Annotated in this window: 79 protein-coding genes, 2 tRNA genes and 2 pseudogenes; 57 read left to right on the forward strand and 26 right to left on the reverse strand. The window is 71.7% G+C overall.

All coding sequences use genetic code 11. The features are described from left to right. Both ACH5AO_RS19480 and ACH5AO_RS19485 read left to right on the forward strand, forming a co-directional pair. A pseudogene (locus tag ACH5AO_RS19480) lies at positions 1-1,007 on the forward strand (serine/threonine protein kinase); the annotation flags it as partial. Between the two features lie 137 nt (positions 1,008-1,144). Beyond that, a complete protein-coding gene (locus ACH5AO_RS19485; RefSeq protein ID WP_398926179.1) occupies positions 1,145-2,695 on the forward strand; it encodes a substrate-binding domain-containing protein in 1,551 nt (516 codons plus the stop codon). 93 nt (positions 2,696-2,788) lie between these two features. On the opposite strand, the gene ACH5AO_RS19490 is transcribed toward ACH5AO_RS19485, so the two are convergent. Continuing rightward, positions 2,789-3,532, reverse strand: coding sequence for an SLATT domain-containing protein (locus ACH5AO_RS19490; protein ID WP_398926180.1), 744 nt, complete (start codon positions 3,530-3,532; stop codon positions 2,789-2,791). A gap of 280 nt (positions 3,533-3,812) precedes the next feature. Between ACH5AO_RS19490 and ACH5AO_RS19495 the strand changes: the two genes are divergently transcribed. The 11 genes from ACH5AO_RS19495 to ACH5AO_RS19545 all read left to right on the forward strand — a co-directional run bounded on the left by ACH5AO_RS19495 (position 3,813) and on the right by ACH5AO_RS19545 (position 13,375). Beyond that, positions 3,813-4,154, forward strand: coding sequence for a YbaB/EbfC family nucleoid-associated protein (locus ACH5AO_RS19495; RefSeq protein ID WP_398926182.1), 342 nt, complete (start codon positions 3,813-3,815; stop codon positions 4,152-4,154). Positions 4,155-4,223: 69 nt separating this feature from the next. Beyond that, complete coding sequence (recR, locus tag ACH5AO_RS19500; protein WP_398789159.1) at positions 4,224-4,823, forward strand: recombination mediator RecR; 600 nt, start codon at positions 4,224-4,226, stop codon at positions 4,821-4,823. Next, positions 4,816-5,475, forward strand: a complete 660-nt coding sequence (locus ACH5AO_RS19505; RefSeq protein ID WP_398926184.1) for a DUF5063 domain-containing protein — start codon at positions 4,816-4,818, stop codon at positions 5,473-5,475. Before recR ends, ACH5AO_RS19505 begins: the two co-directional genes overlap by 8 nt. 124 nt (positions 5,476-5,599) lie before the next feature. Continuing rightward, a complete protein-coding gene (locus ACH5AO_RS19510; RefSeq protein WP_398926186.1) occupies positions 5,600-5,989 on the forward strand; it encodes a signal peptidase I in 390 nt (129 codons plus the stop codon). A gap of 524 nt (positions 5,990-6,513) precedes the next feature. Beyond that, the gene (locus ACH5AO_RS19515) at positions 6,514-7,566 is read left to right on the forward strand and encodes a hypothetical protein (RefSeq protein ID WP_398926188.1); all 1,053 of its coding nucleotides are present in this window, start codon (positions 6,514-6,516) and stop codon (positions 7,564-7,566) included. Continuing rightward, positions 7,563-7,889 (forward strand): hypothetical protein, encoded by a 327-nt coding sequence (locus tag ACH5AO_RS19520; protein ID WP_398926190.1) that lies wholly within the window; start codon positions 7,563-7,565, stop codon positions 7,887-7,889. The genes ACH5AO_RS19515 and ACH5AO_RS19520 overlap by 4 nt, the downstream gene beginning before the upstream one ends. 50 nt (positions 7,890-7,939) lie before the next feature. Beyond that, on the forward strand, positions 7,940-8,518 hold the full coding sequence (locus ACH5AO_RS19525; RefSeq protein ID WP_398926192.1) for a Uma2 family endonuclease: 579 nt from the start codon (positions 7,940-7,942) through the stop codon (positions 8,516-8,518). A gap of 195 nt (positions 8,519-8,713) precedes the next feature. Beyond that, complete coding sequence (locus ACH5AO_RS19530) at positions 8,714-9,991, forward strand: aspartate kinase (protein WP_398926194.1); 1,278 nt, start codon at positions 8,714-8,716, stop codon at positions 9,989-9,991. After that, positions 9,991-11,064, forward strand: a complete 1,074-nt coding sequence (locus ACH5AO_RS19535) for an aspartate-semialdehyde dehydrogenase (protein ID WP_398926197.1) — start codon at positions 9,991-9,993, stop codon at positions 11,062-11,064. The genes ACH5AO_RS19530 and ACH5AO_RS19535 overlap by 1 nt, the downstream gene beginning before the upstream one ends. A gap of 509 nt (positions 11,065-11,573) precedes the next feature. Continuing rightward, positions 11,574-12,149 (forward strand): SigE family RNA polymerase sigma factor, encoded by a 576-nt coding sequence (locus ACH5AO_RS19540; RefSeq protein ID WP_398926341.1) that lies wholly within the window; start codon positions 11,574-11,576, stop codon positions 12,147-12,149. Further along, a complete protein-coding gene (locus ACH5AO_RS19545) occupies positions 12,146-13,375 on the forward strand; it encodes a hypothetical protein (protein WP_398926199.1) in 1,230 nt (409 codons plus the stop codon). Before ACH5AO_RS19540 ends, ACH5AO_RS19545 begins: the two co-directional genes overlap by 4 nt. Before the next feature lie 32 nt (positions 13,376-13,407). Here the strand turns inward: ACH5AO_RS19545 and ACH5AO_RS19550 are convergent, their stop codons facing one another. Beyond that, positions 13,408-14,241 carry an SURF1 family protein gene (locus ACH5AO_RS19550; protein ID WP_398926201.1) on the reverse strand — a complete coding sequence of 278 codons (834 nt, stop codon included), beginning with the start codon at positions 14,239-14,241 and terminating at the stop codon, positions 13,408-13,410. A gap of 157 nt (positions 14,242-14,398) precedes the next feature. On the opposite strand from ACH5AO_RS19550, the gene ACH5AO_RS19555 reads away from it, so the two are divergent. Then, positions 14,399-16,249, forward strand: a complete 1,851-nt coding sequence (locus ACH5AO_RS19555; RefSeq protein WP_398926203.1) for a S9 family peptidase — start codon at positions 14,399-14,401, stop codon at positions 16,247-16,249. Positions 16,250-16,538: 289 nt separating this feature from the next. On the opposite strand, the gene ACH5AO_RS19560 is transcribed toward ACH5AO_RS19555, so the two are convergent. Beyond that, positions 16,539-18,425, reverse strand: a complete 1,887-nt coding sequence (locus ACH5AO_RS19560) for an NAD-binding protein (protein ID WP_398926343.1) — start codon at positions 18,423-18,425, stop codon at positions 16,539-16,541. Between the two features lie 190 nt (positions 18,426-18,615). Between ACH5AO_RS19560 and ACH5AO_RS19565 the strand changes: the two genes are divergently transcribed. Next, positions 18,616-19,725 (forward strand): permease, encoded by a 1,110-nt coding sequence (locus ACH5AO_RS19565; RefSeq protein ID WP_398926204.1) that lies wholly within the window; start codon positions 18,616-18,618, stop codon positions 19,723-19,725. Between the two features lie 17 nt (positions 19,726-19,742). Next, the gene (locus ACH5AO_RS19570; protein ID WP_398926345.1) at positions 19,743-20,450 is read left to right on the forward strand and encodes a TIGR03943 family putative permease subunit; all 708 of its coding nucleotides are present in this window, start codon (positions 19,743-19,745) and stop codon (positions 20,448-20,450) included. Positions 20,451-20,462: 12 nt separating this feature from the next. Here ACH5AO_RS19570 and ACH5AO_RS19575 read toward each other — a convergent pair whose 3' ends face one another. Then, complete coding sequence (locus ACH5AO_RS19575) at positions 20,463-20,750, reverse strand: zinc-ribbon domain-containing protein (protein WP_398926206.1); 288 nt, start codon at positions 20,748-20,750, stop codon at positions 20,463-20,465. Positions 20,751-20,876: 126 nt separating this feature from the next. After that, the gene (locus tag ACH5AO_RS19580; protein ID WP_398926208.1) at positions 20,877-21,920 is read right to left on the reverse strand and encodes a M48 family metallopeptidase; all 1,044 of its coding nucleotides are present in this window, start codon (positions 21,918-21,920) and stop codon (positions 20,877-20,879) included. 172 nt (positions 21,921-22,092) lie between these two features. Here ACH5AO_RS19580 and ACH5AO_RS19585 point away from each other — a divergent pair, with 172 nt between their 5' ends. The 3 genes from ACH5AO_RS19585 to ACH5AO_RS19595 all read left to right on the forward strand — a co-directional run bounded on the left by ACH5AO_RS19585 (position 22,093) and on the right by ACH5AO_RS19595 (position 28,065). Continuing rightward, positions 22,093-24,081 (forward strand): dynamin family protein, encoded by a 1,989-nt coding sequence (locus ACH5AO_RS19585; RefSeq protein ID WP_398926210.1) that lies wholly within the window; start codon positions 22,093-22,095, stop codon positions 24,079-24,081. A gap of 58 nt (positions 24,082-24,139) precedes the next feature. Then, a complete protein-coding gene (locus ACH5AO_RS19590; RefSeq protein ID WP_398926212.1) occupies positions 24,140-25,972 on the forward strand; it encodes a hypothetical protein in 1,833 nt (610 codons plus the stop codon). Between the two features lie 113 nt (positions 25,973-26,085). Next, on the forward strand, positions 26,086-28,065 hold the full coding sequence (locus ACH5AO_RS19595; RefSeq protein WP_398926214.1) for a dynamin family protein: 1,980 nt from the start codon (positions 26,086-26,088) through the stop codon (positions 28,063-28,065). A 552-nt stretch (positions 28,066-28,617) separates the two neighbouring features. On the opposite strand, the gene ACH5AO_RS19600 is transcribed toward ACH5AO_RS19595, so the two are convergent. Next, on the reverse strand, positions 28,618-29,169 hold the full coding sequence (locus tag ACH5AO_RS19600; RefSeq protein WP_398926216.1) for a hypothetical protein: 552 nt from the start codon (positions 29,167-29,169) through the stop codon (positions 28,618-28,620). Positions 29,170-29,665: 496 nt separating this feature from the next. Here ACH5AO_RS19600 and ACH5AO_RS19605 point away from each other — a divergent pair, with 496 nt between their 5' ends. Then, complete coding sequence (locus tag ACH5AO_RS19605) at positions 29,666-30,028, forward strand: hypothetical protein (protein WP_398926218.1); 363 nt, start codon at positions 29,666-29,668, stop codon at positions 30,026-30,028. 947 nt (positions 30,029-30,975) lie between these two features. Here the strand turns inward: ACH5AO_RS19605 and ACH5AO_RS19610 are convergent. From ACH5AO_RS19610 to ACH5AO_RS19620, 3 genes are all read right to left on the reverse strand, one after another. Next, a tRNA-Pro gene (locus tag ACH5AO_RS19610) sits at positions 30,976-31,049 on the reverse strand. A 33-nt stretch (positions 31,050-31,082) separates the two neighbouring features. Beyond that, the gene (locus ACH5AO_RS19615; RefSeq protein ID WP_398926220.1) at positions 31,083-31,868 is read right to left on the reverse strand and encodes a Pr6Pr family membrane protein; all 786 of its coding nucleotides are present in this window, start codon (positions 31,866-31,868) and stop codon (positions 31,083-31,085) included. A gap of 55 nt (positions 31,869-31,923) precedes the next feature. Further along, entirely contained in the window at positions 31,924-32,865 is a 942-nt protein-coding gene (locus ACH5AO_RS19620) for a metallophosphoesterase (RefSeq protein ID WP_398926222.1), read from the reverse strand. Positions 32,866-32,969: 104 nt separating this feature from the next. On the opposite strand from ACH5AO_RS19620, the gene ACH5AO_RS19625 reads away from it, so the two are divergent. After that, positions 32,970-33,434, forward strand: a complete 465-nt coding sequence (locus tag ACH5AO_RS19625) for a GatB/YqeY domain-containing protein (RefSeq protein ID WP_398926224.1) — start codon at positions 32,970-32,972, stop codon at positions 33,432-33,434. A 133-nt stretch (positions 33,435-33,567) separates the two neighbouring features. Here ACH5AO_RS19625 and ACH5AO_RS19630 read toward each other — a convergent pair whose 3' ends face one another. Further along, entirely contained in the window at positions 33,568-35,904 is a 2,337-nt protein-coding gene (locus ACH5AO_RS19630) for a transglycosylase domain-containing protein (RefSeq protein ID WP_398926226.1), read from the reverse strand. 430 nt (positions 35,905-36,334) lie between these two features. On the opposite strand from ACH5AO_RS19630, the gene wblA reads away from it, so the two are divergent. After that, positions 36,335-36,673, forward strand: a complete 339-nt coding sequence (gene wblA, locus ACH5AO_RS19635) for a transcriptional regulator WblA (protein WP_398926347.1) — start codon at positions 36,335-36,337, stop codon at positions 36,671-36,673. Between the two features lie 85 nt (positions 36,674-36,758). Here wblA and ACH5AO_RS19640 read toward each other — a convergent pair whose 3' ends face one another. Together ACH5AO_RS19640 and ACH5AO_RS19645 are read right to left on the reverse strand one after the other, a co-directional pair. Beyond that, entirely contained in the window at positions 36,759-38,189 is a 1,431-nt protein-coding gene (locus tag ACH5AO_RS19640; RefSeq protein ID WP_398926228.1) for an ArsA family ATPase, read from the reverse strand. Between the two features lie 181 nt (positions 38,190-38,370). After that, complete coding sequence (locus ACH5AO_RS19645; RefSeq protein ID WP_398926230.1) at positions 38,371-39,348, reverse strand: ArsA family ATPase; 978 nt, start codon at positions 39,346-39,348, stop codon at positions 38,371-38,373. A 127-nt stretch (positions 39,349-39,475) separates the two neighbouring features. Between ACH5AO_RS19645 and ACH5AO_RS19650 the strand changes: the two genes are divergently transcribed. From ACH5AO_RS19650 to ACH5AO_RS19665, 4 genes are all read left to right on the forward strand, one after another. Next, positions 39,476-39,637, forward strand: a complete 162-nt coding sequence (locus ACH5AO_RS19650) for a DUF4177 domain-containing protein (protein WP_003975360.1) — start codon at positions 39,476-39,478, stop codon at positions 39,635-39,637. After that, positions 39,634-40,101, forward strand: a complete 468-nt coding sequence (locus ACH5AO_RS19655) for a RidA family protein (protein WP_398926232.1) — start codon at positions 39,634-39,636, stop codon at positions 40,099-40,101. The genes ACH5AO_RS19650 and ACH5AO_RS19655 overlap by 4 nt, the downstream gene beginning before the upstream one ends. Before the next feature lie 516 nt (positions 40,102-40,617). After that, a complete protein-coding gene (locus ACH5AO_RS19660) occupies positions 40,618-41,499 on the forward strand; it encodes an NUDIX hydrolase (RefSeq protein WP_398926234.1) in 882 nt (293 codons plus the stop codon). After that, entirely contained in the window at positions 41,496-42,326 is an 831-nt protein-coding gene (locus ACH5AO_RS19665; RefSeq protein ID WP_398926236.1) for an MBL fold metallo-hydrolase, read from the forward strand. Before ACH5AO_RS19660 ends, ACH5AO_RS19665 begins: the two co-directional genes overlap by 4 nt. Before the next feature lie 170 nt (positions 42,327-42,496). Here ACH5AO_RS19665 and ACH5AO_RS19670 read toward each other — a convergent pair whose 3' ends face one another. After that, the gene (locus tag ACH5AO_RS19670; protein WP_006132548.1) at positions 42,497-43,171 is read right to left on the reverse strand and encodes a Crp/Fnr family transcriptional regulator; all 675 of its coding nucleotides are present in this window, start codon (positions 43,169-43,171) and stop codon (positions 42,497-42,499) included. Between the two features lie 391 nt (positions 43,172-43,562). Here ACH5AO_RS19670 and nth point away from each other — a divergent pair, with 391 nt between their 5' ends. The 3 genes from nth to ACH5AO_RS19685 all read left to right on the forward strand — a co-directional run bounded on the left by nth (position 43,563) and on the right by ACH5AO_RS19685 (position 46,617). Next, positions 43,563-44,588 carry an endonuclease III gene (gene nth / locus ACH5AO_RS19675; RefSeq protein ID WP_398926349.1) on the forward strand — a complete coding sequence of 342 codons (1,026 nt, stop codon included), beginning with the start codon at positions 43,563-43,565 and terminating at the stop codon, positions 44,586-44,588. Positions 44,589-44,676: 88 nt separating this feature from the next. Continuing rightward, positions 44,677-45,372 (forward strand): NUDIX hydrolase, encoded by a 696-nt coding sequence (locus ACH5AO_RS19680; RefSeq protein WP_398926238.1) that lies wholly within the window; start codon positions 44,677-44,679, stop codon positions 45,370-45,372. A 45-nt stretch (positions 45,373-45,417) separates the two neighbouring features. Further along, on the forward strand, positions 45,418-46,617 hold the full coding sequence (locus tag ACH5AO_RS19685) for a MarP family serine protease (RefSeq protein WP_398926240.1): 1,200 nt from the start codon (positions 45,418-45,420) through the stop codon (positions 46,615-46,617). A 48-nt stretch (positions 46,618-46,665) separates the two neighbouring features. On the opposite strand, the gene ACH5AO_RS19690 is transcribed toward ACH5AO_RS19685, so the two are convergent. The 6 genes from ACH5AO_RS19690 to ACH5AO_RS19715 form a co-directional block, all read right to left on the reverse strand. Next, positions 46,666-46,848 carry a hypothetical protein gene (locus ACH5AO_RS19690; protein ID WP_398926242.1) on the reverse strand — a complete coding sequence of 61 codons (183 nt, stop codon included), beginning with the start codon at positions 46,846-46,848 and terminating at the stop codon, positions 46,666-46,668. Positions 46,849-46,953: 105 nt separating this feature from the next. Beyond that, positions 46,954-47,904 (reverse strand): alpha/beta fold hydrolase, encoded by a 951-nt coding sequence (locus ACH5AO_RS19695; protein ID WP_398926244.1) that lies wholly within the window; start codon positions 47,902-47,904, stop codon positions 46,954-46,956. Beyond that, positions 47,901-48,389: a phage holin family protein gene (locus ACH5AO_RS19700; protein WP_398926246.1), complete on the reverse strand. Its 489-nt coding sequence runs from the start codon at positions 48,387-48,389 to the stop codon at positions 47,901-47,903. The genes ACH5AO_RS19695 and ACH5AO_RS19700 overlap by 4 nt, the downstream gene beginning before the upstream one ends. A gap of 84 nt (positions 48,390-48,473) precedes the next feature. Beyond that, complete coding sequence (nhaA, locus tag ACH5AO_RS19705; RefSeq protein ID WP_398926248.1) at positions 48,474-49,910, reverse strand: Na+/H+ antiporter NhaA; 1,437 nt, start codon at positions 49,908-49,910, stop codon at positions 48,474-48,476. Positions 49,911-50,093: 183 nt separating this feature from the next. Beyond that, on the reverse strand, positions 50,094-52,049 hold the full coding sequence (gene acs / locus ACH5AO_RS19710; protein ID WP_398926250.1) for an acetate--CoA ligase: 1,956 nt from the start codon (positions 52,047-52,049) through the stop codon (positions 50,094-50,096). Between the two features lie 196 nt (positions 52,050-52,245). Further along, positions 52,246-54,669 (reverse strand): SulP family inorganic anion transporter, encoded by a 2,424-nt coding sequence (locus ACH5AO_RS19715; protein ID WP_398926252.1) that lies wholly within the window; start codon positions 54,667-54,669, stop codon positions 52,246-52,248. Positions 54,670-54,917: 248 nt separating this feature from the next. Here ACH5AO_RS19715 and ACH5AO_RS19720 point away from each other — a divergent pair, with 248 nt between their 5' ends. Continuing rightward, complete coding sequence (locus tag ACH5AO_RS19720; protein ID WP_398926254.1) at positions 54,918-56,186, forward strand: hypothetical protein; 1,269 nt, start codon at positions 54,918-54,920, stop codon at positions 56,184-56,186. Between the two features lie 3 nt (positions 56,187-56,189). On the opposite strand, the gene ACH5AO_RS19725 is transcribed toward ACH5AO_RS19720, so the two are convergent. Then, positions 56,190-57,170 carry an ATP-binding protein gene (locus ACH5AO_RS19725; protein ID WP_398926256.1) on the reverse strand — a complete coding sequence of 327 codons (981 nt, stop codon included), beginning with the start codon at positions 57,168-57,170 and terminating at the stop codon, positions 56,190-56,192. A 101-nt stretch (positions 57,171-57,271) separates the two neighbouring features. On the opposite strand from ACH5AO_RS19725, the gene ACH5AO_RS19730 reads away from it, so the two are divergent. Continuing rightward, a complete protein-coding gene (locus ACH5AO_RS19730; RefSeq protein ID WP_398926258.1) occupies positions 57,272-58,096 on the forward strand; it encodes an oxidoreductase in 825 nt (274 codons plus the stop codon). A 377-nt stretch (positions 58,097-58,473) separates the two neighbouring features. Here ACH5AO_RS19730 and ACH5AO_RS19735 read toward each other — a convergent pair whose 3' ends face one another. Further along, positions 58,474-59,307 (reverse strand): HAD family hydrolase, encoded by an 834-nt coding sequence (locus tag ACH5AO_RS19735; protein WP_398926260.1) that lies wholly within the window; start codon positions 59,305-59,307, stop codon positions 58,474-58,476. 579 nt (positions 59,308-59,886) lie between these two features. Between ACH5AO_RS19735 and ssd the strand changes: the two genes are divergently transcribed. The 7 genes and pseudogenes from ssd to ACH5AO_RS19770 form a co-directional block, all read left to right on the forward strand. Then, positions 59,887-60,993: a septum site-determining protein Ssd gene (gene ssd, locus ACH5AO_RS19740; protein ID WP_398926262.1), complete on the forward strand. Its 1,107-nt coding sequence runs from the start codon at positions 59,887-59,889 to the stop codon at positions 60,991-60,993. Between the two features lie 11 nt (positions 60,994-61,004). Further along, on the forward strand, positions 61,005-62,225 hold the full coding sequence (locus tag ACH5AO_RS19745; protein ID WP_398926264.1) for a TadA family conjugal transfer-associated ATPase: 1,221 nt from the start codon (positions 61,005-61,007) through the stop codon (positions 62,223-62,225). Beyond that, complete coding sequence (locus tag ACH5AO_RS19750; RefSeq protein WP_398926266.1) at positions 62,222-63,097, forward strand: type II secretion system F family protein; 876 nt, start codon at positions 62,222-62,224, stop codon at positions 63,095-63,097. Before ACH5AO_RS19745 ends, ACH5AO_RS19750 begins: the two co-directional genes overlap by 4 nt. Continuing rightward, complete coding sequence (locus ACH5AO_RS19755) at positions 63,094-63,882, forward strand: type II secretion system F family protein (RefSeq protein WP_398926269.1); 789 nt, start codon at positions 63,094-63,096, stop codon at positions 63,880-63,882. The genes ACH5AO_RS19750 and ACH5AO_RS19755 overlap by 4 nt, the downstream gene beginning before the upstream one ends. 67 nt (positions 63,883-63,949) lie before the next feature. Continuing rightward, on the forward strand, positions 63,950-64,159 hold the full coding sequence (locus ACH5AO_RS19760) for a DUF4244 domain-containing protein (RefSeq protein WP_398926271.1): 210 nt from the start codon (positions 63,950-63,952) through the stop codon (positions 64,157-64,159). After that, positions 64,146-64,511 carry a TadE family type IV pilus minor pilin gene (locus ACH5AO_RS19765; protein ID WP_398926273.1) on the forward strand — a complete coding sequence of 122 codons (366 nt, stop codon included), beginning with the start codon at positions 64,146-64,148 and terminating at the stop codon, positions 64,509-64,511. The genes ACH5AO_RS19760 and ACH5AO_RS19765 overlap by 14 nt, the downstream gene beginning before the upstream one ends. After that, a pseudogene (locus ACH5AO_RS19770) lies at positions 64,508-64,918 on the forward strand (Rv3654c family TadE-like protein); the annotation flags it as partial. The gene ACH5AO_RS19765 and the pseudogene ACH5AO_RS19770, both read left to right, overlap by 4 nt. 2 nt (positions 64,919-64,920) lie before the next feature. On the opposite strand, the gene ACH5AO_RS19775 reads toward ACH5AO_RS19770, so the two are convergent. Continuing rightward, on the reverse strand, positions 64,921-67,428 hold the full coding sequence (locus tag ACH5AO_RS19775) for a DEAD/DEAH box helicase (protein WP_398926275.1): 2,508 nt from the start codon (positions 67,426-67,428) through the stop codon (positions 64,921-64,923). A 79-nt stretch (positions 67,429-67,507) separates the two neighbouring features. On the opposite strand from ACH5AO_RS19775, the gene bldG reads away from it, so the two are divergent. The 11 genes from bldG (at position 67,508) to ACH5AO_RS19830 (ending at position 83,576) form a co-directional block, all read left to right on the forward strand. Continuing rightward, entirely contained in the window at positions 67,508-67,849 is a 342-nt protein-coding gene (gene bldG / locus ACH5AO_RS19780; protein ID WP_003991900.1) for an anti-sigma factor antagonist BldG, read from the forward strand. 117 nt (positions 67,850-67,966) lie between these two features. Then, entirely contained in the window at positions 67,967-68,404 is a 438-nt protein-coding gene (locus ACH5AO_RS19785; RefSeq protein ID WP_398926277.1) for an ATP-binding protein, read from the forward strand. A 317-nt stretch (positions 68,405-68,721) separates the two neighbouring features. Further along, complete coding sequence (locus ACH5AO_RS19790; RefSeq protein ID WP_398926279.1) at positions 68,722-71,127, forward strand: sodium-translocating pyrophosphatase; 2,406 nt, start codon at positions 68,722-68,724, stop codon at positions 71,125-71,127. A 193-nt stretch (positions 71,128-71,320) separates the two neighbouring features. Then, the gene (locus tag ACH5AO_RS19795) at positions 71,321-71,911 is read left to right on the forward strand and encodes a small secreted protein (RefSeq protein ID WP_398926281.1); all 591 of its coding nucleotides are present in this window, start codon (positions 71,321-71,323) and stop codon (positions 71,909-71,911) included. Between the two features lie 49 nt (positions 71,912-71,960). After that, entirely contained in the window at positions 71,961-73,490 is a 1,530-nt protein-coding gene (locus tag ACH5AO_RS19800; RefSeq protein ID WP_398926283.1) for a methyltransferase, read from the forward strand. Positions 73,491-73,788: 298 nt separating this feature from the next. Continuing rightward, positions 73,789-73,986, forward strand: coding sequence for a hypothetical protein (locus tag ACH5AO_RS19805; protein WP_398926284.1), 198 nt, complete (start codon positions 73,789-73,791; stop codon positions 73,984-73,986). A gap of 245 nt (positions 73,987-74,231) precedes the next feature. Then, positions 74,232-77,072, forward strand: coding sequence for a type I DNA topoisomerase (gene topA / locus ACH5AO_RS19810; protein WP_398926286.1), 2,841 nt, complete (start codon positions 74,232-74,234; stop codon positions 77,070-77,072). 156 nt (positions 77,073-77,228) lie between these two features. Beyond that, positions 77,229-80,399: a dTMP kinase gene (tmk, locus tag ACH5AO_RS19815; protein WP_398926288.1), complete on the forward strand. Its 3,171-nt coding sequence runs from the start codon at positions 77,229-77,231 to the stop codon at positions 80,397-80,399. An 88-nt stretch (positions 80,400-80,487) separates the two neighbouring features. Beyond that, positions 80,488-81,693, forward strand: coding sequence for a DNA polymerase III subunit delta' (locus ACH5AO_RS19820; protein ID WP_398926291.1), 1,206 nt, complete (start codon positions 80,488-80,490; stop codon positions 81,691-81,693). Positions 81,694-81,790: 97 nt separating this feature from the next. Beyond that, positions 81,791-83,383, forward strand: coding sequence for an alpha/beta hydrolase (locus tag ACH5AO_RS19825; RefSeq protein ID WP_398926293.1), 1,593 nt, complete (start codon positions 81,791-81,793; stop codon positions 83,381-83,383). Positions 83,384-83,502: 119 nt separating this feature from the next. Continuing rightward, a tRNA-Thr gene (locus ACH5AO_RS19830) sits at positions 83,503-83,576 on the forward strand. 629 nt (positions 83,577-84,205) lie between these two features. Here ACH5AO_RS19830 and ACH5AO_RS19835 read toward each other — a convergent pair. Next, entirely contained in the window at positions 84,206-85,177 is a 972-nt protein-coding gene (locus ACH5AO_RS19835; protein WP_398926295.1) for a hypothetical protein, read from the reverse strand. Positions 85,178-85,689: 512 nt separating this feature from the next. Here ACH5AO_RS19835 and ACH5AO_RS19840 point away from each other — a divergent pair. The 7 genes from ACH5AO_RS19840 (at position 85,690) to ACH5AO_RS19870 (ending at position 92,592) form a co-directional block, all read left to right on the forward strand. Then, positions 85,690-86,895 carry a pentapeptide repeat-containing protein gene (locus ACH5AO_RS19840; RefSeq protein ID WP_398926297.1) on the forward strand — a complete coding sequence of 402 codons (1,206 nt, stop codon included), beginning with the start codon at positions 85,690-85,692 and terminating at the stop codon, positions 86,893-86,895. A 149-nt stretch (positions 86,896-87,044) separates the two neighbouring features. Further along, on the forward strand, positions 87,045-87,563 hold the full coding sequence (locus tag ACH5AO_RS19845) for a hypothetical protein (protein WP_398926299.1): 519 nt from the start codon (positions 87,045-87,047) through the stop codon (positions 87,561-87,563). Next, positions 87,560-87,916, forward strand: coding sequence for a transcriptional regulator (locus ACH5AO_RS19850; RefSeq protein ID WP_398926301.1), 357 nt, complete (start codon positions 87,560-87,562; stop codon positions 87,914-87,916). The genes ACH5AO_RS19845 and ACH5AO_RS19850 overlap by 4 nt, the downstream gene beginning before the upstream one ends. 50 nt (positions 87,917-87,966) lie before the next feature. After that, complete coding sequence (locus ACH5AO_RS19855; protein ID WP_398926351.1) at positions 87,967-88,812, forward strand: ABC transporter ATP-binding protein; 846 nt, start codon at positions 87,967-87,969, stop codon at positions 88,810-88,812. After that, entirely contained in the window at positions 88,809-89,747 is a 939-nt protein-coding gene (locus tag ACH5AO_RS19860) for an ABC transporter permease (protein WP_398926303.1), read from the forward strand. The genes ACH5AO_RS19855 and ACH5AO_RS19860 overlap by 4 nt, the downstream gene beginning before the upstream one ends. A gap of 389 nt (positions 89,748-90,136) precedes the next feature. Further along, positions 90,137-91,504, forward strand: coding sequence for an RICIN domain-containing protein (locus ACH5AO_RS19865; protein WP_398926305.1), 1,368 nt, complete (start codon positions 90,137-90,139; stop codon positions 91,502-91,504). A 194-nt stretch (positions 91,505-91,698) separates the two neighbouring features. Then, positions 91,699-92,592, forward strand: coding sequence for a glycosyltransferase family 2 protein (locus tag ACH5AO_RS19870; protein ID WP_398926307.1), 894 nt, complete (start codon positions 91,699-91,701; stop codon positions 92,590-92,592). A 281-nt stretch (positions 92,593-92,873) separates the two neighbouring features. On the opposite strand, the gene ACH5AO_RS19875 is transcribed toward ACH5AO_RS19870, so the two are convergent. Together ACH5AO_RS19875 and ACH5AO_RS19880 are read right to left on the reverse strand one after the other, a co-directional pair. Then, positions 92,874-94,565, reverse strand: a complete 1,692-nt coding sequence (locus ACH5AO_RS19875; protein WP_398926309.1) for a bifunctional 3'-5' exonuclease/DNA polymerase — start codon at positions 94,563-94,565, stop codon at positions 92,874-92,876. A 38-nt stretch (positions 94,566-94,603) separates the two neighbouring features. Further along, positions 94,604-95,353 (reverse strand): Clp protease N-terminal domain-containing protein, encoded by a 750-nt coding sequence (locus ACH5AO_RS19880; RefSeq protein ID WP_398926310.1) that lies wholly within the window; start codon positions 95,351-95,353, stop codon positions 94,604-94,606. Between the two features lie 86 nt (positions 95,354-95,439). Here ACH5AO_RS19880 and ACH5AO_RS19885 point away from each other — a divergent pair, with 86 nt between their 5' ends. Next, the gene (locus ACH5AO_RS19885; protein ID WP_398926313.1) at positions 95,440-96,573 is read left to right on the forward strand and encodes a DUF2786 domain-containing protein; all 1,134 of its coding nucleotides are present in this window, start codon (positions 95,440-95,442) and stop codon (positions 96,571-96,573) included. Here ACH5AO_RS19885 and ACH5AO_RS19890 read toward each other — a convergent pair. Next, complete coding sequence (locus ACH5AO_RS19890; protein WP_398926315.1) at positions 96,570-97,112, reverse strand: DUF4232 domain-containing protein; 543 nt, start codon at positions 97,110-97,112, stop codon at positions 96,570-96,572. The genes ACH5AO_RS19885 and ACH5AO_RS19890 overlap by 4 nt on opposite strands. Positions 97,113-97,324 lie beyond the last annotated feature (212 nt).

The following is a 97,324-nucleotide window of genomic DNA, read 5'->3' on the forward strand; positions in this document are numbered from 1 at the left end:
TGCCTGGGCAGCCGGGCGATGCCCCCGCGTCGGCGGGCGGGCAGCCGGTGTCGCCCGGGGCGTACCCCGACGCACTCGCCACCGGGCACCAGGTACCGCCCGAGGCGGCACGTTCCGGCGCGCCCGCCGGGCCGCCGGTGCCGCCCTGGGCGGGGCACCACGTCGGTACTCCCGAGCACGCGCGTGCCGCCGACGACTCCGCCGTGCCGCCCGCGGCCGGCACGGCGCCCCCGCCTCCGCCCGGGCAGCCGGGGGCGCATCATCAGTCCACCCTCGTGGCGGGCCAGAACACCTCCGCCCCACCCCCGGCACCGGGGCCGTACGGACACCCCCAGCAGCCCGCGTACGGCTACCCCTACAACGGGTACACCGCCGACCCGACCCCGTCCTACGCCCCACCGCCGTTCGGACCGGCGTCCGAGCCGCGCCGGGACGGCCGTTCCACCGTGCTGCTCGTGGTGATCGCGCTGGTCGTCGCGCTCGCCGCCGGCGGCACCGTGTACGCGCTGATGAGCGGCAAGGGCACCGGCAACCGCGCCGGCGGCGACCCCACCGCGACCCCGTCGCCCGACAGCGCGTCCCGGGACACCGGTCCCACCGCCCCGGACGACGCACAGTCGACCGGCACACCCGGACCCAGCACCTCCGCGCCCGCGGACGGGGCCGTCCCCGCCGCCTACCTGGGCAGCTGGTCCACCACCATCGACAACGCGAGCGGCGAACACACCCGCAGGCTGACCCTCCAGCAGGGCGCGATCGGTGACACGGTCATGTCCCTCGTCGCCGACGGGCCCACCGGCAGCGGCACCTACCACTGCGTCTTCGAGGCCCGCCTCACCGGCGGCTCCGGTGACCGGCTGGAACTCGGCCCGTCCTCCGTGACGGTCGGACAGCCGCGCAGCGCCTGCACCCCGGGCCCCGCCAGCGAGATCGTCCTCCTCCCCGACGGCTCGCTCCGGCGCGCGAACACCGGGAACGGCGAACAGCTCACCTACACGCGGGACTGACGCACCGCACCGACTCCGCGTTCGTCCACCGTGGTTGAACGTTCGGCGAACTCCGGCGAACCGACACCGCCGACCGCTTCGCACAGCCGTACGGTGACTGCCCGGTCGGACGTGCGGGCAGTGGCGGGGGCGGCACGATGCAGTGGCTGAGCGCGGAGAATCTGGTGGCCGTGGCGACGGCGATCCTCGGTGTCGTCGCCTCCGCCGTCATGGTCTGGTACGAGCGGCGGGTACCGCGCCGCAAACGCATCGGGTACCGCGTGCAGTTGGACGCCCCGATCGGTGACGGCCAGCGGTCGAGCCGCACCATCCGGCGGGAGGGCTGGTTCGACACGTCGGCGGCGGGAATGACGCACGCCAGCATGGTGCTGCTGCGCATCGAGAACGACGGCTCGCAGGCCATCGGCCGCGACGACTACCAGAGCCCGGGAAGCCACGGCCTGACCGTGGAGTTCACCGAGCGCACCATCCTCGGCGTCTCGGTCACCCAGCCGTCGGAGACCAGCCACCTCCTCGAGCACTTCACCCAGGAGCGCGGCTTCGGCTACCAGGACGGCGTCCTGCGCCTCCCGCGCGTACCGCTGAACCGGGGCGCCTACTACAAGCTGCTGGTGCTGCTCTCCGGCGGCCGCGTGGGCGACGAGATCCGGCTGAGCGGCGACCTCAGCGAGGGCGACGTGCACCGCAACCGCAGTGCCACCCCGGACGACAAGGCCCCGCTGTTCAGCCGTGCGGCGCGACTGATCACCATCACGCTCACGCTGTGCGTGGTGGCCCTGGCGGTGATCGTCGTGGCCCAGGACGACAGCCCGCCCCCCATCGGCTGCAGGAGCGGCACCCTGACCCTCACCGGATCGACGGCGTTCGCGCCGGTGCTGAGGGAGGTCGCGGAGCAGTACGAGCGGGACTGCGCGGACGAGGACCCGCGCATCAAGGTGGACCCGCACGGGTCGACGGCCGGAATACGGGACCTGGTGGCGGCCGGGGCGGACGAGGAGGACGGCTCGCCGTCGATGGTGGTCCTGTCGGACGGCCCCAAGCCGAGCGGGCTGACCGAGCTGCGCGAGACCCGGGTGGCGGTGTCGGTGTTCGCGCTGGTGGTGAACGAGGGCGTGAGGCCGCGGAACCTGTCGACGACGGACGTACGACGGCTGTACCGGGGCGAGATCACGAACTGGAACGAGCTCGGCGGCCGGGACCTGCCGGTCCACCTCGTCAGCCGGGACGCCAACTCGGGCACGAGACAGGTCTTCCAGCGCCGCGTGCTGGGCCGGGGCGAGATCGCCCACTCCTCCGTCGACTGCGTGCACAAGGACGACCCGACGGCCCCCGTCATCCGCTGCGAACTCGACTCCACCGAACAGGTGCTGAAGACCGTCGCCGAAGTCCCCGGCGCGATCGGCTACAGCGAACACGCCCGCGCCTCCCGGGCGAAGGGACTGCACCGGCTGAACCTCGACGGCGAGGCCCCGTCCGTCGACGCCATCGAGCAAGGCACGAGCTCCTACCCGTACCGGGAGATCGAGTACGCCTACACCTACGGGCAACCGCCGGCGGACTCGCTGGCGTCGGGTTTCCTGACGTACCTCACGCGCGGCCTCGGCCAGGAGGTGATCCGCACCCACGGCCACCTGCCGTGCTGGACCCCGGCGGGATTGAAGCTCTGTGAGGGGCGGTCTCTGCCGTGACGGATCGGCTCAGCATGGTTCGGGTGGAGGTCGTGCTGGGTCCTGGTGGGGTTGGAGTTCTGTGAGGGGTGGTTTCTGTCGTGACGGATCGGCTCAGCGTGGTTCGGGTGGGCGTTGCCGCGGCATGTTGGGGCGGGCCGGGCCCTGCGGGGACGGGAAACGGCCGGGCGGGAGGGGCTCCGGGCGTCCCGCGCCCGCCACCGCCGTCTGGATGCCCAGCGGCGCGCCACCCGTGCGGAACTCCACCATCCAGTCGGCCGTCTCGACCCGCACCAGCTCGGTGACGTCCTCCGAGAACCGTCGCAGCACCGACAGGCACCGCTCGGCCGCCTCGCTCGCCGTGCCGTCCGCCGGGCCGAGCACCTCGCGCACGCACTCCGACGCCCAGTCGAACTGGAACACCTGCAACCGCCGCCGCACGGCCTGCGCGGTCGCCACGTCCCGCATCCAGCCGGACGTCATCCCGAAGAACCGGTCTCCGGCCACACAGGCCACCCCGAGCAGCAGCGCCAGATAACCCCAGGGCGCGGACCCGTCGGCCACCCCGGTCAGATCGAGCAGCGGCAGCGCGGCCCCGGTCAGCGCGCCCACGGCAGTCCCGGCCCGCAGCGCCCACGCGCACCGCCGCTTCCACACCCGCTCCGCGAGGTACCAGGCGGCCGTGTCCAGCGCGCCGCGCTCCACCCACCGGTACAGCTCGTCCAGCCGGGCCGCCGGCTCGCCCCAGTCCCCGAGCGGGAACTCCCGCCCCTCCAGGTCGCCCGGCCACAGCCCGGCCGCCCCGTCGCCCCGCCCGTCCTGAGGCCGCCCCTCGGGCTGCATCTCCGGCTGACCCACCCGGTATCTCCCTGTCTCCCTACCGACCCCTGCTGAATTCGCTTACTTTCCGTCCATGAGACGTGACGCCGAGTGCTCACGCGCCTGACCCTTCCTACCTCCCAACGGGTGGCGGCGTCGGGGGTTCGGGCTCTTTGTCGCCCGGAAGATGGCCGTGATCAGGTATAGGGCCCCCACCGTGACTCACTCGAAAGAGTGCCGGGGCAACGGCTCCCGTGACCACGTAGGCTCGTGCCGAACGGTAAAACCCTTACCGACGGACCGACCAAGGAGCCGAATCGTGATCCCCGGTGGTGGCCAGCCGAACATGCAGCAGCTGCTCCAGCAGGCCCAGAAGATGCAGCAGGACCTGGCCAGGGCCCAGGAGGAACTGGCGAGGACGGAGGTCGACGGGCAGTCGGGAGGCGGTCTGGTGAAGGCCACCGTCACCGGCTCCGGCGAGCTGCGCGGCCTCGTGATCGACCCGAAGGCGGTGGACCCGGAGGACACCGAGACCCTCGCCGACCTGATCGTCGCGGCGGTCCAGGCGGCCAACGAGAACGCCCAGACCCTCCAGCAGCAGAAGCTCGGCCCGCTGGCCCAGGGGCTGGGCGGCGGTGGCATCCCCGGTCTTCCGTTCTGACCTTTCTCCGACGGCCCGCGGGCCTCTACCGTACGTACTGAAGGAACACCAGGAAGGGACGGCAGTCCGTTGTACGAAGGCGTGGTCCAGGACCTCATCGACGAGCTGGGGCGGTTGCCCGGCGTCGGTCCCAAGAGCGCGCAGCGGATCGCCTTCCACATCCTCCAGGCGGAACCGACGGACGTACGGCGTCTGGCGCACGCGCTGATGGAGGTCAAGGCGAAGGTCCGCTTCTGCGCGACCTGTGGGAACGTCGCGCAGGAGGAGCAGTGCAACATCTGCCGCGACGCCCGCCGCGATCCGGCCGTCATCTGCGTCGTGGAGGAGCCGAAGGACGTCGTGGCGATCGAGCGCACCCGTGAGTTCCGGGGCCGCTACCACGTCCTCGGCGGCGCGATCAGCCCCATCGACGGGGTGGGCCCGGACGACCTGCGGATACGAGAACTTCTCGCGCGGTTGGCCGACGGTACGGTCACGGAGCTGATCCTGGCCACGGACCCGAACCTGGAGGGCGAGGCGACGGCGACGTACCTCGCCCGCATGATCAAGCCCATGGGCCTGAAGGTCACCCGCCTGGCCAGCGGCCTCCCGGTGGGTGGCGACCTGGAATACGCGGACGAGGTGACCCTCGGCCGCGCCTTCGAGGGGAGACGACTCCTAGATGTCTGACGCCACGCTGCACGCGACGCACCAGAACCCCGACGACTTCGCCGTCCAGATCGCCGACCAGATCGAGAGCTTCCTGGTCGCCGTCACGGAGGTCGCGAAGGGCGACGAGCCGGACTCGGCCGTCCCCTTCCTCCTCCTGGAGGTGTCCCAGCTCCTGCTGGCCGGCGGCCGTCTGGGCGCGCACGAGGACATCGTCCCCGAGGAGCGCTACGAGCCCGACCTGGGCCCGGAGGCCGACGTGGACGAGCTCCGCGAGAACCTCGCCCGGATGCTCGACCCGATCGACGTCTACTCCGAGGTCTTCGACCCCTACGAGCCCCGCAAGGCCCCGGTTCCGGCCCGCATCTCCGACGACCTCACCGACGTCATCACCGATCTGCGCCACGGCATGGCCCACTACAAGGCCGGCCGCACCACGGAGGCCCTGTGGTGGTGGCAGTTCTCCTACTTCTCCAACTGGGGTTCCACGGCGTCCGCGGCCCTGCGCGCCCTCCAGTCGGTGGTCGCCCACGTCCGGCTCAACCAGCCCCTCGCCGAACTCGACGGCCTCGACACCGACCAGGGCATGGGCGACGACACCCTGGAGTTCGAGGCGGGCAAGGTCATGGCCGAGGAGATCGGCACCCCGCTGGGCGTGCGACCGGGCATGTGAGGAAAAAGCGTGAGCACAGGGCAGGCGATTGTCCCTTGGATGCTCAGATGAGCACCCAAGGGACAGTGTCGACCGATGTGTTCTCGCTTTTCGGGATGAGTGTGTCCCTGCCGGTGTCCGCCGCATGAGCGGCAGCGTGTACGTGGGCAACGCGGGCAAGGACGCGGCGCTGGGCCGGGGCTGGCTCCTGGGGCACTTCAAGGACGCCGGAGACCCCCGCCACAGCGAGGCGGTGGAGATCAAGTGGGGCGTCCACCCGCGTGGCGACGAGCGGGCGCGGTGGGTGGAGGGTGAGGAGCGCACCGCTCTCCTGGTCCTCATCAGCGGCCGTTTCCGGGTCGAACTCCCCGGCCGTAGCGTCCTTCTGGAGAAGCAGGGCGACTACGTCGTGTGGGGACGGGGGGTCGACCACTCGTGGTGCGCGGAGGAGGAGTCGGTGGTACTGACCGTCCGGTGGCCGTCCGTACCCGGATACGCGGTGGCGGAGGACGCGGAGGACGGGGAGACCCGGTGAGCCGGTACAGCGGCTGGACAGACGTCAAGAACCGGATCCGGGAGAGCCGGCCCGGGGTCCCCGACGCCGAGTGAGGAGCGGCGCCTGCGTCGAGGTCGCCCGCTGCGGCGCCGCCCACGTCCGCGACTCCAGGGCCGCCCCCTCGGGCCCCGCACCCGGTATCGCCGCGCCCCGTATCGCCGCACTCGCCTGGGCGGCGTTCGTTTCCGCAGGTCGGCCCGGAGCTTGAGCCCCGGGACCCGAGCTCTTCCCCCGGGTTTTCCTGGTTCTCTATTTGGTTGAAATACCCAACCAACCAAGTCTGAACGTGAGTTGAGACGGCGTACCTCGTAAGAGTGACGTTCCGTGATCGGCTTGCGTCGCTGCGTGAAATCGCCCTAGGTTCGCGGCAAACGACCAGCAAATGAGTCGGCCCCGGCGGTGCACCAACACCGGTCCGAGGCCTGACCGACGCATCGAATCGAGACCCTTCGATGGTGGCTTACGCCAACCTTAGCCCCGCCCTGCCGTCCCCGTCCCACCCCATGGCCAATACGGGGTACGGAAAGCGCCCCGCAGGTGACGAAGACCCGCACGCCGACCCGGACTTCGCACACCTGCTCCCGCGTGACGCCGAGATCGCCGTCTTCGTCGACCACCTCGAAGAGGGGCACGCGATGGGCCACAAGGCCATCGCCGCCGCGCACCCCCGCTACGGCCAGCAGGCCGTCCGTGTCTCGCTGGGCCGCATCGTGGTCGCCGGGCACCTGCGCTGGATCAGGGAGCACATCACCGTCGAGGACAACTCGATGCGGTGGGTGACCCGTACGTACTGGTCGCGCACCCGCAGGTCGGCCGAGTGGTGGGAGAACTTCGCACGGGAGCGCCACGGCAAGGACGTGACCGAGCACTACTTCCCCGGGCTGGCGCGGGTCGAGGAAGAGGCCGACGCGGAAGTCGTGGCGGAAGCCGAGCAGGTGGCGGCGGAAGCGGCTGCGGAAGCGGCTGCGGACAACGAGCGGGAGGAGCCCGCCGCCGAGCAGCCCAGCGCCGCGTACCGGGCCCTCGCCGAAGCCGGCGCGGTCGACGGCCGTATGCCGTTGTCCGACGGCGACTGCCGTTCCCTCGAACCCCTCGCCGCCCAGTGGCTGGCCCATGGCGCGAGCCCGCAGGACATCACGAAGGCACTGACCGACGGGCTGCCGCCCGCCGTCGACAACCCGGGCGGACTCGCCCGCAACCGATTGGAGAGGAAAATGCCCCCGAAGAAGGCGAAGATCCGGCAGAAGGCCGGTCGCAGGGCACGGGTGACCCGCGTACTCATGGTCTGCGGGCTGTGTGACGCGGACGAGCGGACGACGGAGATCACGCACGGCCTGTGCCGGGAATGCATGGCCGAGATCGAGGCGGAAGGCCCGCTGGTCTTCTACGGGGCTATCCCTGACACGTTCCTCCCCGGCCCCCGGGAGGGCGGCGGGCCGGGCCCCCGGGAGAGCGGAGGGCTCGAGGGTGCCGACGAGGTCATCGATGTCACCGAACGCGTCGACGCCCTCCGCCGTGCGGCGGGCCTGACCTCGCCGAAGGGGCGGAACAGGTGACCGTCCCCGGCGGCGGTGTCCTGCCCGTGTCTCTCGGCGGGGACCTGATCGAGCGCCTCAAGGCGTATGCCGATGCCTGCCGGCGGCCGGTCGAAGCCGTGGTCGCGGACGCGGTGGAGGAACGCCTCGACGCCCGTCCGGATCATCAGCGGCAGCGTGCCGCCGGGCTCGCGGCCGTGCGGGAGTGCGAGACGGAGCACGGGCCCTTCACCGAAGAGGGGACCGCGGAGGCCGACGCGCGGATCGACGGGCTCTTCCGTCCCGCGGACGACGAACACGAAGGTCTTCGCACGGACGGCCGACCGGAGAGGAGGGGCGAATGAGCGTGCGGGAGGTGCCGGTCGGGGCACCATGGTGTCGAGGAGGCGACGCCATGACCCCCACGACCGAACACCGGCCGCAGATGTCCGTCGAGGAGTTCGAGGAGCTGGAGCGCCGTGCCCCGGAGACCGTGCGGTTGGAGTTCATCAACGGGAAGGTCCAGGTCAAGGCGGTGACCGACGGCAATCACGACCAGATCGTGGCCTGGTTGCAGAGGCTGTGCATGCAGCACCGTCCGGAGTTGTGGCTCTACGCGGAGCGGGGCATGAAGGTCGAGACCTACCGGAAGGGGAGAGCTCGCCCCGACGGCGTACTGGCCCCCTTCGGTTTCGCGAAGGGACACGGGGACTGGTCGGAGGCGGAGGGCGTGCTCATGACCGTGGAGGTCACCTCTCATGACGCCGACACACACCAGCGCGACCGCGTCGAGAAGCCCGGCGGATACGCGGCTGCCGGCATCCCCGTCTATCTCCTCGTCGACCGGGAGGACCGAACCGTCACCGTCTTCTCCGCCCCCGAGGGCGGTCGCTACCGCCTGCAGGTGAACAAGCCGTTCGGTGCCGTGATCGACCTCCCCGACCCCGTGAACATCACCCTCGACACCGAACCCCTCAAGGACCTCGCCGACTGAGCCCGCGTGTGACGCGGGTCGCTTTTCCGAGTGGTCCGCGACGGGATGGGGCATGAGCCCCCTGCACGAGCGCCGGGGAGTCTCACCATGCGATATCGCGGAGGGGTTTTTCGGACGCTCGATAGACTGAACCGACCGCGGCGCACACATATGTGGGCGGACCGCGGAAAACGACGGACTGAGCGAGGAGCGCACGTGGGCCTTGTCGTGCAGAAGTACGGAGGCTCCTCCGTAGCCGATGCCGAGGGCATCAAGCGCGTCGCCAAGCGGATCGTGGAAGCCAAGAAGAACGGCCACCAGGTGGTCGCCGTGGTTTCCGCGATGGGCGACACGACGGACGAGCTGATCGATCTCGCCGAGCAGGTTTCCCCGATCCCTGCCGGGCGCGAGCTCGACATGCTGCTGACCGCCGGAGAGCGGATCTCCATGGCCCTGCTGGCCATGGCGATCAAAAACCTGGGTCACAACGCCCAGAGCTTCACCGGCAGCCAGGCAGGTGTCATCACCGACTCGGTCCACAACAAAGCCCGCATCATCGATGTCACGCCGGGCCGGATCAAGGCCTCGGTGGACGAGGGCAACATCGCCATCGTCGCCGGTTTCCAGGGCGTCAGCCAGGACACCAAGGACATCACCACGCTCGGCCGCGGCGGCTCCGACACCACCGCCGTCGCCCTCGCCGCCGCGCTCGAAGCCGAGGTGTGCGAGATCTACACGGACGTGGACGGCGTATTCACCGCCGACCCGCGCGTGGTGAAGAAGGCCCGGAAGATCGACTGGATCGCGTTCGAGGACATGCTCGAACTCGCGGCCTCCGGGTCCAAGGTGCTGCTCCACCGCTGCGTGGAGTACGCCCGCCGGTACGACATCCCGATCCACGTCCGCTCGTCCTTCAGCGGACTGCAGGGCACGTGGGTCAGCAGTGAGCCGATGAAGCAAGGGGACAAGCAGGTGGAGCAGGCTCTCATCTCCGGTGTCGCGCACGACACCTCCGAGGCCAAGGTCACGGTCGTCGGCGTGCCGGACAAGCCCGGCGAGGCCGCCTCGATCTTCCGCACGATCGCCGATGCCGAGATCAACATCGACATGGTCGTGCAGAACGTGTCCGCCGCCTCCACGGGCCTGACGGACATCTCCTTCACCCTGCCGAAGACCGAGGGCCGCAAGGCCATCGACGCGCTGGAGAAGAACAAGGACGCCATCGGCTTCGACTCCCTGCGCTACGACGACCAGATCGGCAAGATCTCCCTGGTCGGCGCCGGTATGAAGACCAACCCGGGCGTCACCGCCGACTTCTTCACGGCGCTCAGCGACGCCGGGGTGAACATCGAGCTGATCTCGACCTCCGAGATCCGCATCTCGGTCGTCACCCGCAAGGACGACGTGCCGGAGGCCGTCCGCGCCGTGCACTCCGCGTTCGGCCTCGACTCCGACAGCGACGAGGCCGTGGTCTACGGAGGCACCGGCCGCTGATGGCCAAGACCGAGGGACCCGGACGTTCCGGGCGGCCGACGCTCGCGGTCGTGGGAGCGACCGGGGCCGTCGGCACGGTCATGCTCCAGATCCTGTCCCAGCGGGCGGACGTCTGGGGCGAGATCAGGCTCATCGCCTCCCCGCGCTCGGCCGGCCGCAAGCTGACCGTGCGCGGCGAAGAGGTCGAGGTCGTGGCGCTCACCGAGGAGGCCTTCGACGGGGTCGACGTCGCGATGTTCGACGTACCCGACGAGGTCGCCGAGCACTGGGCGCCCGTCGCCGCCGCGCGGGGCGCGGTGGTGGTCGACAACTCGGGCGCGTTCCGGATGGACCCGGACGTGCCGCTCGTCGTCCCCGAGGTCAACCCGCACGCCGTGCGCAGGCGCCCGCGCGGGATCGTCGCCAACCCGAACTGCACCACCCTGTCGATGATCGTCGCGCTGGGCGCGCTGCACGCCGAGTTCGGCCTGCGCGAGCTGGTCGTCTCCTCGTACCAGGCGGTCAGCGGCGCCGGGCACGCGGGAGTGCGCACCCTGCGCGAACAGCTCTCCCTGGTGGCCGGTACGGAACTGGGGACCAAGCCCGGTGACGTACGGCGGGCCGTGGGGGACAACACCGGGCCGTTCCCGGAGCCGGTCGCGCTGAACGTCGTACCGTGGGCCGGATCGCTGCGGGAGGACGGCTGGTCCTCGGAGGAGATGAAGGTGCGGGACGAGTCCCGCAAGATCCTCGGCCTGCCCTCCCTGCCCGTGGCGGTCACCTGCGTACGCGTCCCGGTGGTCACCACGCACTCCCTCACCGTGCACGCCCGCTTCGAGGGCGAGGTCACCGTCGACAAGGCGCGCGAGATCCTCGCCACGGCGCCCGGAGTGGTCCTGTTCGACAACCCGGCAGCGGGGGAGTTCCCCACCCCCGCCGACGTCGTCGGCACCGACCCGACCTGGGTCGGCCGGGTACGGCGGGCCCTGGACGACCCCACCGCGCTGGAGCTCTTCGTGTGCGGGGACAACCTCCGCAAGGGGGCGGCGCTCAACACCGCTCAGATCGCCGAACTCGTGGCGCTTGAAAAGTAAAAAGTTCTGGATCGCACAGTATTCGTTTGTAGGATCTGTGTAACTCCTGTGCGCGCCTGATTTCCGGCTCCGGCCACTTGATCAGGCCGTTCCGGCAACGGAGGATTGCGCCAGGCGTGTACGAGGATTCACCTCCCCGTCATCCGCAACCGAGCGGAGGGCGGGGAGCGTCTTTGCGGTCACCCCTGCCGGGGACGCTGGGGCGCTGCTCTCCGGACGTGGGGACGTCCGGAACCGGGCGTGGGGACGCCCGTTCATATGGAACACAGGGGAAGAGCGGGACGCATGAGGGCATTCGATGTGCTGTCGGTGGTGCTGCCTGACACGGGCGGGCGACCGGCCGCACCGGTCACCGTAAAAGTGACGCCCGGCGCGTACAACCCTTACGAGGGGAAGCGTGTCCAACTGGCGTGGCTGAGGTACTCGACTTCACAGCGCCGCGCGGCACGGCCCTCCGGCCGCCCCGCCCGGCTCGCCGACCCCCCGTGTCCGGCGCGTCCGGCGGCGGCATGCCGGTGATCGCGCCCATGCCCGCAGCGCGCCCCGCCCGCATTCCCGGTCAGCGTGACGGCGCCGACGACGTCGTGGCGGCCGGCACCACCGTCGACCACCTCACCGAGACCTACCGCGCGCACTACCGCTCGCTCCTGGGCCTCGCGGCGCTCCTCCTCGACGACACCGCCTCCTGCGAGGACGTCGTGCAGGAGGCGTTCATCCGCGTCCACTCCGCCCGCAAGCGCGTCCGGGACCCGGAGAAGACCCTGGCCTACCTGCGCCAGACGGTCGTCAACCTGTCCCGCTCCGCGCTGCGCCGCCGCATCCTCGGCCTCAAGCTGCTCTCCAAGCCCATGCCCGACATGGCGAGCGCGGAGGAGGGCGCCTACGACCAGTTGGAGCGCGACTCCCTCATCAAGGCGATGAAGGGGCTCCAGCGCCGCCAGCGCGAGGTGCTGGTGCTGCGCTACTTCGCGGACATGACCGAGGCGCAGGTCGCCGAGACCCTCGGCATCTCGCTGGGCTCGGTGAAGGCGTACGGCTCACGCGGTATCGCGGCACTGCGGCTGGCCATGGAGACGCCGGCATGAGCGACGGCAAGGACGCGTGGCGCGAGGAGGACGGGCCGGAGGTCCGGGGGACCTCCCGCCCGTCCGGCGCCGCGCGGGGGTCCGAGGGCGTGCCCGCGCCCGAGGACGTACGGGAATCCGGCGACGGGAACGAACCGAAGCACACGCACGCTGGGAACGGAACTGTGAACGACGGCCTGGACGAACAGGGCCCCAAGGGGCTCGACGCGGACGAGCTGGCACTGCGCACCCTGATGCGGCAGGCGGTGCGGGAGGTGGAGCCGGGCGACGGCACCCTGGACTATCTGCGCCGGGCCGTCCCCGCCCGCCGGGCCCGCAAGCGCCAGGCCCTCGTCGGCGTGGCCGCGGCCGCGCTCTTCCTCGGCACCGCTGTCCCCGCCCTCGTCCACGTCTCCGGCGTCACCGGCTCCGACGCCGACCCCTCCGCCGTCGGCCACGCCGCGCAGGCGCAGGGCGGTACCGGCCAGGGCCAGGACCCGAAGGGCGGGGAGAGCACCGCGGGCGGCACCTCGGACCAGGTCGAGGGAACCGACAAGGACGACAAGAAGGACAAGGAGAAGGACGGCTCGTCCGCCGGCTCCGGTACGGGGACGACGGAGGGGTCCGCCCCCTCGTCCAGCACCGAGACAGGGGTGCCCGCCTGTACCGCCGCCCAGCTCGGCCCGGCGGTCGCGTCCAGCGGCGCCCCCGAATCCACGGGCGCGGTCTACGGTTCCTTCCGGGTCGTCAACGTCTCCACCACGAGCTGTGCCGTCGAAGGCGCCGGCTCCGTGACCGCGGTCCCGCAGGGCGCCGCCGACACCGCCAAGGTGGGTTCGGCGTCGCACGTGGCGGGGGACGCGGCGGCCGGGCTGCCCGACCCCTCCCTGGAGGCCGACCGGCTGGTGCTCAAGCCGGGTGCGGCGTACGAGGTGAAGTTCGCCTGGGTGCCCTCCGAGCCCTGCACGGCTCCGGGGGACAGCACCGGCGGCACCGGGACCGGCGGCGGCACCGGCGGTCCCTCGCCCGATCCGGCACCGACCGACAACCCGACCGCGACGACCGGCGCGTCCACGGGCCCCGACAGCGGCACGGTCACCACCCAGCTGGTCAGGGCGGACGGCACGGTGGAGGGCAGCGTCGCGGTGACGTACACGCCGTCCACGGGTTCGGGCCCGGCCACCACGACGGTGAGCAACGCGTGCGCGGGCACGGTGTACTACACGGGGCTGCTGACGGCGGTGTGACGGGGCGGTCGGCCCCCGGCCGGGGGCCGCGGTCAGACCGCCGACGGACTCGACTGCTCCGGTTCCCGCTCTTCGTTCCCGGTCCCGGTCCCGTCGGTTTCGTCCTCGTCCGGGACCAGACCCAGTTCCGCGTCGCGGACGAACTCCAGCTCGCGGCGGAACAGCCGGAACCACATGAAGATCACGAAGCCCACGAAGGCGAACCACTCGGCGGTGTAGCCGAGGTTCTGGAACGCCTTCAGGTCCAGTCCGGTGCCGCCCGGCGCGGTCGCCGGCACCGCCCGCATCCCCGAGTCACCGCGGTTGAGGGTGAGCCAGGCGTCGTACACGTCGTACTCCACGAGGTTCACCAGCGACGCCGAGCTGATCGCCGCCGTCTGGCCCTCGGGCAGGCCGCCGCGGGCGCTGACGCCGTTGCTGCCCGGGGTCTCGGACGCCTGGAGCGCTCCGGTGACGGTGACCTCGCCGGTGGGCGCCGCGGGCACCTCGGCCGGATCGGGGGTGCCGGGCAGCCAGCCCCGGACGACGGGCAGCGCCCGGCCGGTGTCGGTGCGCAGCAGGGTCAGGACGTAGGAGCCGTCCCTGTCGTCCAGCGTGCGGCCGGGCACCAGCAACTGGGTGTCGTACCGGCCGCTCGCGGTGGCCTGCTTGCCGGAGGTGGCCTTGGTCACGGGCAGCAGGTCGTCCAGGGGCCTGGCCGCCTCCCGCTTGTCCGTGGCGATCCGCGCCTCGGCGTCGCGGTGGCTGTCCACCCGGTCCTCGAACCGGCCCAGCTGCCAGGACCCCATGAAGACGCAGAAGGGGATGGAGAGCAGCAGGAAGACGTTGATCCCCCACCAGCGGGGTGTCAGCAGAAACCGGTACACGCTCTCAACGGTACGGGCCCGCGGGTGGTTCCCGGCCCGCGGGGTCGTCGTGCGGCGGGCCGTCTCCACGGGAGGGCGGTGAAGGATCGGGAAGAAGTTGTCCACAGCCTGGGGACCTCGGCGGCGCGATGCCCTCCCGGACGGGCAGTATGGGGCCATGACTGAGAGCAACGGGTCCGACGCGCCGGACCGGGCGGACCACCAGACCGAGCGAGTGGCACAGGGCGCGGGCATGCCCGACTGGGAGAAGCGCTTCCGGGCACCCCGGGTGTCCCTGCCCGACTGGGCGGAGGACGCCCCCGACCGCTCCCTGTTCGTGTCGAACGCGACGGGGACGTACGAGCTGTACGCCTGGGACCGGGCGACGGGCGAGCAGCGGCAGGTGACGGACCGGCCCAACGGCACGACGGACGGCGTGCTCTCGCCGGACGGCGAGTGGATCTGGTGGTTCGACGACAAGGACGGCGACGAGTTCGGCGTGTGGCGCCGGCAGCGGTTCCCGGGCGGCGAGGACGAACTCGCGGCACCGGGCCTCGACCCTTCGTACCCGGCGGGACTCGCGCTGGGCCGGGACGGCCGTACGGCGGTCGTGGGCCGTTCCACGGACGAGGACGGTACGACGATCCACCTGGTCCGCACAGGCGAGGCGCCCGTGGAGATCTACCGGCACCGCGAGTCGGCGGGGGTCGGTGACCTCTCCCACGACGGTTCGCTGATCGCCGTGGAGCACACCGAGCACGGTGACGCGATGCACTCCGCGCTGCGGGTGCTGCGGCCCGACGGCACGACGGTCGCCGAGCTCGACGACACCGAGGGCGGCACCCGGGAGCTGGGCCTGGAGGTGCTGGGCTTCGCGCCGGTGGCGGGCGACACCCGGCTGCTCGTCGGTCACCAGCGGCGCGGACGCTGGGAGCCCCTGGTGTGGGACGTGGCGACGGGGGAGGAGAGCGACCTCGCGCTGGAACTGCCGGGCGACGTGAGCGCCGAGTGGTACCCGGACGGCTCGGGGCTGCTCGTCGTGCACGGCTTCGAGGCCCGCGGCGAGCTGTTCCGCTACGACCTGGCCGAGCGCCGGCTGGAGAAGATCCCCACCCCGCGCGGCGCGGTCTCGGGCGCGACGGTCCGGCCCGACGGCAGCGTGGAGTACCTGTGGTCGTCGGCGGCCCGGCCGCCGGCGGTGCGCTCCACGACGGGCGGAGTGGTCCTCGACCCGCCCGGGATGAAGTCGCCCGGGTCGGTCCCGGTGGAGGACGTGTGGGTGGAGGGGCCGGGCGGCCGCATCCACGCCCTCGTCCAGAAGCCGGCCGGCGCGACCGGACCCCTCCCCACGGTCTTCGACATCCACGGCGGCCCCACCTGGCACGACAGCGACTCCTTCGCGGCCGGCCCGGCCGCCTGGGTCGACCACGGCTACGCGGTGGTCCGCGTCAACTACCGGGGCTCCACGGGCTACGGCCGCGCCTGGACCGACGCGCTGAAGCACCGGGTGGGCCTGATCGAACTGGAGGACATCGCGGCGGTACGGGAGTGGGCGATCACCTCCGGACTCGCCGACCCGGCCCGGCTGGTCCTCACCGGCGGCTCCTGGGGCGGCTACCTCACCCTGCTCGGCATCGGCACGCAGCCCGACGCGTGGGCGGTGGGCATCGCGGCGGTTCCGGTCGCCGACTACGTCACGGCGTACCACGACGAGATGGAAGCGCTGAAGGCGATGGACCGCACGCTGCTCGGCGGCACCCCGGAGGAGGTCCCCGACCGCTTCGAGGCGTCCTCCCCGATCACCTACGTCGACCGGGTCAGGACCCCGGTCTACATCTCGGCGGGCGTCAACGACCCCCGCTGCCCCATCCAGCAGATCGAGAACTACGTCAAACGCCTGGAGTCCCGCGGCGCGGTCCACGAGGTCTACCGCTACGACGCGGGCCACGGCTCCCTGGTGGTCGACGAACGCATCAAACAGGTCCGCCTGGAACTCGCCTTCGCCGCCAAACACCTGCCGACCCCGTAGCTGCGGGCACCCGTGCCGCCCGTAGCTACGGGCACCCGTGCCGCCCGTAGCTGCGGGCACCCGTGCCGCCCGTAGCTGCGGGCAGTCGTGCCGCTGGGGCGGCACGGGTGGGCGCAGCGGCACCCCGCAGGCGCGGGTAAGTGAAAACCCGCCCTCGCCCAGCGGCAGCTCCGCGCACCCCGCAAGCGCGGGTAAGTGAAAACCCGCCCTCGCCCAGCGGCAGCTCCGCGCACCCCGCAGGCGCGGGCAAGTGGAACCCGCCCCGCCCAGCGGCAGCCCACGGCAAGCGTCACCCCGCGCCCCGCGCCCGCCGCCCCAGCAACTCCGCCAGCCCCCGCCGGGTGGCGGCCAGCACCACCCGGTCCTCGGCCCGCAGCACATACGTATCAGGGAGGTCCCACACCAGCCCGGACCCCGGCACCCCCTCCCCGCCGGAGGCGGACCCCGCCGTGTCCAGCGCCAGCACCCGCCAGGCCCCCGCCCGGAACGCCTCCCCCACCGTCCGCCCCTCCAGCTGCGCGTACCCGCCCACGACGACCGCCGCGAACAGCAGCACCCGCCGCTCCACCGGGATCGCCCCCAGGATCTGCCGCCCCATCATCGCCCCGGCGAAAGCCGGCGCCGCCAGATGCGACACGCTCCGGCTCCGCGTCAGCGCCGAGGGGTGCGCGGTCCGCAGCGTCCGGTACACCGCCTTCGCGAAGTCGTCGTCGTACAGCCGCAGCACCGCCCGCAGATCGGGCCGTACGGACCGCGCGTACAGCACCGCCTCCAGGTTCGTCGTGTCCGCGCTGGTCAGTGCCAGCAGCGCGTCCGCGCGGTGGATCTTCGCGGACTCCAGCACCCCCTCCTGCGTGACGTCCCCCAGCACCACCGGCACCCGTAGCCGCCGCGCCACGGCCATCCCCCGCGCCTCCGGATCGGCCTCGACGCACACCACCGGAATGTGCAGCTCCCGCAGACGTGTGAGCACCCGCGTCCCGATCTTGCCCAGTCCCAGCAGTACGACGTGCCCGCTCAGCCCGCGCGGCGGCTTCCGCAGCGCCGACGCCGTGCGGAACGTCCCCAGCGCCTCCAGCACCGCCGCCAGCAGCACCGGCAGCAGCAGCAACCCCACCACCCCGGAGAGCAGTTGCAGCACCTGCCGGCCGGTCGGCTCGTGGTGCGCGGGCTCGTTGATCGCGAACAGGTCGAGCAGGGTGACGTACGTGGCGTGCAGCGGATCGTCGTCCGTCACCAGCGCCAGGGCGACCGCGAGCGCGACCGTGGCCGCCACCAGCCCCGCCAGCGACCACCGCAGCCGCCGCGAGAACAGCGAGGCGAACGGCGGACCGCCCCGCCCGGACGGCAACGCGGGCCCGGAGTAGGACAGTTGCTCCAGCACCACCGTCCCCCGCCCGGTCGCCGCCGCCACCGCCGCGGCGTCGGGCAGCAGTCGCGGGCCCTGCTCGCCGCTGTCCTCCGAACCCTCGTCCCCGGCGGGGTCGTTGCTGGTCGCGGAGAGCAGCGCGAGGGTGCACAGCCCAGGGTCGGCCACCTCGCCCGGTCCCGGAGGCCGGCGTTCCACCGCGCGCAGCAGCAGCCCCTCCGCGTCGACGACCTTGCTGGTGCCGACGAGCGCGGTGGCGACCAGCGCGGGCGCGGTCGTGTCGGCGTCGGACAGCACGGTCGTGGCGATGTCGGCCCCGCCGCGCCCCGGCGCGCCGTCACCGCCCGCCAACGCGGCGGCCTGGTCGAGGAGTTCCTCGATGTGCTGGCCCAGGCGCCGGTTGTAGAGCCGGAGGACGAGCCGCAGCCGGGGGTTGAGCCGGCGGGCGGTCAGGGCGGCACGGATGTTGGTCTCGTCGTCGTCGTACACCAGGGCCAGCGCGGCGGCGCGTTCCACCCCGACCTCGGCGAGCACGGCCTCGGTCGGCTCGGCGGCCTCCACGACCCGTTCGCCGGGCGCCAGGGTGTCGTCGGACCCACCAGGCCCACCGGACCCGCCGGTGCCCCGGTTGACGGCGGTCACGACCCGGTCGAGCAGGGCGGCGGAGGCCGCGCGGGCCCGTCCCACCACCGGCTGCCGGTTGCCGCGTCCGGTCGGCGGCACGACGAGGGTCACCTGCTCGCGGTACACACCGCGCAGTTCGGCGGCGAGCCGGTGCGCGAGCCCGTCGTCGCCGCACACCACCATGTGTGCCGGCGGGTCGCCGGGCGGGGCGGGGTTGGGAAGGAGGCTCACCACGGGTGAAGAGACTGCCTCATCGTGACGGGTGGTTCCAGACCGGGGCTGAACGGCCGCGCCCCGCCCTCCGTACCGAGGAGGAGGGACCCGACCGCGGTCCCGCCCCCTCGCGCGCGTCCACCGGAGGTGCACCCGGCCCGTGGCCATCACGCAACCGCCCCCGCACGGCACCACCGAACCCGACGACGGCCGGGAGGAGGGGAAGGCGTACGAGGAGGAGAAGGCACGGGCGCACGACGAGGCGGAGACGCATGACGAGGCGAAGGCGCACGACGAGGCGGAGACGCACGACGAGGCGTCCCGTCACCTCACCTCCCCCCTCCTCCTCACCCTCGTCCTCCTCACGGCGATGCTGTTCCAGGACCCCGTCCGCCGCGCCCTGACCGCGCCGGTGATGCAGAGCTGGATGACGGTGTTCGTGGCGGTGGTCCTCCAGGCCCTCCCCTTCCTGGTGCTCGGCGTCCTGCTGTCGGCGGCGATCGCGGTGTTCGTCCCGCCGTCGTTCTTCGCCCGCGCCCTGCCGAGGCGCCCCGCGCTGGCCGTACCCGTCGCGGGCGCGGCGGGGGCGGTGCTGCCGGGCTGCGAGTGCGCGTCCGTGCCGGTGGCGGGCGCGCTGGTGCGCAGGGGAGTGGCGCCGGCGGCCGCCCTGGCGTTCCTGCTCTCCGCCCCCGCGATCAACCCGGTCGTGCTGACGGCGACGGCGGTCGCCTTCCCCGGCGACCCCGAGATGGTGGCGGCCCGCTTCGTCGCGAGCCTGCTGGTGGCGTGCGCGATGGGCTGGCTGTGGCAGCGCCTCGGCCGCACCGACTGGCTGCGCCCGCCCTCCCGTTCGTCGTACGAAGGCCAGAGCCGGGGCGCGGCGTTCTGGGGCTCGGTACGGCACGACGTGATGCACGCGGGCGGCTACCTGGTGGTCGGCGCGACGGCGGCGGCGACGCTGAAGGCGGTGGTCCCCGCCGAGTGGCTGCGCGCGGCGGCCGACAGCCCGGTGCTGTCGGTGCTGGTCCTGGCCGTCCTGGCGGTGCTGCTGTCGATCTGCTCGGAGGCGGACGCGTTCGTGGCGGCGTCGCTCACCCAGTTCTCGCTGACGGCCCGGCTGGCCTTCCTGGTCGTGGGACCGATGGTCGACCTGAAGCTCTTCGCGATGCAGACGGGCACGTTCGGCCGGGCCTTCGCCCTGCGCTTCACCCCCGCGACCTTCGCCCTGGCGGTGGTCGTCTCGGCCCTGACGGGAGCGGTATTGCTGTGAAACCCTCGAAGCCGGCCCTGAACCACCAGGCCCAGGCGGCCCTGCTGTTCCTCCTCGGCGCGACCGTGCTGCACGCCGGCCTGACCGACCTCCACCTGCGGTACGTCAAGGCGGGCCTGCGCCCACTGCTCCTGCTGTCGGGCGCGGTGCTGATCGCGACGGCGGCGGCGACGGCCTGGTACGCGTGGCGCCGCGTGCCGCACCCGGGGGAGCCGCACCGGGAACCCCGTGTCTCCTGGCTCCTCGCCCTCCCCCTCCTCGCCCTGATCCTGGTCGCCCCGCCCGCCCTCGGCTCCTACAGCGCCACCCACACCGGTACGGCCCTGCGGGAACCCCTCGGCTACCCGGAGCTGCCCGAGCGGGGGCCGCTGCGCCTGGGAGTCGGGGAGTACGCGGCCCGCGCGGTCTACGACCGGGGCCGTCACCTGCGTGACCGCCCCATCGGCATCACCGGTTTCGTGGCCCTGGACGGCACCGGCGCCCCGTACCTGGTCCGCATGGGTCTCGACTGCTGCGCCGCCGACGCCCAGCCGGTCAAGATCGCCCTCACCGGCGCGATCCCTCCGGTCCTGCGGCCGGACAGCTGGCTGGAGGTCACCGGCCACTACACCCCGCGCCGTACGAAGGACCCCGTCAACGGCGGACCGGTCCCGTACTTCGAGGTCACCCGCGCCGAACCGGTCCCGGCCCCGCAGGACCCGTACGACGAGGCGTGGAGCGGCTAGGGCCGCGACCGGCTACGACCGGTAGGGCTGCTGCTGCGACTGCTGCCCGTACCCCTGTCCGCCGCCGGCCGCCTGCGCCTGGAGCTGCTCGGCCTGCTCCGCGGTCACCTTCTGCTCCGCGCCGCAGAAGGTGCACTGCGTCGTGTACTTCGTCGAGACCGGGAACAGCGGCACGAAGAACAGGGTGAACTTGGTGACCCGCTTCCTGAGCGTGTGCGCGGCGGGATTCCCGCACTGCGCGCACACCAGCGTCAGTATCGCGAGCTGGTGCAGGTAACCCTTGGTGCCAAAAATGATCATGTCGTCGATCCTTCCCGGGCCTCGGCCCCCCGAACCACCACACCAGACGGTGACCGTGGTCGGCAACGCGGGAGGACACGTCCGCGGCAAGGTCGTGCCGACGGTGCGGTGACGGCCGCCGCGGCGTCACCCCGAGCGGTGCCGCCGTACGACGTCCAGCGCCCGGTCCCCCACGTCGGCGGTGGAGGAGGCGAGGTCACGCACCAGGGTGAGCAGCGGGTCGGTGCTCTGTCTGAACGTCTCCAGGTACGAGGTCGCGGTGCCGCGCGCCTGCGACCTCACCGACGCCGTGCCGTCGTCGCGCCGCAGCGGGTAGGAGCCGGAGAGGATCGTGCGGTAGTCGTCGCCGGCGGCCCACCGGTTCAGTTCGGAGACCCGGACCACCGCGAGCGGGTGCGAGCTGTTCCGGGTCAGCAGGAACTTGGCGAAGCTGTCACGGAGGTTCTCGGCCCTCTCGAACTCGGCGGCCTGGCGCAGGAACTCCTCGACGTCCATGTCCTCCAGGTGCGATCCGCCGGCCAGCTTCATGAGCGCGCGCAGGCACGCCTCGCGGTCCTGCAGCACGAGCAGGCCCGCCCGGTCGCACGACAGTTCCGACTTGCGCATCCACTCGGCGAGGGCCGACTGGACCGCCTGGACGCCGATGCCGGCCAGGGGCAGCGACGTCATGAGGGCGCCCGCCTGCAGCAGGTAGAGGGCCATGGTGCGGTACACCGAGTGGCCGCTCATCGCGTGCCCGAGCTCGTGGCCGATCACGAACCTCAGTTCGTCGTCGTCCATGAGGTCGACCAGGGCCGTGGTCAGGACGACGAACGGTTCGTTCATGCCGATGGTGAAGGCGTTGACCGCGGCCGATTGCTGGACGTAGAGCTCGGGCGCCCGGTCGAAGTCCAGGATGCGCGCGGCCTCGCGCACGCCGCGGTGGATGCGCGCGAACTGCCGGTCGCTCGTCCGCACCGCGGAGGCGAGGTGTTCCATCCGGACGACGCGGTCCGAGAAGCTCCCCCGGAACTTTCTGACCAGGCCGTCCACCCCGTGGAGCTTGCGCAGCGCCACCAGCGCCGTTCGGTCGGCCGGGTGCTCGTAGGCCCGGGACGAGATGCCCGGGAACCGGGTGCGGGTGCGTGTGTCGACGGGCGGCTCGGCGCCCTTGATCCTTTTGTCCCCCATGTGGCGCAACGTAGAAGGTGATCTCGGGCTCGCGCAAGGGTTTGCATTATCAGAAATTCGTTCGAGTGCAAGCTGTTTCACCATCATTCCACATAACAAATGAATAACATCCCGGGTCTGTGTGGGGTGGCCGTGAACGCCCGGCCCACATACTCCGACCCGGGGGGTGCGGATGAGCACGGGAAATGCGCGTTCCGGTGACGGCACGGACATCGCGGCGGCACTGGCCGACGCTTCGGGACACCTGACGTTCGTCGAGAGGCTGACGGAGGATCTGGGGCCGGCGCCGGAGCGTGCGGCGGCCGTCGGCGCGGCGGTCGGCCGCGTGCGGGCGCGACTGGTGGACGAGAGGCTGCGACTCGCGGTCGTCGGGGAGTTCTCCAGCGGCAAGAGCACGTTCGTCAACGGCCTGCTCCGTACGCCGGTACTCCCCGCGGCGGTGCTTCCGACGACGGCCACGGCCGTCACCATCGAGTACGGGCCGGCCTTCCTGGTCCGGGTGCGCGTGGCCGGCGACCCGCGGTGGCACACGGTCGGACCGAAGGGCGATCCGGCGGCTCTCGAAATGCAACTGGCGCGGCTGGAAGCGGCGTTGGAGGCCCACGCCCATGCCTCCGTCCGCCGGCCGTTCGGGGCCCTGGACCGGATGCTCGAGGCGCTCACCACCGACGAAGGCGTCGCGCCGCACCTGTCCGGCCTGAGGGTGGAGTTACCGGCCGAGGCCCTCGCCGACGGCCTCGTCGTCATCGACACCCCGGGGACCAACGCCGAGGCGCGGCACACCGACATCGCGCGCCGGGTCATGGCCGAGGAGGCCGACCTCGCGGTCGTACTGACCTCGGCGCTCGCACCCGTTCCCCTGTCCCTCACCGGTTTCCTGCTCGAGGCGTTCGACGAGGCGGCGCTGGCGCGCTGCACCTACCTGACGACGTACATCGACCGCGTGCCCGCCGAGGACCGGGCGTCCGTGGTCGACACCGTGCGCAGACGGCTGCGGGGAGGACTCGGCCTGCCCGATCCGACGGTCGAACCGATCTCGGCGGAAGCCGTCGTACGGCTCGCGGCCGGCCGGCCCCTCGAGCCCGGGCAGGCCGACTGGGTCGCCAGGTTCGAGGAGACCGAGTCCCGGCTGCGCGAGACGCTGGCACGCCGGCGTGCGGTGGCGGTCGCCGACAGCACGCTCCGGCTCCTGGACGACGCCGTCCGTGTCGTCGCGGACGACGTGGAGGCGCGGCGGGCGTCCCTCGCACAGGACGAGGCGGCGCTCGACGCAGCGCGCATACGCGATCTGCCCGGGTTCCTCGACGAGTACCGGGAGCGCGGGGAGAAGCTCATCGGTTCGGCCGCCGACAAGGCGCGCACCGAGATCGAGGACCGGTGCGGGAGCGTCCGGGAACGCGTGTGGCGCGGATGCGAGGAGCGGATCGAGGGCGCCGCCTCCGTGTCCGCGCTGGAGAGCGTCGTGAACGACGGCGTCACCACCGAACTCCGCGAGGGCCTGAGCACCCTGCTCACGGACCTGGACGCCCGCATGACCGACTGGTTCACCACGGCGGTCGACAGCGCGGCGACCGAGGTGACCGAGGCGTTCGCGGTCGAGTACGCCCGGCTCGGCGAGGCGGGCGTCTCCGCGCGCCCCGCCGCGCGGACGCAGGCCGCGACGGCGGACGCGGCGGACGCGGGGGCCGGTGCCCTGTCCCCGGTGGCCCTCGCCGCCAGGACCGCGGCGTCCCTGGACAGGAAGGGCCGCTGGGGCGCCGGCGCCGTGGGCATGGCCGTGGGCGCGATGCTCGGCGGACCGATCGGGGCCGGTGTGGGCGCCTTCATCGGCGGCCTGCTCGGCGGCCGGAACCTGGCCAAGGTGAAGGCGGAGATCTGCGAGCAGGTGCGGGCCCGCGTCTCCACCGCGTTCGACGAGGCACGTGACGCCGCCGAACAGGCCGCCCGCACCCACAGGAACGCCGCGACCACCATCTTCCACGCCCACCTCGAGAAGTACCGGGACGACTACGACTCGGCAATCGCCGAGATCCGCTCGGAGCAGCAGACACGCGGCGCCGAACTGGAGCGCAGGCGGGCGGCGCTCGGGGCGGCGACGGCCGAGGCCGAACACCGCCGCTCGGCCATCAGGACACAGCGCGCGGTCCTCGCCGTCCTCTGACGCGCACGACGACTCGCCGCTTCCCGCAACAGGAGTCCCACGACAAGCGAGGTGACCCATGTCCGACGGTCTCGACGCATCCGATACCGCCCCCACCGACGATCCGCACGTGGCGGTGACGTCCGACGCGGACGGAGACGCCGGCCCCGCCGCTGATCCGGATCCGGCGGGCCGGGGTGCGGAACCACCCCTCACGCCCTGCCTCGCGTCCTGGCTCGAGGACGCCGGTGAACTGGCCCGCCACCACGGCCTGGAGGCCGTACGCCGCGACATCGAGGTACTGGCCGCGCAGGCGGCCCGGCCCTCGTTCCGGGTGACGGTCGCGGGCGAGGCGGCGAGCGGCAAGTCCTCACTCGTGAACCGGTTGCTCGGACGGAGCGTCCTGCCGGAGGACCACCCGGTGGCCGTGCCGGTCTCCGTCGTCGCGGGCACCGACGAGTGCGTCGAGCTGCTCCACGGCGACGAGGTCCGGCGGTACGCGTGGGGCGAGGAGGCGTGGCGGGCCGCCGCGGGGGGACGCGACGGCGACGACCCGGCGGAAGCGCCGCACGCCGTCCGCGTCGTGGTGGACGACCGGCTGCTCGGCGACGGAGCCGTGGAGCTGATCGAGGCGCCGAGGCTCAACTCCAGCCTCGTCGGCGATGAGCTGGCCCGCCGTACGGTGCGGATCAGCGACGCGCTGGTGATGACCACGAAAGCGATCGCCCCGCTCGGTCTCACGGAGGCGGGTTTCCTGGGGGAGGCCGTGGGCCGGGCCCACCTCCCGCACGTCACGCTGGTTCTCACGATGACGGACCTGCTGGGGCGGGAGGACCGGCGGAAGACGGTGGAGAACGTCGTCACCCGGGCGGCCCGGGTCGACCCCCGGCTCGGCGTGTCGGTGGGCCCGCACCACGAGGACGAGGCCGACCTGGCCGTGCTGCGGTCCCGCATCAGCGCGTGGGCCACCGCGGACGAGCGCCACGACCTGCGACGGCGCCAGATCGCCGCCCAGCTCGCCGACCAGCTCCGCCGGATGGCCGACATCGGACGCGAGGCACTGCGCGCCGCACGTCTGCGTGCGGAGGAGCGCGAGGAGACCCGGCGCGAGGAACTCGCCGAAGCGGACCGGATGCGACTGGAACGGGCCGGTGCGCGGGTGGAGTTCGACGAGCGCCGTTCGTCCGCCGTGGCGGAACTGGGCAGGCGTCTGGACTCGGCGCACGACGAACTGCTCGGCGAGCTGCGGACCTCGTTGGAGGCGGCGCCCGACGCCAAGTGGTGGTGGGACACCTCCCTGTCGCTCGTACTGAGGCACGGCCTCGAACGCCTGGCCAAGCGCCAGGAGCACTGGCTCCACGCGCGGGTCGCCGATGACGTCGCGTGGCTGGAGGAGCGGGTGTCGGCCACGGGCGGCAAGGGCACGCCGATCGGGTACGACGGCTCCGACCGGCTGGACGTCAACGAGCCCGCGCGCAACCGCCTGCACGTGCAGGACCTGCGGGGCAAGGACGCGCTCTACCGGTTCGGACCGGCCGGTGCCGCCCTGCTCGCGGCGTTGGTGATCCCCGGCGTGGGCCTGCCGATCGCGCTGATCGGCGCCGGCGCGGCGGCAGTGGCCGGCGGGGTGCGCTTCCGCCAACTGGAGGAGGAGCAGAAGGCCGTGGTGGACGAAGCGCTCCGCCACATCGTCGACCAGGCGGTGGACGAGTTCGCCGGCGACGCCGGGCACCGGCTGCGCGACATCTATGCCGAGATCTCCGACCGGGCCCTGGAGCGGTGGCGCGCCCGGCAGGACGACCGGACCGCGGCACCGGCGCCCGTCACCGACGAGGACGCCGGGCGGTGGGCGCTCCTCGTCGAGACCGCCGAGGAGCTGCGCGACCGGATCACCACCGCACCGGCCGTCTGAGGGCGACCGGCCGCTTGAGGGCGACCGGCCGTCCGAGGACAAGTGGCCGCCTGAGCGCAAGCGGCCGCTTGAGAACAACCGGAAGACCGGAACGACACCGAAGGACACACACCATGGACGGCTTTCACACCTTCGAAGAACGTCGCGGCAAGCTCCTCGACATGATCGACCGCCTCCGCCCCGTCCTGGACGGGATCGACGTCCAGGAGACCACCGGCAAGCTGGACGTGGTCCACGACCGGGTGAAGTCGGACACCTTCAAGGTCATGGTCGTCGGGGAGTTCAACCGGGGGAAGAGCACGGTGATCAACGCCCTGCTCGGCGAGCGCGTGCTCCCCTCCTACGCCCAGCCCTGCACCGCCGTCATCAACGAGGTGAAGTGGGGCGAGGAGCGGCGTGTCCGGCTGCATCCCATGCCGGTGAACGGGCAGGACGTCGCCCCGGTCGACATCGGGATCGACGAACTCGCCGACCACGTCACCATCGAGGAGGGGGAGGACGGCAGGCCGAGGCCGAACCCGTACGCGCGGGCGGAGGTGTTCTGGCCGCTGCCCCTGTGCAGGAACCGCGTGGAGATCATCGACTCGCCCGGCCTGAACGAGGCGGCGGAGCGCGAACTGATCACTCACGGGTATCTCGACCAGGCCGACGCCCTGGTCATGGTGCTGATGGCGATCTCACCGGTGTCCCTGAGCGAGCAGACGTTCCTCAACGCCTACGTCCGGGGCCGCGGCCACCACGACGCGTTCTTCCTCTTCACCCGGATCGACGACGTACCGGAGGCGGAGCGGGCGAGCACCATGAAGACGGTGCGCGGACGCCTCTCGCGCTACAGCACCCGCGAGAACCGGATCTACTTCGTCAACGCCCGGGGCATGCTCGAAGGCCGGATCGCACAGGACCACGGGCGGATGGAAGCGTCCGGGATGCTGCCGTTCGAGGCCGAGCTCGAACGGTTCCTGACCAGCGAACGGGGCCGCCTGAAGGTGCTCGTGCCGGCGCTGCGGCTGAAGAACGTCCTGACCGACGCGCGTCGGGGCATCGAGACCCTGCGGGGCATGCTCCAGAAGAGCGCGGCAGACCTGCGCCGCGACTACGAGGCCCAGCAGGGTCCGCTGCGGCAGGTGGAACACCGGCACCGGTTGATCATGAGCCGGGTCGACACGCACCTGCGGGACATCGCCGACGAGGTGGGCGTGCGTGCGCGCGCGTTCTACCGCGAGACGGCCAACGACATGGAGCAGTGGGTGCTGGAGATCCCGCTGGAGAGCAAGCTCAAGGGGTTCAACCCGGCGACCAAGAAGGCGCAGGGCGCGGCGGTCCAGGCGGAACTGTCCGAGAAGCTGTCGGCCAAGCTCCAGAACGCCTCGGCCGACTGGCAGGAGACCGAGCTGCGCGAGTTCGTCGAGGCGCGGGTGGAGGGCCTGCGGGACGAGATCGGGGAGGACCTGACGGAACTCGTCGACCGCATCGACGCCATCCGCTACGAGCTCGCGGCCGTACCCCGGCCGGATTCGGTCGACGAGGGCGCGAGCGGTATCGAACGTGTGCTGGCGGCGGGCCTCGGCACCGTCCTCGGCGGTCCCGGTCTGGGCTTCGCGGGCGCCAACTTCGGATTCAAGGGCGTCGCCAAGGCGGTGGTCCCGACCCTGGGCGTGGTGGTGCTCGGCGCGGCACTGGGCTTCACGGCGTTCCCGGTCTTCCTCGCGGTGGTGGCGGTGAACCTCGTAGGCGTCGCGATCCAGGGCGACACCGCGGAGAAGAACCTGAAGGCCAAGATCGCGAGGGAGTACGCCAACCGCCTGCGTGACCAGACCGACACGATCGTGACCGACCTCGTGGCCGAGGTGAGGAACCAGCTGGGCAAGGTGCGCGAGGTCATCGACCAGGGCATCGAGGCGGAGGTGCGCGGCCTTCGGCAGGAGGCCGAGAACGCCCTGGCACGGCGGGAGGCCGACGAGGCCGACACCTCGGAGGTACTGCGCGAGCTCGCCCGCCACAGCAGCACGCTCAACGATCTCGACGAGGACCTCGCGGAGTTCATCAAGGAGGTGGCCGTGCCGGTCACCGGGGAGGGCCCGGACCTCACCTGACCGACCCGCCCCTGTCCCTGTCCCTGTCCCTGTCCCTGTTCAGGCCCTGTGCGGTTCTCGTTCCGGTCTTCGGTTCTTCGACGGTGTCCGTGTACTGCCACGGCTGGTTCTCCGTCACCTCGGGAGGGCCGTCTCCCACGCTGCGCGAAGACCGGAACGCCGCGGGTGCCGCGTCGGCGGGCACGGTGCGGGAACACGGGCCCCGTCGCAACGCCTGCGCCCGCTGCCACGGTGCGCGGGCCGGCCGACGGTGCGCGGGCGGCGTGGCGGTCCGACTTCTCCAAGGCGCGGCGACTGCCCCCCTGGACCTTCAAGTGCGCGGAATTTTCCGGTTCGCTTCTAGGTCCCGCGGGGCGACCGGCGACCGCTGCTCGCAGGCCGGGGTGGACCTGACGGACGGCCTCCTCGACGGCGGCGTCCCTCGTCAAAGGCAACGGTGAAGGCAACGGTGTGGTACACGGCGGGACGCCATCGGGTCCTGAGCGCGGTCCGAAGGTTCACGGCCGGCGGGAACGCCTCCGGTCGAGTGCCCCGACGGGCGGTCGGCGAGCGTCAATCGCCGTGCCGTCGCCCCAGCAGGCGGGCCTGTTCCCTCTTCAGCCGGGCGTATCCCTCTCCCGCGTACACACCGATCTCCTCGCCGGGGAACGGCACCACCGACTGGTGCTGGTCGTAGCTGCCCTGCGCCCACTTGGCGACGGTGATCTCATAGCCCGAGACGTGCGCGCAGAGTTGCAGCAGAAGCGTCGGCATCTCGGGTTCTCTCAGAAGGTCGGCGTGCTTGATGACGAGGTCGCGCATGGCCTGGATGTTCGGCAGGAAGACGGTCGTGACCCAGAGCCGCCATTCGGCGAGCTCCTCCTCCGTGGGCGGCGTCTCGTGATCGAAGGGTGATCTGCCGTCGGGGCGGACGTTGCGCTCGGCGAACGCGGCGAAGATGCGGCTGTTGGCCTCCGTCAGGGCGAACAGGGGGCCGTAGAAGTCGCTGAGCTGCCGATTCACGCGGGCGAGGCGTTCTTGGCGCTGTGTGAGGCGCAGGCCGTTGACGTAGGTGGCGATGTAGCCGACGAACGCCAGCCCGATCGTGACGACCACTGCGATCATGAAAGAGATGTTACTGAGCCGTGCGACAGCACCACCGCCCTGCGGCCCACGGCCCTCTCCACCCCGATGCCCACTGATCTCCGCCCTTCGTGACACCCGTCGGTTCCCCGCGTCCGGCCGGTGCGGATCAAGGGCTGGCGTGCGCACCGATACTTCTTCGGCGGTTGAGCCAGGACGAATCGAGTGGTGACGATGTGGTCGACGGCGGTGGTGTTGTTGCCCGCGTTGCCCTGCTTGAGCAAGCCAGCCATCGAACAACCGATCCCCAGGAACCACTCAGATACCTGATCTACTCACTGAACCAGATCCCTGACCTGGTACTTCACTATCGAGGTGATCGAGGAGCAGTGGGCTGGCCGGAAGGCCCTTGGTGCGGTGGGCTGAGGTAAGGAAGGTTGCTGTACTTCGCTGCTGTACCGCTTGTAGCAGTACCGGGCCGGCGTCCGGCCGGTACGATGCGCGGGCTGGGCAACGTCCACGCGATGGGGGAGGGGCGATGAGGACCAGCGATCCGGAGTATCCGGCAGCGGTCGAAGCGGCCGTGGAGATCCTGCGGAAGCGGGCCCGGCAAGGACAGACCATCACGTACGGGGAGCTGAGCGCCGAGTTGGCGGCACAGGGCTTCGACTCCATCCCGCCTCACCGCGGAGTCATGACCTACCTCCTCGAAGCTGTCTGCCTCCATCGCAACGGGGACGGACGAGCACCGATGCTCTCGGCGATCGTGGTGAACAAGGCCAGTCGGGAGCCGTCCAGCCAGTTCTCCGCCCTTGCCCGAGGCCTGCCCTTCTCCCGGCCTGCGACCTGGACCTGGCAGGACGAGCAGCAGCGGGTGTTCGCCCAGCACCGCGAGGATTGACGTCGATCCTCGACACCGCTTCAGGGGAGAGGCGGGGTGATCCGCCGGCCGGGGAAGTGAGCGGGTACTCGACCGCAGGGCACCGGTGTCGACCGTGACGAACCTCTGCGTCTGGCACGGTTGTGGCACGGACCTCAGCCACGGCACCTGCTTGTGCCGTCAACCCGGGCCAGACGCGGTTGCCCGCCGACGAGGGGCAGGACAAGAGCACTGCTTATCTGAATGACTTACAGCGCCTGGGCCGTGCTTGAAACCGGTGCACGATGGGGCCGACCGCGTTCCGATCGAGAGAAGCCTCGTGGTTGACCCCGTGCTGAAGCAGTCCTTGCGACGTCTCCGCTCTGTGAAGTCGCATCCGCCGCCCACGGCGGACTCCGTCGAGTTCGCCGACTGGCGGGAGGAAGTCGCCGGTGCCTTGGAAGCGTTGGCCTGCGTGCTGGCCTTCGAGGCTGATCGCGTCAGGGCCGGAGCGGAGGCGGCCGCTGCGCGGGAGCACGCCGCAGAGATTCGACGCCGTAGTACTGAGCACCCATCTGCTTCGTCTCCCCTCGCTCCGGTCGCGGCCGGCGGCATGCGGGAACGACAGCTCTGCCGGTCACAGCCGTTCGCCGATCACGGCGATCAGGACAGTGGCCTCGAAGCGGACCGCTGATCTGTCGAACCCGGTGGCCACCGCCCGGTTCCGACCGAACCCCACGTTTTCGCAGGCAGGCCCGGTCGGCGCGAGGGACCCGGATGCCTTCCAGGACGGCCGCGACCGAGGAGGTCCACCGGAGGCGGATCCGGCCCGTGATCCAGACCGGTGCCGTGGTCATGGACGGGATCTTCGGCAGCGATCCGCAGCGGCCGTGGACACGCGGGAAGCGGTGGTCACGCGGACGGACACGCAGACGAAACAGGTGAGGCACCTACTCAATTGAGCAGGTGCCTCACCTGTTACTTCACTGTCGGGGTGGCGGGATTTGAACCCACGACCTCTTCGTCCCGAACGAAGCGCGCTGCCAAGCTGCGCTACACCCCGATTGTCACTGCTCTCGCGGCGACGACGTTTACTTTAGCCCACTGGGAGCCGGAGACGAAATCCGGTTTTCGAGGGGTGGCGGACCGGGTTGGGGCGGGCGTGGTCCAGGGCCACGAGGAGGACGGCCAGGCCGTAGCAGGCGAGACCCAGGAGGAGGGCGTTGGCGAGGACGTTCCGGTAGCCGTGCCGGGCGACGTCGAGGAAGGGGTGGAGGTAGCGGGCGGGGGAGCCGGGGAGGAGTGCGCCCCGGGCCAGGGTGAAGGCCAGGTAGGCCAGGGGGTACAGCAGCCAGGTGGCGGCCTGGCGGAGGCGGGTGCGGGCCGGCGGGGAGAGGAGGAGCCAGTCCAGTACCGCGGCGGCGGGGAGCGCCGTGTGCAGGGTGTGGGCGGCGAACGGCTCCAGCCAGCCCATCCCGGCGGTCGTGTTCGTCATCGAGAAGCGCGGGGTCGCGTCCGCGAGGAGGATGTGGTGGGTCAGGGACGCCGCGATCACGTACAGCAGGACCGCCCCCGTGAGAGCGCCCGGCAGGGGGTAGCGGGCGTGCCGGGCGCGGCGGGCCGAGGCGAACATGACCAGCGCCAGCAGGATCGCGCTCTGGACCGTGAAGTGGCTCAGGACCCGGGCCGGGCTGCCGAGGAGGGTCGCCACCAGCACCGCGCTCGCTGCCAGCAGTGCCACGAACAGGCGGTACGCCGCCGTCAGCGGGCGGCGTACCAGGGGGACGACGGCTCTGGCGGGGGCGAAGAGGGCGGCCGACGTCGGGTGCGTACGGGGCAGGGCGGGGAGGTCAGGGAGGTCCCTGGGTATCGGGGCGGTCATGCACCCCAGCGTGGGCGGATGTCCGGTGCGGGGCGATGCGGGTGGGCCGGACGGGTTACCCGAGGGCTCCCTGCTCGCGGCCCACCAGGGTCAGCAGCGTCGCCTCCGGGGGGCAGGCGAAGCGGACCGGGGTGTAGCGGCTGGTGCCGCAGCCCGCGGAGACGTGGAGGTAGGACGTGTGGCCCTCGGACGTGTGCGTGGACAGGCCCTTCACGCGGTCCGTGTCCAGGTCGCAGTTGGTGACCAGGGCGCCGTAGAAGGGGATGCAGAGCTGGCCGCCGTGGGTGTGGCCGGCCAGGATCAGCGGGTAGCCGTCGGCCGCGAAGGAGTCCAGGACGCGCAGGTACGGGGCGTGGACGACGCCCATCGAGAAGTCCGCCCCGTCCGACGGGCCGCCCGAGACCTCCGCGTAGCGGTCGCGCTTGATGTGCGGGTCGTCCAGGCCGGTCAGCTCGATCGACGTGCCCTCGATCTTCAGCGTGCCCCTGGTGTTCGTCAGGTTCAGCCAGCCCGCCGCGTCGAAGCCGTCCCGCAGGTCCTCCCAGGGGTTGTGGACCGCGCCGACGACCGGGGGGTTGCCGTTCAGGCCGTGGCGGCCCTGGACCTTCTCGACCAGGTAGCGGCCGGGGTTGCGCAGGGTGGGTCCGTAGTAGTCGTTGGAGCCGAAGACGTACGCGCCCGGGAACTCCATCAGGGGGCCGAGCGCGTCGAGGACCTCCGGCACGCCCTCGGGGTCGGACAGGTTGTCGCCCGTGTTGAGCACGAAGTCGGGGCGCAGGCCCGCCAGGGAGCGCAGCCAGCGCTGCTTCTTGCGCTGGCCGCCGACCATGTGGATGTCGGAGACCTGGAGCACGCGCAGGGGGCGCATCCCGGACGGGAGGACGGGGACGGTCACCCGTCGGAGGCGGAAGGAGCGGGCCTCGAAGCCCGCCGCGTACAGCAGTCCGGCGGCGCCGGCCGCCGTGATTCCCAGGGGGATCTTGTATCGCGCGCGCATGCGTCCATCGTGTCAGACCCGGGCGGGCGCTCCGCACGCCCGGGCGCGCGAAGGCCCCTTAAATCAGCAGGCGTCGCGCCGTGCGCACCTGCGACAATCTAGCCATGACCACGCTCAAGTCGAAGCTGCAGGAAGACCTCAACGCCGCGATCAAGGAGCGCGACGAGCTCCGCTCCTCGACGCTCCGGCTGACGCTCGCCGCGATCACCAAGGAGGAGGTCGCGGGGAAGGAGAAGCGCGAGCTCTCCGACGACGAGGTGCAGAAGGTGATCACCCGGGAGGCGAAGAAGCGCCGCGAGGCGGCGGAGGCCTTCGCGCAGGGCGGCCGCCCCGAGCAGTCGGAGCGGGAGAAGGCGGAGGGCGAGGTACTGGCGCGGTACCTGCCCAAGCAGCTGTCCGACGAGGAGCTGGACGCGATCGTCGCCCAGGCCGTCGAGGAGGCGAAGGCGGCGGGTGCGGAAGGGCCGCGGGCCATGGGCGCCGTGATGAAGATCGTGAACCCGAAGGTGGCCGGTCAGGCGGAGGGCGGCCGGGTCGCCGCCGCGGTGAAGAAGCTGCTGGCCGGCTGACCGACGGGGCCCGCGCCGGATCCGGGTTCGGGTCCGGCTCCGTCGCATCGCGGGTACGGCTTCCGACGCCGGACGGCCCCTCCCCCCCCTGACAGCGGGGGGAGGGGCCGTCCGATGTGTCCGGCCGGGATCGTCAGTCGCGTCCCCCGGGGCCGTCGCCCGCTCCCCGGATGAAGCCTCCCGGGATGGAGAACGTCGGGTCCGGCTCGCCGCCGCCGGGGCCGCCCGTGCCTCCCGTGGCGCCGCCGCCCCCGTTGGTGTTGCCGCCGTTGATCAGGCCGCCGATGAGACCGCCGTCGCCGTTGTTTCCGTCGTCGCCACGGCCTCCGTCACCGTCGCCGTCGCCGTCGCCGTTGTCACCGTCACCATCACCGTTGCCGTCTCCGTCGCCGCGGTCCTGGGCGTCCGGGATGTGGATGATGTTGAAGGACGGGGACTCCTTGCCCGACAGGGCGCCGGTCATGGCGTCCTTCCAGATGGGGCCCGGGACCGCGCCACCGAAGACGAGCGGGTGGTACTGGCCGCCGATCGTGATGTTCTTCATCTCGACCTCCTGGCTCGCGCTGCCCACCCACACGGCGCCCGACATGTTCGGCGTGTAGCCGACGAACCAGGCGTTCTTGCGCTCGTCCGTCGTACCCGTCTTACCGGCGTTGTCGCGGTCGCTCAGGCCGGCCTCCTGACCCGTACCGGAGTCGACCACGCCCTGCAGCAGGGTGTTCACCGTGTCCGCGGTCTTCTCGCTCATCGCGCGCGAGCACGTCGACTTCGGGACCTCGAGCGACTTCTGCTCGTTGCCGATCTTCTGGGTGATCGACTCGATGGCGACCGGCGTGCAGTACATGCCCCGGGAGGCGAAGGCGGCGTACGCGCTCGCCATCGTGAGGGGCGACAGGCCGGTGGAACCGAGGGTCATCGAGGAGGGGACCTCGGGGATCTTCTTCCCGTTGCCCTGGACCACGCCGAGCTTGTCGGTCATGGTCACCACCGGGCACATGCCGATGTCCTCGATCATCTGCACGAAGTAGGTGTTGACCGACTTGGCCATCGCCTCCTTGAGCGCGTACGGGCCCACCTCGGACTCGTTCTCGTTCTCCAGCTTGTAGTTTTTGTCGTTCACCCAGGGCTTCTTGCAGCCGCGCACGGTCGACGGGTACGGCATCGCGAACGGGGCGGAGTAGGACTGCGTCGCCGACCTGCCCTCCTCCAGCGCGGCCGCCGCCACGAACGGCTTGAAGGTGGAGCCCGTCGGGAAGCCGAAGTTGGAGCCGCCCATGGCGTGGTCGACCGAGAAGTTGATCTCCGTCTCGTTCTTGCCGTAGCCGTACGGCTTCGACTGGCCCATCGCGACGATCTTGCCGGTGCCGGGCTCGACCAGCGTGGACGCCGCGGCGACCGAGTCCGACTTGTAGACGTGGTCCTTGAGCGACTGCTGCACCGACGCCTGCGCCTGCGGGACGAGCGTCGTACGGATGGTCAGGCCGCCCTGGTTCCAGATCTTCGCCCGGTCGGCCTTGGTCTTCCCGAAGACCGGGTCGCTCAGGAACACCTCGCGCACGTAGTCGCAGAAGAAGGCCGCGCCGTCCACCGCCGTGATGCAGCCGTTCTTCGGCTTGCTGACCTTCAGGCCCAGCGGGCTCTTCGCCGCCTCGTCGGCCTGCTCGCGGGAGACGGCGCCGACCTGGGCCATCCGCGCGAGCACGGTGTTGCGCCGCTTCTTCGCCTCCGCCTCGTCGTTGACCGGGTCGTAGCGGCTCGGCGACTGGACGAGGCCGGCGAGGAGGGCGGACTCCTGGAGGTTCAGGTCCTTGGCGGACTTGGAGAAGTAGCGCCGGGCCGCGGCCTCGACGCCGTAGGCCTGCTGGCCGAAGAAGGTGATGTTCAGGTAGTTCTCGAGGATCTTCTTCTTGCCCAGCTCCTCCTCGACCTGGATCGCGTACTTCAGTTCGGCGATCTTGCGGCCGATGGTCTGCTGGGTGGCCTGCGCGACCTTCGTCGGGTCGTCGCCCGCCTCCTCGACGAAGACGTTCTTCACGTACTGCTGCGTGAGGGTGGAGGCGCCCTCGGAGACCTCGCCGCTGCGCGCGTTCTTGTTGAGCGCGCGCAGGACGCCCTTGAGGTCGATCGCGCCGTGCTCGTAGAAGCGGGAGTCCTCGATCGCGACGATCGCCTTCTGCATGTACGGCGAGATGTCCTTGAGGTCGACCACCGTGCGGTCACGCGAGTAGACGGTGGCGATCTGGCCGCCGTCGGCGTCGAGGATGGTGGTGCGCTGACTCAGCGGCGGCGTCTTGAGGTTGGCCGGGAGCTCGTCGAAGCTCTCGACCGATCCCTTGGCCGCCAGGCCGAGCGCGCCCACGGCGGGCAGCGCGATGCCGGCCATGACGGCACCCGCGAGGACACTGACACCGAGGAACTTGGCGGCCTGCTGTGCGGGAGACAGACCACCGCCCGAGCGCTTCTTTGGCATGGGAGCAGCCTACGTTCTCATTTGCCGGACAAGCGTATATGCCTTGGCCTAAGCTGCTCTCGACTGTCACAGCAGTGAGGCCACGTATCAATACGCCCGGCGACCCCGAATCGTTCCGGATCTCCTCGATTTTTTTCGTACGGGTGCGCGCCGAGGAGTGTGGAGACCGTGTCCGGATCCGCCTCGTGTGTCACGCGGTGTCCGTTGTGACGCAAGGGAAGTGACCTGAAATGCCGGGTTCGTCGCGCATGTCGCCCCCTCACTCCCCCGGGTGATCTGCCGCTTACCCATAGTCCGTTCGGACCATTCAAGATTGGGCCCGCTGGGGGTGTTGCGTCGTGCCCACCTTCCGTAACGTCCTCAACTGGCGGCGGTGAATATGCCGCTGCCGCCGTGGGGGAGCCTCGATTCGGGAGAGGACGGCGCCGGTATGGGCTGGGTTACCGACTGGAGTGCGCAGGCTGCCTGCCGCACTACCGATCCGGATGAACTGTTCGTTCAGGGAGCAGCGCAGAACAGGGCCAAGGCGGTGTGCACCGGATGTCCGGTACGCACCGAATGCCTGGCCGATGCGCTCGACAACCGCGTCGAGTTCGGCGTATGGGGAGGCATGACGGAGCGTGAGCGCCGCGCGCTGCTGCGCCGGCGGCCGACCGTGACCTCCTGGCGCAGGCTGCTGGAGACCGCCCGCTCGGAGTACGAGCGGGGGGCGGGAGTCGTACCGCTCAACGACGACGAGGTGTACGAGAACTACGCGGCGGTGAGCTGAGGGCCCTCGGGGGGCTCTCAGCCGCGCGCCGCCCGGGTCCAGGGCGTTTCGGGTCCAGGGTGCTTCGAGGCTGGGGTGCTTCGGGCTAGGGCGTTTCGGGCAGCTCCGGCCGGTGGGCCGCGAGCCGGTCGCCGATGTCCCGCAGTCCCGCGAGGTCGTGCACGTCGCCGGGCAGCGCGGCCACCTCGGTCACCGCCACCTCGGGGTGGAGCGCGGTGAAGCGGTCGCGTGTGCGCTGCTCGCGCGAGAGCAGCCGCATCCGCTCGGCGTGCAGCCTCAGCAGGCCCGCGGTGAGCAGCTCGACGGACCGGTCCGTGTCGGCGTCTGCATCCGCGCCCTTCGTACTCTTCGTGCCTGTGTCTTCGGTGTCGTCCGCGGTGGCGGGGGAGCCTGTACCAGGGGCGTCCGAAGCCGGTGTCCCGGAAGCGGGGGACGAACCGGAGGGATCTGAACCAGAGGGGTCTGAACTGCCATACGTTTCGGGAGAGTTACGAAGTCCAGCTTTCCCGTCCTCCTGATCCACAATGCGGGAGTCCTCAAGATTTTCCGCTGCGGCCAGCGCCCGCTCGGCCGACAGCCGGTCCGCGCCGCTGCCGTGCACCCGGTTGAGCACCAGCCCGGCCAGCGGCATCTCCTCCGCGGCCAGCCGCTCCACGAAGTACGCGGCCTCGCGCAACGCGTCCCGCTCCGGGGCCGCCACCACCAGGAACGCCGTCCCGGGTGCCTGGAGCAGCTTGTACGTGGCGTCCGCGCGCGTACGGAACCCGCCGAACATCGAGTCCATCGCGGCCACGAACGTCTGCACGTCCTTCAGCAGCTGGCCGCCGAGCACCTTGCCCAGGGCGCCGGTCATCATCGACATCCCGACGTTCAGGAACTTCATCCCCGCGCGGCCGCCGACCTTCGCCGGGGCCAGCAGGACGCGGATCAGCTTGCCGTCCAGGAAGGACCCGAGCCGCTTGGGGGCGTCCAGGAAGTCCAGCGCGGAACGGGACGGCGGGGTGTCGACCACGATGAGGTCCCACTCGTCCCGGGACCGCAGCTGGCCCAGCTTCTCCATCGCCATGTACTCCTGCGTGCCCGCGAAGCCCGCCGAGAGCGACTGGTAGAAGGGGTTGCCCAGGATCGCGGCGGCCCGGTCGGAGTCCGCGTGCCCCTCGACGATCTCGTCGAAGGTGCGCTTCATGTCGAGCATCATCGCGTGCAGTTCACCGCCCGCGGAGTCGTCGATGCCCTTCACCCGGCGTGGGGTGTTGTCGAGCGAGTCGATGCCCATGGACTGGGCGAGCCGGCGGGCCGGGTCGATGGTGAGGACCACCACCTTGCGCCCCCGCTCGGCCGCGCGCAGACCGAGCGCCGCGGCGGTGGTGGTCTTGCCGACCCCGCCCGAGCCGCAGCACACCACGATCCGGGTCGCGGGGTCCTCGATCAGCGGATCGATGTCGAGCGCGCGGGCGGGGGAGAGGCGGTGGCGGGCCGGGTCCCGGTCCTGCGCCGGTTCCGGACGACGACTCATGACATCCCCTGCTTCCGGTGCTTCCGACTCGTGACGGGGCGGGTACGGCCGTGACCGTGGCCATGGTGGTGGTGCGTGACGGGACGGGTACGGCGGTGGCCGTGGTGGTGCGTGGCGGAGCCGGTACGGCGGTGGCGGTGGCCGCGGTTGTCGCCGGGCCGCACCGTGTGGGCGCGGCCGGTCATGACACGCCCTGTCCGCGCAGCTCCCTGGCCAGTTGGTACAGCCCGGCCAGGTCCATCCCCTCCGCGAGCAGCGGAAGCTCGTGCAACGGCACGTCGAGGGCCGTCAGCACGGTGCGCTGCTCGGTCTCCAGCGCGTACCGCTCGGCGTACTCCTCCGCCTGCGCGAGCAACGGGTCCACCAGCCGCTCGGCGTGTCCCCCACGCCGCGCGCCGCCCAGACCGGCGGACGACAGTGCCCGCGCGATGGAGGAACGAGGGACCGCCGCCGCGAGTTCCAGGCCGTCCCCGTCCAGCACCTCCGGACGGACCATGTTCACCACGACCCGCCCCACCGGCAGCCGCGCGGCGCGCAGTTCCGCGATGCCGTCGGAGGTCTCCTGTACCGGCATCTCCTCCAGCAGCGTCACCAGGTGCACGGCCGTCTCCGGCGATTTCAGCACCCGCATGACCGCCTGCGCCTGATTGTGTATCGGGCCGATCTTGGCGAGTCCGGCGACCTCGTCGTTGACGTTGAGGAAGCGGGTGATGCGGCCGGTCGGCGGGGCGTCCATCACGACGTAGTCGTAGACGAACCGCCCGTGCTTGTCCTTGCGGCGTACCGCCTCGCACGCCTTGCCGGTGAGCAGGACGTCCCGCACGCCGGGGGCGATCGTGGTGGCGAAGTCGATCGCGCCGATCTTCTTGAGGGCCCGGCCGGCGCCGCCGAGCTTGTAGAACATCTGGAGGTACTCCAGAAGGGCCAGTTCGGCGTCGATCGCGAGGGCGTACACCTCGCCGCCCCCCGGAGCGACGGCGATCTTCCGTTCCTCGTAGGGCAGCGCCTCCGTCTCGAAGAGTTGTGCGATGCCCTGGCGGCCCTCGACCTCGACGAGGAGCGTCCGCTTCCCCTCCGTGGCCAGGGCCAGCGCGAGGGCCGCGGCCACCGTGGTCTTGCCGGTTCCGCCTTTGCCACTGACGACCTGGAGCCTGCTCACGTCTTCGAGCCTAAAGGCTCACCCCGCGCCCCGGCGGCTCCGGGTGGAGGTTCCCCGCCGTCGCGCCCCGCGCGGGGGAGCGGGAGGGGGGCCGCGTCCCGCTCGGGGCGGGGCTAGAGTCGGCCGCATGACCAAATGGGAATACGCGACTGTGCCGCTGCTCGTCCACGCGACGAAGCAGATTCTGGACACCTGGGGCGAGGACGGCTGGGAGCTCGTCCAGGTCGTGCCCGGGCCGAACAACCCCGAACAGCTGGTGGCCTACCTGAAGCGCGAGAAGCAGGCATGAGCGTTGTCGAGGCGAAACTGGCCGAGCTGGGCCTGAGCCTGCCGGAGGTCGTCCCCCCGCTGGCCGCCTACCAGCCGGCCGTGCGGTCGGGACGGTACGTCTTCACCGCCGGCCAGCTGCCCATGGTGGAGGGCAAGCTTCCGCTGACCGGGAAGGTCGGCGCGGAGGTCACCCCGGAGGAGGCGAAGGAGCTGGCGCGCACCTGCGCGCTGAACGCCCTCGCCGCGGTCAAGTCCGTCGCCGGGGACCTGGACCGGGTGGCGCGCGTGGTGAAGGTCGTCGGCTTCGTGGCCTCCGCCGCGGACTTCACCGGCCAGCCGGCCGTCCTCAACGGCGCGAGCGAGCTGCTCGGCGAGGTCCTCGGTGACAAGGGCGTCCACGCCCGCAGCGCGGTGGGTGTCGCGGTGCTTCCCCTGGACGCTCCGGTGGAGGTCGAGATCCAGGTGGAACTCACGGAGGCGTAGCCGGCGCCCACGGAGGCGTGGCCCCCGGCCGGCTGCCGGGAGCGGACGACGGGTGGCTCCTTCCCGTGCCCCGGCTCCGGCACGGCCGTACCGGCCGCCGGTGCGCGCCGCGCGGGAGGTGCCGGTGCCGCGCCGCCCCACCTCGGCGGTCACCGCCGGGCGCCCTCCGCGCGGGGCCCGTAGCGCTTCGGTGTGGTGCTCGCCCCGTGCCTGTACGGCTTCGGTGTGGTGCTCGCCCCGTGCCTGTACGGCTTCGGCGGGGTGTCCGCCCCGTGCCTGTACGGCTTCGGCGGGGTGTCCGCCCCGTGCCTGTACGGCTTCGGCGGGGTGTCCGCCCCGTGCCCGTACCGCTTGCGCGCGGTGCCCGCCCCGTGCCTGTACGGCTTCGGCGGGGTGTCCGCCCCGTGCCCGTACCGCTTGCGCGCGGTGCCCGCCCCGTGTTCGTACGCTGCCCGGTGGCACCGCCGTGCTCCCTGGGCTCTCGAACATCCGCCCGTCACGGGATAGCCTCCGGCCATGGTGAATGCGCAGGCCGGTGGGCAGTGGTATCCACCGGAGTGGCCGGAGCGGATCCGTGCGCTGGCGGGCGGTGGCCTCACGCCGGTCGTGCCGAGACGCGCGGCCACCGTCATGCTGCTCAAGGACACCGGCGACGGGCCCGCCGTGCACATGCTGCGCCGGCGTACGTCCATGGCGTTCGCGGGCGGCGCGTACGCCTATCCGGGTGGCGGCGTCGACCCGCGGGACGACGACCGGCACGTCCGCTGGGCGGGCCCCACGCGCGCGTGGTGGGCGGACCGGCTCGGCGTCGACGAGGCGGGGGCCCAGGCGATCGTCTGCGCGGCCGTACGGGAGACGTACGAGGAGGCCGGCGTCCTGCTCGCCGGGACCGCACCCGACACCGTGGTCGGCGACACGACCGGCGACGACTGGGAGACGGACCGTGCCGCGCTCGTCGCGCGGGAGACGTCCTTCGCGGAGTTCCTGGACCGCCGCGGACTGGTCCTGCGCTCGGACCTGCTCGGCGCGTGGACGCGCTGGATCACCCCCGAGTTCGAGCCCCGCCGCTACGACACCTGGTTCTTCGTCGCCGCGCTCCCCGAGGGCCAGCGCACCCGCAACGCCTCCACGGAGGCCGACCGCACGGTGTGGATCACCCCGCGCGCGGCGGCCACCGCGTACGACCGGGGCGAACTGCTGATGATGCCCCCGACCATCGCCACCCTGCGCCAGCTCACGGCCTACGCCACGGCCGCGGAGGCGCTCGACGCGGCGCCCGCGCGGGACCTCACGCCGGTGCTGGCCTCCGCGCGCCTGGTGGAGGGCGAGATCGTTCTCTCCTGGCCGGGACACGACGAGTTCACCAAGCACATCCCGACCCGTGGAGCCCCCGCATGACGGACGCGAGCACCCTTCCCGGCCAGCCGCGGGGCGGCGTCCTCTCCGGCCCCGCCACCGTACGTGCCGTCAACGTGCTGGCCCCCAACCCCTCGGCGATGACCCTGGACGGCACCAACACCTGGATCCTGTCGGAACCGGACTCCGACCTCGCCGTCGTGGTCGACCCCGGCCCCCTGGACGACGGACACCTGCGGCACGTCGTCGGCACCGCCGAGCAGGCCGGGAAGCGTGTCGCCCTCACCCTCCTGACGCACGGTCACCCCGACCACGCCGAGGGCGCCGCCCGCTTCGCCGAGCTGACCGGCACGAGGGTGCGGGCACTGGACCCGGTGTTGCGGCTCGGCGACGAGGGGCTGGCCGCCGGGGACGTCATCACCGTCGGGGGCCTGGAGCTGAGGGTCGTACCGGCCCCCGGTCACACGGCCGACTCCCTGTGCTTCCACCTCCCGGCCGACCGTGCGGTCCTCACGGGCGACACGGTCCTCGGCCGCGGTACGACCGTCGTGGCCCACCCCGACGGCCGTCTCGGCGACTACCTGGACACGCTGCGCCGGCTCAGGTCGCTCACGGTCGACGACGGCGTCCACACGGTGCTGCCCGGCCACGGGCCCGTCCTGGAGGACGCCCAGGGCGCCGTCGAGTTCTACCTCGCCCACCGGGCCCACCGCCTCGCCCAGGTCGAGACGGCCGTCGAGGACGGCCACCGCACCCCGGCCGAGGTCGTCGCCCACGTCTACGCCGACGTCGACCGCTCCCTGTGGCCGGCCGCGGAACTCTCGGTCCGCGCCCAGCTGGAGTACCTGCGGGAGCACGGCATCCTCTAGCCCGCCGGGGCGGTGCGCGGTGCCGGCCGTACGGATCACCGCGCCGCGCGGAGCACGTCCGGGGCAGGTCGCCCTCCGGGTGCGGCGGGGGCGGGTACGGCGGGGCAAGGGTGACGCGCGGACACGACGGAGCCCCGCTTCCCACGGGAAGCGGGGCTCCGGTGCCGGTGTCAGCGGGAGCGCTTCGCGAGGCGTTCGACGTCCAGGAGGATCACCGCGCGGGCCTCCAGGCGGAGCCAGCCGCGCTGGGCGAAGTCGGCCAGGGCCTTGTTGACCGTCTCGCGGGACGCGCCGACCAGCTGGGCCAGCTCCTCCTGCGTGAGGTCGTGCACGACGTGGATGCCCTCCTCGGACTGCACGCCGAAGCGGCGGGAGAGGTCCAGCAGGGCGCGGGCGACACGGCCCGGGACGTCCGAGAAGACCAGGTCCGACATCGCGTCGTTGGTCTTGCGCAGCCGGCGCGCGACGGCCCGCAGCAGCGCCGTGGCGACCTCGGGGCGGGCGCTCAGCCAGGGCGTCAGGTCGCCGTGGCCCAGGCCGAGCAGCTTGACCTCGGTGAGCGCCGTGGCGGTCGCGGTGCGCGGGCCCGGGTCGAAGAGCGACAGCTCACCGATCAGCTCGCCGGGACCGACCACGGCGAGCATGTTCTCGCGGCCGTCGGGGGACGTGCGGTGCAGCTTGACCTTGCCCTCGGTGACCACGTACAGGCGGTCGCCGGGGTCGCCCTCGTGGAACAGGGAGTCGCCCCGTGCGAGGGTCACCTCACTCATGGAGGCGCGAAGCTCGGCGGCCTGCTCGTCGTCGAGCGCCGCGAAGAGCGGATTCCGCCGCAGAACGTCGTCCACGAGTTCTCTCCTTGTCGACCTGCTCAGGGGATCTTGTTCCCCTACGTACCAGGGGACCGTGGTTCCCATTTTGCCGGACGGTCCAAACAGTGTGATCTGTCACAAGGATGCCGTACGAGCCGGTCGGGGTAAGCGTCAGGGGTCCAATTGGACGCCGGTCTTCGGGGCCGGGGCGGATGTCGGTGCCGGGTCGTAGGCTGGCCGGGTGTCCAAAACGCCGGTGAGAGCACGGGCCGAGGGAGCTGCGCGAGTGGATGTACGTCGCGATTCCGCTGTGGGCGAACAGGGCTCCGATGGCGGCAGGGAAACGGCGAAAACGGCAAAGGGGTCGCCGTTGAGGAAGGAACCGACGGCCCGCGCGAGCGGGGCGACCGGAGAGACGGACACGCCGGTGAAGAGGACGACGGCGGCGAAGGCGGCGGCGGTGAAGAAGACGGCGGCGAAGAAAGCGACCGGGGCGGAGAAGGCGGTCGGGGCGAAGAAGGCGACCGCCGCGCAGACGACCGCGGCCGAGAAGACCACGGCCAAGAAGGCAGCCCCCGTCAAGAAGGCCCCGGCCGCCGAGAAGCCGTCCGTCGCCCCCCGGAAGGCGGCCGCCTCCGTGAAGGCCGCCCCGGCGAAGACCGTCGTCAAGCCGGCCGGGGACGAGTCGCGTACCGCGCTGGTCCGCCGCGCGCGCCGGATCAACCGCGAGCTCGCCGAGGTGTTCCCGTACGCCCACCCGGAGCTGGACTTCGAGAACCCCTTCCAACTCGTCGTCGCCACCGTGCTGTCGGCCCAGACCACCGACCTGCGCGTCAACCAGACGACCCCCGCCCTCTTCGCGAAGTACCCCACCCCCGAGGACCTGGCCGCCGCCAACCCCGAGGAGGTGGAGGAGATCCTGCGCCCCACCGGCTTCTTCCGGGCCAAGACCAAGTCGGTCATGGGCCTGTCGAAGGTGCTCGCGGAGGACTTCGGCGGCGAGGTGCCCGGCCGGCTCGAGGACCTCGTCAAACTGCCCGGCGTCGGCCGCAAGACGGCGTTCGTCGTGCTCGGCAACGCGTTCGGCCGCCCGGGAATCACCGTGGACACCCATTTCCAGCGCCTCGTGCGCCGCTGGCGCTGGACCGGGGAGACCGACCCCGACAAGATCGAGGCGGCCGTCGGCGCGCTCTTCCCCAAGAGCGACTGGACCGACCTGTCCCACCACGTCATCTGGCACGGCCGCCGCATCTGCCACGCCCGCAAACCCGCCTGCGGCGCCTGCCCCATCGCGCCGCTCTGCCCGGCGTACGGCGAGGGCGAGACGGACCCGGAGAAGGCGAAGAAACTGCTGAAGTACGAGAAGGGCGGCCTCCCCGGCCAGCGTCTGAAGCCCCCGCAGGCCTATCTGGACGCCGGTGGCAAGCCCGCCCCGCCGCTGGGGGCCGGATGACGGGGCGGCGCGCGCGGCAGTCCTCGGAACGATCTCGGGGCCGCCGGGCGTTGAACCGCCGGGACAGGGTCGGACGACGGGGGTGGCGATGACGCGGACGAGCGGTACCCGGGGCGGCCCGGTGACGCTCAGCAGGGAGGGGCTGCCCTCCTGGCTGGACCCGGTGGCCCGCGCGGCGGAGACGGTCGCGCCGAGACAGCTGAGCCGCTTCCTGCCCCCGGAGAACGGCACGGGGCGCCAGTCCGCCGTCCTCATCCTCTTCGGCGAGGGCGAGCGCGGCCCGGAGCTGCTGCTCATGGAGCGGGCGAGTTCGCTGCGCTCACACGCCGGGCAGCCGTCCTTCCCCGGTGGCGCCCTCGACCCCGAGGACGGCGACCCGCAGGGCGACGGACCGCTGCGGGCCGCGCTGCGGGAGGCCGAGGAGGAGACGGGGCTCGATCCGTCCGGCGTCCAGTTGTTCGGCGTGCTGCCGAAGCTCTACATCCCGGTCAGCGGCTTCGTCGTCACGCCCGTGCTGGGCTGGTGGCGCGTACCCAGCCCGGTGGGGGTCGTCGACCCGAACGAGACGGCACGGGTGTTCACCGTCCCGGTGGCGGATCTCACCCACCCGGGCAACCGGGCGACCGCGGTTCACCCCAGCGGTCATCAGGGCCCGGCATTCCTGGTCGAATCGGCCCTCGTGTGGGGCTTCACCGCCGGGGTCATCGACCGGTTGCTGCACTTCGCGGGCTGGGAGCGGCCCTGGGACCGGGACAGGCGGGTCCCGCTGGACCGGCGGTCATGACAGGGTGGGCGCCGTGCTGGGTCGGACGAGGCGAGGCTTGAAGCGGTGAACGTGCTGGACATCCTGTTGCTCGTCGCCGCCGTGTGGTTCGCGGTCGTCGGCTACCGTCAGGGCTTCGTCGTCGGCATCCTGTCGGTGATCGGCTTCCTGGGCGGCGGTCTCGCCGCCGTCTACGCGCTGCCCGTCCTCTGGGACGCCCTGACGGACGACTCCGAGGTCGGTACGACGGCCGCCGTCGTCGCGGTCGTCATCGTCATCGTCTGCGCCTCCGTCGGTCAGGCCCTGACCACCCACCTCGGCAACAAGCTGCGCCGCTACATCACCTGGTCCCCGGCCCGCGCGCTGGACGCCACGGGCGGCGCCCTGGTCAACGTCGTCGCGATGCTCCTGGTCGCCTGGCTGATCGGCTCGGCCCTCGCCGGTACGACGCTGCCGACGCTCGGCAGGGAGGTCCGCGGTTCCAAGGTGCTGCTCGGGGTCTCCCGGGCGCTGCCCGACCAGGCCGACACCTGGTTCGCCGACTTCTCCTCCATCCTCGCGCAGAACGGCTTCCCGCAGGTCTTCAGCCCCTTCGCCAGCGAGCCGATCACCGACGTCCGGCCCCCGGACCCGGCCCTGGCGGGCAGTCCCGTCGCCCTCCGCGCGCAGCGCTCCATCGTCAAGGTGATGGGCACCGCCCCGAGTTGCGGGAAGGTCCTGGAGGGCACCGGCTTCGTCTTCGCCGAGCGCCGCATCATGACCAACGCGCATGTCGTGGGCGGCGTCGACGAGCCGACCGTGCAGATAGGCGGCGAGGGCAGGAAGTACGACGCCACGGTCGTCCTCTACGACTGGAAGCGCGACATCGCCGTCCTCGACGTACCCGAACTCAAGGCTCCCGCGCTGCGCTTCACCACCGAGGACGCGAGCAGCAACGACGGCGCGATCGTCGCCGGCTTCCCGGAGAACGGGTCGTACGACGTCCGTTCCGCGCGGGTGCGGGGGCGCATCACGGCCAACGGCGCGGACATCTACCGCCGGGGCACGGTCCGCCGCGACGTGTACTCCCTGTACACGACCGTCCGCCAGGGCAACTCCGGCGGCCCGCTGCTGACCCCCGAGGGGGAGGTCTACGGCGTGATCTTCGCGAAGTCCAGGGACGACGCGGAGACCGGTTACGCGCTCACCGCGGACGAGGTCCAGGAGGACATCGTCAAGGGCCGCAGCGCCAACCAGCAGGTGGACAGCGACAACTGCGCGCTCTAGAGCGGCACCGGCCCCGTCCCGGCCCCGGAGGGACGGTCGTACGGGCCGTCAGCCGCGCGGGTGGCGCAGGCGGACGGAGACCCAGCGGGCCCTGCGGCGGAGGATGCGCGGGATTCCCACCCTGAGGTCCGTACCTGCCATCTGCGGTGCACCGCCTCGCTGGTGGGAACCCACACCGCCCGCCGAACGGCGGTCACGGCTTGCGTCACTGTAGTCGTGCGTCCAGCCCATACCCGGACGTCTGCCCCCGCCCCAAGGTCGATAACCGCCTCACGCGCCCCCAATTGGCTTATGCGCCGGGCAATTGGCCGACCGTCAGACAAGCGCTCGGTCCGATCACCGATCGGGTTCGGGATCCTTCAGCCAATTGATCAGTTCCGTTGAGAAGGCGACCGGATCCTCCTCGTGCGGGAAGTGCCCCAGCCCGTCGAACAGCCGCCAGCGGTAGGGCGCTTCGACGTACTCCCCGGAACCCGCGGCACTGCGCGTGCGCACGACCGGGTCCAGCGATCCGTGCAGGTGCAGGGTCGGCACCCGCACGGGCCGCTTCATCCTGCGGTTGAACTGGATGCCGTCCGGACGGGCCAGGGAGCGCACCATCCAGCGGTACGGCTCGATCGAGCAGTGTGCCGTGGACGGGATGCACATGGCCCGCCGGTAGTTCTCCAGCGTCTTCTCGTCCGGCAGGTGCGGCCCGGACCAGTCCCGGATGAGCTCGGCCACCAACGCCCCGTCGTCCGCGGTGAGCCGGCGCTCCGGGATCCAGGGCCGCTGGAACCCCCAGATGTGGGACATCGCGGCCGACTGCCTGGCGTCGGAGAGCAGCGCCGAGCGCCAGCGCCGCGGATGCGGCATGGACGCGACCGCGAGCCGCCGTACGAGCTTGGGGCGCATCGCCGCGGCCGTCCACGCCAGGTATCCGCCCAGGTCGTGCCCGACCAGCGCGGCATCCGGCTCGCCGAGGGAGCGGATCACCCCGGTGATGTCCAGCGCGAGGTTGGCCGGGTCGTAACCGCGCGGTGTGCGGTCGCTGCCGCCGACACCCCGCAGGTCCATGGCGACGGCCCGGAAACCGGCGTCGGCCAGCGCCGTCAGCTGGTGCCGCCAGGTCCACCAGAACTGCGGGAAACCGTGCAGCAGCAGCACCAGGGGGCCGTCACCCAGCTCCGCGATGTGGAAGCGGGCGCCGTTGGCGGCGACGTCCCGGTGTGTCAGTCCGGCGCTGCCCGGGATGTCGAGGCGTACGGCCGAAGCGGGCTGCGCCGGAGGTGTGGCGGGATCCGTCATGAGGACGAGCGTGCCACAGCCTCGACGGCCCGGGGGCCCCGGTCCTCGGGCAGCTCGGGGCGCGGGTGCGGCTTGGCCTTCTGCAGCACGCCCGCCGTCTCCTTCACCGAGGCGGCGACCTTCTGCGGACCCCGGCCCTTCTTCGCCTTCTTCGCGAAGACGATGCCGATCAGCGCCAGGAGCAGCGCGATCAGCACGTTCGCCGCGAAGGAGAGCAGGAAGCAGACCGCGAGGTTCCAGTCGCTCCAGGTGCGGATGCCGTAGGCGAGCGCGAAGTTCAGCATCGGCAGGGAGAACACGAGCAGCACCCCGGCCGCCGTGAACGCGCCGCCGCTGGTCGCACCCCGCTTGACGTCCTGCTTGAGCTGCGCCTTCGCCAGCGCGATCTCGTCGTGCACCAGCGCCGACATGTCGGCCGTCGCCGAGGCGAACAGCTGGCCGATGCTGCGTTCGGCGCCGACCGGGCTGCCGTCGGGTGCGCTCATCGGGGTCTCCCTCTCCTGCGTACGTTCCGCGTACGTTCCTCATGCCTGCGCGTACGGTTCAGTCTTTTGTACCGTCTCGTCAGATCATGCCGGACCGTCGTGCTCCTCGCCTGCCCCGCCCGTCACTTCGGCAAGCGCGTCCCGCTCGGCGGCCTTCTCCCGGGCGATCCGCCGGTGCTCCGCGGCCTTCCGTTCGTGGATCTCCGCCATGCGCAGGTGGTACGCCGGGTCGTCCTGCTCGTAGACGTCCGGGACGCCGCTGAGGTCCTCGTCGCGCTCCTCTTCCTCGGTCAGCCTGCGGTACTTGGCGTTCCGTATCTTCAGCAGCACCGTCGCGACGGCGGTGGCGATCAGGGAGCCGGTCAGGACGGCCGCCTTGGCGCTGTCGGTCATCGACGCGTCGCCCTCGAAGGCGAGTTCCCCGATGAGCAGCGAGACGGTGAAACCGATCCCGGCGAGGGTCGCCACCGCGAGCACGTCCGCCCAGGCGAGGTCGTCGCTGAGCGACGCCCTCGTGAAGCGTGCCGTCAGCCACGTGCCGCCGAAGATGCCGATCGTCTTGCCGACGACCAGCCCGAGCACCACGCCGAGCGTCTCGGGCTGGGTGAACACGTCGGTGAGGGCGTCGCCGGAGACCGCCACGCCCGCGCTGAAGAGAGCGAACAGCGGCACCGCGAGGCCCGCCGAGAGCGGCCGGACGAGGTGCTCGACGTGCTCGCCGGGGGAGCGCTCCTCGTCCTCGTGGCGGTGGCAGCGCAGCATCAGGCCCATGGCGACGCCGGCGATGGTGGCGTGGATGCCGCTGTTGTACATCAGCGCCCACACGACCAGCGCGAGCGGCACGTACACGTACCAGCCGCGTACGCCCTTGCGTAGCAGCAGCCAGAAGACGGCCAGGCCGGCGACGGCGCCGCCGAGCGCCGCGAAGTTCAGCTCGTCGGTGAAGAAGACCGCGATGATCAGGATCGCGAACAGGTCGTCGACGACGGCGAGGGTGAGCAGGAAGGCCCGCAGCGCGCTCGGCAGGGAGGTGCCGATGACGGCGAGCACGGCGAGCGCGAAGGCGATGTCGGTGGCGGTGGGCACGGCCCAGCCGGCCAGGGAACCGCCGCCCGCACCGCTGGTGAGCGTGTAGACCAGCGCCGGTGCGGCCATGCCGCACAGCGCGGCGACGACGGGGAGCGCGGCGGCCTTGGGGTCGCGCAGATCGCCTGCGACGAGCTCGCGCTTGAGCTCGATGCCCGCGACGAAGAAGAAGACCGCGAGCAGTCCGTCGGCGGCCCAGTGCGCCACGGACAGGTTCAGCCCGAGGGCCTCGGGGCCGAGGTGGAAGTGGCTGACGCTCTCGTAGCTGTCGTGCAGGCCGGGTACGTTCGCCCAGATCAGCGCGGTGACGGCGGCGAGGAGGAGCAGGATGCCGCCGACGGTCTCGGTGCGCAGCGCGTCCGCGACGTACGACCGCTCGGGCAGGGAGAGGCGTCCGAACGCCTTGCGGGGGCCGGGGGTGCGGGGGCTGGTCACGGGGAGTTCCTTTGGTCAGCGGGCAGCACGAATCGTGTGCCGACCAGACTTCCCGGCGCCCCATGAGACAGCTCTTTGTTTAGTTTAGCTAACGTGCTTCCGGGGCGCACCCCGAGCGCTGGGGGCACCCGGCGCGGGAGTGCGCCGGGTGCCGTCGTCCGGCCGTGTCCGGCCGGTGTCCGCTCAGTCCTCGCCGGGCGCCTGGGGCAGCTTGGCCTGGATGAGGTCCATGACCGTGCTGTCCGTCAGCGTCGTGACGTCTCCGAGCTGGCGGTTCTCCGCGACGTCCCGCAGCAGGCGGCGCATGATCTTGCCGGAGCGGGTCTTCGGCAGCTCGGCCACCGGCAGGATCCGCTTGGGCTTGGCGATCGGGCCGAGCGTGGCGCCCACGTGGCCTCGCAGCTCGCCGACGAGGTCCTCGCTCTCCGCCGCCGTGCCGCGCAGGATCACGAAGGCGACGATCGCCTGACCGGTCGTCTCGTCCGCCGCGCCGACCACGGCCGCCTCGGCGACCGACGGGTGCGAGACGAGCGCGGACTCGACCTCGGTGGTGGAGATGTTGTGCCCGGACACCAGCATCACGTCGTCGACCCGGCCGAGCAGCCAGATGTCGCCGTCGTCGTCCTTCTTGGCTCCGTCGCCGGCGAAGTACTTGCCTTCGAACCGCGACCAGTAGGTGTCGATGAACCGCTGGTCGTCGCCCCAGATGGTGCGCAGCATCGACGGCCACGGCTCGGTGAGGACCAGGTAGCCACCGCCGCCGTCCGGTACCTCGTTCGCCTCGTCGTCGACGACGGTCGCGGCGATGCCGGGCAGTGGGGTCTGGGCGGAGCCCGGCTTGGCGTCGGTCACGCCCGGCAGCGGCGAGATCATGATGCCGCCGGTCTCGGTCTGCCACCAGGTGTCCACCACCGGGGTGCGGTCCGCGCCGATGTTCTTGCGGTACCAGATCCACGCCTCGGGGTTGATCGGCTCGCCCACCGACCCCAGCACCCGCAGGCTGCTGAGGTCGAACTTGGCGGGGATGTCGTCGCCCCACTTCATGAACGTGCGGATCGCGGTGGGTGCCGTGTAGAGGATCGTCACGCCGTACTTCTGCACGATCTCCCAGAAGCGGCCCTGGTGCGGGGTGTCCGGGGTGCCCTCGTACATGACCTGCGTGGCGCCGTTGGCGAGCGGGCCGTAGACGATGTACGAGTGCCCGGTGACCCAGCCGACGTCGGCCGTGCACCAGTACACGTCGGTCTCCGGCTTGAGGTCGAACACGGACCAGTGCGTGTACGCGGTCTGGGTCAGGTAGCCGCCGGAGGTGTGCAGGATGCCCTTCGGCTTACCCGTCGTCCCCGAGGTGTAGAGGATGAACAGCGGGTGCTCGGCCCCGAACGCCTGAGGGGTGTGCTCGGCGCTCTGCCGCTCCACCAGATCGTGCCACCACACGTCCCGGCCCTCGGTCCAGGCCACGTCCTGGCCGGTGCGGCGGACGACGAGGACGTGCTCGACGGTGCCGGCCTTGGTGATCGCCTCGTCCACGGCGGGCTTGAGCGCGGAGGGCTTGCCGCGCCGGTGGCCGCCGTCGGCGGTGATGACGACACGCGCGTCGGCGTCCTGGATGCGGGTGGCGAGCGCGTCCGCCGAGAAGCCGCCGAAGACGACGGAGTGCGCGGCGCCGATGCGGGCGCAGGCCAGCATCGCGATCGCGGTCTCCGGGATCATCGGCATGTAGACGGCGACCCGGTCACCGGCCTGGACGCCCAGCTCCAGCAGGGCGTTGGCGGCCTTGGAGACCTCGTCCTTGAGCTGGGCGTAGGTGATGGCGCGGCTGTCGCCCGGCTCGCCCTCGAAGTGGATGGCCACCCGGTCGCCGTGCCCGGCCTCCACATGCCGGTCCACGCAGTTGTAGGCGACGTTGAGCTCGCCGTCCTGGAACCACTTGGCGAACGGCGGGTTCGACCAGTCCAGGGTCTCGGTGGGCTCCTTGGCCCAGGTCAGCCGACGGGCCTGCTCGGCCCAGAAGCCGAGCCTGTCAGCCTTGGCCTGTTCGTACGCCTCCGCCGTGACGTTGGCGTTCGCGGCCAGGTCGGCGGGGGGCGAGAAGCGACGCTCCTCCTTCAAAAGGTTGGCCAGGCTTTCATTGCTCACGGCATCTGCCTTTCCCAAGGTGTCCGTTGTGTCCCAGGCCACAGCTCATCAGACCCGGGGGTGCGCTGACAAGGGCCGACGGAAAATTGGTTTAGACCTGTCGGGTGGGGTGGTGCGAGGCGCGCCACCCCTTCCCACGGGGCCCGGAGCAAGCCGGTTCAAGGCGTGTAACGCCTCTCACACCCGGACGGGCCCCTCACATCGTCAGGTCCGCGGACCGTACCCGGCCGAACACCTGCTGCTCGTCCCGCTCGGTGAGGAGATACGCCTGGGCCTCCCCCACGTGGAAGTACATGCCGTGCAGTTCCAGTGCCCCGTCCTTCAAGGCCCGAGCCACCGGTTCATGGGCGCGCAGGTGATCCAGTTGCTGCACCACGTTCGTCAGGCAGAGCTGCTCGACCGCGTCGGCGGGTGCCCGCTCGGCCAGCCGCGACGGGGGCCCGCTGTCGTCGTGCATGCGCTGCAGGCTCGGCCGGCCGTGTCGCAGCCAGCGTCTCAGTGGGGTGCGGGCGCCGTCCGGCTCGGTGTCGAGCAGCGCCTGCATCGCACCGCATCCCGAGTGTCCGCACACCGTGATCGACCGGACCCCCAGCACTTCCACGGCGTACTCGATGGCGGCCGCCACCGAGTCGTCGCCGCTCTCCGTGCCGGGCGGTGGCACGAGGTTGCCGATGTTGCGCACCACGAACAGGTCCCCCGGGCCACTGGCCGTGATCATCGAGGTGACCACCCGGGAGTCGGCACAGGTCAGGAACAGATGCGCGGGCCGCTGTCCCTCACGTGCCAGCCGGGCCAGCTCGCCGCGCACCAGGGGGGCGGTGTTGCGCTGAAACACGCTGATGCCGTGCACCAGTGCGTGGCCGCCGGTCACAGCCGGCTCCGGTCCTTCTTCAGCGGCTCCGTCCGTCGCGTCCGCTCCCCTCGCTCCGTCGGCTCCTCCCGGCAGGGGGCGCGGGCGTTCGCACTGGTGGTTGCGCCAGGCCGTCCAGGGCCGGCAGCGACAGCCGGTGTCGGACGCGCCGGCCTCCTCGCTCCCGTCGGGCTGGTGCCTGGAGGCGAGGGCCGCGGGTGCGGCGATCCGGACCGCGGTACGACGGCCGGTGATCTTGATGGTGCCGCCCCGTGCGGTGTGCGTGCTCTGCCAGTCCTGCAGCGTTTCGTACGCCGCGTGGTCCATGAATGAGCCGTCCAGAGCCACGACCGCGTCCGCCCCTTGGGGCACGAGGTGCAGGGCCCGGCTGAGCCGTGGCACCGCGAGGAACGTCAACTGTCCTCGTACGTGTACGTGATGGACTCCTTCCTGTTCCTCGTGCGTGATCCGGGTGCGGGTGAGCCGGTGCAGGGCCACGGCGACGGCGACGGCGATGCCCAGTGCCACGCCCTCCAGGACACCGAGGGAGACGACGCCGAGGGTGGTCGCGGCGTAAACCAGGACTTCGCGGTGGCGGGTCACCGTGCGGATGTGGTTCAGGGACACCATCTGGATGCCGACGGCCATCACCAGGGCGGCGAGCGAGGCGAGCGGGATGAGCTCCAGGAGCGGGACCATCAGCAGCGTGGCGATCACTACGAGAACGCCGTGCAGCATCGTGGAGTTCCGGCTCACGGCACCCGCTTTGACGTTCGCGGAACTGCGGACCGCCACACCGGCCACCGGGAGTCCGCCCAGTGAGCCGGAGACGATGTTGGCCGCGCCCTGACCGAGCAGTTCACGGTCCAGGTCGGAGCGCCCGACATGATCGGATCCGGGGCGGCCGGACACCAGCTTGTCCACGGCCACGGCGCCGAGCAGCGACTGCACGCTGCACACCAGCGTCGTGGTGAGCACGGCGGCGGCGAGGCCGAGCACGGGCCCGTCGGGCAGCCCCGCCAGGGCGTGGTTGTGCCAGGAGGGCAGATCCACCTTGGGCAGGACGAGGCCGGCGGCGTCGGCGACCGCGGTCGCTCCGGCGACGGCGACGAGCGCCGCCGGAACTGTGCGGAGAACGCGTCCGGCGCGGCCCGGGAGCCGGGGCCAGAGCAGCAGCAGGGCCAGGGTCAGCAGGCTCACCGACAGGGCCGCGGGATGCAGGTTCGCCAACTGCGCGGGAAGAGCGAGCAGGTTGTCGGGGACGGAGCTCTGCGGAGTGCCGCCGAGGACGATGTGCAGTTGGGCGACGGCGATGGTGACACCGATGCCGGCGAGCATGCCGTGCACGATCGCGGGGCTCACGGCGAGCGCGCCGCGCGCCACGCGCAGGCAGCCGAGGCCGATCTGGGCGAGTCCGGCGAGGACGGTGATGGCGCAGGTCGTCCGCCAGCCGTAGTGCTGGATGAGGTCGGCGGTGACGACGGTGAGTCCGGCGGCGGGACCGCTCACCTGGAGCGGGGAACCGCCGATCCGCCCGACGACGATTCCGCCCACGGCGGCGGCGACCAGGCCGGCCTGGAGCGGCGCGCCGGTGGCGAGGGCGATGCCGAGGGACAGCGGAAGGGCGATCAGGAAGACCGCGACCGAGGCCGACAGATCGGCTCCCGCGATACGCGGGCGTGAAGGGCCGATCGGTGGCGGACTGTGGGGCGGGTGGGCGCGCTCGGTCCGATCCGAGTCGACGGCGCGGGCGGGAACACAGGCTGACACAGTCTCTCCTCTCCCGAATATCAACAATCCGTAAACGGATCGTAATTGAGAGTAAAGGGCTGGCATAGACTTTCCGGGCAAATAGACGAATCAATCACTCAAGCGAGTGATGTGGTCATTTCATCGGCTTGTCGTACTAATTCCTTCTTCTTTTCGTGTGACCTTGACGGCGCCGTCGGCGTGAGCCGGTACGGCACCAGGCAAAGCCCTCATCGAGCTAGGCCCGAGAGAAGGAAGAAGGTGGGCGGATGGCCGCCACCCACAGAATCACCACGGGTACCGCGATCGTCGCGGTCTGCGTCGCCTCGCTCGCCGGCTGCGGGACCGGCACCGACAGCAGCGGCGAGCAGGCCCGTGACAGGGAGAAGGCCAAGCCGGCTCCGGCGCCGAAGAACGTCGTCCGGCTGATCGGTGACGGCTCCACCGCGTACACGGGCGCGCAGCCGCACCTGCCCCGGCCCGAGCGGCTGAAGCGCGGCGAGAGGCCCCCGCAGTTCGTGGTCTTCTCCTGGGACGGTGCGGGTGAGGACGGCCAGAAGCTCTTCTCGCACTTCCGCGAGGTCGCCAAGGAGAACGACGCGACCATGACGTACTTCCTGAGCGGCGTGTACCTGCTGCCGGAGGAGGAACGTGATCTGTACCGTCCGCCGCGGCACCCCCGGGGCCGCTCCGACATCGGCTTCAACGACCAGGAGGGCATCGCCGACACGGTGAGGCAGTTGCGCCTCGCCTGGCTCGAGGGCAATGAGATCGGCACCCACTTCAACGGGCACTTCTGCGGCAGCGGGGGTGGGGTCGGCGAATGGTCGGTGGCGGACTGGAAGGACGAGATCGCCCAGGCCAAGCGCTTCGTGAAGACCTGGAAGACCAACACCGGAATGAAGGACTCGGCCCCGCTGCCCTTCGACTACGACAAGGAGCTGATCGGCGCCCGCACCCCCTGCCTGGAGGGGCAGGAGAACTTCATGAAGGCCGCCCGTGACCTGGGCTTCCGCTACGACACCAGCGGGGTCAACAACCAGGTGTGGCCGAAGAGGAAGCGGGGCCTGTGGGACCTGTCGATGCAGCTCGTGCCCTTCCCCGGACACTCCTTCGAGCAGCTCGCCATGGACTACAACTTCATGGTCAACCAGTCCGGTACCCCCCAGGGCGACCCCGCCAAGCGCGAGATGTGGGGCGACCAGATGCGGGACGGCCTCCTCCAGGGCTTCGAGCGGGCCTACAAGGGCAACAGGGCGCCCCTGATCATCGGCAACCACTTCGAGTCCTGGAACGGCGGCACCTACATGCGGGCCGTCGAAGAGGTCATCGAGGAGGTGTGCACCAAAGCCGACGTGCGCTGCGTCTCCTTCCGGCAACTGGTGGACTGGCTGGACGCCCAGGACCCGGAGACCCTGGCGAAACTGCGCACGCTGGACGTCGGTGAGGCCCCGGAGAAGGGCTGGAAGTCCTTCCTGTCCGGCGGTTCCGCACCGGCCCCCAAGGGGGTGCCCGGAGCCCCGGCCCAGAAGCGGTGAGCGTCAGGCTGGCGCCGTGACGTCCTCGCCGAGCACGAAACCGGGATCGATCTGGGCCGCCAGGTCGGTCCCGGTGCGCTCGTCGCCCCATGACCGGGCGTTCTTCAGATGGAAGTGCGCCATCTGGCGGGTGTAACGCTCGCGGTCGCGCGCCCCGTACGTCGCGTCGGCGGCCGAGTGCAGCAGGCGCAGCGCGTGCCGGTTGGACTCCTCCAGGAGGTCGAACCGGGGCGGCCGGCCCTTCTCCATGGCCCGGACCCAGTCCGAGTGCCCCACCGTCACCAGCAGGTCCTCCCCGGCCTCCGCGCGGAGGAAGTCGAGGTCGTCCGGACCCTGCACCTTGTTGCCGACGACCTTCAAGGTGACGTCGAAGTCGCGGGCGTACTCCTTGTACTGGCGGTAGACGGAGATCCCCTTCCGGGTCGGCTCGGCCACGAGGAACGTGATGTCGAAGCGGGTGAACATGCCGGAGGCGAAGGAGTCCGAGCCGGCCGTCATGTCGACCACGACGTACTCGCCGGGGCCGTCCACCAGGTGGTTCAGGCACAGCTCCACCGCTCCGGTCTTGGAGTGGTAGCAGGCGACCCCCAGATCGGCGTCGGTGAAGGGGCCGGTGACCATCAAACGGACGGCTTCGCCGTCGAGTTCCACCGGCCGGGCGCAGGCGTCGTAGACCGGATTGTCCTCGCGCACCCGCAGCAGCCGGGAGCCCTCGCCGGGCGGAGTGGTCTTGATCATCGTCTCGGCGGACGTGATGCGCGGGTTGGTGCCGCGCAGGTAGTCCTTGATCAGCGGCAGGCGCTCGCCCATCGCGGGCAGGGCGGCCGCCTCCGCCTCGTCCAGGCCGAGCGCGGTACCGAGGTGCTGGTTGATGTCGGCGTCCATCGCGACGACCGGAGCGCCGACGGCCGCGAGATGACGGATGAACAGGGAGGACAGGGTCGTCTTTCCGCTGCCGCCCTTTCCCACGAAAGCAATTTTCATGTTCACCAAGGGTAATGGAAAGGTTGCTGTACGTTGCGACCGGGCGTGAAGAAGACCACTCCTTCGTGGGGTGGCCGCCGGGGGTGCGTAGTGTCGTACTCATGAGTACGACAGGCGCGACCGCCGACCCGCTCGCCGCCCTGGGCTCCCTGCCCGGAGTGGCCGACTCCGTGGAGTCCGTGCGCAAGGCCGTGGACCGGGTCTACGGGCACCGGGTCATGCGGCGGCGCAGCAACGAGATCACCTCCGAGGCGGCGCTGCGCGGCGCCCGCGGCTCGGCGGCGCTGTCGGGCGCCGACTGGGCCCTGGAGGAGGTGCGCCGGCGCAGCGACTTCAGTGGTGACGCCGACGCCCGCACGATGGGTGCGGCACTGCGGCTGACCGCCGAGGCGGGGCAGCTGCTGTCCATCTGGCGGCAGTCGCCTCTGCGGGTCCTGGCCCGGCTGCACCTGGTCGCGGCGGCCGACAAGGCCGAGCGGGTCGGGCGGCCCCGCCAGGAGGGCGAACCGGTCGATGAGCCGCTGATCGGGCTCGCCCTGCCCGGCGCGGCGGAGGCGCACGGCCGGCTGGACGGGCTGTCCGGGCTGATCATCGCGGGCGGTTCCGCCCCGGCGCTGGTGACGGCCGCCGTCGTGCACGGCGAACTTCTCGCGCTGCGCCCCTTCACCTCCCACAACGGCCTGGTCGCGCGTGCGGCCGAACGCATCGTCCTGGTCGGCAGCGGCCTCGATCCGAAGTCGGTCTGCCCGGCCGAGGTCGGGCACGCCGAGCTGGGCCGGGAGGCCTACATCGAGGCACTGGAGGGTTATGTCTCCGGTACCCCCGAGGGCGTGGCGGCCTGGATCGCCCATTGCGGGCGCGCGATCGAGCTGGGGGCGCGCGAGTCGACGGCCGTGTGCGAGGCGCTCCAGCGCGGGGCCGCGTAAGAGGGGCCGGACGGAAGCCGGGCAGAGGTGCGGCGGTACGAGTACTCGTACCGCCGCTGGCATGTCCACCGCGTTACCAAGCGTCCTCGATATGTGCCCATCAGGTCGGGGACTTCGCCCGTCACCTGGTGCGGCTGGCCCGTAATCGACGGGTCGACGTCGCGTGGGTTCCCGGTGTCCATGCGCGGTCCGTGGGGCCATGAATGCGTTGGTGAAGGTGATCCTCGCGGATGTCCTCGGTCTCGCGGGCCGTCAAGTCCTTTGTACTCCGGGTTCGAAGCAAGCGGAAGTCCTCATCCCGCTTCTTTGCCTCCGGTGTCGAATCCGTCTCGAACGGGCACCCGTGGGACGTTCGCGATCGGCGGAGTGGTTCGCGGTCAGGCCATCGTTGTACGCCGCCGGCTGGCGTACCAGACGAGGCCCGCGGTGGCCGCCGCGGCGCCTATGGCCGCCGCCGCGACCAGGGCGGGGCGCGGCGGTACGGAGAACGCGGGGAAGCGCTGCTTGAGCCGTACCGGCCGGTGGAAGTCGAGGATCGGCCACTTTCGCGCGAGAGCCTCCCGGCGCAGCGCGCGGTCCGGGTTCACGGCGTGCGGGTGGCCCACGGACTCCAGCATCGGCACATCGGTCACCGAGTCGCTGTAGGCGTAGCAGCGGGCCAGGTCGTAGCCCTCCGACTCGGCCAGTTCCCTGACCGCCTCGGCCTTGGTCGGGCCGTACGCGTAGTACTCCACCTCGCCGGTGAAGCACCCGTCGTCGCCGACGACCATGCGGGTGGCCACCACGCGGTCCGCGCCGAGCAGTTCGCCGATCGGCTCGACCACCTCGGCGCCCGACGTGGACACGATCACGACGTCGCGTCCCGCGGTGTGGTGCTGCTCGATGAGGGTGGCGGCCTCGTCGTAGATGATCGGGTCGATCAGGTCGTGCAGCGTCTCGGCGACGATCTCCTTGACCTGTTGGACGTTCCAGCCACGGCACAGCGCGGACAGGTACTTGCGCATCCGCTCCATCTGGTCGTGATCGGCGCCGCCGGCCAGGAACACGAACTGGGAGTACGCGGTGCGCAGGACAGCCCTGCGGTTGATCAGGCCGCCCTGATAGAACGACTTGCTGAACGTGAGCGTGCTCGACTTCGCAATGACCGTCTTGTCCAGGTCAAAGAAGGCGGCTGTGCGGGGCATCGAGTGGTTTTCCACGTCCTTGAGCATAGGCGCAGCCCATTCGGCGTAAGGTGGGGCGTGTGGGTTTGCCTGAGAGGGCTCTCGGGTACACCATGGAAGTCACGGATCGTTCGCGACCGTGCTAACCCGGTCCGACTCCTCCCCCCCCGAGTCGGCCGTGGGGACGACCCCCGCTCTCCCCCCCGGCGGGGGTCGTCGCATGTCCGGATGGGTTTTCTCCCTTCTTCTCATGGTCGGTACACCTCGTCTGTACCGGGCCTACCCCTCTTTGTCATGGACATGAATAGTTACCCACGGTAGTTTTCGGACTGCTCTGCGGAAGTCGCACAGGGGGTGTGCGGGACTCACCGGTATGGGTGACCGCGATATTCACAGGCGTCGGCTCGTCCACAGTTATCGCCCAAGATCCACATGCTTTTCCGGATCGCTGCATCGTGATTCCGACGCGCCCGCTCGCCGCGAGTTCACACCCGGTTCCGTTTGTCGGCGCGCGTACGGCCGGTTTCCGCCGGCCGTTCAAAGGAGAACCGCTCGCCGGCTCTTCGCCCATCTGGGAATCGCGGGGCCGCAGGGGCTGCGCGAGAGATGCAGCAAAGGGGGACGAACATGTCCGGAACCATCGCCCACGATCCGCCGCCGGCCACCGGAGGCGGCAGGCCGGGCGCGCCGCTGATCCTCACCGAGGACGCCGGGCTCCTCGACGACCTGCTGCGCCTGTGCGCGGCGGCCGGCGCCACACCGGAGGTCCATCACACGGTGCCGGGACCGAGGGGCAGCTGGGAGGCCGCACCACTCGTCCTGGTCGGGGACGACGCCGCGCGACGGGCTCGCGGGGCGGCACGCCGGCCGGGAGTGGTCCTGGTCGGCCGTGACCAGGACGATCCCGGGGTCTGGCGGCGGGCCGTCGAGATCGGCGCCGACCACGTCCTGATGCTGCCCGACGGCGAGCAGTGGCTGGTCGACCGCATCGCCGACGTGGCCGAAGGCGTCGGACGGCCCGCCCTGACCGTCGGCGTCATCGGCGGCCGGGGCGGCGCCGGGGCGTCCACGCTCGCGTGCGCGCTCGCCGTCACCTCCGCGCGGGAGGGACTGCGCACCCTCCTCGTGGACGCCGATCCGCTGGGCGGCGGACTCGACGTGGCCCTCGGGGGCGAGACGGCCAAAGGGCTGCGCTGGCCGGCGTTCGCCGCGTCACACGGCCGGGTGGGCGGTGGCGCCCTGGAGGAGTCACTGCCGGAACTGCACTCGCTGCGGGTGCTCAGCTGGGACCGCGGTGACTGTCTCGCCGTACCGCCCAGGGCCGTGCGCGCGGTGCTCGCCGCCGCGCGGCGCGGTGGCGGCACCGTCGTGGTCGACCTGCCGCGCCGCGTCGACGACGGTGTCGCCGAAGTCCTCGCCCAGCTCGACCTCGGACTCCTCGTGGTCCCCGCGGAACTGCGCGCCGTCGCGGCGGCGGGCCGCGTCGCCTCCGCCGTGGGCATGGTCCTGCGCGACCTGCGGGTGGCGGTACGCGGACCGTACGCGCCGGGGCTGAATGACCGCGAGGTGGCCCGGCTGCTCGGACTGCCCCTCGCCGGAGACGTGCCCGCCGAGCCCGCCCTGGGGCGCCCGTACGAGGCGGGCCGGCCGCCCGGGGCCTCGGGCCGGGGCCCGCTGGCCCGTTTCTGCAAGGAGTTCTGGGAGCGGGCGCTGGTGGAGGCGAGGGCGGCATGAGGGGGCCGGTGATGAGCGCGGCGGTCATGCCTCCCGGCCTGCTCGACGGGGTGCGACGGTGGCTGGCGGAGAGCGGGGCCGAGCCGACGCCCGCGCGGGTGGCGCAGGCGCTGCGGGACCAGGGGCGGGTGCTCGGTGACGCCGAAGTGCTCGGGGCGGCCGAGCAGCTGCGGTCCGAGCTGGTCGGCAGCGGACCGCTGGAACGGCTCCTGGCCGAGCCGTCGGTGACCGACGTGCTGGTGTCGGCGCCGGACCGGGTCTGGGTGGACCGGGGCGGAGGGCTGGAACTGACAGAGGTGGCCTTCCCCGACGAGACGGCCGTCCGGCGCCTCGCCCAGCGGCTCGCCGCCGTGGCCGGCCGGCGCCTGGACGACGCCCGGCCCTGGGTCGACGCGCGGCTGCCTGACGGGACCAGACTGCACGCGGTGCTGTCCCCGGTGGCCGTCGGCTGCACCTGCCTGTCGCTACGGGTGGTACGACCGCGCGCCTTCACCCTCGACGAGCTCGTGGCGGCCGGGACGGTCCCGCCGGGTGGTGACCGCGTACTGCGGGCACTGCTGGACGCGCGGCTGTCGTTCCTCGTCAGCGGGGGGACCGGCAGCGGGAAGACGACCTTGCTCAGCGCGCTGCTGGGGCTGGTCGGGCCGGACGAACGCATTGTCCTGGCCGAGGACTCGGCGGAACTGCGGCCCGATCACCCGCACGTCGTACGCCTGGAGACCAGACCCGCCAACCAGGAGGGCGCGGGCCTCGTCACCCTCGAGGACCTGGTGCGGCAGGCGCTGCGGATGCGGCCGGACCGGCTGGTCGTCGGTGAGGTGCGCGGCCCGGAGGTGATCCACCTGCTGGCCGCCCTCAACACGGGCCACGACGGCTCGGGAACGGTCCACGCCAACGCCGCCACCGACGTACCGGCCCGGCTGGAGGCGCTCGGTACGGCCGCCGGACTCGACCGGTTCGCCCTGCACAGCCAGGTGGCGGCAGCCCTCTCGGTGGTGCTGCACCTCGTACGCGACCGGAGCGGACGGCGGCGGATCGCGGAGGTGCACGTGCTGGAACGCGACCGGTCGGGGTTGGTGCGGACGGTGCCGGCGCTGCGGTGGGGCCCGCAGGCCTTCACCCGGGAGCGGGGATGGCAGCGCCTGCGGGAGCTGCTCCGGAACGGGGACGCCGACGGGCCGGGTGAGAGGGCCGGGTACGCCGGTGGGCCGGATGCGGGGACCGGGGGATGAACGGGACGACCGAGGTGTCGACGGGTGCGGCCGTGGCGTGCCTGGGGACCGCGGCCTGGCTGCTGGGCGGCGGGCGTGCCGGGGCCGGGCGGGCGCGACTGCTGCTGGCCGGTGGGGGCGAGGTGAGCGGCGGACCACCGGGGTGGCCCCGGATGATCCGGGCGTGGGGACGGGTGCGCGGGCGGCTGCGGGCCGAGTGGTGGTCGTTGGCCGCCGGCCTGGTGTCGGCGGTGCTGGGCGCGTCACCGCTGCCGGTCGTCGTGGGGGCGGCCGGGGTGCCCCTGCTGAGGCGGGTGCGGCGGGCCGTCGGGGAACGCCGGGCGCGGGAGGACCGCGGCGACGCGGTGATCGCGTTGTGCGGGGCGCTCGCCGGGGAGGTGCGCGCCGGGCGGCAACCGGGTGAGGCGCTGCTGTCGGCCGCGCGGGACTCCGGCGGACTCGGTGACATGCGGGCGACGGTGCTGGCGGCGGCGCGCTTCGGCGGGGACGTCCCGGAGGCGCTCGCGGAGGCGGCACGGCAGCCGGGCGCCGAAGGGCTGCGGGGACTCGCCGCGTGCTGGCGGGTGGCGGTGGACCAGGGAGCCGGACTCGCGGCCGGGCTCGACCGGCTGGAAGCGGCGCTGCGTGCCGAACGGGACCAGCGGGCCGATCTGCGCGCCCAGTTGGCCGGCGCCCGCGCGACGGCGGTGCTGCTCGCCGGACTCCCGGTCGTGGGCCTGGCGCTCGGTGCGGCTCTCGGCGCCGACCCGCTGCGCGTCCTGCTGCACACACCGTCGGGGCTGGTCTGCCTGGCGGCCGGCGGGGTGCTGGAGGGCCTGGGGCTGTGGTGGGCACTGCGGATCATGCGGGGCGCCGAGGAGGGGGTGGCATGAGCGGGGACCTCGTCCACAGGCTGGGGGCAGCGGTGGGAACGGTGTGCGCGCTCGCCTGGCTGGCGGGGTGGTGGGGCCGCACGCGGCGCGAGCGGAGAGGACGGCGGCGGCTGGCCGAGGTGCTGTCCCTGGAGCGGACGACGACTGCCTCGCACCTCACGCTGTTGCGTGTCGCGCGGAGTTGGCTGCCGTACGCGGGTGTGGCGGGTGCCGGATGGGTACTGGTGGGCGGTCCCGTCGGAGCGGTGGTGGGACCGGCCGTCGCGGCCGGACTGTGGCGGTGGCGCCTGCGGCGGACGGCGGACGTTCCGCACGCGCGGGAACCCGGCACCACCGGGGCGGAACACCAGCTGCCGCTCGCCGCCGATCTGCTGTCCGCCTGCATCGCGGCGGGCGCCGGCCCGGTACTCGCCGCGCAGGCCGTCGGAGAGACCTTGGGCGGGCCGGTCGGGGAGGCGCTGACACGGGGCGCGGCGGAGGTGCGGCTCGGCGGTGAACCGGCCGCGGCGTGGCGTCGGCTGGCGTCGTCACCGGGCGCCCGGCCCCTGGCCCGGCTGCTGGAGCGAGCCGATGCGTCCGGACTTCCCCTGGCCGCTCCCGTGGCCCGGCTCGCCGCGGAGGCCCGCGCGGAGTGGGCCCGCGCGGCGACCGCACGGGCCCGGCGGGCGGCCGTCATGGTCAGCGCGCCGGTGGGGCTGTGTTTCCTGCCCGCGTTCATCGCGGTCGGCGTGCTGCCCGTGGTGATCGGACTCGCGGGCGGGGTGCTGGGAGGAGGTGGCACCTGACGGAGGACGACCGGTGGAAGCAAAGGGAACCACGAGATCAATGCGACTTCTCCTCAAGGGGGCTGAGATGTATCAGGCGGTGCGGGCACGACTGCGTGCCCTGGTGTGCAAGGTGCGTACGGTACGGAGGGACACCGGAATGGTGACTTCGGAGTACGCGATGGGCATCGTGGCGGCGGTGGCGTTCTCCGTCGTGCTCTACAAGGTGGTCACCAGCGGACCGGTCAGCACGGCGCTGCGGAACATCGTGCAGCAGGCACTCGATGGCCGGATGTGAACGGCGTGCGGACCGCGGGTTCGTGACGGCGGAGTCGGCCCTGGTGCTGCCCGTGCTGGTGATGTTCGCGACGGCACTGGTCTGGGGACTGCTGGTGGTGGCGGCGCAGATCCAGTGCGTGGACGCGGCCCGCGCCGGGGCCCGCGCGGCGGCCCGGCAGGACGCCCCTGACGCCGTCGTCGAGGTGACCCGCGCGGCGGCACCGCCCGGCGCGAGAGTCACGGTGAGCCGGGAGACCGATCAGGTCCGGGTGGTCGTCGAGGCCAGGCCCCCGGTCCTGCACGGACTGCCCTTCGACCTGCGGGAGGAGGCCGTCGCCGCGGTGGAGGAGACGCTGGGGGCGGTGCCGTGAGGGCCCGGTTCCGGGAGTGGTGGACGGCATGCGGCCGACGGCGCGCGCGGTGTTCCGACCGGGGGTCGGCGACCGTCTGGAGCGTCGGTGCGATCGCCGTGCTGTGTGTGGTGTCCGGCGTCGTCCTCGCCCTGGGACACGCCGTCGTGGTCCGGCACCGGGCGGCCGGCGGCGCGGACCTGGCGGCGCTCGCGGCGGCGGACCACTGGACGGAGGGTGCCGCGGCGGCCTGCGACCGGGCGGACCGGGTGGCCCGGGCGCAGGGCACGCGGCTCGTACGGTGCGTGATCACCGGCGAGGTGTCGGACGTGTCGGTGGCGTCGGGCCGGAGGCCGTTCACGGCGGAGGTCAGGGCCCGGGCGGGTCCTGCCGGTCCGCCGGAACCACCGCTTCCGGCGCCGGGGCCCGGCTACGTCCCAGCGGCCCCGGACGCACCGGACGTGCCCTCCGCCCCCTCCGTCTCCTCCGGCTTTGGTGCGCCCTCGAGCAGCACCGTGAGGAGCCGTACCGCGCCCCGCTTGTGCAGCGGATCGTTGCCGTTGCCGCACTTGGGGGACTGGATGCAGGAGGGGCAGCCGGCCTCGCACTCGCAGGAGGCGATGGCCTGGCGGGTGGCGGTGAGCCAGGCGGAGGCGGTGTGGAAGGCGCGTTCCGCGAAGCCCGCGCCGCCCGGGTGGCCGTCGTAGACGAAGACCGTGGGCAGCAGCGTGTCGGGGTGCAGCGGGACCGAGACACCACCGATGTCCCAGCGGTCGCAGGTCGCGAAGAGCGGCAGCATGCCGATCGACGCGTGCTCGGCGGCGTGCAGCGCACCGCCGAGGATCCCCGGGCCGATCCGGGCCCGGTCCAGCTGGTCCTCGGTGACCGTCCACCACACCGCGCGGGTGCGCAGCGTACGAGGAGGGAGGTCGAGCTTCGTCTCGCCCAGCACTTCACCGGTGATGACCCGTCGGCGCAGGAAGGAGACCACTTGGTTGGTGACCTCGACGGAGCCGTAGCACAGGCGGCCGTCGCCCCACGGGATCTCGGTGTCCGTCTCCAGCACGGAGATCGACGTCGTGTCCCGGGCCACCGTCGTGTACGTCGGGGTCGCCCGCTCGACCAGTGCGACGGAGTCCTCCAGGTCGAGCGAGCGGACGAGGTACGTCAGGCCCTGGTGCAGGTGGACCGCGCCCTCGTGGACGCTCGTGTGCGCCGCGCCCGCGTCGACCGTGCCGAGCAGTCTGCCCGTACCGGCCTCGACGACCTGGACCGGCCGTCCGTCCTGCCCCCGGATGTCGGTCAGGTCGGCGGCCCGCTCCCGGCGGGTCCAGTGCCAGGCCTTCGTCCGCCGGCGCAGCAGCTTCGCGGCCTCCAGCTGCGGGAGCAGCTCCGCGGTGGCCGGACCGAACAGGTCCAGGTCCTCCTCGGTCAGCGGCAGTTCCTCGGCCGCCGCGCACAGGTGCGGGGCGAGCACGTAGGGGTTGTCGGGGTCGAGGACGGTGGACTCCACGGGCCGGTCGAAGAGGGCCTCGGGGTGGTGGACGAGGAAGGTGTCCAGGGGGTCGTCACGGGCGACCAGGACGGCGAGGGCGCCCTGTCCGGACCGTCCCGCGCGTCCGGCCTGCTGCCACAGGGAGGCGCGGGTGCCCGGATAGCCGGCGATCACCACGGCGTCCAGACCGGAGACGTCCACACCGAGTTCGAGGGCGTTGGTCGCGGCGAGGCCGATCAGTTCACCGGAGTGCAGGGCGCGTTCCAGGGCGCGGCGCTCCTCGGGGAGGTAGCCGCCCCGGTAGGCCGCGACACGCCGGGACAGCGAGCGGTCGACCTCGGCGAGGCGTTCCTGGGCGATCACGGAGATCAGCTCGGCGCCGCGCCGGGACCGTACGAAGGCGACCGAGCGGATGCCCTGCACGGTGAGGTCGGTCAGCAGGTCGGCGGCCTCGGCGGTGGCCGTACGGCGGACCGGCGCGCCCTTCTCGCCGTGCAGCTCCGTCAGCGGCGGCTCCCAGAGGGCGAACACCAGTTCACCGCGCGGTGAGGCGTCGTCCGCCACCTCCACGACCGGCAGGCCGGTGAGGCGGCGGGCGGCGACCGCCGGGTCCGCGGCGGTGGCGGAGGCCAGCAGGAAGACGGGGGAGGCGCCGTAGCGGGCACACAGCCGCCGCAGCCGGCGCAGCACCTGGGCGACGTGGGAGCCGAAGACGCCCCTGTAGGTGTGGCACTCGTCGATGACGACGTACTTCAACGACTTGAGGAAGGAGGACCAGCGGGGGTGGGCCGGGAGGACGCTCCGGTGCAGCATGTCCGGGTTGGTCAGTACGTAGTTGGCGTACTGCCGGATCCACTCGCGTTCCTCGAACGGAGTGTCGCCGTCGTGGACGGCAGCGCGCACCGAATGGCCCAGTGGTTGTGAAAGTTCCTTCACGGACCGGCACTGGTCCGCAGCGAGGGCCTTCGTGGGCGCGAGGTACAGGGCGGTCGCGCCGCGGCCGTTCGGGGCCTCGGCGCCGTCCAGGAGCGTGGACAGGACGGGCACGAGGTACGCCAGGGACTTGCCGGACGCGGTGCCGGTGGCGACCACGACGGACTCGCCGTCCAGGGCGTGTTCGGCGGCGCGCGCCTGATGGGCCCAGGGGTGTTCGACGCCCGCGGCCCGCACGGCGGCGAGGACCTCCGGACGGATCCGGTCCGGCCAGACGGCATGGCGACCCTCGCGCGGGGGCAAGTGCTCCGTATGAGTGATGCGCGAAGCCCGGTTCGGTCCGGACGCGAGCCGGTCCAGGACCGCGCCCGGGGCGGGCCCGGACGGCAGGTCCGTCGGGGGTCGATCGGATCGGTGATTCTTGGCCATCGGCACCGAGTGTGTCACTGGCGTGACGGACAATGGGGCCAAGGCGTCGTGCACGCCTGCCGGTAAGTGATTGAATGCCATCGCGGCTGGCGAACCGTCCCGGGGGCTGAGCCGAGATGCCCCAAGGGCGACCGCTCGATAGCTAGGTGCTGGAGGATCCGTGGACCTGTCCCTGTCGACCGAGACCATGGGCGATCGCACGATCGTCAGGGTCGGTGGCGAAATCGACGTATATACCGCGCCCAAGCTGCGCGAGCAGCTGGTCGAGCTGGTGAACGACGGCAGTTTCCACCTTGTCGTCGACATGGAAGGCGTGGACTTCCTCGACTCCACCGGACTCGGCGTGCTGGTCGGCGGCCTGAAGCGCGTCCGTGCCCATGAGGGCTCACTGCGCCTGGTCTGCAACCAGGAGCGTATTCTCAAGATCTTCCGCATTACCGGCCTCACCAAGGTGTTCCCGATCCACACCTCGGTCGAGGAAGCGGTGGCGGCCACCGACTGACCAACTCCGCTCCCGGGCCGCGTGCCCGGGCGGCGGAAGAGAACGCAAGAGGCAGGAGGGCCGGGCTTTCGACGGCCCGGCCTCTCCGCAGCACGCCCGTAGTCGCGAGGGGGATGCATGGCCACCGTCGAACTCCGCTTCAGCGCGCTGCCCGAGCACGTCAGGACCGCCCGGCTCGTGGCGGCGGCGGTGGCGCGCAGGGCCGGAGTGGACGAGGCCGTCCTCGACGAGGTCAGGCTCGCCGTCGGCGAGGCGTGCAGCCGGGCCGTGGGACTGCACCGGGCCGTCGGCATCTCGGCACCCGTGAAGGTGCTGCTGATCGAGGAGGAGAAGCAGTTCTCCATCGAGGTCGGCGACGAGGCGCCCCATGCGGTCCCCGGAGAGCGGGCGCCCGGTGAGATGCCGGGTGACGCCGACGCGGAGACCGAGGAGGACGAGATGGGCCTCGCGGTCATCAGCGGACTCGTCGACGACGTCGAGGTCAGCGCGGGGGAGCACGGCGGATCGATCCGCATGAGGTGGCCCACCGTGCCGCCGGCAGGCCTCCTCGCCTGACCGCTTCACCCGGACGACGACTTTTTCCGAAGGGCTCCCTCGCGGGGCCCTTCGTCATGTGCGGGTGTCAGTGCCCGCGCTTACAGTGGTCTCGTGCGGTTGATCGCGTGAATTCGTTCACGACCGGCCGTGCCATGGAAATGCGATCACGTGAATGCGTCAAAGGCATTACCGATTTCCGGTCGCCGGGCGCCCGGCGATCATTATGGAAGAGTGTGTGCGGGACATTTACATTTCCCGAGCTCTGTTTTGAACGGCTTCCGGTACCTACAATCCCGTCCACATCTTGAGCTCAGCCCAAGCGTCAAGGAGGACGAATGGCGGGGCTTTCCCTCACACAAGAGTCGGGACCGTCCACATCCCTCGCGGCCGCCGTGCTGACCGACGACAACCGCCTGCTCGTGGTGGTCATCGGCGTCGTCGCGCTGGCGGCGCTGGTGGTCGCGGGAGTTCTGGTGCGCCAGGTCCTCGCGGCCGGCGAGGGCACCGACGGCATGAAGAAGATCGCGGCAGCGGTCCAGGAGGGCGCGAACGCCTATCTGGCCCGACAGTTGCGCACCCTCGGCGTATTCGCCGTGATCGTGTTCTTCCTGCTCATGCTGCTGCCCGCGGACGACTGGAATCAGCGCGCCGGACGGTCGGTTTTCTTCTTGATCGGAGCGGTGTTCTCGGCGGCCACCGGCTATATCGGTATGTGGCTCGCCGTGCGCAGCAATGTGCGGGTCGCGGCGGCGGCGCGCGAAGCGACTCCGGCCGAGGGCGAGCCGGAAAAGGATCTTACCGCCGTCTCGCACAAAGCGATGAAGATCGCTTTTCGTACGGGCGGTGTCGTCGGCATGTTCACCGTGGGCCTCGGCCTGCTGGGCGCCTCCTGCGTGGTGCTGGTGTACGCGGCCGACGCCCCGAAGGTGCTCGAGGGGTTCGGTCTCGGGGCCGCGCTGATCGCGATGTTCATGCGGGTCGGCGGCGGCATCTTCACCAAGGCCGCCGATGTCGGCGCCGACCTGGTCGGCAAGGTCGAGCAGGGCATTCCGGAGGACGATCCGCGCAATGCCGCGACCATCGCCGACAACGTGGGCGACAACGTCGGCGACTGCGCGGGCATGGCGGCCGACCTGTTCGAGTCGTACGCCGTGACGCTGGTGGCCGCGCTGATCCTGGGCTCCGCGGCGTTCGGCGACGCCGGGCTCGCCTTCCCGCTGCTGGTGCCCGCCATCGGTGTGCTCACCGCGATGGCCGGCATCTTCGCGGTGGCCCCGAGGCGCGCCGACCGCAGCGGCATGAGCGCGATCAACCGGGGGTTCTTCATCTCCGCGCTGATCTCGCTCGTCCTGGTCGCGATCGCCGTGTTCGTCTACCTGCCGTCGTCGTACGCCGATCTCGACGGTGTCACCGACGAGGCGGTCCTGGGCAAGGACGGCGACCCGCGGATCCTCGCGCTCGTCGCGGTGGCCATCGGCATCGTGCTCGCGGCCCTCATCCAGCAGCTCACCGGCTACTTCACCGAGACCACCCGGCGTCCCGTGCGGGACATCGGCAGGACCTCGCTCACTGGCCCGGCCACGGTCGTCCTGTCCGGCATCTCGATCGGCCTCGAATCGGCCGTCTACACCGCCTTGCTGATCGGCCTCGGTGTCTACGGGGCATTCCTGCTCGGCGGTACGTCGATCATGCTGGCGCTGTTCGCGGTGGCGCTGGCCGGTACCGGACTGCTCACCACGGTCGGTGTGATCGTCGCGATGGACACCTTCGGCCCGGTCTCCGACAACGCGCAGGGCATCGCCGAGATGTCCGGCGACGTCGAGGGCGCGGGCGCCCAGGTGCTCACCGACCTGGACGCGGTCGGCAACACCACCAAGGCCATTACCAAGGGCATCGCGATCGCCACGGCCGTACTGGCGGCGGCGGCGCTGTTCGGCTCGTACCGGGACGCCATCACCACCGGCGCGCGGGACGTGGGCGAGCGGCTCAGCGGCGAGGGCGCGCCGATGAGCCTGATGATGGATATCTCCCAGCCCAACAACCTCGTCGGCCTGATCGCGGGCGCGGCGGTCGTCTTCCTCTTCTCGGGGCTGGCGATCAACGCGGTGTCGCGGTCGGCGGGTTCGGTGGTCTACGAGGTGCGGCGGCAATTCCGCGAGAAGCCCGGGATCATGGATCACAGTGAGGAGCCGGAGTACGGCAAGGTCGTCGACATCTGCACCAAGGACGCCCTGCGCGAGCTCGCCACACCCGGACTGCTCGCCGTGATGGCGCCCGTCTTCATCGGGTTCACGCTCGGCGTCGGCGCCCTGGGCGCCTTCCTCGCGGGCGCGATCGGCGCGGGCACCCTGATGGCGGTGTTCCTCGCCAACTCCGGTGGGGCCTGGGACAACGCGAAGAAACTCGTCGAGGACGGCCACCACGGCGGCAAGGGCAGCGAGGCCCACGCGGCCACCGTCATCGGCGACACCGTCGGCGACCCCTTCAAGGACACCGCCGGACCCGCGATCAACCCCCTGCTGAAGGTGATGAACCTGGTGGCGCTGCTCATCGCGCCCGCGGTCGTCAAGTTCTCCTACGGTCCGGACGAGAGCGTCGGGACGCGGGTGCTCATCGCGGTCCTGGCGCTGCTCGTCATAGTCGGCGCGGTGTACGTGTCCAAGCGGCGCGGCATCGCGGTGGAGGACGAGGACGACCCCGAGCCGGAACCCAAACCGGTGGATCCGGCGGTGGTTTCCTAGAGCCGGACGGCGGACACCGGACCAAGGTGCGGGCGGGTGGCGCGCATTGACGCGCCGTCCGCCCTTTCCCCGTGTGCGGAACCGGTGCCGTGAGCCTTCTCTCGCATGGTGCAAATGGCTTCAAAAGTTCCCTATCGGATGTTCGACGGGTGGGTGTAGGCCATCTGGCGTGTATGTTCCGGGGCCGAAGGCCATGGAAGGGACCAATCCGGTGAACAAGAAGCTCGCGGCCGCACTGTCCGGCGGTGCGGTACTGGTACTGGCGCTGACGGGATGCGGCGGCGACGACAACAACGAGAAGCTGGACGCCTGGGCGAAGCAGGTCTGCGACGCGGTGAAGCCGCAGGCCGCGAAGATCAGATCGGCCAACGCCGCGATCCAGAAGGAGACCTCGGACAACAGCACGCCGGAAGAGGTCCAGAAGGCCGACTCCAAGGCCTTCCAGGACATGTCCGACGCCTACAAGGCGATCGGCGCCGCCGTGAGCAAGGCCGGGGCACCGGAGGTCGAGGACGGGGAGAAGAAGCAGACGGACGCGGTCAAGGAGCTCAACGGGATCTCCGCGTCGTACGCCTCGCTGAAGAAGCAGGTCGACGGTCTCGACACGGACGACCAGGCGGAGTTCGCCGACGGCCTGAAGGACATCGCCGCCGAGCTGGACAAGCTCGGCAAGAGCGGCAGCGACGCCCTCAGCACGCTGGAGGAGGGCGAGGTCGGCGCGGCCATGTCCCGGCAGGCGAGCTGCCGGACGGCCACCGCGACGGCGGGGGCCACCAAGAGCTGACGCCGCGGCAGCGGCCGCGGGGACGCGCCGGGTGAGGGCGGCGGCCACAATGGAGGGCGTGAGTGACGCCAGCCTGCCGCCCCTGCCCTCGTCCGACCGTCCCGAAGCCGCCGCCCGGCTGCGGGACGCGCTGCTCGGAGCCTCCTTCACCGCCGACGGACTGCTCGAACTGCTCGGCGCCCCCGCGTACGCGGCGCTGGCTCGCAGCGAGACCGTGCCCGCCCTGAGGGTCACCCGCGGGGACACGCCGCTGGAGGTGCTCGTGCGGCTGTTCCTGCTGCAGCAGCCCGTGCCGCACGCGCGCGTGGCGGACGTCCTGCCCGTGGACGCCTGCCTGGAGAGCGGATGGCTCACGCGCGCCGGCGCGGACGATCTCGCCGCGACCGTGGACGTGCGGCCGTACGGCGGGCCGGGCGGCGAGGACTGGTTCATCGTGTCCGACCTCGGATGCGCGGTCGGCGGAGCCGGGGGCGTCGGCAGCCGCGACGAGGGCGTCGTGCTCGGCGTCGGCGGGGCGTCCACGACCCTGGCCGGCATCACCGTCCGCTCTCCCGTGGCCTCCGCGCTCGACCTCGGCACCGGCTCCGGCATCCAGGCGCTGCACGCCGCCCGGCACGCCACGCGCGTGACGGCCACCGACGTCAACCCGCGCGCCCTGCACATCACCGCGCTCACCCTGGCCCTCTCCGGGGTTCCGGCCGCCGACCTGCGCGAGGGTTCGCTGTTCGCGCCGGTCCACGACGGCGAGACGTACGACCTGATCGTGTCCAACCCGCCGTTCGTGATCTCGCCGGGCGCCCGGCTCACCTACCGCGACGGCGGGATGGGCGGGGACGATCTGTGCCGCACGATCGTTCAGGAGGCGGGGGAACGGCTGAACGAGGGCGGGTTCGCGCAGTTCCTCGCCAACTGGCAGCACGTCGAGGGGGAGGACTGGCAGGACAGACTCAGGTCATGGGTGCCCCGCGGGTGCGACGCCTGGATCGTGCAGCGCGAGGTGCAGGACGTCACCCAGTACGCCGAGCTGTGGCTGCGGGACGCGGGCGACCACCGCGGCGACCGGGCCGAGTACCGGGCGCGGTACGACGCGTGGCTGGACGAGTTCGAGGCGCGCAAGGTGAAGGCGGTCGGCTTCGGCTGGATCACCCTGCGCAAGTCGGGCTCCGCCGCGGAGTCGATCACGGTGGAGGAGTGGCCGCACCCGGTCGAGCAGCCGCTCGGCGAGACGGTCCGGGCGCACTTCGACCGGATCGACTACCTGCGGACGCACGACGACGCGGCGCTCCTCGAAGCGCGCTTCGCGCTGGCCGCCGAGGTGGTGCAGGAGCAGGTCGGGCTGCCCGGCGCCGAGGACCCGGAGCACGTCGTGCTGCGGCAGAACCGCGGGATGCGCCGGGCCACCAAGGTGGACACGATCGGCGCGGGCTTCGCGGGCGTGTGCGACGGCACCATGAGCGCGGGCCGGATCCTGGACGCCATCGCCCAGCTCCTCGGCGAGGACCCCGTGCTGCTGCGCGACCGCACGCCGGCCCAGATCCGGCTGCTCGTGGAGCAGGGGTTCCTGGAGCCCGTCGGCTGACACGGGCGGCGGTCCCACGGGCACCTCGGCAGGCCGGCCCTCATGAGTCACGCCATGGATCGCGTCATGAGTCACGTCACTTCCTCGTGCCACGTCCTTCACGCCGGCCACAGCCGCCGCCCCGGCCCTTTCCCGCCGATCCGGAATTTCCGTGAAAGGGCTCCCGGGTCGGTTTCGGGACAGTTGACCAGACCCGTGGCCCTCGCGTTCACCTCCGATTCGCCTGCCCGCCGCCCGGGCGTGGCAGCGTCCTGCCGAGGCCGGTGGCGGCGGACGGGAAAGAGGGCATCGGGCGACCATGGAGAGCGGACCGGCGATCTTCGCGGGAATGGTGTTCTGCCTGTTCGGAGGCGGACTGCTGGCCTGGACCGTGACCCGGGCGCGGCAGCACCGCCCCGTCGCCCAGGGTGTGAGTCCCGTCGCATCGGCCACCGTCGCGGGACTGGTCGCGATGATCTCCCTGGTCCTCGGCGCATGGTGCCTGACCCGCTTGTGAGGGGTGCGAAACCCTAGCAGCTCGCGGTAACCGGTAGGGCACGCTCCGCATAAGTGCGGGCGGAGTCTGGACACTCCGGGCGGCAGGAACGGTGGTAGTCGGGTTACCGTTCGAGTGGCCGTTGCGGGCTTTTCCCGTTTGACACGAGGGCGGGATGTACCGTCACACTCCGCAGCGTCACCATGACCCGACCCCGGGGAGACCGCCTGGGGAGCCCCAAGCGCCGACCGGAGAGAAGAGCGAAGTTGTCCCCGACCAGCGAGACCGCGAAGGGCGGCCGCCGACTCGTCATCGTCGAGTCGCCTGCCAAGGCGAAGACGATCAAGGGCTACCTCGGCCCCGGCTACATCGTCGAGGCGAGCGTCGGGCACATTCGCGATCTTCCCAACGGCGCCGCCGAGGTGCCGGAGAAGTACACCGGCGAGGTCCGCCGCCTCGGTGTGGACGTCGACCACGACTTCCAGCCGATCTATGTGGTCAACGCGGACAAGCGGGCCCAGGTCAAGAAGCTCAAGGACCTGCTGAGGGAGTCCGACGAACTCTTCCTCGCCACCGATGAGGACCGCGAGGGCGAGGCCATCGCCTGGCACCTGCAGGAAGTGCTCAAGCCGAAGATCCCGGTCAAGCGGATGGTCTTCCACGAGATCACCAAGGACGCGATCCGCGCCGCCGTGGCCAACCCGCGCCAGCTCAACCAGAAGCTGGTCGACGCCCAGGAGACCCGCCGCATCCTCGACCGCCTCTACGGCTACGAGGTCTCGCCGGTCCTGTGGAAGAAGGTCATGCCCCGGCTGTCCGCAGGCCGCGTGCAGTCCGTCGCCACCAGGCTCGTGGTGGAGCGGGAACGCGAGCGCATGGCGTTCCGTTCCGCCGAGTACTGGGACCTGACGGGCACCTTCGCGACCGGCCGCGCCGGGGACGCGAGCGACCCGTCGTCCCTTGTCGCCCGTCTGCAGACCGTCGACGGCAGGCGGGTCGCGCAGGGCCGCGACTTCGACTCCCTGGGACAGCTGAAGAGCGCCAACACCCTCCACCTCGACGAGGCGAACGCCCGCGCGCTCGCCGCCGCCCTGGAGAACACGCGGTTCGCCGTGCGTTCCGTCGAGTCCAAGCCGTACCGCCGCTCGCCGTACGCGCCGTTCCGCACGACGACGCTGCAGCAGGAGGCGAGCCGCAAGCTCGGCTTCGGCGCGAAGGCCACCATGCAGGTCGCGCAGAAGCTGTACGAGAACGGCTACATCACCTACATGCGTACGGACTCGACGACCCTGAGCGAGACGGCGGTCGCCGCCGCCCGCGCCCAGGTGACGCAGCTATACGGCGCCGACTACCTGCCCCCGCAGCCGCGCACCTACGCGGGCAAGGTCAAGAACGCGCAGGAGGCGCACGAGGCGATCCGCCCCTCGGGCGACCGCTTCCGCACGCCCGCCGAGACCGGGCTGACCGGCGACCAGTTCAAGCTCTACGAGCTGATCTGGAAGCGGACCGTCGCCTCGCAGATGAAGGACGCCACCGGCAACTCCGTCACCGTGCGGATCGGCGGCACGGCGGCCGACGGCCGGGACGCCGAGTTCAGCGCGTCCGGCAAGACGATCACCTTCCACGGCTTCCTGAAGGCGTACGTGGAAGGCGCCGACGACCCGAACGCCGAGCTCGACGACCGCGAGCGCCGGCTGCCGCAGGTCTCCGAGGGCGACGCCCTCACCGCCGAGGAGATCACGGTCGACGGGCACGCCACCAAGCCCCCGGCCCGCTACACCGAGGCATCGCTGGTCAAGGAGCTGGAGGAGCGCGAGATCGGCCGCCCGTCGACGTACGCGTCGATCATCGGCACGATCCTCGACCGCGGCTACGTGTTCAAGAAGGGCACGGCCCTGGTGCCGTCCTTCCTCTCCTTCGCCGTGGTCAACCTGCTGGAGAAGCACTTCGGGCGGCTCGTCGACTACGACTTCACCGCCCGGATGGAGGACGACCTCGACCGCATCGCGCGGGGCGAGGCACGGGCGGTGCCGTGGCTGAAGCGGTTCTACTTCGGCGAGGGCGCGAGCAACGGCGACGCGGCCGACGCCGGCAACGGCGACGGGGACCACCTCGGCGGTCTCAAGGAACTGGTGACCGACCTGGGCGCGATCGACGCGCGCGAGGTGTCGTCGTTCCCGGTGGGCAACGGCATCGTGCTGCGGGTCGGGCGCTACGGCCCGTACATCGAGCGGGGCGAGAAGGACACCGAGCAGCACCAGCGCGCCGACATTCCGGACGACCTGGCGCCGGACGAGCTGACCGTCGAGCTCGCCGAGGAACTGCTCGCCAAGCCGAGCGGCGACTTCGAGCTGGGCACCGACCCGGTGACCGGTCACGCGATCGTCGCCAAGGCCGGCCGCTACGGCCCGTACGTCACGGAGATCCTCCCCGAGGGCACCCCGAAGACCGGCAAGAACGCGGTCAAGCCGCGTACGGCCTCCCTCTTCAAGTCGATGTCCCTGGACACGGTCACGCTCGACGACGCGCTGAAGCTGATGTCGCTGCCGCGCGTGGTCGGCGCCGACGCCGAGGGCCAGGAGATCACCGCGCAGAACGGCCGCTACGGGCCGTACCTGAAGAAGGGCACCGACTCGCGGTCGCTGCAGTCCGAGGAGCAGCTCTTCACGATCACGCTGGAGGAGGCGCTGGCGATCTACGCCCAGCCCAAGCAGCGCGGTCGGGCCGCGGCCAAGCCGCCGCTGAAGGAGCTGGGCACCGACCCGGTCAGCGAGAAGCCGGTCGTGGTGAAGGACGGCCGCTTCGGGCCGTACGTCACCGACGGGGAGACCAACGCGACGCTGCGCTCCGGCGACAGCGTCGAGGAGATCACCCCGGAGCGCGGGTTCGAGCTGCTCGCCGAGAAGCGGGCGAAGGGCCCCGCCAAGAAGACGGCGAAGAAGGCCGCCAAGAAGGCGCCGGCGAAGAAGGCACCGGCGAAGGCCACGGCCGCCAAGAAGACCGCGGCCAAGAAGACCACGGCGAAGAAGACCACGGCGAAGAAGACCACGACGGCGAAGAAGACCGTGGCCAAGAAGGCGACCGCCTCGAACGCGGCGGAGGACTGAGCCCTCCGGACACGCCCGGACCCGCCCGCCGGTCCTTCCGTTCGGTCTTCGCCCGGGGTTCGGAATGCGAACGCCCCGACAGCACTTCACTGTCGGGGCGTGAGCATGTCAGGCGCGTCGCGTCGGACTGTCGGTTCGGGCCGATAGTCTGAACGCATGACGCGAGCCGAGCAGCCAAGGGCCCCCCGAACGGCCCCCGACGACGCCCTTGTCGCGGACTCCCGCGAGCGTGCCGTCCGCGCCCTGCTGCGCCGACCGCAGCTGAGAAGACTGTGGAGTGCGCAGCTCGTGGGCGGGGTCGGTGACGTCCTCGCCCTCCTGGTGCTGGTCCTCCTGACCCTGCAGGCGGCGGTCGCCGAGGGCGCCTTCGGCGGGGGCTACCGGGGCGCGGCGTTCGCAGTGGCGACCGTCTTCGGGGTACGCATCCTGGCGACGCTGCTGTTCGGCGCCGTACTCCTCGGCCCGCTCGCCTCGCTCACCTCGCAGGGCGGACCGCTGGACCGCCGCTGGACCATGGTCGGCGCGGACGGCCTGCGGGCCGCGCTGCTCATCGTGGCGCCGCTGTGGATCGACTGGACGCCCGAGGACGCGTCGGCCGTCCTCCTCGTCACGGCCTTCGTGACCGGTGTCGCCGAGCGGTTCTGGACGGTCTGCCGGGAGAGCGCGGCGCCCGCCCTGCTGCCCGCCCCGCCCCCGGAGGGGGCGACCGTGCGCCCGCTGCCCGACCACATGGACGCGCTGCGCCGGCTGTCGCTGCGCACGGGCTTCGTGGCGATACCGCTCGCGGCCGTCACGCTCGTCGTCGCGGCCCTCGTCAACAACCTGCTCGGCACCGGGATCGACTGGTTCGGCGAACACCGGGCGGCCCTCGCCTCGTACGTCGCGGCCGGGCTGTTCGCCGCGTCGCTGTCCGTCCTGGCCCTCCTGGAACTGCCCGGCACGCGCACCCCGCGTGCCCGCTCGCCGCTGGAGGGACTGCGCCGCCCGAAGAGCGCCGCGGGCTCCGACAAGGGCCGCACCGGCGCGATGCCGCTCCTGGTGTTCGCGTCCGCGTCCGTCGCCGCCGCGGTGGCGGCCGCCGTCGCCGTGTCGGTGCTGCACGCCAAGGACCTGGGCGGCGGCCCCGTGCTGTACGGCCTGCTGGTGGCCGCGCTGACCGGCGGTGTCGTCGTCGGCATCCGTACGGCGCCCGCCCTGCTGCCGGCCCTGTCCCGGCGCCGGCTGCTCGCGCTCGCCCTCGCCTTCACGGGCGTCGCGCTGCTGGCGGCGGGACTCGTGCCGGACGTCACCAGCGTGCTGTTGATCATGGCGCTGGCCGGTGTCGGCGCGGGGCTCGCGGCCAACACCGGGCACACACTGCTCGACCAGGAGACCGAGGACCAGCGCCGGGCCCGTACGACCGGGCACCTGCACGCCGTGGTGCGGGTCTTCGTGGCGCTCGCCGCGGTGATCGCCCCGACGGTCGCCGCGGCCATCGGACCGCACCGGCTGGAGAACGGCCGGTTCGTCTTCGCGCACGGCGGCGCCGCCTTCACGCTGATGCTGGTCGGCGCGCTGCTGCTGCCGGTGGCCGCGCTGGTGCTGGCCAAGGTCGACGACCGCTCCGGCGTACCGCTGCGGCAGGACCTGCGCGACGCGCTGCTCGGCGGCGACGACCCGGACCAGACGCCCGCCGCCTCCGGCTTCTTCATCGCCCTGGAGGGCGGCGACGGCGCAGGGAAGTCCACCCAGGCCGAGGCCCTCGCCGACTGGATCAGGGCCAAGGGCCACGAGGTCGTGCTCACCCGCGAGCCCGGGGCGACCCCGGTCGGCAAGCGGCTGCGGTCCATCCTGCTGGACGTCTCCAGTGCCGGCCTCTCGCACCGCGCGGAGGCACTGCTGTACGCCGCCGACCGCGCGGAGCACATCGACACCGTCGTACGGCCCGCCCTGGAGCGCGGCGCCGTCGTCATCACCGACCGGTACATCGACTCCTCCGTCGCCTACCAGGGCGCCGGACGCGATCTGTCGCCGACCGAGATCGCCCGCATCAACCGCTGGGCCACCGGCGGGCTGGTCCCGAACCTGACGGTGCTGCTGGACGTGTCCCCGGAGACCGCGCGGGAACGCTTCACCGAGGCGCCGGACCGGCTGGAGTCGGAGCCCGCCGAGTTCCACGCACGCGTGCGGGCCGGTTTCCTCACGCTGGCCGCGGCCGACCCCGGCCGCTACCTGGTGGTCGATGCCGGCCAGGAACCGGAGGCGGTCACCACGGTGATCCGGCACCGGCTCGACCGGGTGCTGCCGCTGTCCGAGGCCGAGATCCGGGCCCGCGAGGAAGCGCGCCGCAAGGCCGAGGAGGAGGCCCGCCGCAAGGCGGAGGAGGAGGCGGCCCGCAAGGCCGAGGAGGAGCGCCTGGAGCGCGAGCGCCAGGAGCAGCTCGCCCGGCTGCGCGCCGAGGAGGAGGAGCGCAAGCGGCGCGAGCTGGAGGAGGCCCAGCAGCGCGAGGCGGAACGCCAGGCGGAGGAGGCCCGGCAGCGGGCCGAGGAAGCACGCCGGCGCGCGGAGGAGGAGCGGCAGCGGCTGCTCGCCGAGGAGAAGGCGCGCGCCGAGGAGGAGGCCCGCCGCAAGGCCGAGGAGGAGCGCCGCCGCAAGCAGGCCGAGGAGGAGGCGCGGCTGCGCGCCGAGGCCGAGGCGCTGCGCCTGGAGAAGCAGCGCAAGGCCGAGGAGGCGCTGCTGCGCGCGGAGCAGGCCCGGCGGCTGGCCGAACAGGCGGTGGCCGCGGCGGAGACGGGACCGAAGACGACGACCGCCCCCGATGCCGCCGCGCGTGGGCGAGCGGCCGACGAAGCGGCGACCGTGCCGACGCCGGTGGTGACGCCGACGAACGCGTCGGGCGGGCCGGTCGACGAGACCGCCGTGCTGCCCCGGGTGCCGGACGAGGACGCCGGGCGGCGGTCCGACGGCCGGTCCGGGGTGTCCGACGCCGAGGTGACGACCGAACTGCCGAAGCCGCCGGTTTTGCCGGGCGCGGCGGACGAGACGGCGGTACTGCCTCCGGTGCGGGAGGACGGGAGGGGATCCGCGGACCGGCTGCCGCCGGGCTACTTCCGGGACGAGCGTCCGGCGAGCGGCTCCGAGGCCGCCGACGGCTCTGACCGCACGCGCGAACTGCCCCGGATCGACGCTGAGGACGCGCCCCACCGCCGGCAGCGTTCGGACTGGGCCGAGGAGACTCCGCTGGACGACCTGCCGACGCTGGCCGACGAGCTGCTGGGCCCGCACGACGGAGACGACGAGCGGGACGGCGAGGACGAGGGCCGAGGCCGCCGGGGGCGCCGGCGCTGACCGTCCGGTCCGCGGGGGCGGGCGTTGTCGGTGCCCACCCGCACAATGGATCCGGTAAGGCAGACACGAGGGAAGGACCGGCTGACCCATGACCGTGTGGGACGACCTCGTCGGACAGGAGCGGGTGAGCGGGCGGCTCGCCGGAGCCGCCCGGGACGCCGACGCCTTCGTCACCGCCGCCGCGGCCGACGGCCCGCTCCCCGAGACGTCGAGCATGACGCACGCCTGGCTGTTCACCGGCCCGCCCGGCGCGGGAGTGACGCGGACGGCGCGGGCCTTCGCCGCGGCGCTGCAGTGCGTGAGCCCCGACCGTGCCCTGGGCGGAGCCCCCGGCTGCGGCTTCTGCGACGGATGCCACACGGCGTTGATCGGCACCCACGCGGACGTCAGCACGGTGGTCGCCATGGGCGCGGAGATCCTCTACAAGCACATGAAGGAGACCGTCCGCAAGTCGTTCACCTCACCCGCGAACGGCCGCTGGCAGATCATCCTCGTCGAGGAGGCCGAGCGGCTGAACGAGAAGTCCGGCAACGCCGTCCTCAAGGCCGTCGAGGAGCCCGCCCCCCGCACTGTCTGGCTGCTGTGCGCCCCCTCGGTCGAGGACGTCCTGCCGACGATCCGCTCCCGCTGCCGCCACCTCAACCTGAGCACGCCGTCGGTGGCCGCCGTCGCCGACATGCTCGTCCGGCGCGAGGGCGTCGAGCCGGACGTCGCCGCCGCCGTCGCCCGCTCCACCCAGGGCGACGTCGACCGTGCCCGTCGCCTGGCCACCGACCCGGCCGCCCGCGCACGCCGGGCCGCCGTGCTCAGGCTGCCGCTGCGGGTCGAGGACATCGGTGGTGCGCTCAAGGCGGCCCAGGAGCTGGTCGACGTGGCGGCCGAGGACGCCAAGCAGCTCGCCGAGGAGATGGACGCCAAGGAGACCGAGGAGCTGAGGGAGGCCCTGGGCGCGGCCCAGGGAGGCCGGTTGCCACGTGGCACGGCAGGCGTCTTCAAGGAGCTGGAGACCGATCAGAAGCGCCGTAAGGCGCGCACCCAACGCAACACCCTCGACATCGCGCTGGGCGACCTGACCAGCTTCTACCGCGACGTCCTCGCCCTCCAGCTCGGCTCCCGCGTCGCCATCGCCAACGGCGACGTCGAGGACGCGTTGGAGCGCATGGCCCGCGGCAGTTCCCCGGAGTCCACGCTCCGCCGCATCGAGGCGATCGCGGCGTGCGGCAAGGCCCTGGACCGCAATGTGTCCCCGCTGCTCGCGGTGGAGGCGATGACGATGGCCCTCAGAGCGGGCTGACCGAGGGCGTCCGCCCAGCGGCTCGACACGGTAACTCGTACGAGGCACGACGTGCGCGCAGAGCACCTGTCCCGTCGCACACGGTTACGCTCGCGGTATGCACACAAGGCGCACCCACCGCAGGACCCGCACCGGAACCGGAGTCGCTCTGCTCGCCGCCGCCGCGCTGCTGATCTCGGGCTGCTCCCCGGGGAACAGCCCGAGCATGGCCAGCGCGGCGGCGGGGGAGGAGGCGGCGGCCCTCGCCCCCCTGCCCCGCTCCACACCCGCGGCCCTCACGTCGTACTACGAGCAGAAACCGGCCTGGCGCGACTGCGAAGTCCCCGGCTTCCAGTGCGCCACGCTGAAGGTCCCGCTCGACTACGCCGAGCCGACGGCCGGTGACGTGCGCCTCGCCCTCACCCGCAAGAAGGCCACGGGACCGGGAAAGCGGCTGGGATCACTGCTGGTGAACCCCGGCGGCCCGGGCGGCTCGGCGGTCGGCTACGTCCAGGCGTACGCCGGGATCGGCTACCCGTCCGATGTGCGCGCCCGCTACGACATGGTGGCCGTCGACCCGCGGGGCGTCGCCCGCAGCGAACCCGTCGAGTGCCTGGACGGGCCCGGGATGGACGCGTACACGCGGACGGACATCACACCGGACGACACGAAGGAGACCGGCGCGCTGGTCGCGTCGTACAAGAAGTTCGCCGAGGGCTGCGGGGCGGACGCGCCGAAGCTGCTGCGCCACGTGTCCACCGTCGAAGCGGCCCGGGACATGGACATCGTCCGGGCCGCGCTGGGCGACGAGAAGCTGAACTACGTCGGCGCCTCGTACGGCACCTTCCTCGGCGCGACCTACGCCGGCCTGTTCCCGGACCGGGTGGGCCGTCTCGTCCTGGACGGCGCGATGGACCCCTCGCTGCCCGCGCGCCGGCTCAACCTGGAACAGACGGAGGGCTTCGACACGGCGTTCACCGCCTTCGCCGAGGACTGCGCGCGACGGAGCGACTGCCCGCTCGGCGCCCGGGGCACCGCTCCCGGGCGGGTCGGCGAGAACCTCAAGGCGTTCTTCGAGAAGCTCGACGCCCGCCCGGTCCCCACCGGCGACGCCGACGGCCGCAGGCTCACCGAGTCGCTCGCGACGATCGGCGTGATCACCGCGATGTACGACGAGGGCGCCTGGCAGCGGCTGCGCGAGGCGCTGACGGCCGCGATGAAGGAGAACGACGGCGCCGGGCTCCTCCTCCTCTCCGACAGCTACTACGAACGCGACGCGAACGGTGACTACAGCAACCTGATGTTCGCCAACGCGGCCGTGAACTGCCTCGACCTGCCGCCCGCCTTCGACTCCCCGGACGAGGTGCGGCGGGCGCTCCCCGCCTTCGAGAAGGCGTCCCCGGTGTTCGGCGAGGGCCTCGCCTGGGCCTCGCTGAACTGCGCGTACTGGCCGGTGCGGGCCACGGGCGAGGCCCGGCGCATCGAGGCGAAGGGCGCGGCCCCGATCGTCGTCGTCGGCACCACCCGGGACCCGGCCACCCCGTACCGCTGGGCCGAGGCCCTGGCCGGCCAGCTCTCCTCGGCCCGCCTCCTCACCTACGAGGGCGACGGCCACACCGCATACGGCCGGGGCAGCACCTGCATCGACTCCGCGATCAACACCTACCTGCTCACCGGCACCCCACCGAAGGACGGAAAGCGCTGCTCATAGCCGGTACGACCGCCCCCGGAGGCATCCGCTCCGGCCCGCCTCCGGGGCCGGTACGAAGCACCCTCGGAAACTGTGTAGACTTACCGACGTCGCTGATCGCACCCTGGTGCAGGCAGCGCGCCGCCTTAGCTCAGATGGCCAGAGCAACGCACTCGTAATGCGTAGGTCTCGGGTTCGAATCCCGAAGGCGGCTCTTCGAAGAAGGCCCAGCTCCTTACCCTTGAGCTGGGCCTTCTTTCGTTCAGTGGATGCGCCGATGGTGCCGCGCCCGGGTCGCACGGGCGTCGGCGGTCTTGCTTCTGGCCCCAGTGGGGCCCGGATTCGGGACCAACCGCGGCGGCGGGAAGAACCTGCCCGTCCGGCGGATGGCGTCCTGGGACAGGCGAGGTGGGCCCCTGACGTATCACCGGGTATGGCTGGTCTGTGCGCGCCGAGGGGGCTCCGTGATCATGGGCATGTCGATGCCCGGGCCGTCTCCTGCCGGGCCTTGTGGTCGTGTGGGAAGGGAACGAAGGCGGGCTTGGCGCGACGTTCCGGCTCTTCCTGGTCTTGGGCCGGGTGAAGGCGAACCCGCCCTCTTTGCACTCCGGGCACGTGCTCGCGTGCTCGGCTGTGGGTAGCCGCGCTTGCGGTCCTGTGCGTGGTGCGGTCCTGCGGGCACGGAGCGAAGTGATGCAGGCGCCCTTCGCGCTGGGCCCGCCTCACCTCGCTGGGAACCCGGCTGCGCCTCGAACGGGAACACGCCCTCCTGGCGCAAGCATCGAGTGTCCGAGCTTATGGGAAAGCTTCATGGGCAGGGCGAACTCGCTCATCGGCTGTCGTTCAGCTTCTCATGGAACCCTCACACTGTTCAGGAAGCGTTGTATAAGGTCCAGAATTGAGTTCGTTGAGCGCCTCGTTGCACGAATCCCAGCGTGCCGACGGTTGTACGGCTTCCTCCCGGTACATCGCCAGTACCACCCTCAGCTCGGCCAGGGCCTTCTCGGCTTTGCCTCGAACGTCCACCGGCGTATTTTTGTTTGAAATTACCTTCACGGTAACTTCCAGCGGCACTGCGATGTTCACGAATTCTGTCATCTTGCTCAGTGAGATTTTCGGGTTTCTTACTTCCTTCAATGTGGCGGTCTGTTCCTTCAGGGTGTCCGTAAGTTCGCTCTCTGTATGTGGCTTGATTGTGGAGTCTTGCATCGCCTGAAGTGTGGTTTTTATCCCGATCGACATCTTTGCGATCGCTGCTTTCTGTGCCGCCAGCGCATCCAGGTTGACGAGTGTCTTCATCGAAACATTCAGCTCCTCGATGGAATTTGTGACAGCCTCCCTTTGCTCCGGTGTTGTCGGCGCATTAAGTATCTGCACCCCTATGAGCGCGGATATGGCCATATCTTTGGCCGCTTTTTGAATGGCTGACTTCTGGTGCTGTGCCTTTTCCAGGCTTTCAAACATTTCCTTAAGTATAGGCTTCAAGTCTTCGGGTGCGTTTGCATTCTCCGTTGTGAGCTTTTCCAGCTCATCTTGTGCCGCTTCGAGCGTGTCGGGTTCCGGGGGTGGGGTGGTGGTCGGGGGTGGGGTGGTGGTCGGGGGTGGGGTGGTGGTCGGGGGTGGAGTGGTGGTCGGAGGCGGCTCGGTGTTCGGGTCCGAGGGAGTGGGAGTTTGTGTCGGTGCTGTGGTCGTCATCTGGGTGAGGGGCTGGGGCGCTGCCACAGCGCCGGCCACGCCCACTGGCAAGGTGAGCGCTGGAGCCAAGCAGGTCATGCACACGCGACAGAAAAATTGCCGATGGGCGATTTTGCTCATGCTGCTTCCAGGTGCGCTATGCGATGTGCTGATTCTTCCTGCGTACTTGGGTCTCGAGGATCTCGACAGCCACAGTCACCGGAGATCCATAACTCGACGGCGCAGGCGATACATGAACCACTTTTCTCCCATGCGTCACGTCTCGCAACTCGGGCACCAGGCCTGAATCGAGCTCCGGCCCGACGGCGTGCGGCGATCACACCGGTGCCTTGCCGATGAACTTCACGGTGCTGCGGGAATCGGTCGCTTCGCCGCCGCGCAACCGCACGGTGGTGATCCACACCTCATGCCGTGCCCGGAGATGACCCCGACACAGTGACAGGCCCTCTATTCATGTAGAACCCGCGAGGGACTGAGTGGCGATCCACGCGCACGTGGGTTGCCATGAAAAGGTGACATGGAACCCGCGCCTGGGACGGCGTCGGCGGATAGCGCGTCAGCGCGCCGAGCGGATTCGTCGTCGGCGCCGTGATAACCGACTGTCGGCGGCCGGTCCGACGGACACCGGGCGAGTGCGTTGGGCCGAGCTACTGGCGGCCAGCCTCCCAGGGCTGGCCGCACTGCTCGCGCTTCTTTTCACCTGGATACAGGTCACGCAGGCCGGCAAGGAACTCGCGATCAGCGAGCGGGGGCAGATCACCAGCCGGTTCAACGCGGCAGTCAGCAATTTAGGAGCGGCGTCTGCGGACGTCCGACTCGGGGGAATTTACGCACTTGAACAGATCATGCGTGATTCCGCCCCCGACCAACCTGCTGTGGTGTCGGTTCTGTCTGCGTATGCACGCCACAATGCTCCTGTTCGAGTCGAGGACGCCAGGAAGGCACCTGTGCTTCCGGGTGACGAGCCACGTCCTCTGTCTGCCGACCTCCAGGCAGTGATGACCGTGCTGGGAAACCGCCGCCCCGACCGCGACAGAGGGGTGCAGATCGACCTCAGCCGCACCGCTCTGCCCGGGCTGGAGCTCTCCGGCTATCCGGGCCTGTTCCCCCTCCGCGGGGTGGACCTGCGCGAAGCAGATCTCAGTAGCGCCGACTTCCGCTATGTGGACCTCAGGAATGCAGCGCTGATCGGGGTGGATCTCTCGGGGGCGTCACTGCTGGGATCACGGCTCGATGAAGCGGATCTGGAGGACGCGGACCTCACGCAAGCAGACCTGGTGGGCGCGGAACTCGACGGAGCGCACTTGTCCGGCGCGGACCTCACCGGCACCGTCTTCTGCTCGGAGGAGCCACCAGCAGACAGTGGGACCGGGTCCCATGAGCGCTTCTGTGCAGAAATGTCTCACATGATCATGACTGGCGTGAATCTGGCCGAGGCGGATCTGGCCGGTGCGAACCTCGCCAGAACGTACTTCTGTCCTGACCCCGACTCGTCCTTGATTCCTTCCGGAAAGAAAAATAAATGCACGAATTTGGTTGGCGTAGTTCTCAACAGCGCCAACTTGAAAGAAGCGTACCTGTCAAGGGTAAGCCTCAGGGGTGCGGACCTCAGGGGTGCGGACCTCAGGGGGGCCGACCTGACTGGCGCGAACCTCAGGGGAGCCGACCTGACTGACGCGGACCTGTCAGGAGCAGACCTCGAGGATGCGGACCTCAGGGAAACCGACCGGACCGGCGCGGACTTCACGAACGCGGACCTCACCGGGGTCAAGGTCGACGGAGCGGGGTTCGAGGGAGGTGAATCGAAGAGGGCTCGCGGGCTGTCGCAGTCCTCGTGAACCCAGGTCATGCCCCGTGTGACCTGGGTTTTCTGTGTTCCGGGGCTGTTCGGTGCGCCCTCTGTCGGGATCGGTGCCGGTCTTCTGGCTTGCCTTCCGGGAAAGTCGAGAGTTAGTTTTCCTGGTGGGAAAGTCGAAGTGGGGAGGCGATGGGTGTGAGCGTTCCGGTGGACGCCGAGCGGGCCTGGAGGGACCTGCAGCGGATCAGGGTGCCGCAGGAGCGGGTGTACGACGAGGTCGAGCGGAGTGCGTTCGGTGACCCCGGCGCGACCTACGCCACGGCCGCGATCATGTGGGTCTTCCTGGCCACTCTGGGCCTGGACCTGCCCCGGTGGGGCGTCTGGCTGACCCTCGCCGGGTACGTCGTGCTGCTGGCCGGGGTGGGCGTGATCCGCAACCGCAGGAGCCGGGTGCGGTTGCACCGCACCCGCTACGACTGGCGGACGTCCGCCGTGTTCTTCGGGGGGATGGTCGTGACCGGCGGGACGGTTCTGCTGTCCGGCCGACTGGCCGAGGCGCTGCCGTGGGGGCCGATGGTCGCCGGCGTGATCCAGGCCACGGTCTCGGCGACCGTGTTCGTACTCTTCACGGTGCCGGCCAACCGCTGGGCGGTCGGCGCGTTGCGCGGTCGCGGTGAAGCGGCGACCCGTGCCGGGGAGGGCCGATGAGCACGCCCGCCGGCTTCGACGAGCTGATCCATCCGGCCACCCGGCTGTCGGTGGTCGCGCTGCTCGCCACCACCGAGTGGGCGGACTTCGCGTTCGTCCGCGACAGCCTCTCGCTCAGTGACTCCGCCCTCTCCAAACAGCTGCACACCCTGGAAGAGGCCGGGTACCTGGAGATCCAGAAGGAGGGCGGCGGCCGCAAGCGGCGTACGAAAGTACGGCTGACGGACCGTGGCCGCACCGCCTTCGACGGCCATGTGGCGGCGCTCCGCGCGATCGTCGAGGGAGCCGGGCGCACGGCACCGGACGGGGCCGGGGCGGAACAAGGCCGGTCCAGGACGGGGGCAGCGCGGTGACGGTACCCACCGCGACCGCCCGACCCGTCGTCCGGGCCCGCGATCTGACCATGACGTACGGGGGCGTCGCCGTCCTCCACGGCGTCGATCTGGAGATCCACCGCGGTGAGGTGTTCGCGCTGCTCGGGCCCAACGGGGCCGGGAAGACCACTACCGTGGAGATCCTGGAGGGCTTCCGGCGGCGGTCCGCCGGGGAGGTCAGCGTCCTCGGCGCGGACCCGGAGCGGGGCGACGACGCCTGGCGGGGCCGCATCGGACTGGTCCTGCAGTCCTGGCGCGACCACCGCCGCTGGCGGGTCGCCGAGCTGCTGACGCACTTCGCGACGTACTACCCCCACCCGCGCGACCCGGCCCAACTGCTGGACCTGGTCGGCCTCACCGACCAGGCCGGCCGGCAGGTGGACCGGCTGTCCGGCGGGCAGCGCCGGCGGCTGGACGTCGCGCTCGGCATCGTCGGCCGCCCCGAGCTGCTGTTCCTGGACGAGCCGACCACCGGATTCGACCCGGAGGCGCGGCACGAGTTCCACGTCCTGGTCGAACGGCTGGCCCGTGACGAAGGCGTCACCGTCCTGCTCACCACCCACGACCTGGCGGAGGCCGAGCGGCTCGCCGACCGGATCGCCATGCTGGTCGGCGGCCGGATCCGGGCCTGCGGTACCCCGGCGGAACTGGCCCGGCGGGCCGCCGCACAGGCCGAGGTCCGCTGGACGGCCGACGACGGGACGTACCGCAGCGAACGCACCGCGGACCCCTCACGGCTGGTCTGGGAACTCCACCAGGACGCGGACGGCCCGATCGCCGGCCTGGAGGTCCGCCGTCCGACGCTGGAGGACACCTATCTGCACATGGTCCACCAGAAGGACGACACCACGGACGGGGAGGCGGCAGCCATATGAAGGACACGCAGGAGGGCGTGCAGGAGGACACACAGGAGGGCGTGCAGGAGGCGCCGGGCGGGACGCGCAGTCCGCGCCGGCCCGCCCGCCCCTACTGGCGTGCCGGATTCCTTCGCGGCGGCATCGAGCTGCGCCACCTCCTGCGCAACTCCAAGGAGATGTCCGGCCACCTGGTCAACGTGGTCGTCGCGCTGCTGGTCGTCGCCTACGTCGACGACGACGTCCCCGGCACCCGGACCCCGATGGCCCACCTGGCGCTCGCGGGATTCGCCGCCTATCTGCTGTTCCAGATCGGGCTGCTCAACCTCCCGCAGATGCTCGTGACCGAGCGGGAGGAGGGCGCCCTGCTGCGGTTGCGCGCCACACCCGGCGGGATACCGGCCTACCTCGTCGCCAAGTGCCTGCTGGTGGTCGTCACGGCGACGGGCACCCTGGCCCTGCTCCTGGCGGCCGCGGCCCTGCTGGCGGACGGGCCGCTGCCGCAGGGTCCGGGCGGCTGGCTGACGCTGCTGTGGGTCACCACGCTGGGGCTGCTCGCCGTCGTGCCGCTGGGCGCGGCCCTGGGCGCCGTCCTGCCCAATCCGCGTGAGGCGCTGGCATTGATCATGCTGCCCGTGATGGGGCTGCTGATCACCTCCGGAACGGTCTTCCCGATCACCTCGATGCCGGTGCCGGTCCAGCAGATGGCCTCCGTCTTCCCGCTCAAGTGGATGGCACAGGGCCTGCGTTCGGCACTGCTGCCGGACGCCGCGCGGGCCGCCGAGCCGGCCGGCTCCTGGGAACTGCCCATGGTCGCCCTCGTGCTGACCGCCTGGGCGGTCCTCGGCTTCCTCCTCGCGATCCCCCTCCTGCGCCGCACCGCCCGCCGGGAGTCCGGCTCCCGCCTGTCCGCCCGCCACCGCAAGGCGGAACGGAGCGGGGCGATGCCCGCGTAGGCTCCGGCCGGTCGAACCGCGTGTGTTTCCGCCGCGGTCGGGGCGGCGGGCCGTGCTGTGGGGCCGGAGGGAGCCGAGTGCGTGAGTGAGTGGAGCGGGTGGGTGGAGCGCGCGGGTGGAGTGCGTCTGCCGGCTCGGCGGTGAGTTCCCGGCGTGGTCGACGGACGAACGTGATCCTGTGTCGTCCTACGTTCATCTGCTCGGGGTTTTGGCGCAACCAGGTGTAATCCAGAGTTAGTTGAGTGACTTGTGAGTCTCTGGAGCAGCCGTTCGGACGGGTGCCGTCCACCGGTGACTCGCCGCCCCGCCGCGCCGGACCGATCGGCGGCGTCGGCTCCCCTGACGACACCGCGCCGTCCGCCCCCCACCATCGACAAGGAGCAGTGTTCATGCCACGTCAGCACGAACCCTCGGCCGGAGAGACGATGCCTTCCGTGGCCGTCCGCCGTGCGGTTTCCGTGCCCGCGCCGGGCAAGGACCCCGGCGCGGACCTGAGACCGCGTACGCCGGAGCCTGCCCCCGCTCCCGCCCCTGCCGCTGCTCCCGAACCCGAACCCGACTCCGCTGCCGGTCCGGACACCTCGGTACCGACGGCGTCGTCCCCCGAACCCGCGCCCGAGCCCGCCTCCGAGTCGGCTCCCGACCCCGCCTCCGGGTCCGCCCCCGGACGGCGCACCGGACGGCGCTTCCGGTCCGCCGCCGCGGAACCGGAGGCCGCCGGGGAGGGGCGGAAGCAGGAGGAACGACGGCGGCGGCAGACGGCGGAGCCCGACGGAGCGGAGTCCGAAGCGGCGGCCGGTGCGCTCCTGGCCGGGAAGGGCGACGGCGCGGGCGACACGAACGCGAACGCGGACACGGCCGCCGACGAGCCGGCGCCGGGACGCCTGCGCGGCCCCATGGTCGCCGCGGCCGCCCTCGTGGGCGCGGTACTGATCTGCGTACCCCTCCTGGTACTCGCCCTGAGCGGCGACGACGACGAGCGCACGGTCGAGACGGCACCCGTCGGCGGAACGACCCTCGACCCCGGTACGTCCGACGACCTCCCGGCCGTCGACTACCAGGCCGAATCCCCGTCCCCCTCGGCGTCGTCGAGCAGCCCCGAGGCGAAGTCCGACACCCGGGCCACGTCAGGGCCGCCGCCCTCCGTCTCGGTCACCGCGGACGTCGAGGAGAAGGCGGCACCCCGGCCCGACACCAAGGAGACGGCCGGGGGCAAGGCCACGCCGAAGGCGGAGAAGCCCCCCGCGATCACCGCCCGGCAACTGGCCAACGCCCTCTCCACCCGGGTCAACGCGCAGCTGAAGAACGTCGCGACCGGCAAGTGCGCCGACCTGCCCTACTTCGACAAGGGTTCGGTCGACGGCCCGGTGAGCCAGTTCAACTGCCGGCCCACCACCCAGGACAACCAGCTCTGGGACCTGGAGGTGGCCGACGCGGACGGCGGGCCCCAGGGGGCGAGTCTGTTCGTCATCAGGAACCGCAAGGACGGGATGTGCATGGACCTGCCCAACTACGGCAGTGTCGCCCCCGGGACCAAGGTCACCGAGTACCACTGCAGGCCGGCGGCGGACAACCAGCTCTGGTGGCTGGACCCGCAGCAGGGGGGCTACCGGATCCGCAACGCCGCGAGTGACCTGTGCATGAGCGTGGTCGGCGGCGGTTCCGCCGGGAACGACGCCAGGCTCCAGGTGGTGCGCTGCGGCTCGGGGTCGAGCGCGCTGCGCTGGTCCGTCGTCTCCGTCGTCAAGCCCTCCTGAACGGGGACCTCCGCTCGCCTCCTGTTTCCTCCGCCCCCGGCCCGTCCGGTGAACACCGGCCCGCCCCGCTTCGTAGGGGAACGTGTGTGACGCGACGCGGCACGGAGGCGTCCGTGCGGCTTACCGCGGGAGGCCACGGCGTGAACGGCTAGCATCGCGGACGCAGTCGTCGGCCGGGATGGTGAGGTGAGGACATGGAGACGCCGAGGATCGCCGTCGCCGTGGTGACCATGGGGAACAGGCCGGCCGAGGTGGACGCGTTGCTGGAGTCCGTGGCCAAGCAGGACCTCCCGCCCGCGCGGATCGTGATCGTGGGCAACGGCTGCCCGTTGCCCGAGTTCGCCCGGCGGTTGTCGCTCCCCGGTGAGGTCACCGCCGTGGAGCTGGAGGAGAACCTCGGCTGCCCCGGCGGGCGGAACGCGGCGATCGCGCGGCTGCGGGAGTTCGGGGACGTGGACGTCGTCGTCGAGCTGGACGACGACGGGCTGCTCGTCGACGCCGATGTGCTGCGCCGCGTGGGGGAGTTGTACGCCGCCGACGAGCGGCTCGGGATCGTCGGGTTCCGGATCGCCGACGAACGGGGGGAGACCCAGCAGCGGCACGTGCCCCGGGTCGGGAAGTCGGATCCGATGCGCGGCGGGTACGTCACCGGGTTCCTCGGGGGCGGACACGCGCTGCGGATGGCGATGCTGGACGAGATCGGCGACTGGCCCGCCGCGTTCTTCTTCGCGCACGAGGAGACCGACCTCGCCTGGCGGGCCGTCGACGCCGGGTGGCGGATCCTGTACGCGCCCGAACTGCTGCTCCAGCACCCGAAGACCTCGCCGGCCAGGCACGCCATCTACTACCGGGTGAACGCCCGGAACCGGGTGTGGCTGGCCCGGCGGCGGCTGCCGCTCGTGCTCGTCCCCGTCCATCTCGGGGTGTGGATGCTGCTCACCGTGGTGCGGAACCGGTCGGTCAGCGGGCTGCGGGCCTGGTTCGCCGGATTCACGGAAGGGCTGCGGGAGCCGGCCGGGGAGCGGCGGGCCATGAGCTGGCGAACGGTGTGGCGCCTCACCCGGCTCGGACGGCCACCCGTCATCTGACCCGCCGGGCCACCGGTCGTCTGCCGCGACCGGCCACCGCTCGTCCGGCCCGCTGGGCCACCGCTCGTCCGGCCCGCTGGGCCACCGCTCGTCCGGCCCGCTGGGCCACCGGTCATTTGCCCCGCCGGGCCTCCGGTCGTCTGCTGCGACCGGCCACCGGTCGTCCGGCCTGCTGGGCCATTGGTCGTCCGGCCTGCTGGGCCACCGGCCATCTGCCGCGACCGGCCACCGCTCGTCCGACCCGACGGGCGGAACGGCGCGGGAGTCGGCCGGTGGCCTGGTCATTTGGCGTCGGCGTAGCACTCCACCACCGCCGTCGTGAACGGGAACCGCACCGGTGTCTCGCCGAAGGTCAGCCGTCCGGCCAGGTCCGCGGCCTGCCGGATCGCCGCCACCACGGTCTCCGCCTCCTCCTCGGGGCAGTGCACGATCACCTCGTCGTGCTGGAAGAAGACCAGCTCGGCCGCCATGTCGCTCAGGGTCTGCCGCAGCGCGGCGAGCAGCAGCAGGGCCCAGTCGGCGGCGCTGCCCTGGACGACGAAGTTGCGGGCGAAGCGGCCACGGGCGCGGGCGTCGGTCGAGGAGTGGCCCGGAACCCACGGGCGGGCGGCGGACTCCCGGTCCTCCTCGGTGACCGGGATGCCCGCCTCCTCCACCGCGTCGTCCGTCGTCCGGGCGGCGGGCGGGCAGGTGCGGCCCAGCCAGGTCCGTACGAGCCGGCCCTCCTCGCCCGCGCGGGCGGCCTCGTCGACGTAGGCCACCGCCCTGGGGAAGCGGCGGCGGAGCGCGGCGAGGTTCTTCAGGCCGTCGCCGGAGGTCTGGCCGTAGACCGCGCCGAGGACGGCGAGCTTGGCCTGGGCGCGGTCGCCGGAGAAGGCGCGGTCGGAGACCGACTGGTACAGGTCGCTCTCCCGGCCGGCCACCTCCATCAGTCCGGGGTCGCGGGAGATCGCCGCCAGTACGCGCGGCTCCATCTGGTCGGCGTCGGCGACGACGAGCCGCCAGCCGGGGTCGGCGACGACCGCGCGGCGGATCACCTTGGGGATCTGCAGCGCGCCCCCGCCGTTGGTCACCCAGCGGCCGGTCACCGTCCCGCCCGCGAGGAACTCGGGCCGGAAGCGGCCGTCGCGCACCCAGTCCTGGAGCCAGGACCAGCCGTGGGCGACCCAGATCCGGTACAGCTTCTTGTACTCGACCAGGGGTTTGACGGCCGGGTGGTCGACGGACTCGATCTCCCAGCGGCGGGTCGAGCTGATCTTGATGCCGGCCCGCGAGAACGCCTTCACCACGTCGGCTGGGAGGTCCGGCCGGACCCGGTGGCCGAAGGCGGCGGACACCTCGTCGGCGAGCTCGGCGAGCCGGCGTGGCTCGCCGCCGCCCGCGTACCGCTCGCCGAGCAGGTCGTGCAGCACCGCGCGGTGCACGTCCGCCCGCCAGGGCAGTCCCGCGCGGTTCATCTCGGCGGCCACCAGCGTCCCCGCCGACTCGGCGGCCGTCAGCAGCCGCATCCGGTCCGGGTGCGCGGTCGCACCGGTCCGCCGCTGCTGCTCGGCGTAGACCGCGAGGAGGTCCGGCAGCGGCAGCCGGACGCCCTGGGGTTCGAAGAGGGAGGACTGGGCGCCCGGTTCGGCCTGGCGCTGCGGTGGATCGGGTGGTACGGGGCCGCCGCGCAGCCGGGCCAGTGCCGCCGCGGCCGAACGGGGTTCCCCGTACCGCCCCTCGTGGCCGAGCAGGAGCGTCTCGGCGGCCTCGATGTCGTAGGCCCGCTCCACGCGCACCCCCGTGGCGAGCAGGCGCGGGTAGACCTCGGCGGTGGACCGCCACACCCACCGCGTGACACCGGGACGGCTCCGGACGGCCTCGGCGGGGTCCGCCTCCCGCAGCACCGGGCCGGCGGGCAGCCCGTCCGGGCCGAGGGGAGCGACGTCCACGCCACCGTCCTCGGCCGGAGCGAGTGCCCACCGGTCGGCCATGCCACGAGTGTGGCAGGGGGGTCTGACAACGCCTCCGGTCAGCCTTCCTGAGCGGCCTCGTCCTCCGTCCGGGTCTCGACGTACTGCGCCAGCACGTCGGCGACGTACCGCTCGGTGGCGGGCTTGGTGACGCCGAGGCCGCTGAGGAGGCCCTCGCCGTTCTCGTGCTCCAGCAGGGCGAGCAGGATGTGCTCGGTGCCGATGTAGTTGTGGCCGAGGCGGAGGGCCTCGCGGAAGGTGAGTTCCAGGACCTTCTTGGCCGCCGGGCCGTACGGCACCAGCTCGGGGGCGTCCTCGACGGCCGGCGGGAGCGCCGCGCGGGCGGCCTCGCGGACCGCGTCCACCGTGACGCCCTGCTCGGTGATCGCCTTCACGGCGAGCCCCTGGGGCTCGGCCAGCAGACCCAGGACCAGGTGTGCGGGCAGGCCCTCGGCGTTCCGCGCGGCCTGAGCCTCGTTGTGCGCGGCCATGACCGTGTTGCGGGCGCGGGGGGTGAAGCGGTCGAAGCCCTGGTTCGGGTCGAGGTCGGTGCCCTCCTTGGGCACGAACCGCTTCTGGGCCGCCTGCCGGGTGACGCCCATGCTCCTGCCGATGTCCGTCCAGGAGGCGCCCGAACGGCGGGCCTGGTCCACGAAGTGGCCGATCAGGTGGTCGGCCACGTCACCGAGGTGCTCACCGGCGAGCACCGCGTCCTGGAGCTGTTCCAGGGGTTCTTCGTGGACCTTCTTGATGGCCGCGATGAGGTCGTCGAGACGCACGGATGACTTGATGGTCGGGTTCGTCGTCATGTGTCAACCGTAAGTTGACAGTCGAAGGGTGTCAACCCGAAGTTGACACTTGTGGGTGAATTCCCGGGACGTGGCACGATCGGTCCGTGAGTACGTCCAGCACCGTCGACCGCGCCTTCCGCGCCGCCCTCTACGACACCGGCGACACCGCCCTGGACACCGGCGCGTCCCTGCTCGCCGCCGACCCGGCGGCCGACGCCGAACTCGCCCGTCGGGGAGAGGAGTTCGTGGCGACCGCCTGGCGGCGCGGCTGGCAGCCCGCCGATGTCGTACGGATCGTCCGGCGCGAGCTGGACGACGTCCACGTACGGCTCGTCTCCGCGCTGATCCGCGCGCAGGCACCGCGCGACGACCGGCCGCGCGGACCCCGGTGGAAGGCCCAGCTGGACGAGCTCGGGGCGGACGACGCCCCGCGCGGCGACCGTTTCCCGTACGCCACCGCCGTCCTGGAGCTGTACCGCCTGCTGCTGCGCCTGCCCGCCCTCGAGTCCCTCGACGAGACGGCCGCCCCGGACCCGCGGGACCGGCGGCCGGAGTCCCGCGTGCTCGGCCGCATCCGCGCGCTGCTGGCCAAGGCGGAGGCGACCGGGTTCCCGGACGAGGCGGAGGCGCTCAGCGCCAAGGCGCAGGAGCTGATGGCGCGGCACAGCGTCGACGAGGCGCTGCTCGCCGCGCGGGAGCCCTCGGACCGGGCGCCGGGCGCCTGCCGGATCGGGGTGGAGCCGCCGTACGAGCAGGCCAAGGCGGTGCTGCTGGACGCGGTCGCCGGCGCGAACCACTGCCGGGCCGTGTGGAACGAACCCCTCGGCTTCTCCACCGTGGTCGGCTTCGCCCCCGACCTGGAGGCGGTGGAGCTCCTCTACACCTCACTGCTGGTGCAGGCCACCACGGCGATGACCAGGGCGGAGGCCGCACAGCGGGCGGGCGGACGCAAGCGCACCAAAACCTTCCGGCAGTCCTTCCTCGCCTCCTACGCGCACCGCGTGGGCACGCGTCTCGCGGCCGTCGCCGAGACCGCCGGGACCCAGGTGAGCGACGATCTGCTGCCGGTGCTCGCCTCCCGCGCGGTGGCGGTCGACGAGCGGACGGACCGGCTGTTCCCGGAGACCACGACCACCCGGCTGCGCGGCGTGAGCGACGCGGCGGGCTGGGAGGAGGGTGCCCGCGCGGCGGACGACGCACAGGTCGGGGCGCGCCCGCGCCTTCCCGGCAAGTCCTAGTCGCCCACCTGCTGGTAGGCGCTGACGGAGATCTTGGGGCTGCCCTGGCCGGTGGACGCGACCGGGCCGTACGTCCAGGGGGAGGTGCGGACGGCGGAGCCGCTCGTGTCACCGGGCAGTTCGACCCGCAGTTTCTCGGCGTCGAAGGCGCCGTCGCGGGGCTCGCCGCGTTCGTAGGTGAGGGTGAAGGAGGCGGACGCGCCCTTGGCCAGGGTCAGTTCCTGCGCCTTGGCGCCCTCGGCCGGCGGCACGTCGAGGGTGGCGGAATCGCCGGCTCCCACCAGGGTCGCCTCGGGGAAGCCGTCGAGCGTGCAGGCGGCGCCCCGGTTGGTGAGGCCGACGGTGACCTCGCCGGTGTCCCCGGCGGCCGGCGCGACGCTCGCGGGCCCGACCTCCACGCTCACCGTGTCGACCGAGCAGGCGGTGCTCCGCCGCTTCCCGTCGCCGTCCTGGTCGCCGTCGCCGCCCGCGCTGTCGCAGGCGGTCAGCAGGAGGAGTGCGGCAAGGGCGGCGGGGACGGCGACCGGCGTGATGCGCATGAGTGATCCTCTGGGAGTTCGTGGAGGTGCCCACCGGTCATCATCACGTACCCGCCGCCGAACCGCCCCGCGGACGGCCCCTCGCCAAGGTCTTCATCGGCCTTCCAGGGGAGCCTTCTAGTGCCGCATCAGGCAACATTCGCCTCGTAGTTAGGGACGTGGTTCACGCCGTGGGTCCCTCGGTGTCTGCCAGAATCGGCGGATGCTGAGCA

The sequence above is a fragment of the Streptomyces sp. NPDC018964 genome (genome assembly GCF_044390325.1).
Lineage (GTDB): Bacteria > Actinomycetota > Actinomycetes > Streptomycetales > Streptomycetaceae > Streptomyces.

Coding starts and splice junctions, on each gene's coding strand:
- ACH5AO_RS19485 (WP_398926179.1), top strand. CDS start 1,145: ATGCAGTGGCTGAGCGCGGAGAATCTGGTGGCCGTGGCGACGGCGATC.
- ACH5AO_RS19505 (WP_398926184.1), top strand. CDS start 4,816: ATGTCTGACGCCACGCTGCACGCGACGCACCAGAACCCCGACGACTTC.
- ACH5AO_RS19510 (WP_398926186.1), top strand. CDS start 5,600: ATGAGCGGCAGCGTGTACGTGGGCAACGCGGGCAAGGACGCGGCGCTG.
- ACH5AO_RS19515 (WP_398926188.1), top strand. CDS start 6,514: ATGGCCAATACGGGGTACGGAAAGCGCCCCGCAGGTGACGAAGACCCG.
- ACH5AO_RS19525 (WP_398926192.1), top strand. CDS start 7,940: ATGACCCCCACGACCGAACACCGGCCGCAGATGTCCGTCGAGGAGTTC.
- ACH5AO_RS19535 (WP_398926197.1), top strand. CDS start 9,991: ATGGCCAAGACCGAGGGACCCGGACGTTCCGGGCGGCCGACGCTCGCG.
- ACH5AO_RS19540 (WP_398926341.1), top strand. CDS start 11,574: ATGCCGGTGATCGCGCCCATGCCCGCAGCGCGCCCCGCCCGCATTCCC.
- ACH5AO_RS19545 (WP_398926199.1), top strand. CDS start 12,146: ATGAGCGACGGCAAGGACGCGTGGCGCGAGGAGGACGGGCCGGAGGTC.
- ACH5AO_RS19555 (WP_398926203.1), top strand. CDS start 14,399: ATGACTGAGAGCAACGGGTCCGACGCGCCGGACCGGGCGGACCACCAG.
- ACH5AO_RS19560 (WP_398926343.1), bottom strand. CDS start 18,425: ATGGTGGTGTGCGGCGACGACGGGCTCGCGCACCGGCTCGCCGCCGAA.
- ACH5AO_RS19575 (WP_398926206.1), bottom strand. CDS start 20,750: ATGATCATTTTTGGCACCAAGGGTTACCTGCACCAGCTCGCGATACTG.
- ACH5AO_RS19580 (WP_398926208.1), bottom strand. CDS start 21,920: ATGGGGGACAAAAGGATCAAGGGCGCCGAGCCGCCCGTCGACACACGC.
- ACH5AO_RS19585 (WP_398926210.1), top strand. CDS start 22,093: ATGAGCACGGGAAATGCGCGTTCCGGTGACGGCACGGACATCGCGGCG.
- ACH5AO_RS19590 (WP_398926212.1), top strand. CDS start 24,140: ATGTCCGACGGTCTCGACGCATCCGATACCGCCCCCACCGACGATCCG.
- ACH5AO_RS19595 (WP_398926214.1), top strand. CDS start 26,086: ATGGACGGCTTTCACACCTTCGAAGAACGTCGCGGCAAGCTCCTCGAC.
- ACH5AO_RS19600 (WP_398926216.1), bottom strand. CDS start 29,169: ATGATCGCAGTGGTCGTCACGATCGGGCTGGCGTTCGTCGGCTACATC.
- ACH5AO_RS19605 (WP_398926218.1), top strand. CDS start 29,666: ATGAGGACCAGCGATCCGGAGTATCCGGCAGCGGTCGAAGCGGCCGTG.
- ACH5AO_RS19615 (WP_398926220.1), bottom strand. CDS start 31,868: ATGACCGCCCCGATACCCAGGGACCTCCCTGACCTCCCCGCCCTGCCC.
- ACH5AO_RS19620 (WP_398926222.1), bottom strand. CDS start 32,865: ATGCGCGCGCGATACAAGATCCCCCTGGGAATCACGGCGGCCGGCGCC.
- ACH5AO_RS19625 (WP_398926224.1), top strand. CDS start 32,970: ATGACCACGCTCAAGTCGAAGCTGCAGGAAGACCTCAACGCCGCGATC.
- ACH5AO_RS19630 (WP_398926226.1), bottom strand. CDS start 35,904: ATGCCAAAGAAGCGCTCGGGCGGTGGTCTGTCTCCCGCACAGCAGGCC.
- wblA (WP_398926347.1), top strand. CDS start 36,335: ATGGGCTGGGTTACCGACTGGAGTGCGCAGGCTGCCTGCCGCACTACC.
- ACH5AO_RS19640 (WP_398926228.1), bottom strand. CDS start 38,189: ATGAGTCGTCGTCCGGAACCGGCGCAGGACCGGGACCCGGCCCGCCAC.
- ACH5AO_RS19650 (WP_003975360.1), top strand. CDS start 39,476: ATGACCAAATGGGAATACGCGACTGTGCCGCTGCTCGTCCACGCGACG.
- ACH5AO_RS19655 (WP_398926232.1), top strand. CDS start 39,634: ATGAGCGTTGTCGAGGCGAAACTGGCCGAGCTGGGCCTGAGCCTGCCG.
- ACH5AO_RS19660 (WP_398926234.1), top strand. CDS start 40,618: ATGGTGAATGCGCAGGCCGGTGGGCAGTGGTATCCACCGGAGTGGCCG.
- ACH5AO_RS19665 (WP_398926236.1), top strand. CDS start 41,496: ATGACGGACGCGAGCACCCTTCCCGGCCAGCCGCGGGGCGGCGTCCTC.
- ACH5AO_RS19680 (WP_398926238.1), top strand. CDS start 44,677: ATGACGCGGACGAGCGGTACCCGGGGCGGCCCGGTGACGCTCAGCAGG.
- ACH5AO_RS19690 (WP_398926242.1), bottom strand. CDS start 46,848: ATGGGCTGGACGCACGACTACAGTGACGCAAGCCGTGACCGCCGTTCG.
- ACH5AO_RS19695 (WP_398926244.1), bottom strand. CDS start 47,904: ATGACGGATCCCGCCACACCTCCGGCGCAGCCCGCTTCGGCCGTACGC.
- ACH5AO_RS19700 (WP_398926246.1), bottom strand. CDS start 48,389: ATGAGCGCACCCGACGGCAGCCCGGTCGGCGCCGAACGCAGCATCGGC.
- ACH5AO_RS19720 (WP_398926254.1), top strand. CDS start 54,918: ATGGCCGCCACCCACAGAATCACCACGGGTACCGCGATCGTCGCGGTC.
- ACH5AO_RS19725 (WP_398926256.1), bottom strand. CDS start 57,170: ATGAAAATTGCTTTCGTGGGAAAGGGCGGCAGCGGAAAGACGACCCTG.
- ACH5AO_RS19730 (WP_398926258.1), top strand. CDS start 57,272: ATGAGTACGACAGGCGCGACCGCCGACCCGCTCGCCGCCCTGGGCTCC.
- ACH5AO_RS19735 (WP_398926260.1), bottom strand. CDS start 59,307: ATGCTCAAGGACGTGGAAAACCACTCGATGCCCCGCACAGCCGCCTTC.
- ssd (WP_398926262.1), top strand. CDS start 59,887: ATGTCCGGAACCATCGCCCACGATCCGCCGCCGGCCACCGGAGGCGGC.
- ACH5AO_RS19745 (WP_398926264.1), top strand. CDS start 61,005: ATGAGCGCGGCGGTCATGCCTCCCGGCCTGCTCGACGGGGTGCGACGG.
- ACH5AO_RS19750 (WP_398926266.1), top strand. CDS start 62,222: ATGAACGGGACGACCGAGGTGTCGACGGGTGCGGCCGTGGCGTGCCTG.
- ACH5AO_RS19755 (WP_398926269.1), top strand. CDS start 63,094: ATGAGCGGGGACCTCGTCCACAGGCTGGGGGCAGCGGTGGGAACGGTG.
- ACH5AO_RS19760 (WP_398926271.1), top strand. CDS start 63,950: ATGTATCAGGCGGTGCGGGCACGACTGCGTGCCCTGGTGTGCAAGGTG.
- ACH5AO_RS19765 (WP_398926273.1), top strand. CDS start 64,146: ATGGCCGGATGTGAACGGCGTGCGGACCGCGGGTTCGTGACGGCGGAG.
- ACH5AO_RS19775 (WP_398926275.1), bottom strand. CDS start 67,428: ATGGCATTCAATCACTTACCGGCAGGCGTGCACGACGCCTTGGCCCCA.
- ACH5AO_RS19785 (WP_398926277.1), top strand. CDS start 67,967: ATGGCCACCGTCGAACTCCGCTTCAGCGCGCTGCCCGAGCACGTCAGG.
- ACH5AO_RS19790 (WP_398926279.1), top strand. CDS start 68,722: ATGGCGGGGCTTTCCCTCACACAAGAGTCGGGACCGTCCACATCCCTC.
- ACH5AO_RS19795 (WP_398926281.1), top strand. CDS start 71,321: ATGGAAGGGACCAATCCGGTGAACAAGAAGCTCGCGGCCGCACTGTCC.
- ACH5AO_RS19800 (WP_398926283.1), top strand. CDS start 71,961: ATGGAGGGCGTGAGTGACGCCAGCCTGCCGCCCCTGCCCTCGTCCGAC.
- ACH5AO_RS19805 (WP_398926284.1), top strand. CDS start 73,789: ATGGAGAGCGGACCGGCGATCTTCGCGGGAATGGTGTTCTGCCTGTTC.
- tmk (WP_398926288.1), top strand. CDS start 77,229: ATGACGCGAGCCGAGCAGCCAAGGGCCCCCCGAACGGCCCCCGACGAC.
- ACH5AO_RS19820 (WP_398926291.1), top strand. CDS start 80,488: ATGACCGTGTGGGACGACCTCGTCGGACAGGAGCGGGTGAGCGGGCGG.
- ACH5AO_RS19825 (WP_398926293.1), top strand. CDS start 81,791: ATGCACACAAGGCGCACCCACCGCAGGACCCGCACCGGAACCGGAGTC.
- ACH5AO_RS19835 (WP_398926295.1), bottom strand. CDS start 85,177: ATGAGCAAAATCGCCCATCGGCAATTTTTCTGTCGCGTGTGCATGACC.
- ACH5AO_RS19845 (WP_398926299.1), top strand. CDS start 87,045: ATGGGTGTGAGCGTTCCGGTGGACGCCGAGCGGGCCTGGAGGGACCTG.
- ACH5AO_RS19850 (WP_398926301.1), top strand. CDS start 87,560: ATGAGCACGCCCGCCGGCTTCGACGAGCTGATCCATCCGGCCACCCGG.
- ACH5AO_RS19855 (WP_398926351.1), top strand. CDS start 87,967: ATGACGTACGGGGGCGTCGCCGTCCTCCACGGCGTCGATCTGGAGATC.
- ACH5AO_RS19860 (WP_398926303.1), top strand. CDS start 88,809: ATGAAGGACACGCAGGAGGGCGTGCAGGAGGACACACAGGAGGGCGTG.
- ACH5AO_RS19865 (WP_398926305.1), top strand. CDS start 90,137: ATGCCACGTCAGCACGAACCCTCGGCCGGAGAGACGATGCCTTCCGTG.
- ACH5AO_RS19870 (WP_398926307.1), top strand. CDS start 91,699: ATGGAGACGCCGAGGATCGCCGTCGCCGTGGTGACCATGGGGAACAGG.
- ACH5AO_RS19875 (WP_398926309.1), bottom strand. CDS start 94,565: ATGGCCGACCGGTGGGCACTCGCTCCGGCCGAGGACGGTGGCGTGGAC.
- ACH5AO_RS19880 (WP_398926310.1), bottom strand. CDS start 95,353: ATGACGACGAACCCGACCATCAAGTCATCCGTGCGTCTCGACGACCTC.
- ACH5AO_RS19890 (WP_398926315.1), bottom strand. CDS start 97,112: ATGCGCATCACGCCGGTCGCCGTCCCCGCCGCCCTTGCCGCACTCCTC.